101 protein-coding genes, 3 tRNA genes and 3 pseudogenes (2 of these 107 cut by a window edge) are annotated in these 113149 nt (G+C 71.1%); 50 read left to right on the top strand and 57 right to left on the bottom strand.

Annotated features, from left to right (window positions below; all coding sequences use genetic code 11):
- Both MDN94_RS05370 and MDN94_RS05365 read left to right on the top strand, forming a co-directional pair.
- A protein-coding gene (locus tag MDN94_RS05370; RefSeq protein WP_482724812.1) for a Zn-dependent alcohol dehydrogenase crosses the window boundary here: on the top strand, window positions 1-234 show its end. The gene continues 816 nt to the left of window position 1, outside the view; only the last 234 of its 1050 coding nucleotides appear in the window; the start codon falls outside the window, past its left edge; its stop codon occupies window positions 232-234.
- A gap of 184 nt (window positions 235-418) precedes the next feature.
- Window positions 419-538 (top strand) — tRNA-OTHER (locus MDN94_RS05365).
- A 51-nt stretch (window positions 539-589) separates the two neighbouring features.
- Here the strand turns inward: MDN94_RS05365 and MDN94_RS05360 are convergent.
- Entirely contained in the window at window positions 590-1576 is a 987-nt protein-coding gene (locus MDN94_RS05360) for a GlxA family transcriptional regulator (protein WP_482724811.1), read from the bottom strand.
- Window positions 1577-1647: 71 nt separating this feature from the next.
- Here MDN94_RS05360 and MDN94_RS05355 point away from each other — a divergent pair, with 71 nt between their 5' ends.
- Window positions 1648-2955, top strand: coding sequence for an MFS transporter (locus MDN94_RS05355; RefSeq protein WP_482724810.1), 1308 nt, complete (start codon window positions 1648-1650; stop codon window positions 2953-2955).
- Here MDN94_RS05355 and MDN94_RS05350 read toward each other — a convergent pair.
- The 5 genes from MDN94_RS05350 to MDN94_RS05330 all read right to left on the bottom strand — a co-directional run bounded on the left by MDN94_RS05350 (window position 2952) and on the right by MDN94_RS05330 (window position 8784).
- Window positions 2952-3455, bottom strand: coding sequence for a DUF1203 domain-containing protein (locus MDN94_RS05350; protein WP_482724809.1), 504 nt, complete (start codon window positions 3453-3455; stop codon window positions 2952-2954). The genes MDN94_RS05355 and MDN94_RS05350 overlap by 4 nt on opposite strands.
- A gap of 40 nt (window positions 3456-3495) precedes the next feature.
- Complete coding sequence (locus MDN94_RS05345) at window positions 3496-4086, bottom strand: flavin reductase family protein (RefSeq protein ID WP_482727009.1); 591 nt, start codon at window positions 4084-4086, stop codon at window positions 3496-3498.
- A 67-nt stretch (window positions 4087-4153) separates the two neighbouring features.
- Window positions 4154-4945, bottom strand: a complete 792-nt coding sequence (locus tag MDN94_RS05340) for an enoyl-CoA hydratase/isomerase family protein (protein ID WP_482724808.1) — start codon at window positions 4943-4945, stop codon at window positions 4154-4156.
- The gene (locus MDN94_RS05335) at window positions 4936-7167 is read right to left on the bottom strand and encodes an acetate--CoA ligase family protein (protein WP_482724807.1); all 2232 of its coding nucleotides are present in this window, start codon (window positions 7165-7167) and stop codon (window positions 4936-4938) included. The genes MDN94_RS05340 and MDN94_RS05335 overlap by 10 nt, the downstream gene beginning before the upstream one ends.
- A gap of 453 nt (window positions 7168-7620) precedes the next feature.
- On the bottom strand, window positions 7621-8784 hold the full coding sequence (locus MDN94_RS05330) for a flavin-containing monooxygenase (protein WP_482724806.1): 1164 nt from the start codon (window positions 8782-8784) through the stop codon (window positions 7621-7623).
- A gap of 152 nt (window positions 8785-8936) precedes the next feature.
- Here MDN94_RS05330 and MDN94_RS05325 point away from each other — a divergent pair, with 152 nt between their 5' ends.
- Complete coding sequence (locus tag MDN94_RS05325; protein ID WP_453466862.1) at window positions 8937-9386, top strand: DoxX family protein; 450 nt, start codon at window positions 8937-8939, stop codon at window positions 9384-9386.
- Window positions 9386-9847: a Zn-ribbon domain-containing OB-fold protein gene (locus MDN94_RS05320; protein ID WP_482724805.1), complete on the top strand. Its 462-nt coding sequence runs from the start codon at window positions 9386-9388 to the stop codon at window positions 9845-9847. Before MDN94_RS05325 ends, MDN94_RS05320 begins: the two co-directional genes overlap by 1 nt.
- Here MDN94_RS05320 and MDN94_RS05315 read toward each other — a convergent pair.
- The gene (locus MDN94_RS05315) at window positions 9796-10476 is read right to left on the bottom strand and encodes a pyridoxine/pyridoxamine 5'-phosphate oxidase (protein WP_482724804.1); all 681 of its coding nucleotides are present in this window, start codon (window positions 10474-10476) and stop codon (window positions 9796-9798) included. The genes MDN94_RS05320 and MDN94_RS05315 overlap by 52 nt on opposite strands.
- 37 nt (window positions 10477-10513) lie before the next feature.
- Window positions 10514-11683 (bottom strand): thiolase C-terminal domain-containing protein, encoded by a 1170-nt coding sequence (locus MDN94_RS05310; RefSeq protein WP_482724803.1) that lies wholly within the window; start codon window positions 11681-11683, stop codon window positions 10514-10516.
- 114 nt (window positions 11684-11797) lie between these two features.
- Between MDN94_RS05310 and MDN94_RS05305 the strand changes: the two genes are divergently transcribed.
- Complete coding sequence (locus tag MDN94_RS05305) at window positions 11798-12976, top strand: acyl-CoA dehydrogenase family protein (RefSeq protein ID WP_482724802.1); 1179 nt, start codon at window positions 11798-11800, stop codon at window positions 12974-12976.
- A gap of 3 nt (window positions 12977-12979) precedes the next feature.
- Here the strand turns inward: MDN94_RS05305 and MDN94_RS05300 are convergent, their stop codons facing one another.
- The 3 genes from MDN94_RS05300 to kbpA form a co-directional block, all read right to left on the bottom strand.
- Entirely contained in the window at window positions 12980-13576 is a 597-nt protein-coding gene (locus tag MDN94_RS05300) for a hypothetical protein (protein ID WP_482724801.1), read from the bottom strand.
- Window positions 13577-13915: 339 nt separating this feature from the next.
- Entirely contained in the window at window positions 13916-16267 is a 2352-nt protein-coding gene (locus MDN94_RS05295; protein ID WP_482724800.1) for a serine/threonine-protein kinase, read from the bottom strand.
- 265 nt (window positions 16268-16532) lie between these two features.
- Complete coding sequence (gene kbpA, locus MDN94_RS05290; protein WP_482724799.1) at window positions 16533-17450, bottom strand: AfsK-binding protein KbpA; 918 nt, start codon at window positions 17448-17450, stop codon at window positions 16533-16535.
- A gap of 282 nt (window positions 17451-17732) precedes the next feature.
- Here kbpA and MDN94_RS05285 point away from each other — a divergent pair, with 282 nt between their 5' ends.
- Both MDN94_RS05285 and MDN94_RS05280 read left to right on the top strand, forming a co-directional pair.
- Entirely contained in the window at window positions 17733-18380 is a 648-nt protein-coding gene (locus MDN94_RS05285) for a TetR family transcriptional regulator (RefSeq protein WP_482724798.1), read from the top strand.
- 178 nt (window positions 18381-18558) lie between these two features.
- Window positions 18559-19050, top strand: a complete 492-nt coding sequence (locus MDN94_RS05280) for a hypothetical protein (RefSeq protein ID WP_482724797.1) — start codon at window positions 18559-18561, stop codon at window positions 19048-19050.
- 27 nt (window positions 19051-19077) lie between these two features.
- Here the strand turns inward: MDN94_RS05280 and MDN94_RS05275 are convergent, their stop codons facing one another.
- From MDN94_RS05275 to MDN94_RS05265, 3 genes are read right to left on the bottom strand one after another with little or no spacing between them, the layout of a single operon-like run.
- Window positions 19078-19854 (bottom strand): enoyl-CoA hydratase/isomerase family protein, encoded by a 777-nt coding sequence (locus MDN94_RS05275; protein WP_482724796.1) that lies wholly within the window; start codon window positions 19852-19854, stop codon window positions 19078-19080.
- Window positions 19851-20273: a Zn-ribbon domain-containing OB-fold protein gene (locus MDN94_RS05270; protein WP_482724795.1), complete on the bottom strand. Its 423-nt coding sequence runs from the start codon at window positions 20271-20273 to the stop codon at window positions 19851-19853. Before MDN94_RS05270 ends, MDN94_RS05275 begins: the two co-directional genes overlap by 4 nt.
- Window positions 20274-20275: 2 nt before the next feature.
- Window positions 20276-21424 (bottom strand): lipid-transfer protein, encoded by a 1149-nt coding sequence (locus MDN94_RS05265; protein ID WP_482724794.1) that lies wholly within the window; start codon window positions 21422-21424, stop codon window positions 20276-20278.
- Between the two features lie 66 nt (window positions 21425-21490).
- Between MDN94_RS05265 and MDN94_RS05260 the strand changes: the two genes are divergently transcribed.
- Window positions 21491-23056 carry a FadD3 family acyl-CoA ligase gene (locus MDN94_RS05260; protein WP_482724793.1) on the top strand — a complete coding sequence of 522 codons (1566 nt, stop codon included), beginning with the start codon at window positions 21491-21493 and terminating at the stop codon, window positions 23054-23056.
- A gap of 58 nt (window positions 23057-23114) precedes the next feature.
- Here MDN94_RS05260 and MDN94_RS05255 read toward each other — a convergent pair whose 3' ends face one another.
- From MDN94_RS05255 to MDN94_RS05215, 9 genes are all read right to left on the bottom strand, one after another.
- Window positions 23115-24347, bottom strand: a complete 1233-nt coding sequence (locus MDN94_RS05255; protein ID WP_482724792.1) for a cytochrome P450 family protein — start codon at window positions 24345-24347, stop codon at window positions 23115-23117.
- A complete protein-coding gene (locus tag MDN94_RS05250; protein ID WP_482724791.1) occupies window positions 24344-25585 on the bottom strand; it encodes a cytochrome P450 in 1242 nt (413 codons plus the stop codon). Before MDN94_RS05250 ends, MDN94_RS05255 begins: the two co-directional genes overlap by 4 nt.
- Window positions 25582-26241: a GTP-binding protein gene (locus MDN94_RS05245; RefSeq protein WP_482724790.1), complete on the bottom strand. Its 660-nt coding sequence runs from the start codon at window positions 26239-26241 to the stop codon at window positions 25582-25584. Before MDN94_RS05245 ends, MDN94_RS05250 begins: the two co-directional genes overlap by 4 nt.
- Window positions 26216-26575, bottom strand: a complete 360-nt coding sequence (locus tag MDN94_RS05240; protein ID WP_053557178.1) for a DUF742 domain-containing protein — start codon at window positions 26573-26575, stop codon at window positions 26216-26218. Before MDN94_RS05240 ends, MDN94_RS05245 begins: the two co-directional genes overlap by 26 nt.
- On the bottom strand, window positions 26572-26994 hold the full coding sequence (locus MDN94_RS05235; protein ID WP_482724789.1) for a roadblock/LC7 domain-containing protein: 423 nt from the start codon (window positions 26992-26994) through the stop codon (window positions 26572-26574). The genes MDN94_RS05240 and MDN94_RS05235 overlap by 4 nt, the downstream gene beginning before the upstream one ends.
- The gene (locus MDN94_RS05230; RefSeq protein WP_482724788.1) at window positions 26991-28505 is read right to left on the bottom strand and encodes an ATP-binding protein; all 1515 of its coding nucleotides are present in this window, start codon (window positions 28503-28505) and stop codon (window positions 26991-26993) included. The genes MDN94_RS05235 and MDN94_RS05230 overlap by 4 nt, the downstream gene beginning before the upstream one ends.
- 258 nt (window positions 28506-28763) lie before the next feature.
- Window positions 28764-28988, bottom strand: a complete 225-nt coding sequence (locus MDN94_RS05225; protein WP_482724787.1) for a sigma-like protein — start codon at window positions 28986-28988, stop codon at window positions 28764-28766.
- Window positions 28989-29250: 262 nt separating this feature from the next.
- Window positions 29251-32196, bottom strand: coding sequence for an SARP-family global regulator AfsR (gene afsR / locus MDN94_RS05220; protein ID WP_482724786.1), 2946 nt, complete (start codon window positions 32194-32196; stop codon window positions 29251-29253).
- Window positions 32197-32318: 122 nt separating this feature from the next.
- On the bottom strand, window positions 32319-33119 hold the full coding sequence (locus MDN94_RS05215) for a polysaccharide deacetylase family protein (RefSeq protein WP_482724785.1): 801 nt from the start codon (window positions 33117-33119) through the stop codon (window positions 32319-32321).
- Between the two features lie 220 nt (window positions 33120-33339).
- Here MDN94_RS05215 and MDN94_RS05210 point away from each other — a divergent pair, with 220 nt between their 5' ends.
- From MDN94_RS05210 to MDN94_RS05160, 11 genes are all read left to right on the top strand, one after another.
- Window positions 33340-34560: an amidohydrolase family protein gene (locus tag MDN94_RS05210; RefSeq protein WP_482724784.1), complete on the top strand. Its 1221-nt coding sequence runs from the start codon at window positions 33340-33342 to the stop codon at window positions 34558-34560.
- An 88-nt stretch (window positions 34561-34648) separates the two neighbouring features.
- Complete coding sequence (locus tag MDN94_RS05205; RefSeq protein ID WP_482724783.1) at window positions 34649-35173, top strand: GNAT family N-acetyltransferase; 525 nt, start codon at window positions 34649-34651, stop codon at window positions 35171-35173.
- Window positions 35174-35299: 126 nt separating this feature from the next.
- Window positions 35300-35713: a PaaI family thioesterase gene (locus MDN94_RS05200; RefSeq protein ID WP_482724782.1), complete on the top strand. Its 414-nt coding sequence runs from the start codon at window positions 35300-35302 to the stop codon at window positions 35711-35713.
- A 91-nt stretch (window positions 35714-35804) separates the two neighbouring features.
- The gene (locus tag MDN94_RS05195) at window positions 35805-36725 is read left to right on the top strand and encodes a TIGR03619 family F420-dependent LLM class oxidoreductase (protein WP_482724781.1); all 921 of its coding nucleotides are present in this window, start codon (window positions 35805-35807) and stop codon (window positions 36723-36725) included.
- 15 nt (window positions 36726-36740) lie between these two features.
- Entirely contained in the window at window positions 36741-37493 is a 753-nt protein-coding gene (locus MDN94_RS05190; protein WP_482724780.1) for an SDR family NAD(P)-dependent oxidoreductase, read from the top strand.
- Window positions 37494-37619: 126 nt separating this feature from the next.
- Complete coding sequence (locus MDN94_RS05185) at window positions 37620-38744, top strand: LLM class flavin-dependent oxidoreductase (protein ID WP_467661927.1); 1125 nt, start codon at window positions 37620-37622, stop codon at window positions 38742-38744.
- 416 nt (window positions 38745-39160) lie between these two features.
- The gene (locus MDN94_RS05180; RefSeq protein ID WP_482724779.1) at window positions 39161-40909 is read left to right on the top strand and encodes an N-acyl-D-amino-acid deacylase family protein; all 1749 of its coding nucleotides are present in this window, start codon (window positions 39161-39163) and stop codon (window positions 40907-40909) included.
- A complete protein-coding gene (locus MDN94_RS05175; protein ID WP_482724778.1) occupies window positions 40906-42375 on the top strand; it encodes an aldehyde dehydrogenase family protein in 1470 nt (489 codons plus the stop codon). Before MDN94_RS05180 ends, MDN94_RS05175 begins: the two co-directional genes overlap by 4 nt.
- 283 nt (window positions 42376-42658) lie before the next feature.
- Window positions 42659-44212 carry an APC family permease gene (locus MDN94_RS05170; RefSeq protein WP_482724777.1) on the top strand — a complete coding sequence of 518 codons (1554 nt, stop codon included), beginning with the start codon at window positions 42659-42661 and terminating at the stop codon, window positions 44210-44212.
- 165 nt (window positions 44213-44377) lie between these two features.
- Complete coding sequence (locus tag MDN94_RS05165) at window positions 44378-44749, top strand: hypothetical protein (RefSeq protein ID WP_482724776.1); 372 nt, start codon at window positions 44378-44380, stop codon at window positions 44747-44749.
- A gap of 67 nt (window positions 44750-44816) precedes the next feature.
- The gene (locus tag MDN94_RS05160; RefSeq protein WP_482724775.1) at window positions 44817-45689 is read left to right on the top strand and encodes a DMT family transporter; all 873 of its coding nucleotides are present in this window, start codon (window positions 44817-44819) and stop codon (window positions 45687-45689) included.
- Here MDN94_RS05160 and MDN94_RS05155 read toward each other — a convergent pair.
- Both MDN94_RS05155 and MDN94_RS05150 read right to left on the bottom strand, forming a co-directional pair.
- The gene (locus tag MDN94_RS05155; protein ID WP_482727008.1) at window positions 45662-46003 is read right to left on the bottom strand and encodes a hypothetical protein; all 342 of its coding nucleotides are present in this window, start codon (window positions 46001-46003) and stop codon (window positions 45662-45664) included. The two genes, MDN94_RS05160 and MDN94_RS05155, sit on opposite strands and share 28 nt — an antisense overlap.
- A gap of 201 nt (window positions 46004-46204) precedes the next feature.
- The gene (locus tag MDN94_RS05150) at window positions 46205-47722 is read right to left on the bottom strand and encodes a CehA/McbA family metallohydrolase (protein ID WP_482724774.1); all 1518 of its coding nucleotides are present in this window, start codon (window positions 47720-47722) and stop codon (window positions 46205-46207) included.
- Between the two features lie 159 nt (window positions 47723-47881).
- On the opposite strand from MDN94_RS05150, the gene MDN94_RS05145 reads away from it, so the two are divergent.
- Window positions 47882-48709 carry an LLM class F420-dependent oxidoreductase gene (locus MDN94_RS05145; RefSeq protein WP_482724773.1) on the top strand — a complete coding sequence of 276 codons (828 nt, stop codon included), beginning with the start codon at window positions 47882-47884 and terminating at the stop codon, window positions 48707-48709.
- 50 nt (window positions 48710-48759) lie between these two features.
- Here the strand turns inward: MDN94_RS05145 and MDN94_RS05140 are convergent, their stop codons facing one another.
- From MDN94_RS05140 to MDN94_RS05130, 3 genes are all read right to left on the bottom strand, one after another.
- Window positions 48760-49626: a helix-turn-helix domain-containing protein gene (locus MDN94_RS05140; RefSeq protein ID WP_482724772.1), complete on the bottom strand. Its 867-nt coding sequence runs from the start codon at window positions 49624-49626 to the stop codon at window positions 48760-48762.
- A 335-nt stretch (window positions 49627-49961) separates the two neighbouring features.
- Window positions 49962-50159, bottom strand: a complete 198-nt coding sequence (locus tag MDN94_RS05135; protein WP_482724771.1) for a DUF397 domain-containing protein — start codon at window positions 50157-50159, stop codon at window positions 49962-49964.
- The gene (locus MDN94_RS05130) at window positions 50156-51022 is read right to left on the bottom strand and encodes a helix-turn-helix domain-containing protein (RefSeq protein WP_482724770.1); all 867 of its coding nucleotides are present in this window, start codon (window positions 51020-51022) and stop codon (window positions 50156-50158) included. The genes MDN94_RS05135 and MDN94_RS05130 overlap by 4 nt, the downstream gene beginning before the upstream one ends.
- A 137-nt stretch (window positions 51023-51159) precedes the next feature.
- On the opposite strand from MDN94_RS05130, the gene MDN94_RS05125 reads away from it, so the two are divergent.
- The gene (locus MDN94_RS05125; protein ID WP_005316281.1) at window positions 51160-51609 is read left to right on the top strand and encodes an ATP-binding protein; all 450 of its coding nucleotides are present in this window, start codon (window positions 51160-51162) and stop codon (window positions 51607-51609) included.
- Between the two features lie 139 nt (window positions 51610-51748).
- On the opposite strand, the gene MDN94_RS05120 is transcribed toward MDN94_RS05125, so the two are convergent.
- Complete coding sequence (locus tag MDN94_RS05120; protein WP_482724769.1) at window positions 51749-52222, bottom strand: carboxymuconolactone decarboxylase family protein; 474 nt, start codon at window positions 52220-52222, stop codon at window positions 51749-51751.
- Between the two features lie 154 nt (window positions 52223-52376).
- Window positions 52377-53030 carry a hypothetical protein gene (locus MDN94_RS05115; RefSeq protein ID WP_482724768.1) on the bottom strand — a complete coding sequence of 218 codons (654 nt, stop codon included), beginning with the start codon at window positions 53028-53030 and terminating at the stop codon, window positions 52377-52379.
- Window positions 53031-53160: 130 nt separating this feature from the next.
- Between MDN94_RS05115 and MDN94_RS05110 the strand changes: the two genes are divergently transcribed.
- Together MDN94_RS05110 and MDN94_RS05105 are read left to right on the top strand one after the other, a co-directional pair.
- A complete protein-coding gene (locus MDN94_RS05110) occupies window positions 53161-55755 on the top strand; it encodes a bifunctional FO biosynthesis protein CofGH (protein ID WP_482724767.1) in 2595 nt (864 codons plus the stop codon).
- A gap of 392 nt (window positions 55756-56147) precedes the next feature.
- Window positions 56148-57278: an ADP-ribosylglycohydrolase family protein gene (locus MDN94_RS05105; RefSeq protein ID WP_482724766.1), complete on the top strand. Its 1131-nt coding sequence runs from the start codon at window positions 56148-56150 to the stop codon at window positions 57276-57278.
- Window positions 57279-57371: 93 nt separating this feature from the next.
- Here MDN94_RS05105 and MDN94_RS05100 read toward each other — a convergent pair whose 3' ends face one another.
- A complete protein-coding gene (locus tag MDN94_RS05100; protein ID WP_482724765.1) occupies window positions 57372-58955 on the bottom strand; it encodes a sodium:solute symporter family protein in 1584 nt (527 codons plus the stop codon).
- A 323-nt stretch (window positions 58956-59278) separates the two neighbouring features.
- Window positions 59279-60061 carry an SDR family oxidoreductase gene (locus MDN94_RS05095; protein WP_482724764.1) on the bottom strand — a complete coding sequence of 261 codons (783 nt, stop codon included), beginning with the start codon at window positions 60059-60061 and terminating at the stop codon, window positions 59279-59281.
- Window positions 60062-60142: 81 nt separating this feature from the next.
- Here MDN94_RS05095 and MDN94_RS05090 point away from each other — a divergent pair, with 81 nt between their 5' ends.
- Window positions 60143-61024 (top strand): hypothetical protein, encoded by an 882-nt coding sequence (locus MDN94_RS05090; RefSeq protein ID WP_482724763.1) that lies wholly within the window; start codon window positions 60143-60145, stop codon window positions 61022-61024.
- A gap of 139 nt (window positions 61025-61163) precedes the next feature.
- Here the strand turns inward: MDN94_RS05090 and MDN94_RS05085 are convergent, their stop codons facing one another.
- The 3 genes from MDN94_RS05085 to MDN94_RS05075 all read right to left on the bottom strand — a co-directional run bounded on the left by MDN94_RS05085 (window position 61164) and on the right by MDN94_RS05075 (window position 63445).
- Window positions 61164-61373: a DUF397 domain-containing protein gene (locus MDN94_RS05085; protein WP_005316323.1), complete on the bottom strand. Its 210-nt coding sequence runs from the start codon at window positions 61371-61373 to the stop codon at window positions 61164-61166.
- A 172-nt stretch (window positions 61374-61545) separates the two neighbouring features.
- A complete protein-coding gene (locus MDN94_RS05080; RefSeq protein WP_482724762.1) occupies window positions 61546-62415 on the bottom strand; it encodes a helix-turn-helix domain-containing protein in 870 nt (289 codons plus the stop codon).
- A 298-nt stretch (window positions 62416-62713) separates the two neighbouring features.
- Window positions 62714-63445 carry a GOLPH3/VPS74 family protein gene (locus MDN94_RS05075; protein WP_159690978.1) on the bottom strand — a complete coding sequence of 244 codons (732 nt, stop codon included), beginning with the start codon at window positions 63443-63445 and terminating at the stop codon, window positions 62714-62716.
- A gap of 221 nt (window positions 63446-63666) precedes the next feature.
- Here MDN94_RS05075 and MDN94_RS05070 point away from each other — a divergent pair, with 221 nt between their 5' ends.
- The 4 genes from MDN94_RS05070 (at window position 63667) to MDN94_RS05055 (ending at window position 69967) form a co-directional block, all read left to right on the top strand.
- Window positions 63667-66183, top strand: a complete 2517-nt coding sequence (locus MDN94_RS05070) for a serine hydrolase (protein WP_482724761.1) — start codon at window positions 63667-63669, stop codon at window positions 66181-66183.
- Window positions 66184-66355: 172 nt separating this feature from the next.
- The gene (locus MDN94_RS05065) at window positions 66356-68326 is read left to right on the top strand and encodes an MFS transporter (protein WP_482724760.1); all 1971 of its coding nucleotides are present in this window, start codon (window positions 66356-66358) and stop codon (window positions 68324-68326) included.
- A gap of 109 nt (window positions 68327-68435) precedes the next feature.
- The gene (locus MDN94_RS05060) at window positions 68436-69386 is read left to right on the top strand and encodes an adhesin (RefSeq protein ID WP_482724759.1); all 951 of its coding nucleotides are present in this window, start codon (window positions 68436-68438) and stop codon (window positions 69384-69386) included.
- 173 nt (window positions 69387-69559) lie between these two features.
- The gene (locus MDN94_RS05055) at window positions 69560-69967 is read left to right on the top strand and encodes a hypothetical protein (RefSeq protein WP_482724758.1); all 408 of its coding nucleotides are present in this window, start codon (window positions 69560-69562) and stop codon (window positions 69965-69967) included.
- A 68-nt stretch (window positions 69968-70035) separates the two neighbouring features.
- On the opposite strand, the gene MDN94_RS05050 is transcribed toward MDN94_RS05055, so the two are convergent.
- The 3 genes from MDN94_RS05050 to MDN94_RS05040 are packed head-to-tail and all read right to left on the bottom strand — an operon-like array spanning window position 70036 to window position 71444.
- Window positions 70036-70221 carry a DUF1737 domain-containing protein gene (locus tag MDN94_RS05050; RefSeq protein ID WP_482724757.1) on the bottom strand — a complete coding sequence of 62 codons (186 nt, stop codon included), beginning with the start codon at window positions 70219-70221 and terminating at the stop codon, window positions 70036-70038.
- Window positions 70222-70277: 56 nt separating this feature from the next.
- On the bottom strand, window positions 70278-70484 hold the full coding sequence (locus MDN94_RS05045) for a hypothetical protein (protein ID WP_482724756.1): 207 nt from the start codon (window positions 70482-70484) through the stop codon (window positions 70278-70280).
- A 60-nt stretch (window positions 70485-70544) separates the two neighbouring features.
- Window positions 70545-71444, bottom strand: coding sequence for a LysR family transcriptional regulator (locus MDN94_RS05040; RefSeq protein ID WP_482727007.1), 900 nt, complete (start codon window positions 71442-71444; stop codon window positions 70545-70547).
- A gap of 224 nt (window positions 71445-71668) precedes the next feature.
- Between MDN94_RS05040 and MDN94_RS05035 the strand changes: the two genes are divergently transcribed.
- The 4 genes from MDN94_RS05035 (at window position 71669) to MDN94_RS05020 (ending at window position 76974) form a co-directional block, all read left to right on the top strand.
- The gene (locus MDN94_RS05035) at window positions 71669-72355 is read left to right on the top strand and encodes an NAD(P)-dependent oxidoreductase (RefSeq protein ID WP_482724755.1); all 687 of its coding nucleotides are present in this window, start codon (window positions 71669-71671) and stop codon (window positions 72353-72355) included.
- A gap of 916 nt (window positions 72356-73271) precedes the next feature.
- Window positions 73272-74810 (top strand): alanine/glycine:cation symporter family protein, encoded by a 1539-nt coding sequence (locus tag MDN94_RS05030; protein WP_482724754.1) that lies wholly within the window; start codon window positions 73272-73274, stop codon window positions 74808-74810.
- 244 nt (window positions 74811-75054) lie between these two features.
- A complete protein-coding gene (gene nhaA, locus MDN94_RS05025) occupies window positions 75055-76353 on the top strand; it encodes a Na+/H+ antiporter NhaA (protein ID WP_482724753.1) in 1299 nt (432 codons plus the stop codon).
- 330 nt (window positions 76354-76683) lie between these two features.
- Window positions 76684-76974 carry a hypothetical protein gene (locus tag MDN94_RS05020; protein ID WP_482724752.1) on the top strand — a complete coding sequence of 97 codons (291 nt, stop codon included), beginning with the start codon at window positions 76684-76686 and terminating at the stop codon, window positions 76972-76974.
- 6 nt (window positions 76975-76980) lie between these two features.
- Here the strand turns inward: MDN94_RS05020 and MDN94_RS05015 are convergent, their stop codons facing one another.
- Both MDN94_RS05015 and MDN94_RS05010 read right to left on the bottom strand, forming a co-directional pair.
- Window positions 76981-77307 carry a hypothetical protein gene (locus tag MDN94_RS05015; RefSeq protein WP_482724751.1) on the bottom strand — a complete coding sequence of 109 codons (327 nt, stop codon included), beginning with the start codon at window positions 77305-77307 and terminating at the stop codon, window positions 76981-76983.
- Between the two features lie 323 nt (window positions 77308-77630).
- Window positions 77631-77879 (bottom strand): hypothetical protein, encoded by a 249-nt coding sequence (locus MDN94_RS05010; RefSeq protein WP_482724750.1) that lies wholly within the window; start codon window positions 77877-77879, stop codon window positions 77631-77633.
- Between the two features lie 803 nt (window positions 77880-78682).
- Here MDN94_RS05010 and MDN94_RS05005 point away from each other — a divergent pair.
- Together MDN94_RS05005 and MDN94_RS05000 are read left to right on the top strand one after the other, a co-directional pair.
- Window positions 78683-78868, top strand: a pseudogene (locus MDN94_RS05005) (helix-turn-helix domain-containing protein); the annotation flags it as partial.
- A pseudogene (locus tag MDN94_RS05000) lies at window positions 78868-79585 on the top strand (tyrosine-type recombinase/integrase). The pseudogenes MDN94_RS05005 and MDN94_RS05000, both read left to right, overlap by 1 nt.
- 89 nt (window positions 79586-79674) lie before the next feature.
- Here the strand turns inward: MDN94_RS05000 and MDN94_RS04995 are convergent.
- Both MDN94_RS04995 and MDN94_RS04990 read right to left on the bottom strand, forming a co-directional pair.
- Window positions 79675-79750 (bottom strand) — tRNA-Arg (locus MDN94_RS04995).
- 195 nt (window positions 79751-79945) lie between these two features.
- Window positions 79946-81778, bottom strand: a complete 1833-nt coding sequence (locus MDN94_RS04990; protein ID WP_482724749.1) for an AMP-dependent synthetase/ligase — start codon at window positions 81776-81778, stop codon at window positions 79946-79948.
- A gap of 259 nt (window positions 81779-82037) precedes the next feature.
- Between MDN94_RS04990 and MDN94_RS04985 the strand changes: the two genes are divergently transcribed.
- Window positions 82038-83774, top strand: a complete 1737-nt coding sequence (locus MDN94_RS04985; protein WP_482724748.1) for a class I adenylate-forming enzyme family protein — start codon at window positions 82038-82040, stop codon at window positions 83772-83774.
- On the opposite strand, the gene MDN94_RS04980 is transcribed toward MDN94_RS04985, so the two are convergent.
- Window positions 83749-85038, bottom strand: a complete 1290-nt coding sequence (locus MDN94_RS04980) for a M6 family metalloprotease domain-containing protein (RefSeq protein ID WP_482724747.1) — start codon at window positions 85036-85038, stop codon at window positions 83749-83751. The two genes, MDN94_RS04985 and MDN94_RS04980, sit on opposite strands and share 26 nt — an antisense overlap.
- Window positions 85039-85364: 326 nt before the next feature.
- Between MDN94_RS04980 and MDN94_RS04975 the strand changes: the two genes are divergently transcribed.
- Together MDN94_RS04975 and MDN94_RS04970 are read left to right on the top strand one after the other, a co-directional pair.
- The gene (locus MDN94_RS04975) at window positions 85365-86006 is read left to right on the top strand and encodes a TetR/AcrR family transcriptional regulator (protein WP_482724746.1); all 642 of its coding nucleotides are present in this window, start codon (window positions 85365-85367) and stop codon (window positions 86004-86006) included.
- Window positions 86007-86117: 111 nt separating this feature from the next.
- The gene (locus tag MDN94_RS04970) at window positions 86118-87671 is read left to right on the top strand and encodes an MFS transporter (protein WP_482724745.1); all 1554 of its coding nucleotides are present in this window, start codon (window positions 86118-86120) and stop codon (window positions 87669-87671) included.
- Window positions 87672-87867: 196 nt separating this feature from the next.
- Here the strand turns inward: MDN94_RS04970 and MDN94_RS04965 are convergent, their stop codons facing one another.
- The gene (locus MDN94_RS04965) at window positions 87868-88383 is read right to left on the bottom strand and encodes a MarR family winged helix-turn-helix transcriptional regulator (RefSeq protein WP_482724744.1); all 516 of its coding nucleotides are present in this window, start codon (window positions 88381-88383) and stop codon (window positions 87868-87870) included.
- Window positions 88384-88512: 129 nt separating this feature from the next.
- Here MDN94_RS04965 and MDN94_RS04960 point away from each other — a divergent pair, with 129 nt between their 5' ends.
- The gene (locus tag MDN94_RS04960; protein WP_482724743.1) at window positions 88513-89310 is read left to right on the top strand and encodes a dioxygenase family protein; all 798 of its coding nucleotides are present in this window, start codon (window positions 88513-88515) and stop codon (window positions 89308-89310) included.
- Window positions 89311-89390: 80 nt separating this feature from the next.
- On the opposite strand, the pseudogene MDN94_RS04955 reads toward MDN94_RS04960, so the two are convergent.
- A pseudogene (locus MDN94_RS04955) lies at window positions 89391-89979 on the bottom strand (GNAT family N-acetyltransferase).
- 148 nt (window positions 89980-90127) lie between these two features.
- Here MDN94_RS04955 and MDN94_RS04950 point away from each other — a divergent pair.
- Window positions 90128-91129 carry a sigma-70 family RNA polymerase sigma factor gene (locus tag MDN94_RS04950; RefSeq protein ID WP_441265022.1) on the top strand — a complete coding sequence of 334 codons (1002 nt, stop codon included), beginning with the start codon at window positions 90128-90130 and terminating at the stop codon, window positions 91127-91129.
- A gap of 94 nt (window positions 91130-91223) precedes the next feature.
- Here the strand turns inward: MDN94_RS04950 and MDN94_RS04945 are convergent, their stop codons facing one another.
- Window positions 91224-92183 carry a helix-turn-helix transcriptional regulator gene (locus MDN94_RS04945; RefSeq protein ID WP_482724742.1) on the bottom strand — a complete coding sequence of 320 codons (960 nt, stop codon included), beginning with the start codon at window positions 92181-92183 and terminating at the stop codon, window positions 91224-91226.
- A 63-nt stretch (window positions 92184-92246) separates the two neighbouring features.
- Between MDN94_RS04945 and MDN94_RS04940 the strand changes: the two genes are divergently transcribed.
- The gene (locus MDN94_RS04940) at window positions 92247-93857 is read left to right on the top strand and encodes an MFS transporter (protein WP_482724741.1); all 1611 of its coding nucleotides are present in this window, start codon (window positions 92247-92249) and stop codon (window positions 93855-93857) included.
- Between the two features lie 109 nt (window positions 93858-93966).
- Here the strand turns inward: MDN94_RS04940 and MDN94_RS04935 are convergent, their stop codons facing one another.
- Window positions 93967-94755 (bottom strand): DUF6227 family protein, encoded by a 789-nt coding sequence (locus tag MDN94_RS04935; protein ID WP_482724740.1) that lies wholly within the window; start codon window positions 94753-94755, stop codon window positions 93967-93969.
- A 144-nt stretch (window positions 94756-94899) separates the two neighbouring features.
- A complete protein-coding gene (locus tag MDN94_RS04930; RefSeq protein WP_482727006.1) occupies window positions 94900-95952 on the bottom strand; it encodes a P1 family peptidase in 1053 nt (350 codons plus the stop codon).
- 408 nt (window positions 95953-96360) lie between these two features.
- Here MDN94_RS04930 and MDN94_RS04925 point away from each other — a divergent pair, with 408 nt between their 5' ends.
- Window positions 96361-96567 (top strand): hypothetical protein, encoded by a 207-nt coding sequence (locus tag MDN94_RS04925; RefSeq protein ID WP_482724739.1) that lies wholly within the window; start codon window positions 96361-96363, stop codon window positions 96565-96567.
- Window positions 96568-96605: 38 nt separating this feature from the next.
- Here MDN94_RS04925 and MDN94_RS04920 read toward each other — a convergent pair whose 3' ends face one another.
- From MDN94_RS04920 to MDN94_RS04895, 6 genes are all read right to left on the bottom strand, one after another.
- Window positions 96606-97121, bottom strand: a complete 516-nt coding sequence (locus tag MDN94_RS04920) for a large conductance mechanosensitive channel protein MscL (protein ID WP_482727005.1) — start codon at window positions 97119-97121, stop codon at window positions 96606-96608.
- Between the two features lie 123 nt (window positions 97122-97244).
- Window positions 97245-97820 carry an RcpC/CpaB family pilus assembly protein gene (locus MDN94_RS04915; RefSeq protein WP_482724738.1) on the bottom strand — a complete coding sequence of 192 codons (576 nt, stop codon included), beginning with the start codon at window positions 97818-97820 and terminating at the stop codon, window positions 97245-97247.
- Between the two features lie 362 nt (window positions 97821-98182).
- Window positions 98183-99046, bottom strand: a complete 864-nt coding sequence (locus MDN94_RS04910; protein ID WP_482724737.1) for an S-methyl-5'-thioadenosine phosphorylase — start codon at window positions 99044-99046, stop codon at window positions 98183-98185.
- 81 nt (window positions 99047-99127) lie between these two features.
- A complete protein-coding gene (locus MDN94_RS04905; protein ID WP_441265015.1) occupies window positions 99128-99454 on the bottom strand; it encodes an FmdB family zinc ribbon protein in 327 nt (108 codons plus the stop codon).
- A 68-nt stretch (window positions 99455-99522) separates the two neighbouring features.
- A complete protein-coding gene (locus MDN94_RS04900) occupies window positions 99523-100794 on the bottom strand; it encodes an MFS transporter (RefSeq protein ID WP_482724736.1) in 1272 nt (423 codons plus the stop codon).
- A gap of 284 nt (window positions 100795-101078) precedes the next feature.
- The gene (locus tag MDN94_RS04895) at window positions 101079-102590 is read right to left on the bottom strand and encodes a potassium/proton antiporter (protein ID WP_482727004.1); all 1512 of its coding nucleotides are present in this window, start codon (window positions 102588-102590) and stop codon (window positions 101079-101081) included.
- A gap of 216 nt (window positions 102591-102806) precedes the next feature.
- Here MDN94_RS04895 and MDN94_RS04890 point away from each other — a divergent pair, with 216 nt between their 5' ends.
- A complete protein-coding gene (locus tag MDN94_RS04890) occupies window positions 102807-105590 on the top strand; it encodes a penicillin acylase family protein (protein WP_482724735.1) in 2784 nt (927 codons plus the stop codon).
- Here MDN94_RS04890 and MDN94_RS04885 read toward each other — a convergent pair.
- Window positions 105556-106173, bottom strand: a complete 618-nt coding sequence (locus MDN94_RS04885; RefSeq protein WP_482724734.1) for a 5-formyltetrahydrofolate cyclo-ligase — start codon at window positions 106171-106173, stop codon at window positions 105556-105558. The two genes, MDN94_RS04890 and MDN94_RS04885, sit on opposite strands and share 35 nt — an antisense overlap.
- 93 nt (window positions 106174-106266) lie before the next feature.
- Between MDN94_RS04885 and galU the strand changes: the two genes are divergently transcribed.
- From galU to MDN94_RS04850, 7 genes are all read left to right on the top strand, one after another.
- Entirely contained in the window at window positions 106267-107190 is a 924-nt protein-coding gene (gene galU / locus MDN94_RS04880; protein WP_482724733.1) for a UTP--glucose-1-phosphate uridylyltransferase GalU, read from the top strand.
- Window positions 107191-107194: 4 nt separating this feature from the next.
- Window positions 107195-108496, top strand: a complete 1302-nt coding sequence (gene glp / locus MDN94_RS04875; protein ID WP_482724732.1) for a molybdotransferase-like divisome protein Glp — start codon at window positions 107195-107197, stop codon at window positions 108494-108496.
- A 72-nt stretch (window positions 108497-108568) separates the two neighbouring features.
- Window positions 108569-109078, top strand: coding sequence for a cyclic pyranopterin monophosphate synthase MoaC (moaC, locus tag MDN94_RS04870; protein ID WP_482724731.1), 510 nt, complete (start codon window positions 108569-108571; stop codon window positions 109076-109078).
- Window positions 109075-109581: a MogA/MoaB family molybdenum cofactor biosynthesis protein gene (locus MDN94_RS04865; RefSeq protein WP_482724730.1), complete on the top strand. Its 507-nt coding sequence runs from the start codon at window positions 109075-109077 to the stop codon at window positions 109579-109581. Before moaC ends, MDN94_RS04865 begins: the two co-directional genes overlap by 4 nt.
- Entirely contained in the window at window positions 109578-110207 is a 630-nt protein-coding gene (locus MDN94_RS04860) for a GNAT family N-acetyltransferase (RefSeq protein WP_482724729.1), read from the top strand. Before MDN94_RS04865 ends, MDN94_RS04860 begins: the two co-directional genes overlap by 4 nt.
- A gap of 136 nt (window positions 110208-110343) precedes the next feature.
- Window positions 110344-111459, top strand: a complete 1116-nt coding sequence (gene sepX / locus MDN94_RS04855) for a divisome protein SepX/GlpR (RefSeq protein WP_482724728.1) — start codon at window positions 110344-110346, stop codon at window positions 111457-111459.
- Window positions 111460-111615: 156 nt separating this feature from the next.
- Window positions 111616-111689 (top strand) — tRNA-Ala (locus MDN94_RS04850).
- Window positions 111690-111982: 293 nt separating this feature from the next.
- On the opposite strand, the gene MDN94_RS04845 is transcribed toward MDN94_RS04850, so the two are convergent.
- A complete protein-coding gene (locus tag MDN94_RS04845; protein WP_482724727.1) occupies window positions 111983-112927 on the bottom strand; it encodes a trypsin-like serine peptidase in 945 nt (314 codons plus the stop codon).
- A 110-nt stretch (window positions 112928-113037) separates the two neighbouring features.
- Window positions 113038-113149 carry the final stretch of a GNAT family N-acetyltransferase gene (locus MDN94_RS04840; RefSeq protein WP_482724726.1) on the bottom strand. It continues 377 nt past the right edge of the window, so 112 of the gene's 489 nt are visible here — the last part of the coding sequence; its start codon lies beyond the right edge, outside the window; the stop codon is at window positions 113038-113040.

Below are 113149 nucleotides of genomic sequence, written 5' to 3'. Positions count from 1 at the left end.
ACGGCAGAGGCGTCCTTCCTGCCTGCGTCGATGTTCCTGGACAAGTCCGTGCTCGGCTGCCGTTACGGCTCCTCCCGTCCGCAGCACGACATCGCGCTCTACGCCGGTCTGTACCGCCGGGGCGACCTGCTGCTCGACGAACTGGTCACCGCCACCTACCCCGTCGAGGACTTCGCCAAGGCGGCGGAGGACGCGAGGCAGGGCTGCGTGGCGCGCGGTGTGTTGACGTTCTGAGTCCCCGAGGGACGGGGCCCAGGACTTGCAGCGAAGCACGATCAGTGGCCCGACGCAGGGTCCGCGCCCTCGGTATCCGCCGCCCGGCGCGGTCATCATCGACTGACGCGGCACTGAGGGGTGGCCACGGCCGGGCGCCGACCATAGGCTCACAGGACCGGGGCCGCGCGGCCCCGCAGGTCCCGGGGCCGTGGCAGAGCGGCCCATTGCGATCGGCGTGGGGGAGGCCCTTCCCACGCCGACTGACGGGGTGAGGGGCGGGCCTGCCCCTCCCTGTCCGCGGGTTCGAATCCCGTCGGCCCCGCGACCGCCCGGCCTGGGGCCCGCGCCCTTGTGCGTCCGGCTCCGCTTCGGGTCAGGCGCTGCCCGCGCTCGCGCGGAAGGTGCGCCGGTACACCGTGGGCGGGACGCCGAGCGCCGCCTGGAGATGCTGCCGCATCGACTGGGCCGTGCCGAAACCCGCGTCCCGCGCCACCTGGTCCACCGACAGGTCCGTGGACTCCAGCAGATGCCGGGCCCGTTCCACCCGTTGCTGGGTGAGCCACTGTCCCGGGCTGATGCCGACCTCCTCGCGGAAGCGGCGGGTGAAGGTCCGCACGGACATCGATTCCTGGTCGGCCAGGTCCCGCAGCCGCAGCGGCTCGTGCAGCCGGTCCAGCGCCCAGGCGCGGGCGGCCGTGGTGGTCGCCAACTGCGGTTCCGGCACCGGCCGGTGGATGTACTGGGCCTGGCCGCCGTCGCGGTGCGGCGGTACGACGGTCCGGCGCGCCACCTCGTTGGCGACGGCGGCGCCGTGGTCGCGGCGCACGATGTGCAGGCAGAGGTCGAGCCCGGCCGCGACCCCTGCCGATGTGAGCACGTCGCCGTCGTCGATGAACAGGACGTCCGCGTCGACCTTGACGGACGGGAACATCCGCTGGAAGTGCTCGGCAGCGGACCAGTGCGTGGTGGCGGGGCGGCCGTCGAGATATCCGGCGGCGGCGAGCACGTATCCGCCGGTGCAGATGGACACCATGCGGGTGCCGGGCCGGATGTGCGCCAGGGCGTCGGCCAGATCGTCAGGGAGCCGGCCCTCGTCGTAGACGGGCCCCAGCTCGTACGACGCGGGGACGACGACCGTGTCCGCGGTGGCCAGGGCCTTTGGCCCGTGCTCGACGTGCACGGCGAAGTCGGCGTCGGTCATGACCGGTCCCGGCCTGATGCCGCAGGTGAGGATCTCGTAGACGGCGTTGCCCGCGGCGTCCTTGGCGCGGCCGAAGATGCGGTGCGGGATGCCGAGCTCGAAGGGGAGCAGCCCGTGCAGCGCCAGGACCACGATCCGGTGCCTTCTCGCAGCAGTCATGGCCCGATCCTATCGAATGCTGTCCTTCGGGCCACTCGTTGTGCGCGGCTCCGAACCGGAAGCTGAGTGACGTGACCCAGACAACCGCGCCCAGCTCCGGCTCCCAGCAGCCTCTTCGCCGCCCGCCCCGTATCCATCGCGCCTGGTTCGTCGCGGCTGTCACCTTCGTGACGATCATCGGCGCGGCGGCCTTCGCGTCCCTGCCGGGTCTGCTGATCGAGCCGCTGCACGCGGACTTCGGCTGGTCGCGCGGCACGATCGGCTTCGCCGTCTCGGTGAACCTGGCCCTGTACGGGCTGACCGCGCCGTTCGCCGCCGCCCTGATGGACCGGTTCGGCATCCGCCGGGTCGTAGCCGTCGCGCTCACCGTGATAGCGATCGGGTCGGCGCTGACGGTGACGATGACCGCGGCCTGGCAACTGGTCATGTACTGGGGTGTCCTCGTCGGTCTCGGCTCCGGCTCCATGGCGCTCGCCTTCGCCGCGACGGTCACCAACCGGTGGTTCGTGCAGCGCCGTGGCCTGGTCACCGGCATCCTCACCGCGGCGGGCGCGTCCGGGCAGCTCGTCTTCCTGCCGCTGCTGTCGTGGCTGGTGGAGAACCACGACTGGGAGCCCGCATCGATCACCGTCGCGCTCTCCGCGCTGGCCGTCGTCCCCTTCGTCTGGCTTCTGCTGCGTGACCACCCGGCCGACGTGGGCCTCGCCGCGTACGGTGCCGAGGGCTTCACACCCAAGCCGGAGCCGGTGCCCGGCGCGGCGCGCAGGGCACTCGCCGTCCTCTTCCGCGCCGTCCGGACCGGCCCGTTCTGGCTGCTGGCCGGCACCTTCGCGATCTGTGGGGCCTCGACGAACGGCCTGGTCAAGACGCACTTCGTGCCGGCGGCGCACGACCACGGAATGCCGATCACGGCTGCCGCGTCGCTTCTCGCCGTGATCGGTGTCTTCGACGTCGTCGGCACGATCGCGTCAGGCTGGTTCACCGACCGCTTCGACCCGCGCCGCCTCCTCGCCGTGTACTACGCGCTGCGTGGCGTCTCGCTCCTGTTCCTGCCGATACTGCTCGGGCCGTCCGTCGAGCCGCCGATGGTCTTCTTCATCGTCTTCTACGGGCTCGACTGGGTCGCCACCGTCCCGCCGACGATCGCCCTGTGCCGCGAGCACTACGGCGACGACAGCGCGATCGTCTTCGGCTGGGTGCTGGCCTCCCATCAGGTCGGCGCGGCCGTCGTCGCCTTCGCGGGCGGCGTCGCCCGCGACGTGTTCGGCGATTACGACGTGGTCTGGTACGCCTCCGGCGCCCTGTGCGCGGCAGCGGCCCTGATGGCCCTCGTCATCCGTCGCAGGCCCCTGGCGAAGGTCCCGGTCGCCACGGTCTAGCGGCGGCGGATCTCGACCATGAAGCAGCCGAACTCCACGGCGCGTACGTGCACCAGGGCCACCGCGGGGTCGGCGAAGACGTCCCGCAGGACGCCGTCGACCTCGGCGGCGCGCTCGTGGGGGATCTCGATCAACGTGCCGCCGAGGATGCGCCCGCCGGTGTCGTAGGCGCGCAGCACTCTTCGCGCGCCGTGGAGCCCGACGGGACAGCCGGGCCCGGACGTCTGCCCGGCGCACTCCTCCGCGTGGACGAAGACGGGCCCGCACTCGTCGTAGGGCCCCGGCTCGGCGCCGGCCTCGGCGGCCCAGCGGCGCAGCGGCGCGTACGAGACGAGAACGATGCGCTCGTCGGCCTCGCTGTGCCGCAGGCAGCAGCGCAGCGGGGCGCCGCCCTCCGGATCGACGGCGGGCGGCGGGACGAGTCCCGCGTCGTCGCGTTCCCGCAGCTGCTTCAGGACGGTGGGACCGATGGCGAGGGTTTCACACGGCGTCGTGGTCATGCGATCAGCATCCGCGGCGGGGCACGGCACGTGCCGGCGGCTATCGGACGTCGAACCGCCCGAAGCGCCCGCGGTGGAACAGCAGCGGCGCTCGGTCCTCGTCGGCGTCCAGCGCCGCCACGCGGCCGACCACGAGGAGGTGGTCGCCGCCGGTGTGCACGGCCTGGACCTCGCAGTCGATCCAGGCGGGCACACCGTCCAGCAGCGGCGCGCCGGTGACGGGCGCCGGCCGGTACGCGACCCCCGCGAACTTGTCTGCCCCGCTCACGGCGAAGCCCCGGCACAGCGCGCCCTGGTCCTCGCCGAGGATGTTGACGCAGAAGCCTCCGGCGCGGGCGATCCGCGGCCAGGTCGTGGACGTGCGCCCCACCATGAAGACGACGAGCGGCGGATCGAGCGACAGCGACGCGAACGACTGGCAGGCGAACCCTGCCGGCCCGTCCTGACCGGTCGCCGTCACGACGGTCACCCCGCTGGCGAAGTGCCCCAGCACCCGCCGGAACTCCTCCCTGCCGACGGGCACCCGTTCGTCCTCCCCGACGGCTCGCAGCACGGGCACGGACAGCGCCTCGTACGCCCCGACGGTGGGCGCACCGGCGGAACGGAGGTAGCGAACGGCGGTGGCGGCCATGGCGGCGTGTCCCATCACGCCTCCATTGAAACTGACGGATCGTCAGAAAAGAACCCCCGAGGCGCCGCTACCGCCCCTCGAAACGCGCCGCCCTGCGCTCCACGAAGCTCGTCACACCCTCCTGGGCGTCGCGGGTGGTCATGTTGAGCTCCTGGGACAGGGCCTCCGCGGCGAAGGACGTGGCGCGGTCCGCGTCCAGGGAGGTGTTCACCAGGTGCTTGGTCAGAGCGAGCGCACGGGTCGGGCCGGCGGCCAGGCGGGCTGCCCACTCGCGGGCCGTCCGCTCCAGGTCCGCCGCCGGGACGACCCGGTTGACGAGGCCCATGCGCAGCGCCTCCGGCGCGGGGAGAGCGTCCCCGAAGAACATCAGCTCCTTCGCGCGCTGCGGGCCGATCAGACGCGGCAGCAGATACGCACCGCCGCCGTCCGGCACCAGCCCCCGGCGTACGAACACCTCGATGAAGCGGGCCTCTTCCGCCGCCAGGACCAGGTCGCAGGCGAAGGCCAGATGCGCGCCGATACCGGCCGCCGTGCCGTTGACCGCCGCGAGCACCGGTTTCTCGCAGTCCAGCACCGCCCCGATCAGCCGTTGCGCGCCGAGTCGGATGGTCCGGGCGATGTCCCCCGGGAAGGGTTCACGCGGCGGCGCCCCACGAAGGTCCGCGCCCGCGCAGAAGCCCCGGCCCGTCGCCGTGACGACGACGGCGCGCACCGCCGGGTCGGACGAGGCGGCGGCGAGCAGGTCGATGATCCGTTCCCGCTGCTCCCAGGCGAGGGCGTTCATCACCTCCGGGCGGTCGAGGGTGATCCAGGAGACGCCGTCCGACAAGGCGTGCCGCACGTCAGGGCTCACCGGCACACCGCCAGAGCGTCCAGAGCCACCGCGCCCTGCCCGCGGGGCAGCACCATCAGCGGGTTGACGTCCAGTTCCGCGAGCTGGTCGCCCAGTTCGAGCGCCATTCGCTGCACCCGCAGGATCACCTCGACGAGCGCGTCCACGTCGACCGGCGGGCCGCCCCGTACGCCTTCGAACAGCGCCCGGCCGCGGAGTTCGCCGAGCATGGCCCGCGCCTGGTCCTCGCCGAAGGGCGGGACGCGTACGGCGGTGTCGTGCAGCACTTCGACCAGCACCCCGCCGAGGCCGACGGTCACGGTGGGGCCGAACAGCTCGTCCGGCGAGACCCCGACGACCATCTCGACGCCCCGCTCCACCATCTGGCACACCAGCACGCCGTCGAGGTCCACGCCCTCGTAGCGGGCGATGTCGGTGAGTTCACGGTAGCTGTCGCGCACCTGGCTCGCCGAGGTGAGACCGATCTTGACGAGGCCCAGCTCGGTCTTGTGCGCGAGCTGCGGCGCCGACGCCTTCATCACGACCGGGTAGCCGACCAGGGCCGCCGCCCGTACCGACGCCGCCGCGCTGGTCACCAGCTGTTCGCGGGGCACACGGATCCCGTAGGCCCGCAGCAGCTGCTTCGCCGCGTGCTCGCTGAGCTGCTCGCCGGGCCGCATCAGCGCCTGCGCCTTGCGGTACGACGGGGAGGGGGTGCGTGGCGCCTCGTCGAACGGGGAGCGGTAGCCGGCCGTGAACCGGTGGTGGGACAGATGGGCGCGCACGGCAGTGATGCAGTTGGAGAAGGTGCGGAAGGTGGCGACACGGGAGGAGCCGAGCAGCGTGGTCCGGTACGCCGCCTCCGTGCCGGCCGGTGACCCCCACACCACGCACACCAGCTTGTCGGTGGCCTCCGCAGCGTCCACCAGGTCCTGGGCCAGCCGGTCGCTCATCGGCGGGAAGGGGCCGGTGATCGGGCAGATCAGCACGTCCACGTCCGGGTCCGCGAGGATCGCGTCGATGATCTTGCGGCCGCGGTGGTCGCCCACCGGGTGTCCGCCGTTGTCGATGGGGTTGGAGACGTTCAGGTAGGGCGGTATCCACTGGTGCAGTTCGGCTTGCCGGGCGTCGCTCAGCCGGGGTATCCGCAGTCCCGCGGCGGTCGCCAGGTCCGCGAAGTGCGCGCCGGTGCCGCCGGAGATCGAGTAGACGGCGACACCGTCGCCGACCGGTCGCCGTGCACGCGCCAGCAGCGCCGCGGTGTCCTGGAGTTCGTCGAGGCCGTCGACGCGGATGACGCCGAACTGCCGCATCGCCGCGTCCACCACCTGGTCGCTGCCGGTGAGTTTGCCGGTGTGCGAGGCGGCCGTCCGCGCGCCGGTGCCGGTGCGGCCGACCTTGACGGCGACGACCGGCACCCCGCGCCGGGCCGCCCGGTCGGCGGCGAGCAGGAAGGAGCGCCCGTCCTTCAGTCCCTCGACGTAGCAGGCGATGGAGCCGACCTCCGGGCGTTCGGCGAAGTACGAGATGAAGTCGGCGGTCTCGAGGTCGGCCTCGTTGCCGGTGGGTGCCCAGTGGGACAGCCGTACGCCGAGTTCCTGCATGGTGAACACGGGCCGGCCCTGGTGGCCGGACTGGGTGATGAGCGCGATCGCCGGCCCTTCGAGGTCGTCGCGGAACGTCTCGAAGGCGTTGAGATTGGTGTTGGGGCCGAGCAGCCGTACGCCCGCGCGCTCCACGGCCGCCGCGAGCCGCGCCTGTGCGGCGGCGCCCTGGTCGCCGGTCTCCGCGTACCCGGAGGCGAACGCGACCGCGAAGGGCACCTTGGCCTCGCCGAGTTGCGGGATCAGTGGGAGTGGGTCGCGGACGAGCAGTACGGCGAGATCGACGGGGCCGGGCAGATCGGCGACGGAGGGGACGCAGTCGAGGCCGAAGACGGACGTACGGGTGGGGTGCACGGGGTGCAGGCGGGCGCCCACGCGGGCGGCCCAGTCCACGAGTTGGCGGGTGATGCCGGTGTTGGGCCTGCCCTCGGTGTCCGAGGCCCCGACGACCGCGACGGAGGAGGGGCGGAAGAACCGGTCCAGGTCGGGCACCGGTGCGTACAGGGGCCGGCCGCTCACATCGAGGTCGCCCGCGGACGCGGTGGGTCCGGCGGCTTCGTGGACGGCGTTCGTGGGGCGGTCGCCGCAGGCGACGACGCGCGCGCGAAGGTCGGAGGTGAGGGTGCCGTGAGTTGATCCGAGCATCGCTGGTCTCCGCTCCTGCTCGATGGCCGAACTGCCCGGCCGGTTAACTGACGCCTAGTCAGGTTACCGAACTGACTGGTAGTCAGGAACCGTCGTGCGGCGCTCGAACGCGCGCCGCCGCCGGCCCGTGCGTCATGGTGGGCACGTCGTGCCGCTTCGGGGTGCGCCCGGGGGAGCGGGGCAGGCCGTGGCGCCTGCCCCGACCAGGGCGCCGCGCCTCGATCTCCCTACGGCTGGGGTGCTCCACGGCTGCCAGGCCGTAGGGGGAGGTCGGGGGCGCACGGAGTCAGGTACGGGGTCCGCGGCGCCCGCCACGGTTCGGGCATGCGGCGGCCGCCGTCCTGAGGGGATCGCCCGGCCGGAGTCCGGGCCCGCCGTCGCACGGCCGCGTCGTCCGGGCGGGATCCGCGTCGTGGGCCGGGTCGGGCCGATGGGTCGGCTCCGGCGGCCTCGCTACGCCAGCGCCTTCGCGATCTTGCGGGCGTCGATCGCCATCTCGCGGAGCATGCCGCTGATCGGATTGGTGAAGCCGGTGAAGTACAGGCCCGGCGCCTGCGCCGGGGTACGGCCGCCGTGGACCACGGGCCGGCCGCGCTCGTCGAGCACGCCGAGGTGCCCCACCAGGTCCTCCAGCCCGCGCCGGTAGCCGGTCGCGGCGATCACGGCGTCCGGGGAGATCCGCGTACCGTCGGCCAGCACCGCCTTGCCGTCGTCGAACGACTCGAGGGCCGCGACGGGCTCGACCCTGCCCGTGCGCACGGCGTCGATCAGGCCCACGTCCTGCACGGGAATCGCGCCCTTCTTGACGCGCGAGTACAGGCCCGTGTCCGGGCGCGGCAGCCCTTGCGCGGCGAGGTCGGGTACGGCGATCCTGCTCATGACCTTGCCCGCCCGGTCCACCAGCCGCACCGGGAGCCGGCGGACCAGGATGCCGGTGCGCTGGGCGGGCCAGCCCGCGGTGGAGCGGCGCACGATGTGCGGGACGGTGCGCACGGCCAGCCGTACGCGCGCGGCGCCGCCCTCCACGAGGTCGACGGCGATCTCGGCGCCGGTGTTGCCCACGCCGACGACGAGCACGTCCTTGCCCGTGAAGGGCCCGGGGTTGCGGTACTCGCCGGCGTGCAGCAGTCGGCCCTGGAAGGTGGCGCGGCCCGCCCAGTCGGGCAGGTGCGGGGTGTGGTTGTAGCCGGTCGCCACCACGACCGCCCGCCCGGTCAGTCGGCGGCCGCCGGTGGCGTGCAGCACCCAGTCGTTGCCGGCCGGCTCGATGCGCGACACCTCGACACCGGTGACGATCTCCAGCGCGTGGAACTCCGCGTACTTGTCCAGGTAGCGGACCACGTCGTCACGCGAGACCCAGCGGCCGAACGAGCGGGGCATCGGCAGGCCGGGCAGCGCGGAGAGCCTGCGGGTGGTGTGCAGATGGAGCCGGTCGTAGTGCCGCCGCCAGGACGCGCCGACCGACTCGGACCGCTCGAGCACCACCGCTCGTACGCCCCGCTCCCGCAGTGCGGCAGCGGCGGCGAGACCGCCCGGGCCGCCGCCGACGACATACACCGGGCGGTCGTTCGTCCGGTCGATGCCCGGGTGTCTGTCGGAGTCCTTCTCGTCGGCCATGAGCGTGAGCGTAATGACCCGCCGGTTTGATGGGTCTCAGTCAAGACGGAGTTCGGTTGCGAATCGGTCACGGTCGCGGCCCTCTTGCGCCCGCCGCCGCCTTCCGCTGAACTGACGTACCGTCAGGAGCCAGCGGGAGGGGAGGCAGGAGCATGCGGACGATACTGCTCACCGGTGCCGAATGGACCGCCGTTCTGCGTATCGGCCTCGGCCTGTGGTGGCTGGAGAGCTGGCGCCACAAGGACCGCAAGGGCTGGCTCGAACGCGGTACGGGCATCACCTGGGCGGCCGGCGTCGCCGCGGAGCACCGCTGGCAGGCCGTCCGCACCGGCTTCGACAAGGTGGTTGCGCCCAGGCCCAGGGTGATGGCGTACCTCGTGGTGCACGCGGAACTGGCCCTCGGGCTCGGCCTGGTCAGCGGGTTCCTGACCCCCGTGGCGCTGATCGGCGGGCTGCTGCTCAATCTGCTCTACCTGGTGCTCATGATCCACGACTGGGCGGAGCAGGGGCAGAACGCCATGATGGCCCTGATCTCCCTCGTCGCCCTCTTCGCCATGTCCTGGCAGGTGTGGTCGCTCGACGACGCGATCGGACTCTTCTGATGGCCCAGGACCCGTCCGCGCCCGGCATCGACGACTTCACCCGCCCCTACTGGGACGCGGCCGCCGCCGGCGAACTGCTGATCCGCCGCTGTGCCGACTGCGGGCGGCCGCACCACTATCCGCGGGAGTTCTGCCCGCACTGCTGGAGTGACGACGTCGGCTGGGAGCGGGCCGCCGGCCGCGCCACGCTCTACACATGGTCCGTCGTCCACCGCAACGACCTGCCGCCCTTCAAGGACCGCGTGCCGTACACGGCGGCGCTGGTCGAACTCACGGAGGGCGTGCGGATGATGACCGAGGTCGTGGAGTGCGCGCCGGACCGGCTGGCCGTCGGGATGGAGCTGACGGTCGCCTTCCGTATGGGGGAGAACGGCGTCAGCGTCCCCGTCTTCCGGCCGACCGGACCCCCTCAGGGCCAGAGCAGCTCCCTCTCCCACTCCCCGCCGGCGGTCCGCCGGTAGCGCAGCCTCACATGCCGGCGCCGGTCGTCGCCCTGGAAGAACTCGGCCTCGCGCGGCTGGAGCACATACCGCGTCCACGTCGGCACCGGGGCGTCCGGCTCGGCCCGCGCCTTCTCCCAGGCGGCCTGCGAGGCGCGCGCCAACTCTTCGACGGAGTCCAGCACTTCGCTCTGCCGTCCGGTCAGAGCGGCGGCCAGTGCACCCGTCGAGCGGGCGTGCAGGTCGGCCGCGCTCTCCTCGGCGGAGGCGGGGACGACCCGGCCCCGGACCCTGACCTGGCGGCCTTGCGACGCCCAGTAGAAGACGAGCGACGCCTCCGGCCCGGCCGCCAGCTGCCGGCCCTTCGCGCTGGTGACGTGCGAGGCGAAGTGCCAGCCGTGCTCGTCGGCGTCGTGGAGCATCACGATCCGCGCGTCCGGACGCCCCTGGGCGTCCACCGTCGCCAGGGTCATGGTGTGCGGCTCCGGCTGTCCGGCCGCCACGGCCTCGCCGAACCACCGGTGGAACAGAGGCAGCGGCTCACCGGGCGCACCGGCCGGGTCGAACCCGGGCAGCTCGACGTCCCAGACGCGCTGCGCGTGCAGCAGGGCGCGGAAGGCCGCCTGCGGGTCGCGCTCTTCGTGGTCCATGGAGGCATTCAACCTCCCCGGCCTCCGCCGCGGGGGATCAGCCCCGCCCCAGTACCACCGTCCCCGACGAGCAGAACCAGCCGCCCGTCCCCGACGCCACCGCGAGCGCCGGCAGCCGCCCGCCCGGCCCCCGGACCTGATGGGCACCGGCCTCGCCCCGCAGCTGCCGCACGGCCTCGACCAGGAGGAACAGGCCCCGCATGCCCGGGTGGCAGGCGGAGAGACCGCCTCCGTCGGTGTTGACCGGCAGGTCCCCGTCCCGCAGCAGCCGTCCCTGCTCGACGAAGGCGCCGCCCTCGCCCTTGGCGCAGAAGCCGAGGTCCTCCAGCGTCACCAGGGTCATGTAGGTGAAGGCGTCGTAGATCTCCGCGATGTCGATCTCGGCGGGCCGCACGCCGGCCCGTTCGAAGGCGAGCCGGCCGCTCACCGCGGCGGGGGAGACGGTGAGGTCGTCCCACTCCGACATGGTGGTGTGGGACACGTGCTCACCGGTGCCGAGGATCCACACCGGCTCCTTCGCCGTGTCCGGTACGTACTCCTCAGCGGCGAGCAGCACCGCGCAGCCGCCGTCGCTGCGGATGCAGCAGTGCAGCTTGGTGAACGGGTCGGCGATCACCGGGCCGTCCAGCACGTCGTCGACGGTGATCGGGTCACGGAACATGGCGTCCTCGTTGGCGGCGGCGTTGGCCCGCGCCTGAACGGCCACCTGCGCGAGCTGCTCCAGGGTCGTGCCGTACCGGTGCATGTGGCGGCGCGCCGCCATCGCGTACTTGGCGACGAGGGTGTGCCCGTACGGCACCTCGAACTGGAGCGGGCCCCGGGTGCCGAAGGACAGGTCGGAGGTGCGCCGTCCCGCCTTGATGTCGGCGCGGGCCGTGGACCCGTAGACCAGCAGCACCGCATTGGCGTGGCCGGCGGCGACGGCGTCGGCCGCGTGCGCCGCCATGACCTCCCAGCTCGCCCCGCCGACGGCCGTGGAGTCCACCCAGAGGGGCCGCAGGCCGAGGTACTCGGCGACCTCGGTCGGCGCGAACGTGCCGAGACCGGCCGAGGCGAGACCGTCCACGACGGAGCGGTCGAGGCCGGAGTCGGCGAGCGCCCGGCGTGCCGCCTGGGCGTGCAGCGTGTAGGGGGTGGGGCCGTCGACGCGGCCGCAGTCCGAGAGGGCCATGCCGACGACGGCGACCTTGCGCGGAGTGGAGGGCATGCATCTGACGGTACATCAGATAACGCAGGGCGAGGGAGTGGAAGACGTCTGTGCATCCGCTCCTCGAGCCCCTAACATGACGGCCCGTCAGAATGTCGTGGGCAGGAGCCGCCGATGGATGCCGCCTTCACCACCGAGCAGCACGAGATCCGCCGCACGCTGCGCGAAGCACTGAAGGAGCATGCGGACACCGCTGCTTCCGCCGCGGCCGCCCGCACACCCGACGGGTACGACACCGAGCTGTGGGCCCGCCTCGCGGAACAGCTCGGCCTGCCCGGCCTCATGCTCCCCGCCCGGTACGGCGGCGCGGACCGCACCCTCACCGAACTCGCGCTCGCCTGCGAGGAGAGCGGCCGGGCCCTGCTGCCGTCGCCCCTGCTCGCCACCGCGGGCCTCGCCGCCCCCCTGATCCTGGCTCTCGGCACCCCCGCACAGCGCGCGGAGCTCCTGCCACGCATCGCGGACGCCTCGCTCACCTGCACGCTGGCCGTCCCCGGCAACCTCGTCGAGGCGCTCGCGCTGACCGGCGACAACACAGCCGGAACATGGGCGGGCGGCGGCCGGGCCGGCGGCATCCAGGCCCGGCGGGCCGACGAGGGCTGGACCCTCTACGGAGAGGCCCCGCAGGTGCTCGACGGCCACAGCGCCCGGCTGTTGCTCGTCGCCGCCCACACGGGCGGCTTCCCGCGCAGCCGCCCCCTGCTCTTCCAGGTCGACGCCGACGCGCCCGGCCTGACCCGCACCCGGCTGACGGCCCTCGACGAGACCCGCCCGCAGGCCCGCCTCGAACTCCGCGACAGCCCCGCCCGGCTCCTCGGCGAGGACGGCGCCGACGTGCCCCGCGCTCTGCGCGCCACCGGCTCCGGTGCGGCGGCTCTCCTCGCGGCGGAAGCGGCGGGCGCGGCGGCGGGCGCGCTGTCGAGAACCGTGGAGCACGTCAGGACCCGGCGACAGCCCGGCCGCGTCGCTTCCCGCCAGGTCGTCGAACACCGGCTCGCCGGCCTGTACGCCGACGTCCAGGCGGCCCGCTCCGCCGCGTACTGCGCGGCAGGGGATCCGGCGGCCGCCGCCCTGGCACTCGCCCAGTGCCTCGAGACGCTGCGCACGGTCGCGGGCGAGACGGTCCAGTTGCACGGCGGCACCGGCTTCACCTGGGAGCACGAGGCGCATCTGTACGCCAGACGGGCCGCTGCCGACGAACTGCTCTTCGGCCCTGTGCACCGCCTGCGAGACGCCGCGGCCGAACGCGCCGGGCTGTTCGCGTCCTCCCAGGAGACCGCCGGCCGCCGGTGACGCCTACGTCCGCCGGGGCGGAGGCTCCTCGTCCCCGTAGCGGGGGCCCGCGTCGTACCGGTCCTGGCCCTGATAGGGGCCGGGGCTGTTCGGGTCCGGGCCGTACGGACCCCAGTCGTCCGCCGCTGCCGGGACGTGGCCCCGGGGCTCCTCGTCGTGCGGCTGCGGCTCACGCCTGCGGCGCAGCGCGCGGCGACCGCTCATCAGCGCGGCGGCCAACAGCAGCAGCACGCCTCCGCCGAAGGCGAGCGCCACGCCGAGGCCGAGCCCGTCCCCGTCACCGCCCGCCGTGAGGCTGCCGGCGGCCTGACCCTGCCGGACCATCCACAGCACGGTGAACCCGAGGACGACCACACCGGCCAGCGCCACCAGCAGGCGGGAACGCAGCAGCAGACCGATCAGGGTCAGCAGGGCGGCGAAGGCCATGGGCAGCAGGAGGGACGCGAAGAGCTCGCCCTCGTTCGAGGTGATGCCGGTGAACAGGTCCTGGATGCGGTAGTCGCTCCCGTGACGGCCGTCGTACCAGTCATGGAAGGGGCTCCATACGGCGGCCGTCGCTCCGACGAGAGCGAGGATCGAGCCGATGACGTTGCGGATCATCGCCGGCCTCCTTCCGCCGCCGTAGCCGACGGCGACATGCGGCGGGTACCCGGCGGATCCGTCTTGAACCGGGGTTGCGACGGGGGCGTGCCGCTGCGCGGAGCCGTTTCCCACCCCGCGCCCTCCCGCTGTACCGATGTGCGGCTCCGTCGCGTGGCGGGCAGGTCCCGGACCCGTACCTTCGCGCGGTGGCCTTATCTCCCCTACGGCCTGGAGGCTGTGGGAGGTGCCCGCGGGCGGGCTCACGTTGCCCGGCAACTCAAGCCTCGCCGGCGTTCGAGGCGCGGGGATCCGGTGGGGTCCCCACCCCACCGGGCGCCGGGGGAGGAGCCCCGGTGGTCAGCGCGTCGCCGCGCCCCGGCCCGTCGCCGTGCCCTTCACCGCATCCAGCGCGTACACGCACCGGTCCTTGCTGCACGCGTACACCACACCGTTCCGCGCCACCGGCGACCCCGTGATCTCGCCGCCGGTCGCCAGCTTCCAGCGGAGCTGGCCGCCGCTCGCGTCGAGCGTGTAGAGGACGTGGTCGGCGGAGCCGAAGTGGACGCGGCCGTCCGCGACGACCGGTGTGCCGACGACCTCGCCTCCGGCCGCGAAGCGCCACATCGGGGTGCCGGTCACGGCGTCGAGTGTGTAGAGCGCCGAGCCGCTGCCGACGTGGACGTTGCCGGCCGCGACGAGTACCGGCTCGCTGGACTGGCGGGCCTCCGTCGCGATGCGCCACCGGTCCTTGCCGGTGGTGGCGTCCAGCGCGTAGACCGTGCCGAGGTAGTCGGCGAGGTACACGCCGCCGCCGGTCACGGCGGGACCGGGCGCGAAAGCGGGCGGCGAGAGGAACACCGCGGGTGCCTCGAAGTGCCAGCGCACCAGTCCGGATGTGATGTCGACGGCGAGCACCCGCGTGCCGGCGGAGACGTACACGTAGCCGTCGGGCGCGGGCTGCACCCGTACGGGCACGTTCCCGCACGAGGCGGCGTCCCCGATCGGGTACGACCAGCGTTCGTCGCCGGTGCGGGCCTCGAGGGCGCGCAGCCGTGCGTCCTTCCACACGTAGACCGTGTCGCCGAAGATCGAGGGGCCGGCCTCCGGTGTCTCGAAGTCGCTCTGGGCGCCCGTGATCTCCCACAGCTTCTCGCCGTTGGAGGCCTCCCATGCCTGCACGCCGCCGCCGCGGGTGCCGGTGAGGACGGTGCCGCGGTCGACCTTGAGGGAGTACACCCAGGCGTCGGTCCGGAGCCGCCAGCGTTCGTTGCCGGTGGCGGCGTCGAGCGCGTACAGCGTCGGGCCGTCGGAGGCGTGGATACGGCCGGCGGCGACGGCCATCGCCCAGGCCACGTCCCGTGTCTTGAACTGGCGGCGGCCGGTCCCCACGTCCAGCGCGTGCACCTCGAACGAGGTGACGTACAGCAGGTCGCCGTCGACGACCGGTGTTCCCCACACGTCGTTCGACATGCGGAAACGCCAGGGGCGCCAGTGGGTGGGGCCGGGGTCCGGCGCCTGCGCGGGGGGCGGGACGGGTGACGGCGGCGCGGCCACCGCGCCGCCGTGGGCGTCGGTACCCCCCAGTCCGGCGGGCGGCCGGACCCATCCGGTGGCCGGTCCGGCCTCCGCGACCACGGCGCGGCCGGTGTCGGCGACCCGGGGGCCGGGTCCGATGGGAACGTTGGAGCCGGGCAGCCGTACCGGGCCGCCCAGGGACTGCGGAGCGGCCGCGGCCTGTGGCTGGGGAGGTGCCGGCGGGACGGGCGGCGGGGTGGGGCGCGGGGGCGCCGGGCGCTGGGACGCGGCCGACGGGCGGCCGCCTCCGCGACGCGTCTCGATCATGGCGGTGGCCGAGGTCGGAAGCCACGCGGAGGCGGTGCCGCTGTCGTCGCCGGCGGAGGAGAAGAGGTGGGGCGCGAGCTGCGCCTGAAGGTCCTCGGGTGTGGGCCGCAGCCCGGCCTCCATCTGCATGCACGAGTCGATCAGGGGCCGCAGCTCGTCGGGGAGCCCTTCGAGGTCCGGGCCTTCGCGCAGCAGCATGAAGACGGTCTCCACGGGGTTCGCGCCGTGGAAGGGCGCGTGCCCGGTGGCTGCGAAGACCAGGGTGGAGCCGAGGGAGAAGACATCGCTGGCGCCGGTCACGCTGCGGGAGTCACGGGCCTGCTCGGGCGACATGTACGCGGGCGTGCCGACGGCGACGTTGGTCATCGTCAGCCGGGTGTTCGAGACGCCTGACGCGATACCGAAGTCGATGACGCGCGGCCCGTCCTCCACCACCAGCACGTTGGACGGCTTGAGGTCGCGGTGCACGAGCCCCGCGCCGTGGATGGACTGCAGCGCCTCCGCGATGCCTGCCGCGAGCCATCGGACGGCCTGGGCGGGCAGCGGCCCGCATTCGTTGATGATCTCCTCGAGGGAGGGGGCGGGGACGTACGCGGTGGCCAGCCACGGCACCGCGGCCCGCGGGTCGGCGTCGACCACGGCGGCGGTGTAGAAGCCGCTGACCGCGCGGGCCGCTTCCACCTCCCGCGTGAAGCGGACGCGGAACAGCTGGTCCTCCGCGAGCTCGGTCCGCACGGTCTTGATCGCGACCCGGCGGCCGGACGCCGACCTGGCGAGATAGACCAGTCCCATGCCACCGGCACCGAGCCGGCCCAGCACCTCGAACGGACCGATCCGTCTCGGGTCGTGCTGCGTCAGCTGCTCCATACCTGCGTGCCACCTCCCCGTACGGGCTCCCACGAAATGGAGCCCGTCACTTACAGCCCCGTGCAGGGTCTCACCATCCAGCCCCTCAGCGGTGAGCACCCTGATTCTTCCTGTACGGAGCCACGGTTGCGAACCGGGGGGCGGATCGGGGTGTCTCACCGCGTTTCGGGCACCGCTGTGAGCGCGGTCACCGGCCGGCACTCGGCAGACGCCGGCCGGTGCGGGTGGGTAAAGGGGCACCCCTGGGCGTAGCCCACCGGTCGCCTCAGGCGCTCTTGGCGGCCTCTGGGTCCACCTCGGAGACGTCGCGGTCCGGCGTCCCGCCCGTACCGGACTTCGGCCGTGTCCCGCCGCTCTCGGTCTCCTGCGTCCCGCCGGGCGCGGCCGACCGGTCGGGCTCCGCCAGCACCGCGAAGGTGGCGCCCTGGTTGTCGCCGAAGACGGCGATCCGCCCGTACGGGGTGTCGGAGGGGACGGTGCGGACCCGGCCGCCGAGGCGGACGACGGACTCGGCCGTCGTGTCGCAGTCGGTGACGCAGAAGTAGACGAGGAAGTGGTCGGGCATCTCCGGCGGGAACTCGTCCGTGATCGCGCTGCGTCCGCCGACGGCCGTGTTCTCGCCCGGTTCCGTGCCGGCCGGTGACCACATGCGGAAGCCGGCCATGGTTCCGCTGAGGTCCGTGCCCTGGAAGTGGAACACGGACTCGTAGAAGTCGTCCGCACGCCCGTGGTCCCGGGTGTACACCTCGGTCCAGCAGAACGAGTTCGGTTCGCCCTGCTTCTCGAAGCCCTGCCGGGTGCCCGCCTGCCACAGGCCGAACACCGCGCCGCCGGGGTCCGCCGCCACCGCGGAGATCCCCGCGGAGTCGACGGGCAGCGGGTCGTTGATCAGCCGGCCGCCGTGGTCGGCGATGCGCCGGCCGAGTGCCGCGGCGTCGGGGGTGGCGAAGTAGACGCCCCAGACGGTGGGCATGCGGCCGTCCCGCTTGGGAGTCAGCGCCCCGACCAGCCGTCCGTCGCTGAACGCGTCGGCGTAACGGCCGCGGACGCCGCCGGGGACGTAGCCACCGCCCCGCTCGGTGAAGGTCCAGCCGAAGAGCTCGCCGTAGAAGCGCTTGCCTGCTTCCACATCGGGGAGCGATGCGTCCACCCAGCACGGCGTGCCCTCTGCGAATGCGGCCATGGGCCTGATTCCTTCCCTGGGTGTGGTGCCCGTCACCATCAAGCTAATGGCGCATCACGCGGTGCGCGCGGAATAAATTCGAACGCTTGCTCGACAAAGGTCACCCTGGGAGGGGTGAGCGGTCGAAAGGGGCGCGCTGGGCGCCTTCGGCGGGACCGTTTCCGTCGAGTTGTCCACCGAAGTTGTCCACAGGCTGTTGATAACACTATTGCTGTACGTGGTCGGCACCCCATTTGCAGTCGGCCGAATCGCGCGCCGATCACCCCTCGGTAAGCTGACGGCATGACAGGACAAGTGCGCACCGTCGACGGCCGGGTAGCCGGCCGACGCGGGCAGGCGACGCGGCAGAAACTGCTCGACTGCCTCAGCGAGATGCTCAGCTCGTCGCCGTACCGGGACGTCAAAGTCATCGACGTGGCCCGTAAAGCGGGCACTTCACCGGCGACGTTCTACCAGTACTTCCCCGACGTCGAAGGCGCCGTTCTCGAAATCGCCGAGGAAATGGCCAAGGAGGGCGCCGAGTTGACCGAGTTGGTCTCCGGCCGCTCCTGGGTCGGCAAGGCGGGCTGGCAGGCGGCGGAGGAACTGGTCGAGGGATTCCTCGACTTCTGGCGCCGCAACGACGCCATTCTCCGCGTGGTCGATCTCGGAGCCGCCGAGGGCGACAAGCGGTTCTACAAGATCCGTATGAAGATCCTCACCTCGGTCACCAACTCCCTCTCGGACGCCGTCAAGGAGCTCCAGGGCAAGGGCAAGGTCGACAAGGACGTCAGCCCCGGAGCGATGGCCGGATCGCTGGTGGCGATGCTTGCAGCGGTCGCCTCGCACCAGAAGGGCTTCACGACCTGGGGTGTCAAGCAGGCCGAACTCAAGCCGAATCTCGCCCTGTTGGTGCACCTCGGCATCACGGGCAGGAAGCCGGCGAAGTAACGGCCCACGGAACTGTCCGCCCGGTTCGGGCGCGAGTCCTGTCACGCCGGCGGCGGTCCCCCTGCGGGGGCGACCGCCGTCGGCGTTCTCGTGTCCGGAAGTGCCCCGTGACGCTGCTAGGGTGACGTGCGCTCGTCAACCGGGCCCATTCGCCGACACTTTCAACGGGGGTTGAAACGTGAAGATCCGCCATGTCCGCGCCATTGCCGTCTTCGGGATCGCGCTCGTCGCACTGACCGGGGCCCGCGGCTCCGGCGGTGGTGGCTGTGACAACTCCAGCAGCTCCAGCAGCTCTTCGAGCAGTGGCGGCAGCCACCGCGACGACGACAGCTCGAGCAGCACTGGCGGCGTCTCCGTCCCCGGTGGTTCCAGCGCCGACAAGGCCGCGCGCGACATCACCATCAACGAGTGCAAGTACGACGACGCGACGAAGGCACTCACCGCGAAGATCACCATCAACAACAGCGGCTCGCTGGACTACGACTACGACGTCACCATGAAGTTCACCGGTGGCGCCGGCGGCACGGCCGTCCCGGCCTCCGCGAGCAAGTCGGCGATCGCCGTCGCCGCGGGCGCCTCGGAGACCACCGTGCTCACCACTCCGTACACCGGCTCCGGCGACGGCTCCGAGTACACCAAGTGCGAGGTCTCGCGGGCTTCCCGCAGCTGACGGGCGCCACGGCGCCCCTGTGGGGCGCTAACGCAGTCGGAAGCCGCCCTTGCCCCGCCCCATCGCGAACAACTCGGCCTGCCGTCGCGGCGGCAGGTTGCCGAGCGTGACGAGGTGCGGGGCAAGGGCGAGCGCCCGGCAACGTGACGCCTCGGTGGCCGACCACACGGCGCGCACCGTCCCCTGGACGGCGTCCGTCGGACACGACGCGATCACCGCCGCGGCCCGCAGCGCCGCCGCCGCCGCGCCGCCGGGCTCCGTCAGCTCGGAGACCAGGCCCACTTCGTACGCGCGGCGTGCCGTCAGCCGTTCCGCCGTGCCCATCAGGGCCGTCCGCGCCACCTCGCCGACCGGCATCCGCTGTGCCATGAAGACGGACTCGTAGGCGCTGACCATCCCGTACGAGGTGTGCGGGTCGAAGAACGTCGCCTCGTGCGAGGCGATCACGAACTCGCTCTCGCCGAGCAGATAGAACGCCCCGCCGCAGGCCATGCCCTCGACGGCCGCGATCACCGGCTTCCACAGGTCGTTCGCCTTGGGACCGATCTCCAGCAGCGGATCGTCGATGGAGTACGGCGATGACGGCTGCGGCACCTTGGCCGAGCGGTCGATGCCCGTGCAGAACGCCCTGGTCCCCGCGCCAGTGATCACCGCCGCCCGGACCGCGTCGTCGCGGCGGAACTCGCGCCACACCGCGCTCAGTTCGGCCGCGGTCTCCAGGTCGACGGCGTTGAGTCTGGCGGGCCGGTCGAGGGTGACCTGGGCGACGCCGGTGTCCTTGTCGGTCTCCACGCGCAGGCTCATGCGCGCTCCAGTCGCCAGCGGGGCAGCCCGTCCCGCGTGAACACCACGCGCACCCCGGCGCCGATACGCAGCCGGTCCGGGTCCACGGAGTTCAGCGGCGCGTCCGGTGCGGCGACCACGTTGCCCGCGAGCCGGATGCGGGGGGCGTCGAGCAGTTCGACGACGACCGCGTTGTAAGGGGCCTGTTCGGCGTAGTCGGGCAGCAGGGGAGGGTGTGGGAACACGAACGACCAGATACGGCCCCGGCCGCTCATCCTGCGCCATGCGCTGTCGAAGGACCCGCAGTGCGGGCAGCAGGGCCGCGGCGGGAAGCGGGGTTCGCCGCAGGCGGGTGCGGCGCATGCCTGGACGCGCAGTTCGCCGCGCGCCGCGTACTTCCAGAAGGGCGCGCCGTCGTCGTCGATGACCGGTCGCAGCATTCTCAGCTCCTCAGCAGAAGGGCCGACGTCGGTACGCCCTCGCCCGCTGTCACCAGGCAGGTCCGCGCGTCCGGCACCTGTGCCGTCGAGGCGCCCCGCAGTTGCTTGACGCCCTCGTTGATCAGGTTGAAGCCGTGCACATAGGCCTCGCTGAGTCCGCCGCCCGCCGTGTTCAGGGGCAGACGGCCGCCGATCTCCAGCGCCCCGCCCTCGGTGAAGGCCGCGCCCTCGCCCCGCCCGCAGAAGCCGTAGCCCTCCAGTGAGAGCGGGATCAGGGGGGTGAAGGCGTCGTAGATCTGCGCCACATGGATGTCGTCCGGCCCGAAGTCGGCCTGTTTCCACAGGTGCCGGGCGGCCGTCCAGGCGGGACCGGTGAGCGGGTCGTCGTTCCAGTAGTTGACCATTCCGTGGTGCTGGGCGGGCAGGCCCTGGGCGGCGGAGTGGACGTAGACGGGTCTGTGCCGGCAGTCGCGGGCGCGCTCGGCGCTCACGATCACGCAGGCGAGCGCGCCGTCCGTCTCGAGGCAGTTGTCGAAGAGGCAGAGCGGTTCGCTGATCCAGCGGGCGGTCATGTACATCTCGCGGGTGAGCGGGCGTTCGTACATCATCGCGGCCGGGTTCTGGTTGGCACGGTTGCGGCAGGCGAGGGCCACGTTGAAGAAGTGGTCGCGGGTCGCGCCGTACTCGTGCATGTAGCGGCGGGCGAGGATGCCGATCTCGTCGGCGGGCCGCAGCAGGCCGAAGGGGCGGGTCCACTGGGCGGGGGTCGGCAGCTGGGCCGTGGTGTTGGTCCAGGGCCGGGGGCCGGACCCGCGTTTGCGTGAGCGCCAGGCCACGCCGACGCCGGCCTGCCCGGTGGCGACGGCTCCGGCCAGGTGGGCGACGGTGGCGCACGAGCCGCCGCCCCCGTAGCCGACCTTGGAGAAGAAGGTGACGTCGCCCGCGCCGACGGCCTTGGCGAGCTCGACCTCGTCGGTCTCCTCCATCGTGTACGAGGCGAAGCCGTCCACCTCGGAAGGGGCGATACCGGCGTCGTCGAGAGCGGCGAGGACCGCCCGGCAGGCCAGCGTCTTCTCCGACTCGGGCAATCGCCTGGCGAAGGCCGTCGAACCGATCCCGACTATCGCCGCCTTGTCCTTGAGGGTCGCCATGGCCGGAGCGTACAGCTAATCTGACGTACCGTCAGCTACTGCGCGAGGACGTTCGGGAGGCATCTGATGCGACGCGGCGACCTGGCATGGGGCACCGTCCCGGAGCTGGTGCGAACCGCCGCCCTGCGGTACGGGCAACGCGAGGCCGTCGTCGAAGGGCGCACCCGCGTCCCCTACGCCGAGCTCGGGGACCGGGTCGAACGAGCCGCCGCCGCGTGCATCGCCGCCGGCGTGCGCAAGGGGGACCGGGTCGCCGTTTGGGCGCCCAACACCCTCGACTGGATCGTCTGCGCGCTGGGCGCCGTCACCGCCGGGGCCGTGCTCGTCCCCCTCAACACCCGCTTCAAGGGCACGGAGGCGGCCGACGTCCTGCGGCGCTCACGCGCCAGGCTCCTCTTCGTCACCGGTACCTTCCTCGGCACCTCCTACGTCGCCTCCCTGCGCCGCTGCGACGTGGAGCTCCCCGACCTGGAACAGGTGGTCGTCCTCGCCGAGAGCGCACCGCAGGAGTACCGCACCTGGAAGGACTTCCTCGCGGGCGGTGACGCCGTCGGCGCACGGCAGGTGCGGGAGCGGGCCGCCACCGTCACCGCCGACGACCCCTCCGACCTCGTCTTCACCTCCGGCACCACCGGCCGCCCCAAAGGGGCCGTCATCACCCACGCCCAGACCCTCCGCTGCTACGACCTGTGGAGCGAACTCGCAGGGCTGCGCGAGGGGGACCGGTACCTGATCGTGAACCCGTTCTTCCACACCTTCGGCTACAAGGCGGGCATCATCGCCTGCCTCACCCGCGGCGCCACGATGGTCCCGCAGCCCGTCTTCGACGTGGAGACCGTCCTCGCCAACATCGCCGCGGAACGCATCTCCGTGCTCCCCGGCCCGCCGACCCTCCACCGGTCGCTGCTCGACCACCCGGCACGCGGCCGGCACGACCTGAGCACACTGCGCCTCGTCGTCACCGGCGCCGCCGTCGTCCCCCTCGACCTGGTGGAACGGCTCCGCGACGAACTGTGTGTCCCCACCGTCCTGACAGCCTATGGACTCTCCGAGGCGAGCGGCATCGTGACCATGTGCCGCCGGGGCGACGCCCCCGCCACCGTCGCCGCCACCTCCGGCCGTGCCATACCCGGCACCGAGGTCCGTGTCCTCGCGCCGCCGGGGGAGCCGGGGGAGGTCCTGGTGCGCGGTCACAACGTCATGTGCGGCTACTTCGAGGATCCCGAGGCCACGGCCCGCGCGATCACTCCCGACGGCTGGCTGCGCACCGGCGACGTCGGCGTACTGGACGAGGCGGGGAATTTGCGCATCACCGACCGGATCAAGGACATGTTCATCGTCGGCGGATTCAACGCCTACCCCGCGGAGATCGAGCAGCTGCTCGGCCTGCACCCGGACGTCGCGGACGTCGCCGTCGTCGGCGTGCCCGACGAACGCCTCGGCGAGGTGGGTAAGGCGTACGCGGTCCGCCGGCCCGGCTCGACGCTCACCTCCGACGACCTGATCGCCTGGTCACGGCGGGAGATGGCGAACTACAAGGTGCCCCGGCACGTGGAGTTCATGACCGGCCTGCCCCGCAACGCGAGCGGGAAGGTGCTGAAGACCGAGCTGCGCGCCCGGCACGTCGGCTGAGAGCGGCACCGGCCCGGTCCCGCGCTGTCGCGGCACCGGGCCGGGCCCGTCAGAGGGATCAGCCGTGGAGGCGGACCGGGATCTCCTGCCACCCGTACGCGATGAACGAGGGCACCTGCTTCAGTTCGTCGGACGTGAACGCGGCGGTGAGGTCCGGGTAGCGGTCGAACAGCGCCGGCAGCGCGGTCATCGCCTCCATGCGGGCCAGCGGGGCGCCGATGCAGCGGTGCACGCCGATACCGAAGGACAGATGGTCGTCGGCCGCGCGCGTGGCGTCGAAGGCCGCCGCGTCCTCGCCGTAGCGCGACGGGTCGTTGCCCGCCGCCGCGTACGTCGTGAGGATCGCGTCGCCCGCCGGGACGGTGACCCCGCCGACGGTGATGTCGGACACCGCGAACCGCAGTGGCAGCGAAGCGATCGACGGGCGGACCCGCAGCACCTCCTCGATCACCTGCTCCCAGCTGATGGCGCCGGCCCTCACGGCGGCCAGCTGCTCGGGGTGCTCGAGCAGCGCGACGACGGCATTGCCGATCAGGTTGACCGTCGTCTCGAAGCCGGCGCCGATGACCAGGAGCAGGGTGTAGAGGAGCTCCTCGTCGCTGAGCCGGTCGCCCTCCTCGTCACGGACCTTGATCAGTTCCGTGGTCATGTCGTCGCCCGGGTGCTCGGCCTTGTGCGCGATGAGCGAGCCGAGGACCGTGCCGATCTGCTCCTGGACCATCGCCGCGTGTTCGGGGGTCGGGTCGGAGGTGTCCATGATGGCGGCGATCAGCCGGCCGGTGGCCTCGCGCAGCTCGTCGGGCACACCGAAGAGGTCGCAGATCATCCGCATGGGCAGCGGATGCGCGAACGCCGCCTTCACGTCCACCACTTCGCCCCTCGCGCCGGCCGCGTCCAGCTCGGTCAGCAGCTCCTCGGTGATGGCCTCCACCCGGTCGCGCATCGCCTCGGTGCGCCGGGCGGTGAAGCTGGGGGCGACGAGCCTGCGCAGCCGGGTGTGGTCGCTGCCGTAGGTCGACAGCATGTTGACCACGCCCACCCAGCCGAGGATCCAGCCCCACTCCGGGCGCTCGCCGATCTTGGGGAACAGCGACCAGTGCTTACGCGGGTCCTTGCTGACCTGAGGGTCGAGGATCAGGGCCTTGAGGGTGTCGTAACCGGTCGGCGCCCAGGCGGGTATGCCGCCGGGCAGCTCGACGGGCACCACCGGACCGAGGGAACGGAGCTTCGCGCACTCGGCGATGATGTCGGCACCGAACGGATCGACGGCCACACGGGTGGACACGGTCATGAACGGTCTCCTGCCTGGTCGGGGCTGTGAGGTGTGAATCTGACGGGCAGCGCCGTCAGCGAACGGTGGAACGGGCCCGGTCGCCAGCTGAGCCGCTCACGCGGTACGACCGGCTGAAGATCGGGCAGCCACTGGGTGAGGCGTTCGATGGCCTCCGTGGCGATCAGCAGGGCGGGCTGCTTCACGGGGCAGGCGTGCTCACCCGCGGAGAACGACAGGTGCGAGGCGTCGTGGCGGTGGTGCGTCCCGGCGAAGTCCTGCTCGGCGAAGTGGCCCAGCGCTCCGTACGAGACGACGACCGGGACCGCCGCCTGGACCCAGACGCCGTGGAAGGAAACGGACTCGCGGGCGAAGTGGATGCCGTAGTTCGACAGTGGGGTCTCGTACCGGAGCACCTCGAGGACCGCGTCCATCACCGGCCGGGAACCACTGGTGAGGGTCGAGTAGTAGTCGGGGTTGCCGAGGATCCGCGAGAGCGCGTTGGAGACGAGGTTGGCGCTCGGCTCGTGGCCCGCCCCGAGGGTGAGGAAGACCTGCCAGGTGACCTCCTCCGGCGTGAGGGCCAGCGGGTGGTCCAGGAGCCGGCTGGTGATGTCGGGCCCGCGCCGCACCGACTTTGCGGCGATCAGCTCCAGCACGTACCTGCCGTACTCGGCCTCCCCCTGCGCCGCGCGGTCGCCGCCCTCCATCATCGCGCCGAGCGCGGCGTCGAGCCGGCCGGACTCGCTGTCGGGCAGCCCGAAGAGGTTGTTGAAGATCAGCGCCATCAGCGGCCGGGCGAACTCGGTGACGAGGTCCGCGGAGCCTGCCGGGCCGAAGCGGCCGACGAGCACGTCCACCGCGTGATGGACGCGTTCGCGCAGGTCGTGCGGTTCCACCAGGTCGAACGCGTCGGTGAGGCTGCGGCGGTAGCGGATGTGCGCGTCCCCGTCCGCGAAGAGGCTGTTGGGCCGCCAGCGCATCATGCCGAGGACGGGACAGTCCTCCGGGACGGTGGCCTCCCAGGGGCGCGGGTCGTGCGACCACGTCTCGGGGTCGTGCAGCAGGTCGAGGGCGGCGCGGCGGTCGGTCACGACGTACGCGGGCACACCGGGGGCGAGCTCCGCCCAGCCGACCGGACCCTGCGCCCGCAGCGCCGCGTAGTAGGCGTGCGGGTCGGCCGCGAAGCCCTCTTCCCACAGTCGTACGGGCGCGGACAGCGAGAACGCGTCGGCGCGGGCAGGATAGGCGGCGTTCAACGGAGCTCCGTCCGGCGGCTGTTGCGGTCGATGAGGTGCTGGACCAGGGCGAGCAGCGCGTCGACGGAGGAGTTGGTGTCGCGGGCGTCGCACATCACCAGCGGGGTGTCGTGGTCGAGGTCGAGGGCGCGGCGCAGCTGCTCCTCGCCGTAGTTCTTGGAGTCGGGGAAGGTGTTCAGGGCGACGGCGTACGGCAGCCCGGACTCCTCGACCATGCCGAGGACGTCGAAGGAGTCGTCGATCCGCCGGGTGTCGACGAGCACGAGCGCGCCGAGCGCCCCGTAGGCGATGTCGTTCCACAGGGAGCGGAAACGTTCCTGGCCGGGGGTGCCGAAGAGATAGAGCACGATCCCGCCGCCCAGGGAGATCCGCCCGAAGTCGATGGCGACGGTCGTCGTCGTCTTGTCGCGCACCCCGGCCAGGTCGTCGACCGCGACCGAGGCCTGCGTGAGGTGTTCCTCGGTGTGCAGCGGCCGGATCTCGGAGACGGAGTCGATCAGCGTCGTCTTGCCGACGCCGAAAGGGCCGGCCACAAGGATCTTGACCAGTTCACGCGCGGTGTCGGGCAGATGCAGACCGGCCTCGGCGGAGTCCCGCTCACGCGAGGACGGACCGGAGCTCGCGGGCGGGCTAAAGCTTGAGGGCGCGGAGGCCATCGGCCACTCTCTTCAGAAGGTCACGGTCGGGCAGGGCTGCGGACGGGACCGGTGGGCGTGCGCGCACCAGACCCTGGTCGATCAGGGCGGCGGCCAGGACACGGACCGCGGAGACCGGCAGCTTCAGCAGGGCGGCCGTCTCCACCACGGTCAGCGAACCGCCGTCGAGCGCCTCCAGCACGGCGTGCTGGGCGGCGGGCAGGCCGGCGGGCGCGGGCCCGCCGGCGCCGGTCAGCACCGACAGGCGCTCCAGGCTGTTGCGACTGGGCCGCGCCACCCCGCCGGTGGACAGGTAGGCGGGCACCAGGGGGCGGCCGCTCCGGCGGCCGGTCATACCGCTGCGCCGCCGTCGGCCACCCGGGGCGCCGCGGCCATGGCCTTCTCACCGAGCCGGGCGACCTGGGAGTGGACACGGTGGCCCAGCAGGTCGAGGCGTACCTCCGGGCTGCCGTACGCGGCCACGCACGTGCCGTGGTCCGTGGGCGCGACCAGGATGTAGCCGTGGTCGGACTCGATGACCACCTGCCGCAGCCGGGCGGCGTCCTCGTCGGCGAACGCGGCGGCTGCCGTGCGGCACGCCCCCTGGACGGTGCTGATGATCGCTGCGACGCGCTCCGCCGAATCCTGGGAGAGCGCGGCGGAGTAACCGGACACGAGCCCGTCCCTGGTCAGCAGCGCGGCGGCCCTGACATGCGGGATTTCGAGGATCGGATCGAGCACCCAGGCGGCTTCGCCGGGGTCGCGGCTGGTCATCGGGGGTCGTTCCCTTCGATCTCTGCGGCGTTGCGCGCCGCGGCTGTTGCGGACTGCAGCGCCCCGAGCGCCGCGGCGGACTCCTCGGGGGTGCGGGCGGGTGCCGCGGGCGCGGCCGGGTCGGGAGCCGGCGCCGCGGAGGATGCTTCGGCGCGGACCCGGCGGCGGCGCTGCGGAAGCTGGTCGCCGTCCTGGGCGGGCTCGGGCACCGGCTCGTGGACGGGCTCGTCGGCATGCGACGACGGGGCGGCGGCCGGGGGCGCGGCGTGGGCGGCCGGTGCCGGGAAGTGCGGCTGCCTCGCGGCGTGCGGTTCAGGGCGGGGCTGGTCGGGGCCGGCGGGCTGCGCCTGCCGGTCGGTCCGGTCCTGCCGGGCCGGCGGCGGGGTCCGCTCCGGGTGTCCTGCCTGCTCGGCCACGAGATCGGGCTCCGCCGAACTCCGGGTGGAGCGTGCGGCGCTGACGGCGGGCGGATGCAGGACGGGGTCGATACGGCTCAGCAGATGGCTCTTGACGAGCAGCACGGCCCGCACACCCCCGTAGGGCGACGGCGTGGACAGGTCCACCGACACGTCGAACTGCCGCGTGAGCCGGCCGATCGCCGCCAGTCCCATCCGGGGCGGGTCGCCGAGGTCGGACAGCAGGATCGGGTCGTCCCCGGCCACCAGCCGCTGCGCTGCGGCCCGTTCGTCGCTCGCCATGCCGACGCCGGCGTCGTCGACCGTCACAGAGACGCCGTGGTGGACGCGTTCGAGGTTCACCACCACGGCGGTGTCCGGCGAGGAGTGGCGCAGCGCGTTGTCGAGCAGCTCGGCGACGATGATCGCCACCGGCTCGACGGCGTGCGACACGAGCGCGGTGCCCGGCTCCAGGTGGTTGTGCACCTGGACCCGGTGGTAGCCCACGAGCCGGGCCTGTCCGCCCGTGACGGCGTCGACCAGGTGCGACTCCTCGCGGGCGAGCCCCACCCACGCCCCGCACACGACGGCGGCGACCTGGGCGCGGCGCAGCGACTGCTCGTTCTCGTGGTCGAGGGCGAAGAGGGTCTGCGCCAGCTCCGGGTCGTCATAGCGCTGCTGGAGCCCGCGCAGCACGTCCTGGAGCCGGTAGAGGCCGGCTTGGATCTCGCGGGTCGCGCCGCGCATACCGGCGCGGGCGGCGGCGTCGACGCGTTTGCGCTCCTGGGCCATGGCGGTGCGCAGCGCTTCGAGTACGGCCTCGGTCCCCGTACCCGCCGGCCCCAGCGGTCCGGGCACCCGGACGTGCGGGTGGGCGGTCCGGGTGGCCTCCGCGGGCATACGCTCCGCGGCGAGGTGGGCGATCTCGGCGGCGAAGGCCCGGGCCGCTCGGTCCACTTCGTGCCGGGCGGCGTCGAGATGCGACCGGAGCGTGGCGATCTCCTGGCGCTGCCGGGCCCGTTCCCGCCGGGAGCGGATGAGCCCTCCTCCCAGGACGAGCGCCGACAACGTCCCGGCGGCCAGGCCGCCGGCGGCCAGGTCCGGTATCTCGATCATCGAATTAGACCTCGGGAGAGCAGGGTGTGGGGGCGCCGTGAGGCTCGCCAGCCAAGTACACACTGCCGCCGAGCGGTTGCGCTCGGTTTCCGTCGAAGATCCTTTGGTTTTGTCCGGTCGGTGGCCCATTGCTTACGAAGTGTCTGAGTGTGGCTCAGAACACAGTCCCGCAAGGGTGATTCGTCTCAGGACATGCCACGGCCGCGGCGGCCCCCCTCCGCGCCGCCGCGGCCGTTCCCCGTCGTGGTTGGCTTCGTGTCAGCCCTTCGGCGGCGCCGGGGCGTGGTGGTCACCCATGGTCGTGATGGTGGTGTCGGCGGGCGGGACCGGGGCGTGGTGGTCGCCCAGCGTGGTGATGCCGTCGGCGGGCGGCACCGGGGCGTGGTGGTCACCCATGGTGGTGATGCCGTCGGCGGGCGGCGCGGGCGCGTGGTGGTCGCCCATCGTGGTGATCTCTTCGCGGTTCTGCTTGCTCGTGCTCATGTCGTCCCCCATGGGATGTCCGTTGACCGGAGGGCCTTCCGGCCGGCGACTCCCCCGAGGGTCGCCGGACGGAAGGCCGGTGGACCTGTCACCCGCTGAGGCGCCGGCCCGTGTGATCCGTCTGCCCCCCGACGCGACGGATCGAATGCTTGAAGCATGTCGGACGAGCATAAACATTCGATGAACGCCCTGCCCCCGCCCCTGTCGTGTTCCCGCGTCCTCTTTTCCGACCCTGCCGGGACCGGGCGGGCACGGGGCGCCGTCAGGCGGCGCCGCTGAGCGGCTCGAGCAGCGCGCGGACCTCTTCCGCCTCCGCCGCGCCCGTCTGCTCGTGGAGGAACAGCGCGTCACGCCAGCACGCACGCGCACGGTCCGCCTGACCGAGCGCGTCCAGGGCCAGTCCCAGCGTCGTCAGCACGTTGCCACGGGTACGGTCCCCGCCGATGCAGCCCGTCGCGAGCGCCTGTTCCGCGTGCTGCGCCGCCCGTGCCGGGCGGTGCGCGGACAGATGCGCCTGAGCGATGCGGAAGTGGGCCGTGCCCTCCCACAGGCGCTGCCGGTTCGACTCGAACAGGCGCAGCGCCTCCGTCAGTTGCTCCAGGGCGTCCGTGTGGCGGCCTGCCTGCGTCAGCGCGACGCCGAGGGCGTAGCGGGCGTTGGCCAGCCGCAGGGTGTGGCCGATCCGGTCGTAGAGGGCGATGCCCTGCTCCGCGAGGGAGATCGCCTGGGTGATGCGGCCGGTGGCGACGTGGATGCGGGAGAGGTTGGACAGCGCGCTCGCCTCGCCGGGCAGGTTGCCGTCGAGGCGTGAACCCTCCATGGCGCGGCGCAGGTGCTCCTCGGCCTCCTGGTTGCGCCCCTGTATGAAGGCGATGATGCCCCGGTCGTTGTCCGACCAGTAGACCGGCGCCGGGTCGTTCACCGAGCGGGCCAGTACCGCCGCCTGGGCTGCCTCCTCGTCCGCCTCGTCGTAACGGCCCGCGGTGAGGTGGACGTTGGTCATCGACGTCCGGGCCCGGGCTTCGGTCCGGGTGTCGCCGGCGGCCCGTGCGGCCTCGACCGCTCCGCAGGCCACGGACTCGTAGACCTTCGAATTCGCTCCGGACTCGGCGAGGTTCTGGACGGCCCAGAGCAGATCCACCGCCCGGCGCAACTGCGGTCCGGGGGACGCCTGCCGGGCGCAGGCCAGGAGGCAGTGCGCCTCCGCGTAGAGCCAGTCCTGGGCGTCGTCGAGGTGCGCGAACTCCAGACCGGCGTCACCGGTCGGCTCCAGGTGGACGACGAGCCGGTCGCCGGGCCGTTCCATGGCGAAGACGCGGGCCGCCGTCGCCAGGTAGAAGTCCAGCAGATGGGAGAGGGCGGCCTCCCGTGCCTCCGGGGACTCGTCCCGCTCCGCGCATGAACGCGCGTAGAGCCGCACCAGGTCGTGGTAGCGGTACCGGCCCGGCGCCGCGGACTCCAGCAGGGACGTGTCGACCAGTGCCTCGAGCAGGTCCTCCGTCTCGTGCGGCGGCAGCTCCAGCACGGCCGCCGCGGCGGCGAGCGAGATGTCCGGGCCGTCCGCCAGGCCCAGCAGGCAGAACGCCCTGGCCTGGGCGGGCTCCAACTGGCCGTAGCCCAGCTCGAACGTGGCCTTCACCGCCAGGTCGCCGGCCTGGAGCTCGTCGAGGCGGCGCCGGCCGTCGGCCAGCTTGGCCGCGAGGACCGAGACGGTCCAGGTGCGGCGGGCCGCCAGCCGCGAGGCGGCGATACGGATGGCGAGCGGCAGGAAGCCGCATGCCGCGACCACGTCCAGCGCGGCGTCGCGTTCCGCGCCGACCCGTTCCGCCCCGACGATCCGGGTGAACAGCTGGAGGGCCTCCTCCGGGGACATCACGTCCAGGTCGACCAGGTGCGCGCCCGCGAGGTCGACCATCCGCACCCGGCTGGTGATCAGCGCGGCGCAGCCGGCCGTGCCGGGCAGCAGGGGCCGGACCTGGGCGGCGTCGCGGGCGTTGTCGAGCAGCACCAGGATCCGCCGCCCGTCCAGGGCGGAGCGGTAGAGGGCCGCTCGTTCGTCCAGGGTGTCCGGGATCGCCGAGTCGGCCGTGCCCAGGGCGCGCAGGAAGGCGCCGAGGACCGTCTCCGGCTCCGCGGACCGGTTGCCGGTGCCCTGGAGGTCGACGTACAGCTGTCCGTCGGGGAAGTGCTTGCGCGCCTGGTGGGCCACATGGACGGCCAGGGTGGTCTTGCCGACGCCGCCGATGCCGGCGAGGGCGGACACCGCCATCACCGAGCCCTCGGCGGTGGCCAGTTGGCCTCCCAGCTCCTGCACGAAGGACGACCGGCCGGTGAAGTCCGGCACGGTGGCCGGCAGCTGGGCGGGTCGGGTGGTCTGCGGAGCGGGTGCGGTCTCCTCCTGCGGGCGGGCGAGTTCGGCGTCGGCCCGCAGGATGCGCTGCTGGAGGCTGGAGAGTTCGGGGCGCGGGTCGACGCCCAGTTCCTCGGCGAGCAGCCGTCGGGTGTCGGCGTAGACCGCGAGTGCCTCCGCCTGGCGGCCGCTGCGGTACAGGGCGAGCATCAGCAGCTCACGCAGCCGCTCACGCAGCGGGTGGGTCGCGGTGAGCGCCGTCAGCTCGGAGACGGCCTCGGCGTGCCGGCCGACCTCGAGGTCGATGTCGAGCCGGGTCTCGAGAAGTTGCAGACCCCATTCGACGAGCCGGGTGCGCTGGTTCTCCGCGTACGGCCCCGGCACGTTGGCGAGCGGCTCGCCGTCCCACAGGTTCAGCACCTTGTTGAGCAGCGCCCGCGCCTGGGTACGGTCGCCGGCGGCGTTCGCCTTGTACGCCTCCGCCGCGAGTTCCTGTGCGACGGCGAGGTCGAGGGCGTCCCGGCCGATGCGCAGCGCGTAGCCGCCCGACTCGCTGACCAGGGTGTCCGGGTCGAGTGCCTTGCGCAGCCGGGAGGCGTAGGTGCGGACGGCGGCCAGCGCCTGGGACGGGGGTTCCTCGCCCCAGATCGCGTCGATCAGTTCGTGGGCGGTGGCGGTGCGCCCGTCGCGGAGCAGCAGCGCCACCAGCAGGGCGCGCTGCTGCGGCGAGCCGGGCGGCAGGGTCTCTCCGCCCCGCCGCACCCGTACCGGTCCGAGCACGCTGAAGTGCAGCTCGGCGTCCTCGCTCCCGAGCGGAGCGCGCTGGTTCGGTACGCGTGGCCCGCTGTCACGGTCCATAGGTGCCCCCTGCCGGTACTGCCGGAATCGCCCTCGACAGTCTGCCTTGTTGGGGGTGGCCGCGTCAGCAGCGGGGCGGCCGCGGCTGCTGCCCGTCCGCCGGTCCGTCCGGCCCGCTCTGATCAGGGGCGATAGACCGTGCCGGGTTCGGGTACGGCCGGGGCGAGCAGTTGGGTGACCGTGACGAAGGTGTAACCGCGCTTCTTGAGCTCGGAGACGATCCCGGGCACGGCGGGGACCGTTCCGTCGTAGATGTCGTGCAGCAGGATGATGCCGTCGCGTCCGGCCTGGTCGAGGATCCGCTTCTTGATGAGCTCGCTGTCGGTGGTGGAGTAGTCCTTGGCGGTGGCGCTCCACAGGACCTGGGAGAGGCCGAGCTCCTTGCTGACGGCCTTCACCTCGTCGTCGGTGCGGCCCTGCGGCGGGCGCATCAGCCGCGGCTTCTCGCCGGTGATCTCCTCTATGGCGTCCTGGGTGCGGTCGAGTTCGGCGCGTATCTCTTCCTTGCCGAGCTTGTCGAGCCGCTGGTGGGTCCAGGTGTGGTTGGCGACCTCGTGGCCCTCCGCGGCGAGGCGGCGCACCACGTCGGGGTATTTGAGGACGTGGTTCTTGCCGAGGAGGAAGAAGGTGGCGGGCACCTTCTCCTTCTTGAGGTGGTCGAGCAGTTCGGGGGTGTCCTTGCCGGGGCCCGCGTCGAAGGTGAGCGCTATGCACTTGGCCTTCTCGCAGTCGACGGACGGTGAATCGGAGCCCTGGCCACTCTCGCTCGCGAGCGGCTTCCCGTCGGAGCCGGCGGCGTCGGAGCGGGCGTCCGCCGGCGAGGTGCTGTCGGTGGAGCAGCCCGCGAGGGTGAGGGTCAGCGTGAGGGCCGCGGCGAGAGCCGGGACAACCCTGGACCCGGTTTTGTACGTCTTCGAAGGCATGGCGAATCTCCCCGTTCGTGGTGGTGCGGTGGTGCGGCGGTGTGCCGGTCGTACGGAATGCGGCCGATGGCCGGTGGTCGTCCGTACTCGCCGGTGACTATACACAGCATGTATACACTGAGTTTATAGTGGCTGGGGCCGACGGAACCCGAACCGGCAGCGGCCAGAAGGGACCCGCCCGGTAGCTGACGGACCGTCAGATCGGCGCTACCTTGAGATGATGGAGACCTTCCCCAAGATCATCTCGGTGGACGATCACACGGTGGAGCCCCCCGGCGTCTGGCGGGACCGGCTCCCGTCGAAGTACGCAGGCACAGGCCCCCGCATCGTCCGCGCCCCCCTGAAGGAAATGACCTTCCTGGGCGGCAGGTTCGCGCCCGTCATGGGAGCCCCCGGCGACGAGGGGCCCGTCGGCGACTGGTGGGTCTACGAGGACCTGCACCGGCCGCTCACCCGGCTCGACACCGCCGTCGGCTACGACCGCGACGAGATCAAGCTGGAGATCATCACCTATGAGCAGATGCGGCCGGGCTCCTACAGCGTCCCGGAGCGGCTCGCCGACATGGACGTCAACCACGTCCGGTCCGCTCTCTGCTTCCCCACCTTCCCGCGCTTCTGCGGCCAGACCTTCACGGAGGCCGCCGACCGCGAGCTCGGCCTGCTGTGCGTCCGGGCCTACAACGACTGGATGGTGGAGGAGTGGTGCGGCCCCGAGGCACATGGCCGGCTCGTACCGCTGACCCTGATCCCGCTGTGGGACGCGGAACTGGCCGCCGCTGAGGTCCGCCGCAACGCGGCGCGCGGCGTGCGCGCCGTCGCCTTCTCCGAGATACCCCCGCACCTCGGACTCCCTTCCGTCCACACCGACGCGTGGGACCCGTTCCTCGCGGCATGCGACGAGACCGGCACGGTCATCGCCATGCACATCGGCTCCTCCAGCCGCATGCCGTCCACCTCCGCGGACGCGCCCCCCGCCGTCGGTTCGACCATCACCTTCGCCAACTGCTGCTTCTCGATGGTCGACTGGCTGATGAGCGGCAAGTTCGAGCGCTTCCCGGGCCTGCGGGTCATGTACGCGGAGGGCCAGATCGGCTGGATCCCGTACATCCTGGAGCGCGCGGATGTCGTCTGGGAGGAGAACCGCGCCTGGGGCGGTGTCGCCGAAAAGGTCACACGGCCACCGTCCGAACTCTTCGCCGAGCACGTCTACGGCTGCTTCTTCGACGACGCGTTCGGCCTCCGGAACCTGGACGCGATCGGGGCGGGGAACGTCCTCTACGAGACGGACTACCCGCACTCCGACTCGACCTGGCCGAAGTCGAAGGAGGTCGGCGAGTCCCAGATGGGCCACCTGCCGCAGGACGTGGTGGAGAGAATCGTGGCGGGCAACGCGATCGACCTGCTGGGGCTCACCGACGACGGGCTGTGGGTGGGCCCGTAGGGCATCACCGCGGCAATCGCGTTGAGCGTCCCGCCCGCCGCGTGCTACTTCTGGCGTCATCACACGGAAGTGACAGGGGGCGGCGGGCGTGGTGCTCGGAGAACTGGTGAAGCTGCGGGCGATGGGCCCGGCGGACGCGGCGGCGCTGTGGCGGTGGAACCACGACCCGGACGTCATGCGCTGGATGGAGGACAACCACCCCTCGACCCTGGAGCACGTGGAGAAGTGGCTCGCCGACCGCCCGCGCAACACCTACGGCGACCTGCTCCTCGGGGTCGAGGTGCTGAGCGACGGCCGGCTGATCGGGCTCGTTGCCCTGCGCGACGCGGAACCGGAGACCGGCATCGCGGAACTGGACATCTATCTCGGCGAGAAGGACTACTGGGGCAAGGGCTGCGCGACCGACGCCATGCGGGCGGTGTGCCGGTACGGCTTCGACAAGATGCGCCTGCACAAGATCTCGCTCACGGTGGTCACCGAGAACCTGGCCGCGCAGCAGGTCTACAAGAAGGTCGGCTTCGTGGAGGAAGGTCGCCTTCGCCAGTCCTTCCGCCGCGACGGAAAGTGGTACGACCAGTTCACGATGGGCCTGCTGGAGGGCGAACTCCGCTGACGTCCGCGACGGGTGGGGGCAGGGCGGGCTCCGCCGGCGTCCGCGGCCTGCGGGAGGCGGGCTCCGGCGAGGCCCGTGCGCCCCGCCCGCTACCGGGCAGGCCCGGCGACCGGGCACCATCGGGGTATGACGCTCACCACCGCAGAAGCCGACAAGATCCTTGCCGACAATTTCGCGCCCTGGGTGCTCGAACTCGGCCTGTCCGTGGAAGAGACGGGCGACCTGCACGCCGTACTGCGGCTGCCCTGGTCCGACCGGCTCGCCCGGGAAGGCGGCGGGATGTCCGGGCAGGCGCTGATGGCCGCGGCCGACACGGCGACGGTGATCGCCTTGTCGTCGGCCCGGGGCGGCTTCGTCCCCATGACCACGGTCCAGCAGTCGACCAGCTTCATGCGCGCGGTTGTCGGCGCCGACGTCCTGATCGACGCCCGGATCACCAAACTGGGCAAGCGAATGGCCTTCGCCGACATCACCGTGACCGCTCAGGGTGCCCCTGAGCCCGTGGCCCGCGCCTCGACGGTGTACGCGCTGCTCGGCTGAAGCCGCTGCGCCACCCTTGCCTGATGGAGTGTCAACCCTGACGATGGCGGCAGCCGTCGTTTCTGACGGACCGTCAGTTCGAGGAGTCTCCATGGTGGCGTACGGGATGCAGCTCCCGGTCCAGTCGCAGAGCACCCTCTACGCCGAGCCCTGGGAGACCGGGGCCGGCCCGGACGACCTGGCCGCCGTCGCCGTGGCGGCCGACCGGGCCGGCTTCTCCTATGTAGCCGTCTGCGACCACGTCGCCGTCCCGCGCCGCCTCGCCGATGCCATGTCCACGGTCTGGTACGACCCGGTCGCCACGCTCTCGTTCCTCGCAGGGGTGACCGTGCGGGTGCGGCTGCTCAGCCATGTCGCGGTCGTCGGGCTGCGCCACCCACTGGCGTCGGCCAAGCAGTACGCGACCCTCGACCACCTCTCCGGCGGGCGGCTCGTCCTCGGCGTCGGGGCCGGGCACGTGCGGGAGGAGTTCGAGGCCCTGGAGGTCGACTTCGACGCCCGCGGAGCCGTCCTCGACGAGAGCGTCGACGCACTGCGCGCCGCGCTCGGTCCCGCCGAGTATCCGGAGTTCCACGGCGAACGCTTCCGCTTCAAGGACCTCGGGCAGCGGCCGCGGCCGACCCAGCCCCGTGTCCCATTGTGGATCGGCGGCTCCTCGCCGGCCGCCGTGCGACGGGCCGCCCTCAAGGGCGACGGCTGGCTGCCGCAGGGCGATCCGCGCGAGCGGTTGCCGGCGCAGATCGCCCGGATCCGGCAGCTGCGCGAGGCGGCGGGCATCGAGGAGCCCTTCGTGATCGGCGCCATCACCGAACCGCTGTACATCGGCGAACCCGGCCGGCAGGTCGGCCGCCGGACGGTCTGCGGCAAGCCGGCGGCGGTCGCGGAGTCCCTCCGGGCGTACGCCCTGATGGGCGTGGACCAGATCCAGGTGCGGTTCCGCAGCCGGAGCCGCAGCGAACTGGCCGACCAGATGGCGGCCTTCGCCGCCGACGTCGCCCCGCACCTCGACTGACCAAAGGGAGCAGGCATGGGCAAGCTGGACGGACGTGTCGTACTCGTCACCGGCGCGGCGCGCGGGCAGGGGGAGCAGGAGGCCAGACTCTTCGCCGCGGAGGGGGCGAAGGTCGTCCTCGCCGACGTCCTCGACGAGCTCGGTGAACCGCTCGCCAAGGAGGTCGGCGGTCTCTACGTCCATCTCGACGTGAGCCGCGAGGCCGACTGGACCGCGGCCGTCGCCGCCGCGAAGGAGCGCTTCGGCAAGATCGACGGACTGGTCAACAACGCGGGCATCCTGCGTTTCAACGAACTGGTCGCGACCCCGCTGGAAGAGTTCCAGCTGATCACTCAGGTCAACCAGATCGGCACCTTCCTCGGAATCCGCGGCGTCGCCCCGGAGATCGAGGCGTCCGGCGGCGGCACGATCGTGAACACGGCCTCGTACACGGCGCTGACCGGCATGGCCTGTGTGGGTGCGTACGCCGCCTCCAAGCACGCGGTCCTCGGCCTGACGAGGGTGGCCGCGCTCGAGCTCGCGGGCAAGGGCATCCGGGTCAACGCCGTGTGCCCGGGGGCCGTGGACACCCCCATGAGCAATCCCGAGGGCGCGGACCCGGAAGCGGTCGGTGACCTGTACCGCACGCTCGTGCCCCTCGGGCGGATCGGGCGGGCGGAGGAGGTCGCGAAGCTCGCCCTGTTCCTGACCGGCGAGGACTCCTCGTACATCACCGGCCAGCCGTTCGTGATCGACGGCGGATGGCTTGCGGGCGTCAGCATCCTGTGAGGCGGCACCGCCCGGCGTCGTTCGATGCCGCGGCGTCCCCCCTCTCTTGACTGCGCAGGAACCCGGTGCAACAGTCGACCCATCCAGATCTGACGATGCGTCAGAAACGTTAGGCGGTGAACCCCCTTGGAATTCGGCCTCTTTGTTCAGGGATACCTCGGCAAGCGCGCCGAGACCGACCCGCTCGCCGAGCACAAGGCTCTGATGGAGGAGACCGAGTACGTCATCCAGGCGGACAGGTCCGGGTTCAAGTACGCCTGGGCCTCCGAGCACCACTTCCTGGAGGAGTACTCGCATCTGTCGGCCAACGACGTCTTCCTCGGCTACCTGGCCCACGCGACCGAGCGCATCCACCTCGGCTCCGGCATCTTCAACCCCCTGGCCCCGGTCAATCACCCGGTCAAGGTCGCGGAGAAGGTCGCGATGCTCGACCACCTCTCGCAGGGCCGCTTCGAATTCGGCTCGGGCCGGGGCGCCGGGTCCCACGAGATCCTCGGGTTCATGCCGGGCATCACCGACATGAACCACACCAAGGAGATCTGGGAGGAGACGATCGCCGAGTTCCCCAAGATGTGGCTCCAGGACGAGTACGTGGGCTTCCAGGGCAAGCACTGGTCCCTGCCGCCCCGGAAGGTACTCCCCAAGCCGTACGGGCCCGCCCACCCGCCGATGTGGTACGCGGCCGGATCGCCGTCCTCGTACGCCATGGCCGGCAAGAAGGGCCTCGGCGTGCTGGGCTTCAGCGTCCAGAAGGTCTCCGACATGGAATGGGTCCTCGACTCGTACAAGTCGGCCGTAAAGGAGGCGAAGGCGGTCGGCGCCTTCGTCAACGACAACGTGATGGTGACGTCGACGGCGATCTGCGCGGAGACGCACGAACGCGCGGTCGAGATCGCGGTGTCCGGCGGCCTCAACTACCTCCAGTCGCTGCTGTTCCGCTACCACGACACGTTCCCGCGCCCCGAGGGCGTCCCCGAGTGGCCGGAACTGCTGCCTGAGTACACGGCGGAGATCATCGAACTGCTGATAGCGGAGGAACTGATGATCTGCGGCGACCCGGGAGAGGTGCTGCGGCAGTGCAAGCGGTGGGAGCAGGCGGGAGCGGACCAGCTGTCGTTCGGCCTGCCGATCGGGGTGTCCTACGAGGACACGATGACGACGATCCGGCTGATCGGCGAGCACGTGATCCCGCAGATCGACACGGATCCGATCCACCGGACGACACGTTTCCGGGAGTCGGCGGGGAGGTGAGGCGGGGGTGGGCGGGCGCCGCGTGCGGCGGGCCTGCTCCCCTACCCGCCCCTTCCCGAGACCGAGGCAAGCCCCGGACCCCGTACCGCGCTTCGCGCGGTGCCCTCAATCGTCGGGCGGGCTGAAGTTGCCCGGCGACTCCGGCCTCGCAGGAGTTTGAGGCGCGGGGTCCGGGGGCGGAGCCCCCAACACCGCGGGGAGCGCGGTGCCGGGTCCGGGCGGAGTCCGGTTCCGGGAAGGGGCGCGCAGCGGAACCCCGCCCCACCCCACACGCACGGGCGGCGTCTTCCCGGACCGTCGCCCGTCGCGGCCCGGTCGGGGCGGCGCGCGTGGCCGCGGCCGGCCGCCGCACACCCCGGCCGGGCCACACCACAGCACCCCACCCACTTCAACGACCCCGTACAGAAGGGGACGCCATGCTCGCCCACCTCATCCGCAACGCGACCGTCGTCGACGGCACCGGCGCCCCCGCCTACGCCGCCGACGTCGGCATCGGCGACGACGGCCGGATAGCCGTCATCACAGAGTCGGGCACCAGCACCGGCGCCCCCTCCGCGAGGACCGTCGAGGACGCCACCGGCCTCGTCCTCGCCCCCGGCTTCGTCGATCCGCACACCCACTACGACGCCCAGCTGTTCTGGGACCCGTACGCCACCCCGTCCCTCAACCACGGTGTCACCACAGTCGCCGGCGGCAACTGCGGGTTCACGCTGGCGCCACTCAATCCGGACCGCCCCGAGGACGCCGACTACACGCGGCGGATGATGTCCAAGGTCGAGGGCATGTCCCTCGTCGCCCTCGAGCAGGGCGCCCCCTGGAACTGGCACACTTTCGGCGAGTACCTGGACGCACTCGAAGGCCGCACAGCGGTCAACGCCGGCTTCATGGTGGGCCACTGCGCGCTCCGCCGGCACGTCATGGGCCCGGACGCGATCGGCGGGCAGCCGACCCCGGTGCAGCTCGAGCAGATGCTGGCCCTCCTCCACGATGCCATGGAGGCCGGTGCCTGGGGCCTGTCCACCACCCAGTCGTCGACGCACTCCGACGGTGACGGCATGCCCGTCGCCTCCCGTTACGCCCTGCCGCACGAACTGCTGGCCCTCTCCAGGGCGGTGGGGGAGCACGAGGGGACCCAGCTCGAGGCGATCGTCGCCGGCTGCCTCGACCGGTTCGGGGACGAGGAGATCGACCTTCTCGTGGAGATGAGCGCCGCCGCGGGACGTCCGCTGAACTGGAACGTCCTCACCATCGACGCCTCCGTCCCCGACCGCGTCCCCCGGCAGCTGGTCCCGTCCGAGCGGGCCCGCAAGGCCGGTGGTCGTGTCGTCGCGCTGACCATGCCGATCCTGACACCGATGAACATGTCGCTGGGGACGTTCTGCGCGCTGAACCTGATCTCCGGCTGGGGCGAGATCCTTTCCTTGCCCGTGCCGCAGCGCATCGCGAAACTGCGTGACCCGGATGTCCGGGCCGGGATGCTGCGCCGCGCGGACTCCCCGGAGGCCGGTGTCTTCCGCCGGCTGGCCCACTTCGGCCGGTACGTCATCGGGGACACGTACACACGGGAGAACGAGGGCCTCACCGGCCGCGTCGTGCGGGACATCGCCGCGGAACGCGGTCAGGACCCGTTCCAGTGCCTGGTCGAGATCTGCGCCAACGACGATCTGCGTACCGTCCTGTGGCCCATGCCCAGCGACAACGACCCTCACTCGTGGGCTCTGCGTGCGGAGACCTGGCAGCACGAGGACGTGCTGCTCGGCGGCTCGGACGCGGGCGCCCACCTGGACCGGATGTGCGGCGCCCCGTACACGACCCGCTTCCTCGGGGACTGCCTGCGGGGCCGCAAGCTCGTCGGGCTGGAGGAGGCGGTGAGGATGCTGACCGACGATCCGGCCCGTCTCTTCGGTCTGCGCGACCGCGGCCGGGTCGTCGAGGGCCACCACGCGGACCTCGTCCTGTTCGACCCGGAACGCATCGACGCCGGCCCGGCGACGCTCGTGCACGACCTCCCCGGCGAGAGCCCGCGCCTGGACGCGAAGGCCGTCGGGATCGTGTCCGTGCGGGTCAACGGCGTCGAGACGATACGGAACGACAAGGTCACCGGCGCCGTGCCGGGCAGGGTGCTCCGTTCCGGCCGTGACACGAGGACGGTGTCGACCCGGTGACGGCACCGGAGCGGGCCGGGCAGCGGCTGTTCATCGGCGGACAGTGGGTCGAGCCGGACAACGGGCACTACGAGGTGATCGACCCGGCGACGGAGGAGGTCGTCGGCCTGGCGCCCGAGGCGAGCCGTGCCCAGGTCCACGACGCGGCCGCCGCCGCACGCGAGGCCTTCACCACGTGGTCCCGTACGCGGCCCGAGGAGCGCGCCGCGGTCCTGGACCGGGCGGCCGCCCTGGTCCTGCGTGACCGCGAGGCGCACACGGAGCTCGCCCGTGCCGAGAGCGGCGCGACGACGGCCACGGCACGCGGGATGCAGGTGGCGGTGGCGGCGGCGCGGTTCGCCCGGTACGCCAAGGGTGCGCTGGAGCCGGTCGAGCGGGCCCTGCCGCCGCAGATCAGCGCGGCGGGCCCGATGGGCAAGGGGGGCGTGCTCGGCGCCGTCGCGGTGCGCCGGCCGGTCGGCGTGGTCACCTGCGTCACCTCGTACAACAATCCGTGGGCGAACCCGGCCGGCAAGGTCGCGCCGGCGCTCGCCATGGGCAACACGGTCGTGGTGAAACCCGCCCCGCAGGATCCGCTGTCCGTCTACCGGATGGCGGCGGCCCTTGAAAAGGCGGGCGCCCCGCCCGGCACGGTGAACGTCGTCACCGGTTCCGCACCGGCCGTCGGCGAGGCGGCCGTCGACTGCGAGGACGTCGACATGGTCAGTTTCACCGGCTCCACGGCGGTCGGACAGCGCATCGCCGAGGTCTGCGGCCGCGGGATGAAGCGCCAGCTGATGGAGCTGGGCGGCAAGGGCGCGGCCCTTGTCTTCGACGACGCCGACATCGGTTCCGCGGTGCGCGGGATCGGTACGACGTTCTCCTTCTACAGCGGTCAGATCTGCACGGCGCCGACGCGGGTGATCGCGCAGCGCGGTGTGTACGACCGGCTGGTGGAGGGGCTGGCCGGCCTGGCACGGGCCCTGCGCGTCGGAGACCCGCGCGATCCGGCCACGGTCGTCGGACCGGTCATCTCGGCGGCGCACCGCGAGAGGGTGGAGTCGTATGTCGGGCTGGGCAGTAAGGAGGGCGCGCGACTGGTTGCGGGCGGCGGGCGGCCCGCCTTCGAGAAGGGCTTCTACGTGGCCCCCACGCTCTTCGCCGACTGCACGAAGGACATGCGCGTCGTGCGTGAGGAGATCTTCGGCCCGGTGGTGGTTGTGATCCCGTTCGACGACGAGGAGGAGGGCGTCGCGCTCGCCGACGACGGCGAGTACGGCCTGATCGACTACGTCTGGTCCGGGGACGTGGCCCGTGCCTTCCGGGTGGCGGGCCGGCTGCGGGCGGGCGGGGTCGGGGTGAACACCGTCGGCCGGAACATGGAGGCGCCGTTCGGCGGCTTCAAGCGGAGCGGCGTGGGCCGGGATGTGGGCTCGTACGCGCTGTATGCGTACAGCGAGCTCCAGTCGGTGGTGTGGCCCGGCTGACGGCGGGCGGCGCGTGGCCCGACTCCCTTGCGGCGACCGGCCCGGCGCCGGGCCGGAAATACGCACGGGAAATTTTGAAACCGGGCAAAACGGGTGCCGCTGCGGTTCTCGCATCTCGGAAGAGTGGCGCGACTACCTTGAGATATACCACTGGTAACCCCAGAGTGACTTTTGAATGCCAGGGAACTGACTGTCTTGACCTTGGAATCGAGCGCCGTAGATCCAGGAGTATCCGGACTTCGATCATCCAGATGTGGAAACCGCAGCACTTAACGTCCTCTCCATGACACAGCTGGATGCGCGGCCACAGGCCGGAGACACGGTACGGAGCGCCCCCGACGGGGGTGTCCGCACCAAGGGCCTGGGCGGGAACTCCGTCGGCCTCATGGGTGGAGCTGTCATCGGCATCTCGACGGTTGCCCCCGTCTACTGCCTGACCTCGACACTCGGACCGACCGTCGGCGAGGTCGGTCTCCAGATGCCCGCCATCTTCCTGGCCGGCTTCCTGCCGATGCTGCTCGTCGCATTCGCCTACCGGGAACTCAACAAGGCCGTCCCCGACTGCGGCACCTCCTTCACCTGGTCGGTGAAGGCCTTCGGCCCCAAGATCGGCTGGATGTGCGGCTGGGGCCTGCTGGTGGCCACCGTCGTGGTCCTCTCCAACCTCGCCGGCGTGGCCACGTCCTTCTTCTGGCTCACCGCCGGGGAGATCACGGGCAGTGCCGACGTCGCCGCCCTCGACGGCAACAAGGCCGTCCACATCCTCACCACCCTGGGCTTCATCGCCGTCGCGACGGCCATCAGCTACCGTGGCATCACCGCGACCAAGTGGGTCCAGTACGCCCTGGTCGGCCTCCAGCTCACCGTCATCGTGATCTTCGCGTTCATGGCGATCGCCAAGTCCGACGAGGTCGCCGGCTCCCTCGACTTCTCCCTCTCCTGGATGAACCCGTTCGGCGTCGAGTCCTTCTCCGCCTTCACCGCAGGGCTCTCCCTGTCGATCTTCATCTACTGGGGCTGGGACGCCTGCCTGTCCATCAACGAGGAGAGCGTCGGCAGCGCCCGCACACCGGGCCGCTCGGCCATGCTCGCCATGGTCGTCATCGTCGCCTCGTACTTGATGGTCGCCATCGCCGTTCAGATGTACGCCGGTATCGGCGAGGAGGGCGCCGGCCTCGGCAACCCGGACACCTCCGACAACGTGTTCGCCGTGCTGGCCGACCCGATCATGGGCTCCGGTCTCGGCGTCCTGCTCTTCGTCGCGGTCCTCGCATCCGCTGCGGCCAGCCTCCAGACCACCTTCATCCCGGTCGCCCGAACCGCCCTCGCGATGAGCGCGTACGACGCCATGCCGGCGGCGTTCGCGAAGGTCCACCCCCGCTTCAGGACGCCCGGGCTGGCCACGGTCGCCGCGGGCGTCGCGACCGGCGTCTTCTACACGGTGATGAGCCTTGTCAGCGAGAACGTCCTCGTCGACACGATCTACGCGCTCGGCCTGATGATCTGCTTCTACTACTCGATCACGGCCTTCGCCTGCGTCTGGTTCTTCCGCAAGGAACTGACCCGCTCGACCGGCAATCTGCTGGTCAAGGGCATCCTCCCCGGCGTCGGCGGCCTGATGCTCACCGCCGTCTTCGGCAAGACCCTCTACGACATGTGGGACCCGGCCTACGGCTCCGGATCCTCCGTCCTCGGCATGGGCTCGGTCTTCGTCATCGGAGTCGGCCTGCTGGTCCTCGGCTTCTTCCTGATGCTCCTCATGCAGCGCCGCAGCCCGGCGTTCTTCCGCGGCGAGGTCCTCACCAAGGAGACCCCGGCGCTGGAACTGGCCGACTGAACGACCTCTGCCGGGTCTGCGGTGCGCGTCGCGCGCCGCAGGCCCGGCTTTCGGCTGTCCGGGCCGCTGATCAGCGGCACCGGCTGCAGGGCCCGGCCTTGGCGGCGGCATGGTCGGACAGCGTGGCCGGCCCTGCTGTCCGACCCGGGCCCTACAGTCAGCCGTATGACCGAGCCGCTGATCCGAGCCACCGAAGCGGGCGGGAGGTCCCTCGACGATCCGTCGGAGGTGGCCGTCCACGACCTGCTCGCCGACATGAACCTCTCGCACCGGTTCGTGATCGTCGAGCGGACCGACAGGGAGCCGGCCGGCCAGCACTTCATGCAGGTGTATCTGAACGACGATTTCAGCTACCAGGTCGAGTACCGCGAGGGCGGTGACCACCTGCACTTCGAGGCGCATGTGCCCTGGCAGGGGGACGTCATCGGACCCGAGCCGGTGGCCAAGGTCATCGGCGACTGGATGCGCGGCGGCGACACCTGGCGCACGGCGCTGCCATGGACCCCGCTCTTCCCGGCCGGCAAGGACGGGCGGTAGGCAACCGGGGGCGCGCCCTGGAGTGTCGGCGTCCCGCTCACGCCGTTGCCCGTCCTACGGTGCGGTCATGCGCGCACCTTCGGGCAGCGGCGCCGCACCGGCCACGTTCTCCGTCTGCTGTCTCTTCGCCGGCGGCAACGCCGTCGGCGTCCGCTTCAGCAACCGAGAGCTGGATCCACTGTGGGGCGCCGCCCTGCGCTTCGGGGCGGCGGCCGCGGTCCTGCTCCTCGTCATGGCCGTCATGCGGCTCGAGTGGCCACGCGGGCGGGCACTGGCCGGAGCGCTGCTGTTCGGCGTGCTCAACTTCGGCGTCACGTTCGCCCTGGCCTACTACGCGCTCGTCCGCATCCACGCCGGTCTCGGCCAGACGATCCTCGCGCTGGTGCCGCTCGCCGCCCTGCTGCTCTCCGTCGCCCAGCACCAGGAGACGTTCCGTGTGCGGGCGGCCGTGGGGACGGTGCTCGCCGTCGCGGGCGTCGCCGTGGTGTCCCGGAACCCGCTGCAGGGTTCCGTCCCACCGCTCTCGTTCCTCGCGATACTCGGCGCGGTGCTCTCCTTCGCGGAGGCGACGGTCCTGATCCACCGCCTGCCGAAGGTCCACCCGGTCACGATGAATGCGGTCGGTATGACGGGCGCCGCGGTCCTGCTCTTCGCCGGCTCACGCGCCGCCGGGGACGCGTGGATCCTCCCCGAGCGCGCGGCGACGTGGTGGGCCGTGGCCTATGTCGTCCTGGCGGGCTCGGTGGCGGTGTTCGTGCTCTACCTGATGCTGGTCAGGGCCTGGGGTCCGTCGAGAGCCGCGTACGTCTTCGTCGTCTTCCCTCTCGTCACCATCCTGCTCTCGGCGTGGCTCGACGACGAGCCCCTGACGGCGAGCCTGTTGCTGGGGGCACCGCTGATCCTGCTCGGCGTCTACGTCGGGGCCCTGCACAGGCGGTGACCGGTCCCGGTCGTCAGGCCGTGCGCTCGGCGGCGCCGCGCTCGACGCAGAGCTCGTTGCCCTCCGGGTCCGCCACCGTCCCCCGCCCCTCCCGTCGGATACGCGGTGATCGGCGACGAGCGTCGCCCCGGAGCCGGCAGCCGCTCCACCTCCTCGTCGCGGGTTCCTTCCGCCGGCACGATGTCGAGGTGACACGGTTCTTCAGGGTCTTCTCTGCGGGGACGGTGACGAACAGCGGAGAGCCGCTCTTCGACTCGACCAGCGCCCCCGGATCGCCGGGAGCGTCCTCGTCGGCGAACCTTCACGTCCAGCACCACGGCCCAGAAGTTGGCGAGACGGTGGGCGTCGGCAGAGTCGATGGTGATGTGGCGGGCATGGGGATCCGATGCCCGGCGCGTGGGCGCGGGGCCCCGGCCGCACCTTGCATTCTCGTCGGACGAGGACGGCCGATAGGGTCCGGGGGCCGGGCCGCCCGCACCGCCGGCGGCCCGGACGTCACTTCGCCCGGCGCAGGCTCAACCGCCCAGGAAAACGGGGTTGGTGAAGGCGGCGAGCGCGCCCGGCATCGGCGGCATCACGGGCGCGTGACGCACCTCGGCGCGTACGTAGGTGGCGTACCGCGCGGTCGTGCGCCACTCCACCGTCCCGGACCCGTCCGGCGGGAGCGCCGCCGAGTGCAGCACCCCCTGGTCGGTGACGAACCGGACGGTGCAGCCGGGCGCGCCCTCGACCTCCAGCCGTACCGTCACCGGATCCCGGTCGTCCACGGGGAGCCGCTCGCCGATGCCCGCGTGCCGGCCGCGCCCGCCGGCCGCGGAGAAGGCGAGCGAGACGTCCTTGGACTCCGCGACGTAACTGCGCCCGGCCCTGATCCCGTCGAGGATCGCCTCGCGGGTCAGGTCGTCGGCGAGGACGACGGTCTGCGGGGTGCCGACCTTGTCCGGATCGCGGTGCGCGTCGCTGCTGCCCATGGCGGGGGTCCAGCCCTTGCCGGTGCGGGCGGCGAGCGCGAGCGTGCTGTCCCAGTCGGCGAGCGACACCTCGTCGTCGGGCGTGTACGGCCCGTTCCAGACCTCCACCGCGTCGGCCTCCCCGAAGCCGAACTTCCAGTTGCAGCCGATGCAGGTGGCGTGCGGATGGGCGGGGACCACCAGCCCGCCGGCCCGGCGGATCTCCCGGGCGTAGCGCCCGAAGCGGTTGTCGCGGGCACGGTAGCGCCAGTCGATGAACGTGCCGGGATCGGTGCCGATCGCCACCACGTGCCCGTTGCGGGTCGTGACCTCCTCCCCGAGCAGGATCAGCAGATCGTCCCCGGCCTCCGCCGCCCAGTGGGCGTGCGCGGAGTGGGTGTTGTGCTCGGACGAGTTGATGAAGTCCAGCCCGGCGGCGCGGGCGAGGGCGGCGATCTCGGCGGGGGTGCGCCTGCCGTCCGAGTACCAGGAGTGGAGATGGCAGTCGCCGCGGTACCAGGCACGCCCGCGGCCCTTGGCCCGCTCGGGCGGGTGGACCGCCTCCGGGGCCGGGGCCGGCTCGCCGTAAGTCAGCGTGACGCTCACCTCGTACGGGAGGCCCTGCGGCGCGACCGTGTACGGGCCCAGCGCGATGTGCCAGATGCCGGGCCGGACCGGGCCGGGGATGTAGCCGGGGGTCGCCTCGTCCGCGCGGATGAAGAACTCCGTCCGGGCGCCGCCCGACCAGCCGCGGAAGCCGGCACCGCCGAGGGCGGTGCCGCGCTCGTCGAAGATGCCGATGTCGAGCGCGTTGCCCTGCGTCCCGCCGGGGACGGCCGGCTTCTCGTACACGTACGAGACGTGGATCTCCCGCACCCCGCGCGGCACTTCGACGGGCAGGTAGACGTAGTCGGGGGAGCCGGGTGGCAAGGTGCCGCGCACGACCTCGGTCCGCCGCTCACCGTCGCGCGGCGCGGCGCTCGCGAAACTCACGGTCCCCAACGTAAGGGCGGCGGCCGCTCCGGAGACGAGCAGCCCGCGCCGTGCCATCGTGTGTCCCGCGTGTTCTTCCTCGTTGCACATGCCGTCGGACTCCCCAGGGTGTCGAAAGGCTTCAGTGACGCAGCCGAACCGATGTGAACCCTGGTATTGAGCCGTTAACGGGCGGCCAAGGGAAGAGGTTCGGCCGACGACGCGGTCATGACCGGAGACGAACCGCCTCGGACGGCATACGTTGAAAGCATGCGGATCTCGACCACGATCTTCCTCACCGACGAGACGATCAGCCCGGTGCGGCTGGCCCGGGAGCTGGAGCGGCGGGGCTTCGCCGGCCTCTACGTCCCCGAGCACACCCACATTCCGGTGGAGCGGACCACGGGCTACCCCGCGGGCGGTGAGCTGCCCCGCGAGTACGGCCGCACGCTCGACCCGTTCGTGGCGCTCGCCCAGGCGGCGGCGGTGACGTCGACACTGACGCTCGGCACCGGCATCACCCTGGTCGCGCAGCACGATCCGATCGACCTGGCCAAGCAGATCGCGACCCTGGACCATGTCTCCGGCGGCCGCTTCACACTGGGCGTCGGCTTCGGCTGGAACAAGGAGGAGGCGGCGGACCATGGGGTCGAGTGGTCGACGCGCCGCGAACTCACGCTGGACCGGATGCGCCTGATGCGGGCGCTGTGGGCGCCGGAACCCACTCCGTACAAGGGCGAGTTCGCCTCCGTACGCCCCTCGTCGGCCTTCCCCAAGCCGGCCGGCGGCGCTCCCCGGATCCTGGTCGGCGGCGCGGCGGGCCCGAAGCTCTTCTCCCACATCACGCAGTACGCGGACGGCTGGCTCCCGATCGGCGGCCGGGGCCTCACGGAGACGATGCCCCGGCTGCGTGCCGCCTGGGAGTCGGCGGGCCGCGACCCGAAGACCCTCCAGGTCGTCCCGTACGCGGTCCGCCCCTCCGCGGGGAAGCTGGCGCACTACGCGGAGCTGGGCGTGGAGGAGGTCGTCCTCCAGCTCCCGCCGGCGGCAGAGCCTGAGGTCCTGCGGGCGCTGGACGAGTACGCGCAGTATCTGTAACGAGGCCGGTCGGGGCCCTGCACGCAGGGTGATCGGGGCACGTGCTGCGGTCAAGCTGCGGGCAGGTCGACTGCTGCGTGGGCGCAACCGCCGCACAGGCCCGGCTCGGGTGCGCGGAACGCGAGGTCGCAGGCGTCGCACGTCTGGAACGGGTCCGGGCGCGAGGGGCCGGGCGGAGAGGCCGGGAGCGGTGGCGGCAGCAGTTCCGTCAGCCGGTGCCGGAGCAGACCTGCCGGGTGGTGCAGCTGTCCGGCGGGCAGCGCGGCGGTCAGTGTCCGCCGTACGGCGTCGGGCGCGATGCCGCGCTCGAGCCAGGCGTCGACGGCCGGCGCAAGCCGGCCGATGTCCCGCTGGGAGAGCAGCAGCCGGGGATCGTGCCGCCGCAGATCCGCGAGGAGCGCGACGGGGACGGGACCGAACGGCCGTCTCCGGGGCGCGGTCGGCTCGGGCGGCGGAGGTCGTTCCATGGCGGGCGGGGTCGGTGGCGGCGCTTCTCGGACGGGCGGCGCTGCCCTGACCGGTGCGGTCACGGACACGGCCCGCCCCGGCACACCGGCCCGCATCGCCGGCGGGTTGTTGAACGACTCCGTGGTCGTGATCAGCTGCCCGGACGGCAGCCGCACCCGCGTACGCCGCAGATACCCGTACCGCTCCAACTCGTTGAGCGCGTCCGAGATGCGGTCCTCGCCCTCGGGGAACCGCTCGGCCAGCTTCTTGACCGAGATCCTGGTCCCGGTACGGAGCGACTGGATGTGGACCGACAGCCCGATCGCGGTCAGCGAGAGACGATCGTGCTGGGCGAGGTGGTTGCCGACCACGACGAAGCGCTCATTGTGCGGCAGGTTGATGTGCCGGATGCCGACCGCGGGAACGGGCGGCGACGCGCACAGGGGCGCGTTAAGCTGCGCTACAGCCATGGGGAAGCGTTCTCTTCCTCGTTGGTGAGGCCCTCGATCGGGATGCCAGTCCCGGCCGGGGGCCGCCGCATTTCTGCGGTCGTGTTCTGTTGTCGAGGCTGAGCTTGCACCGCGTCATGGCATATGCGCCAGTTGAGTTGGGGTGCGTCACCCGTCCGAGTGAGCGGCGGGTGAGGGTGGGGTCAGGAAGGTTCTTTCCCTGGTTCTTAAAGCTTTTGAAGCGGGCGAGTCGAGGTCCAGGAGAACCGGGACCGGGAAACCCCCGATCCGGCTCTACTGTGACAAATCGCCCCCATCCGAGGTACGTGTTCCGCCGTCGGTACGCTTCGGCCTCCTCAGGGCGTAGGAGCAGCCCCGGTGAATGCGACGAAGTCGGCCCAGGCGGAGGCGCGCACGGCGAGCCGGGGGCCGGCCGGATCCTTGGAATCACGGACGTGGACGGTGCCGCGACCGCCAGCGATCTCGACGCAGGACCCGCCCTCACCCCCGCTGTAGCTGCTCTTGAACCAGTGGAGTTGCTGCTCGATGTTCATCGCTCTCCCAGCATCTTCTCGATCAGGGCCAGGGATTCCCGCGCGTTGAGGGCCTGAGACCGAAGGATGCCATAGCGGGCGGTGATGAGCCTGACCTGCTCCGCATCAGTGATCAGCCGGGGGTACCCCTGCACCTCCGTGTACGCGACCTGCTGGCGGGTCTCGGCCGTGAGCAGGGTGAACACGCCGTCGACGTTGGGGTGTTCCTCGCGGTGCGTCGGCATGACCTGTAGTTCCACGGTCCGCATCCGTCCCACCCGGAGGAGTTGGCGCAGCTGGGCTTCATGGACCGTCCGGCCTCCGATCGGACGCTGGAGCGCCGCTTCCTCCACAATGAAGCTGCACGTGGGCGCCGGCCACCGCTCGAAGAGCTGCTGCCGTGCCATTCGGTCGACGATGCGAATCGCGATGGTCTCCTCATCGAGCAGCGGCCGACGTTGGGAGAAGATGGCCCGCGCGTAGTCCTCGGTCTGCAGAAGCCCGTGAACGACCTGATTGCTGTAGTCGTGCAGTTCTACTGCTCCGGCCTCCAGCTTGGCGTAGTTCCGGTACCACTCCGGGTGCCGGGTCCGGGCCTTCGTCTGCGCCTCCCGCACGTCCGGCACCGCTGCCCTGAGCACGCCCCGCGCGTCCAGCAAGTCGTCCGCACGCTCCAGGAAGTCGGGCTGCGGCGTCCGGACGCCGCGCTCCATCGCGGAGATCAGAGCCTCCCCGCAGTGGGTGGCCGCGCCCAACTCCTTCTGGCTCAGCCCGGCGGCCTCGCGCAGCACCTTGATCTGCTTCCCGAGCGCACGGAAGAGGTGTGTGGTTCCGTCGACCTCGGCCGGCCGATCCGGCCGCTCGTCGCGATCCGCGTCCGCCATGCCCGACCTGCCTCTCGCTCGCCGCCGTCGGGTCACTCCCGACGACCCGTACACAACGGCACGCGCACCCGCACAACTGCGCCCCGTCGACCGGCAACCCCTGGTCAGGGTAGGCAGGGGCGGACACGCTCGGGGACGTGAATACGGAAACGACCACCTGCAAGGCTGAGTTCGTCCAGCGCTTCACCCCCACCCGCCGCGGTGCTCGCCTCGCCCGCCGTCTGGCGCTGCACCAGCTCGAGGACTGGGGCTACGACTACGGCACGGAGACGTCAGAGGCGGTGGGACACATCGTCGCCGAACTGGCGGCGAACGCGGCGACACACGGGCAGGTACCGGGCCGCGACTTCGAGCTGCGCCTGCTGCTGTCGGAGCCCGGCACCCTGCGCATCGAGGTCTCCGACACCCGCTCCGAACGCCTCCCGTCCCTGCCGGAGCCGGCGGCCCCCGACGCCGAATCGGGGCGCGGCCTGCTGCTGGTCGGGGCCTTGGCGGACGCGTGGGGCGTCACGCCGCGCGACGTGGGCAAGACGGTTTGGGCGACCGTCGCCGTCCGTGACGCAGCGGGTCCGGCCACTCCCGGCTGAATCGGGCCTTCGGAAGCGGCGCCGGGCGTGCCGGCGGCCCGGACGAAGTCCGCCCCGGGCCGCGACGAGGCGGCCCGGGGCGGGTGCTGCTTCTCCTACGGGGCGGCACCGGGCGACGGTCCGTGCCCGGTGCTCCTCGTCATCCGAACTGGCCGGGCCGGTAGCTGCCGGCGGGCTGCTGGACGATCACGTTCGCGCGGTTGTAGGTGTTGATGAGGGCGATGAGACCCACCAGGGCGGCGAGTTGCTCCTCGTCGTAGTACTTGGCGGCGTTCGCCCAGGCCTCGTCCGTGACGCCACCGGCCGCGTCGGCGATGCGGGTGCCCTGCTCGGTCAGCTCCAGGGCGGCACGCTCGGCGTCGGTGAACACGGTGGCCTCACGCCAGGCCGCGACCAGATTGAGGCGGACCGAGGTCTCCCCGGCGTGCGCGGCGTCCTTGGAGTGCATGTCGGTGCAGAAGCCGCAGCCGTTGATCTGGCTGGCGCGGAGCTTCACCAGCTCCTGCGTCGCGTGGGGCAGCGTCGAGTCCGAGACGACCTTGCCCGCGGCGTTGAGGTGCTTGATGAACTGGAGGGCGACCGGGTTGGCGAAGAGGTTCAAGCGAGCGTCCATGGTGAGCTCCTGTGCCGTTGCCGATGGTTACACCTCTCCGACGGAACGACCGGGGGAGGACGTGACACGACTGGAGGTGACCCGCGTCACACCCGGCTGGAGCTGTCCCGCCTCACCGTTTCGGCCGGCCAGACATCAAATGGGACACCGGCCGTCAGGCGGACGCCGGCCGCAGTGTCGGGGCCGTCAGGCCCGTCGTAGCGTCGGTCGGGCTCGAGTACGGGTCCGTCGGCGGGGTCGGGTTGTACGCGCACTCCGCGTGCACGCCCCCGTGGAAGCGGCCGCCGTCCGCGTACCACTCGTAGACCTGGCGGCCCTCGCCGTCGCGTTCCGTGCGCAGCGTCCAGTTGTCGCCCGACGGTGTGGAGTCGAACGAGACGATGTCCCAGCCGTCGGCCCTGAGGTGGTCGCGTAGACGGCGCATGGCGGGGAGCGCCTCCGACTCGGTGACGTCGGTGAGTTGCCACTCGTGGGAGAGGGCGTAGGCGTTGTCGACGTGCTCGTCGGCCACGCTCTCGAGGCCGTCCGGGTAGCAGTAGCCGGACGACAGGGAGTTGAACTCGCCCGGCGGGAGCTGCGCGTCGAAGCCGAGGACGTCGTACGACTCCTGGGACCGGGCGCCGGCCCGGTCGGCCATGCTCTGCGGCGCGACCTTCGGATAGTCCTCGGGGGTCGCGCGCTGCACGCCGTACGTCACCAGTACGGCAAGGATCAGCAGTACGGGGATGCCGACGATCGTCGCCAGGGCGATGCCGAGCCACTTGGCGGCGGACGTGCTGGTGCGGGGCTGCGCGAGGTCTTCGATCACGGGACCGACGCTACGAGGAGGGCCGGCACGGCCGTACCCGTCAACCGACTCAAGTCGGATGAGCACGACTACTCAGCCGACCGGGCACCGTCCCCGGCCGGTTGTCCGGGACCGCTCGTATGCTCGACGCATGACCGATCACCAGGGCGGACCCCATCCGGCACGGCCGACCGAGAACGCGATGCGCCGGGCGCTCAAGCGGGCGAGGGACGGGGTCGCGCTCGATGTCGCGGAAGCCGCCGTGCTGTTGCAGGCCCGCGGCGCGGACCTGGAGGACCTTGCCGCCTCGGCCGCGAGGGTCCGGGACGCGGGGCTGGAGGCGGCCGGCCGGGCCGGGGTCATCACGTACTCGAAGAGCGTCTTCATCCCGCTCACCCGCCTGTGCCGCGACAAGTGTCACTACTGCACCTTCGTGACCGTGCCCGGCAAGCTCCGCCGCGCGGGGCACGGGATGTTCATGTCGCCGGACGAGGTGCTGGAGATCGCGCGGCGCGGCGCCGAAGCCGGCTGCAAGGAAGCGCTGATCACCCTCGGCGACAAGCCGGAGGACCGCTGGCCCGAGGCCCGCGAGTGGCTCGACGCGCACGGGTACGACGACACGATCGCGTATGTCCGGGCCATGTCCATCCGGATCCTCGAGGAGACCGGGCTGCTGCCGCACCTCAACCCCGGGGTGATGTCCTGGACAGACTTCCAGCGGCTGAAGCCCGTCGCGCCGTCGATGGGCATGATGCTGGAGACGACGGCGACCCGGCTGTGGAGCGAGCCGGGCGGGCCGCATTACGGGTCGCCCGACAAGGAGCCCGCCGTCAGGCTCCGCGTGCTGGAGGACGCAGGACGGACGAACGTCCCGTTCACCAGCGGACTGCTGATCGGAATCGGCGAGACGTACGAGGAGCGGGCCGAGTCGCTGTTCGCGCTGCGCCGCGTCTCGCGGGCGTACCACGGCATCCAGGAGCTGATCCTGCAGAACTTCCGCTCCAAGCCGGACACGGCCATGCGCGGTATGCCGGACGCCGAGCTGGACGAGCTCGTCGCGACCGTCGCGGTCGCGCGCCACATCATGGGGCCCTCCGCCTGCCTGCAGGCGCCGCCGAACCTCGTGGACGCGGAGTTCGCGCGGCTGATCCGCGCGGGGATCGACGACTGGGGCGGCGTATCGCCGCTCACCCCCGACCACGTCAATCCGGAGCGGCCCTGGCCCCGGATCGACGAGCTCGCGGAGAGGTCGGCGGCCGAGGGCTTCGAGCTGCGTGAACGGCTGTGCGTGTACCCGGAGTTCGTCCAGCGCGGCGAGCCGTGGCTCGACCCGCGGCTGCTGCCGCACGTACAGGCGCTCGCCGACCCGGAGACCGGTCTCGCGAACAGCGACGCCCTCCCCACGGGGCTGCCCTGGCAGGAGCCGGACGAGGGGTTCACCGCCACCGGGCGCACCGATCTGCACCGGACCATCGACACCGACGGCCGGACGCACGACCGGCGTGACGACTTCGACGCCGTCTACGGCGACTGGGACGCCCTGCGGGAGGCCGCCGCGCCCGGCATGGTGCCGCAGCGCCTCGACACCGACGTGATGGCCGCACTGGCCACGGCCGCCGACGACCCCACCAGGCTCACGGACGACGAGGCGCTGGCACTGTTGCACGCCGACGGCCCGGCCCTGGACGCCCTCACCCGTATCGCCGACGAGCTGCGCAGGTCGGTCGTCGGCGACGACGTCACGTACATCGTCACGCGGAACATCAACTTCACCAACGTCTGCTACACCGGCTGCCGTTTCTGCGCCTTCGCCCAGCGGCGCACCGACGCCGACGCCTACACCTTGTCGCTGAGCCAGGTCGCGGACCGGGCGCAGCAGGCGTGGGACGTCGGCGCGGTCGAGGTGTGCATGCAGGGCGGCATCCACCCCGATCTGCCCGGCACCGCGTACTTCGACATCGCGCGGGCCGTCAAGGAACGCGTCCCCGGCATGCATGTGCACGCCTTCTCGCCGATGGAGGTCGTCAACGGGGCCAGCCGCACCAACATGTCCATCCGCGAGTGGCTGACGGCGGCGAAGGAGGCGGGCCTCGACTCGATCCCCGGCACCGCCGCCGAGATCCTCGACGACGAGGTCCGCTGGGTCCTCACCAAGGGCAAGCTGCCGACCGCGACCTGGATCGAGGTCGTGAAGACGGCGCACGAGCTCGGCATCCGGTCCTCCTCCACGATGATGTACGGGCACGTGGACCAGCCGCGTCACTGGCTCGGCCACTTCCGTACCCTCGCCCGCATCCAGCAGGAGACCGGCGGCTTCACGGAGTTCGTGACGCTGCCGTTCATCCACACCAACGCGCCCGTGTACCTGGCGGGCATCGCCAGGCCCGGCCCGACCACCCGCGACAACCGCGCCGTCACGGCGATGGCCCGCCTCCTCCTGCACCCGCACATCCCCAACATCCAGACGAGCTGGGTGAAGCTGGGGGCGGAGGGCGCGGCGGAGATGCTCCGTTCGGGGGCCAACGACCTCGGCGGCACGCTGATGGAGGAGACCATCTCCCGTATGGCGGGCTCCAGTTACGGCTCGTACCGCTCCGTGCGTGACCTGACCGCCATCGCACAGGCCGCGGGGCGGCCGTCCCGGCCGCGTACGACGCTGTACGGAGAGGTCCCTGCCGAGCGCCGGCAGGTGGCGAGCGCGTCCGACGGGCACCTGCCGGAGCTGCTGCCCCTGCTGCCGGACTGACCACGGGCGGACGGCCCACCGGACCGACCATCGGCGGACCGGCCGCCGGACCGACCATCGGCGGACCGGCCGCCGGACCGACCATCGGCGGACCGGCCGCCGGACCGACCACGGGCGGACCGCCCACCGGTCGAGCCGGTCGTCGGGGGACCCGGCCCGACGTCGGGTCCGACCGCAGACGCGCCCGCGCGAGACGGGCCGTGGGCCGCGCCGGTGCCCGGCACGGCGGGGCATACGGGTCTGTACGCCGCGCCTGCCTTCGTCCCGCGACATACCGGTGCGAGCCGCGCGCGGCCCGGCCGGGACCGGTCCTCGCCCTCTGAGCACGCCGTTCCCGTTCGATTACAGTGCTGGGCCGGGCAGTGTTCGTTCGACGTCGGGGGAGGAGCGCGGTGAGCGCAGCAGCCGCAGGCGTGTGGGGCCGTGCCGAGCAGCAGGACTTCCGCGCGAGGGTGCGCGGCGCGCTGCTCGGCGGTGCCATCGGCGACGCGCTCGGCGCCGGCGTCGGCGGGCTCACCCTGGACGAGATCCGTGCCGCCCACGGGGCGGAGGGGCTGACCGACCTCACCCCCGTCAACGGTCGCCGCGGCGCGGTCACAGCCGCCACGCAGCTGACGCTCTTCACCGTCGACGGCCTGATACGGGCCCAGGTCCGCCGTGACACCGGCGCCTGGCACCCGCCCACCGACGTGCACCGCGCGTATCTGAGATGGGCCGCCACGCAACGCGACTGGGGCCCCGACGAGCGGCGCAAGGAGAACGGCTGGCTCGCCCGCGAGGAGTGGCTCTACAGCCGCCGCAACCCGCCCCGTGACACCGTCACCGGCCTCGGCGACGCGAACATGGGCACCCTCCAGACGCCCAAGAACCCGACCGCCCGTGACGCGGGCGCGCTGGTGCGTTCCGCGCCGTTCGGGCTGCTGGTCGGCTGGGAGCCGCAGTTGGTGTGCCAGCTCGCCGTCGAGTGCGCGGCGCAGACGCACGGGCATCCGACCGCGTACCTGTCCGCCGGCGCGTTCGCCGTCATCGTGCACGGGCTGGCGCGCGGCGAGACGCTGGACGGCTCGGTGCAGCGGGCGCTGGCGCAGCTGGCGTCCCGACCGGGCCATCAGCCGGTCACGGACGCGCTCAAGCATGCCCTCGGCGCCGTGCGGCAGGGCATCCCGAGCCCTGAGCGGATCGCGTCCCTCGGCGACGCCAGGCAGGCGGAGGACGCCCTCGCGATCGCCGTCTACTGCGCCCTCGTCGGCGAAGACATCCGGCACGGGCTGCGTCTCGCCGTCAATCACGACGGCCCGTCCGAAGTGACCGGTACGGTGTGCGGCGCGCTGCTGGGCGCGATGCACGGGGAGACCGCGCTGCCGCCGGCCTGGCTGTGCGAGCTGGAGGGCCGTCCGACGCTGCTGGAGCTCGCGGACGACTTCGCGATGGAGATGACCCAGGGCCCGGCACTGCACAGCCCCACGGTGACCGCGCCGGGCTGGCTCCAGCGGTATCCGCGGGCGGCGGCCGAGCTGACCTGAGCCGGTCCGCCCCGTTCCCGCAGCGACGAGGGCCCGGCCCCCCTCCTCGGGAGCCGGGCCCTCGCACGGTCGGTGCTGGTGAGGAGGCGCGCCTCAGCCGTCGGCGCCCTCGCGGCCGAGCACCTTGACGTCCGCGTCGCCGGCCGCGACCGGCGACGGGATCAGCCGGGCGGTACCGGTGCCGCCCTCGTCGTCGCCGTTGATCTTGGCGAGCACCTCGTCGCGTTCCGGGGTGTCCTCGGGCTTGATCCAGCCGATCACGATGTAGAGGACAAGCGAGACGACCAGCGGCACCGAGACCTGGTACTGCAGCGGCACACCGCCCTCGACGCTCCAGCTGATCGGATAGTTGACCAGCCAGAAGGCGAGCAGTCCGACGCCCCAGCCGAGCAGGGCGGCGGTGGGTCCGCTCTTGCGGAACCAGGGGAGCAGGCCCAGCATCAGCGGAATGGCGATCGGGCCCATGAGTCCGGCGACCCACTTGATGACGACGGTGATGATGTCGCCGAAGAACGGCGAGTTGACCTGCGTCGCGATCGCCATCGACAGGCCGAGGAAGAGCAGTGTTGCCCAGCGGGCGGCGAGCAGGCCGACGCGGGTGTCCCACTCCCGGGCCTTGCGGGACAGCGCGGGCATGATGTCGCGGGTGACGACCGCGGCGATCGCGTTGGCGTCGGAGGAGCACATGGCCATGGTGTGTGAGAAGAACCCGACGATGACCAGGCCCAGCAGACCGTGCGGCAGCAGCTGTTCGGCCATCAGCGCGTAACTGTCGGCGGGTACGTCGGTCTCGATGAGCAGCGGGGCGACCCACATGGGGAAGAACAGGACGGCCGGCCAGACGAGCCACAGCACCGCGGACAGGATGCCTGAGCGCTGTGCGGACTTCGCGGAGTCGGTGGCCATGTAGCGCTGGGCCTGGTTCCACATGCCGCCGTTGTACTCGAAGGTCTTGATGAAGAGATACGCGATCAGGAACACCATCATGTACGGGCCCGCGAGCGGCTCGGCGTGACCCTTCAGCTCTGGCTCGTCCCACACGGTCCACAGGCTGCTGAAGCCGCCGAGCTCGGCCATGACGGCGATGAGCATCGCGATACCGGCGACGAACTGGATGACGAACTGGCCCAGTTCGGTGAGGGCATCGGCCCACAGGCCGCCGACGGTGCAGTAGACGGCGGTGACCGCACCGGTGATCAGGATGCCCATGTTGAGGGAGACGCCCGTGAAGACGGAGAGGAGCGTGGCGATGGCCGCCCACTTCGCGCCGACGTCGACGATCTTCAGCAGCACGCCGGACCAGGCGAGCGCCTGCTGCGTCGGCAGGTTGTAGCGGTTCTTGAGGTATTCCAGCGGCGAGGCGACGTGCAGCCGCGATCGCACCCGGTTGAGCCGCGGCGCGAACACCTTGGCGCCGATCGCGATGCCGATCGCGATGGGGAAGGACCAGGTGACGTACGAGGTGACGCCGTAGGTGTAGGCGATGGCCGCGTAGCCGGTGAACATCACCGCGCTGTAGCCCGACATGTGGTGCGAGATTCCGGACAGCCACCACGGCATCCTGCCGCCGGCGGTGAAGAAGTCGCTGACGTTGTCCACGCGTTTGTGGGACCAGACGCCGATCGCGACCATCACGCCGAAGTAGCCGATGAGCACGGCCCAGTCGAGACTGTTCATGTCCCCTCCAGAGGGGTCCGCCTTGTGAACGAGGAGCGCGCTTCGTCTTTGCGTCCGTTGAGCGGCGCCCCATGCGGGAGTTGGGGACTTCCCGGATTGAACAGGCTGCCGCGGGCAGTGGTCAAGGCCTCTGGTGGTCATAAGTGTGAACGTGGATCAGCAAGACGAACGACTTTTGCTCGTTCTTGACCTTGAGGGGCGTTGTCGCGAACGAGACGTGGGCCACACGATGAGCGGGCACTTCGTCGAGTCCGACAGACAGAAGAGACCGCACGGGATGCGGGTCCCGTGCGGCCAGGAAGTGAGGTACACCGGTCCTCGAACTACCGCATCAGCTCACCGGCGTTGACGAGTAGCGACTGGCCGGTGATCGACCGGGCGCGGTCGGAGGCGAGGAAGACCGCCGCCTGGGCGACATCCCGGTCCGTGGCCAGGTCGGGCAGGGCCGTCCGCTCGGTGAGCCGCCGGAGCACCTCGTCCTCCGCCACTCCCTCGGCGTCGGACGTGAACCGGACGTATGCCTGCACCGGCGGCCCCCACATCCAGCCGGGCAGCACGGTGTTCACCCGGACACGGTCGGGGCCGAGCTCCCGGGCCAGCGAGTACATCGCGGACGTCAGCGCTCCCTTGGACGCCGCGTACGCGGCCTGCCGCACCTGCGAGGGTGCGGCGAGAGCCGACTGCGTGCCGATGAACACGACGGAGCCTCCCCGCTCCCTGAGTCCCGGCAGGCACGCGCGCGTCATCCGCAGTGTGCCGAGGAGATTCACGTCCAGGACGCGCTGCCAGGTGGCGAAGTCCGCGTCCTCGAGGCCGCCGAAGGCGCTGTCCAGGGCGGCGACGTGCACCACGGCGTCGATCCGCCCGAAGCGCTCAACGGCGAGCGCGGCCAACGCCTCGCACTGGGCCTCGTCGGTGATGTCGGTGGCCCGGTACGCGGTACGGGCGCCGCCGGGGTCGATCCCGCCGGCCGTCTTCGCGAGGTGCGCCTCCGTGCGCGCGCCCAGTACGGCGCTGCCCCCCTCCTCGACGACGGCCGCCGCGACCTGGAGGCCCAGCCCGGCGCCCACGCCCGACACGAGGACGGTCTTGTCCCGAAGCAGCATCCCGGTGCCTCCCGAGGCTGGCGGTTTATCTGACGGAGCGTCAGAGTAGGTCGGCCCGGCCCAGGAAGGAAGGGGAGCGCCATGAGCGAGGACAGGACCGGTGACGGCGGCGACCGCGGCACTCGCGGTGAGGACACCCGCAGCGAGATGTACGCGGAACTCGCGTCCGTCGGCCCGTACGGGGTGCGCCCCGGCCACGCGCTGATCACGATGGTCGAGCCGCATCCGGGCCACGAGTACGCGTACAACCGCTGGTACGAGGACGACCACTACTACGCGGGCGCGATGGCGATGCCCTGGATCAGCGCCGGCCGGCGCTGGGTGGCGACACGGGACCTGCAACTGCTGCGCTACCCGGCGAAGTCCGCGGTGGCGCAGCCGGTGGCGGCCGGGTGCTACCTCTCGACGTACTGGATCACCGAGGGTCGCTACGACGACCACATGAGATGGACCGTCGCCATCAACAAGCGCCTGGGCCGGGACGGGCGCGTCCACCAGCGGCGGACGCACGTCTTCACGGCCTTCCAGGACCACGAGGCCACCGTCTACCGCGACGGCGCCGCGGGCCCGCGTGACCTGCATGCGCTGGACCATCCGTACGCCGGTCTGGTGCTGGAGGTCATCGACGCCGAAGGCCCCGCCCAGCGGGCCGAACTGCTGCGGTGGCTGCGGGCGAAGCATCTGCCGAGGAGGCTGGCGGGCTCCTGCGCGGCCATGGTTTCGGTCTTCCGGCCCACACCGCTGCCGGGGGACCGGATGACCTATGTGAAGCAGGTGGAGGGCGTGGACAGCCGACTTACGCTGCTGTGGTTCCTCGAGGAGGACCCGAGGGACCGGTGGGAGGACACGTTCACCGGGCTGGACACGGTGGTGGCGGAGTCGGGGCTGGGACGGGTGGAGTTGGTGGCGCCTTTCGTGCCGACCGTGCCCGGGACCGACCGCTATGTCGACCAGCTGCGCTGAGGCACGCTGCCGACGCGGTCCGGGGTACGGCCGAGCCCCCTCGGCCGGGACGGCGATCCAGTCGAGAGGGCTCTCGGTACTGTCTTGTGCGGGGCGTCGCTCGTGTCTTCGCGTGCGCGTACCGCGGGCGGCGACGCGCTCAGCCGAGATCGAACGCGCCGTCGCCCACTTCATTCACGAACGCGTTCCACGACTCGGGGACGAAGGTGATCGTCGGGCCCGCGGGGACTTTCGAGTCCCGGACGGAGACCGCCTGGACTACAGGGGACTTGACCTCGACACAAGCGCCGTTCCCCGTGGAGTAGGAGGACTTCGTCCAGCTCTCCGTCGCGCCCTGAAGGATTGCCATGTTCGCTCCGCTTCCGGCAAGTGGTGTGATCCGAGCCAACGTTCTTGCTGGCGTGATCGACGCTACTCGCCGACAGAGAGGCGCGAGACGGGCGTTCACTCGACCGGATGGCATATTCCATGCGACTCTTCCGTCACACGGCGCCTCTGGTGTACCGTTCCGCCGCCTTGGGTCAGGCGGCGTCTCCCTCCGTGTATTCCTTGGCGATCGACGCGATGAACTGACGCGTCTGCTCCACGTTCAGGGCCTGCGCGCGCAGGTGCTCGTACATGACGCTGTACTTCTGCACGTCGTTGGCCTTCTCGAGGTACAGGTCGCTGGTCACGCCCTCGATGTAGACGACGCTCGAGTCGGAGGTGTCCGGGAACTCCAGGATCGCGTACTGACCGTTGACGCCCGGGTGCGCGCCCATCTCGAACGGCAGGACCTGCACGGTGACGTGGGGCTGCTGTGACAGCTCCACCAGGTGCTCGAGCTGCTCGCGCATCAGCTGCCGGCCGCCTACCTGCCGGCGCAGCGCCGCCTCGTCGATCACCGCCCACATCCGCAGCGGATGCTCCGAGTCCCTGATCCTCTCCTGGCGGCGCAGACGGACGCTGACGCGCTTCTCGATGTCGGTGGTTCCGCTCTCCGGCAGGGCACCGGCGATGAGGGCCTCCGCGTACTGCTGCGTCTGGAGCAGACCGGGAACGACCTGCGGCTCGTACACCCGCAGGCTGGCCGCGTCGGTCTCCAGGCCGATGTACACGCTGTACGGGATGTCACCGAAGGCGTGCCACCAGCCCTGCTGGCGGGAGTCCTTGGCCATCTGCATCAGCGAGTCGACGATCCGGTGGTCCTCCACCTCGTAGACCCCGCACAGGTCGCGTACGTCGCGCTGGCTGATGGAGCGACGGCCGTTCTCCAGGCGGCTGATCTTCGACTGGGAGACGAGCAGGCGCTCCGCGACCTCCTCCGCCGTCATGCCCTTCAGCTCGCGGAGCCGGCGCAGCTCCTGCCCCAATCGGCGTCTCCTGACGGTGGGATTGACGTTGGACGCCACGGGTACAGCACCTCCGACTGCGTAGCTGTGCGTATCTACTGCTGAGCAGATTGCCACCAATGGTGGTCGCTGCGCTGCCAAATGGCTACACGCGCGAACGCCGCGGCCGCACATACGAACGCGCGGGGCAGCCTCCTGGCTGCCCCGCGCGTTCACTTGCGGCTCCCGAACCGGTCGTTGGGGACGACGGTGCGGCGGTCGTGCTGTGCGGCACCGCGGTTTTCCTACGGCGCTTCAGCGCTCCGGTTCCGCGGTGCTGCTCAGGGGTGTCGGGTGGTGCGGTGGTGCGGTGCCGTGCTCAGTGCGCGACGACACGTGCCGCCATGCTGCTGCGGCGTGGCTGCATCGGTACGGGTCCCGGCTGGCGGCCTGCGGGGGCCGTCGGCTGGGCACGGCGCGGCTGGGCGGCCACACCGTTCTGGACGTCCATCACCGCGTGCGCGACGAGGCCGCCCATCGGGTCGTGCCTGATGAGGTCCCGCAGACGGGACCGCGAGGAACGCCCTTCGTTGCCCGGGTACAGGTGCTTGCCGAGTCCGACCGCGTGGGCCAGTGCGGCAAGCGCCGCGGTCCGCGGGTCCGGTGGTACACCGGTGCGGATCGCACTGTCCAGCCGGGCCCTGATGTCCCGGCTGATCGCCGTGTCCGTCGCCTGGTAGCGAGTCGTCGGCAGAACTCCGCACATCTGGCCCGCAACGGCATGCACCATGCCGCACCGCTCCAGATGCGAGAGGTAAATCTGGCGCAGCCCCAGCCGGGGCCCGCCGATCCAGTGGACCGCCCGTACCGGACTGCCGCGTCTGCGCAGCAACTCCAGTGCGGAGTCCAGAGTCGGATCTCCTGTCGGCCGTGGCATCACCACGGCGATACGATCCCCGTCTGGGGCTATCCGTCCTGCCAGAGCCAGCTCTACTAGCTGTGCCCCGGCCAGGCCGAGGTCGAGCGACTGCGGCTGCGCTGTGGTACCCGTTGCCGGGTCCAGAGCGAGCAGCAGAAGCTCCTCCGGAAGTGTTCTGCGGCTCCTGCCCATCCATGCCTCCCCGCGTGGATGAATGACAGGGTGACCCCTCTCACATTGGTCTGTCGAGGGCGCCTGGGTGCTTTGTTAGGGAACCGATAGGTATGTCGTTCTCGTCTAGCACGGGAGCCAAGCGCTCACACAGGACACTGGTAGATGGTTCGGACACCACGAGCCGTCGGCGGGCCGCCGGTTCCTGGTGTTCGTGAAGGCATACGCATGGCGCATGGCACATGACTCATGGAGGAGGCACGGTGGCGGGCGAGTCCCCCGACAAGTCGGAGCAGCGGAAGTCGTCGGGGGAGACGACTCAGGAGGAGCGGGATCCGCGTCTCACCGTGTTCCGCCGGCCATCTCCCGGGCGCGACGCCGCGCAGGGGCAGGGCTCCGGCCATGACACCTCCACGACGACGACGGACGAGGCGACGGAACGCCCGGCCCCCGTGGACCAGGCGACGGCCGTCTTCAGGACCACGCCGCCGCCCGAGGAGCCGGACGCGGCCCCTTCGGGCAATGACGCACGCCTGCGCGCCGCGGTTGCGGCGTGGGTGGCGACGGCCGACGAGCCGGAGGACGGCTCCGAGGACTCCGACAGCTCGAAGAAGCCCGAGGGCTCCGCGGACTTGGAGGGCTCTGAGGAGGGCTCTGAGGGCGTCCGGCGGGACGAGGAGGCCGAGGGAGGCGCGGAGGTCCCCGAGGAGGCCTCGTCCGCCACGGAGCCCGCCACGGAGGCCGCCACGGCCGACGAGCCCGTCAAGGACACGTCCAGCGACGCCACTCCGGACGGCGACGAGGCGAAGGACGCGGCTGCGGTCGCCACGGGCGATGCCGCCGACACGTCGGACGGCGCCGGGCCTGCGGACGCCAAGGCTTCTGACGCAGCCACAGCTACAGCCACGGACGACCCCGCTGCGGCGACGGCGGAGCGGTCCGACGACGGCGACGACACCGACGGCCAGGACGAGGACGACGCCGGGCGCGGCGGCTCCGACGCCGAAGCCACCGAAGACGCCGAAGCCGAAGCCCCGGCGGGTGCGGAAGCAAAGAGGGAAGCCGACGCACCCGTCGAGGCCGACGGGCACGGTGTCGACCAGCCGACGACCATGTTCAAGGCGCTGCGGCGTCCGGCTGTCGACCAGCCCACCACCGCTCTCAAGATGCCCCCGCGGGCCACGCCCGCCGCGAAGCCGGAGTCCCGCCCGGAGTCCCGACCCGAGCCGGCGTCGCAGCCGGAGACGGACGCCGAGCGCACCAGCACCTTCGTGCCGCTGCGCCGCGACGACGTACGTCCCGCGGCCGCCGCGCCCAAGACACCCAAGGCCGCTGCGCCGTCCGCACCGGCACCGGCGGCCTCCGCGCCGTCCGCACCCGCCCCCGCGCCGGCGCAGCCGCTCCCGACGGCGTCCGGGACTCCCGCGTCACTCGCCGAGGCCGAGCGGACCAGGCAGCAGCCGATGCCGCCACTGCCGCCGCTCGACCTGCTCGCCGAGCTGACGAACACGCCTCCGCCGCCGCAGACGCCGGTCCGCACGGTCGTGCGACGGGTCAAGATCTGGACTCCGCTGGTCCTGCTCCTCCTGATCGTCTTTGCGGTCGTACAGCTCGTGCGTCCGCTTCCGGACCCCACGCTCGCACTGTCCGCGGAGGAGACCTACAGCTTCGATGGCGGCAGGCTCGAACTCCCGTGGCCGACGGAGGGCCAGGGCGCCGCCGAGGTCGTCGGCGTCGGCAGTCTCGGTCAGTACGGACCCCAGAAGCCCGCTCCCATCGCCAGCGTCGCGAAGACGATGACGGCGTACGTGATCCTCAGGGACCACCCCATCACCGGCAAGCAGGTCGGCCCGAAGATCACCGTCGACAAGAAGGCCGAGGAGGAGTCGAAGGCGAAGAGCGAGTCGACGGCTCCCATAAAGGAAGGCCAGCAGTTCACCGAGAAGCAGATGCTCCAGCTGCTGATGATCCCGTCGGGGAACAACGCGGCCCGTCTGCTGGCGCGCTGGGGCGCCGGCTCCGAGGAGGCGTTCGTCAAGAAGATGAACGACGCCGCCAAGGAACTCGGCATGACGAACAGCACCTACACCGACCCGAGCGGCCTCAAGGCCACCACCGTCTCCACCCCGCTGGACCAGATCAAGCTCGGCAAGGCGGTCATGGAGAACGACGTGTTCAGGGAGATCGTGAACACGACGCAGGTCGAGATCCCGGGCATCGACGGCAAGATCCGCAACAACAACGACCGGGCCCTGCTGATGGACGGCGTCGGCGGTATCAAGACCGGTTCGTCCACGCCGGCCGGCGGCAACCTGCTCTGGTCCGCGAACGCCGTCGTCGACGGTGAGGTCCGGCGCATCGTCGGGATAGTGATGGGCGCGCAGGACGCTCCTCAGCTGTGGCAGAAGCTGGAGAAGGCGATCGACTACAGCATCGCCCTGATCCCGCCGGCCCAGGAGGCCGTCACCTCGGCCACGGTGGTCAAGAAGGGTGACGTCGTCGGGCACGTCGACGACGGACTCGGCGGCCGTACGCCCGTCGTCGCCACCAAGGACCTGAAGGCCGTCGGCTGGGCCGGTCTCCAGGTGAAGATCGAGATCGCGGAGAACGGCAGCGCGGTCCCGCACGCGGCGAAGGCCGGAACGGTCGTCGGCCAGGTGTCCGTGGGTGAGGGCGTCGGCAAGGTCAGCGCACCGGTCGCCCTGCAGCGGGACCTGTCGGAGCCGGGCGTCGGCGCCAAGCTCACCCGCCTCGGCTGACCGCCGCGCGGGCGTCCCGGGAGACCGGGGCGCCCGCGTGCCGGCGTCCCGGCGCAACTTCGGACGCCCGGGCAGCGTCTTGTGGAACGAGAAGCGAACAGCGAGCATCGTGGCGCGGCCGGCCGGCCGGGAGGACGACGGCGGACAGCAGGACAGGACGGGGAGAGCCGCAGTGACCACCGCTGAGCCGACACGGACGGACGGCAGCAGCACCCACGGCACGAACACGGCCGGAACCAGCGGCGATCGGCCCGTCGACGGCTCCGCGGCCGGCGACGACAACACCATCGGCACCGGTCCGCGAATACCGCTCCGTCCGCAGGCGAAGTCGAATGCGCCGTCGAAGCCGCAGTTGCCGGAGCCACGACTCCCGTCCACATCGACCTCCACTTCCACCTCCGCCCCCGCCCCCGCACCCACCCGGTCGGTGGGCGTACGCGACCGCCTCTCACGTCACCCCGTCGCCCTCGCGACGGCCGCGGCCGCCTTCGTTCATCTGCTCTGGTTCTTCTTCTTCGCCAACAGCGGCGGCGACATCGCGGCCCAGGACGCCTGGGCCGAGTTCGTCGGCCGCCACCCCGACTCGGCGTACAACCTCGCCTGGTACGGCGGCATGCACCCCGTCTCGTACAGCGTGGTCTCCCCGTACCTGATGTCGGTCCTCGGCGTGCGGACGACCATGATGCTCGCGGGCACCGTGTCGGCCACCCTGACCGCGCTGATGCTGGTCCGGGTGCGTGCCGTGCGCAACCCGGTCGCGTGCTCCCTCGTGGGCGTCTTCGCGTTCCTGTGCAACGCGCTGTCCGGCCGGGTCACCTTCGGCCTCGGCATGATGTTCGCGCTCGGCGCGGTCGGCGCCGTCTTCTGCTGGCCGCACCGCCTGCGGCACCACCGCTGGGCGAAGGCCGCCGTCGCCGCGCCGCTCGCCGGTCTCGCCACCGCGGCAAGCCCCGTGGCGGGTCTGTTCCTCGGCGTGGTGGCCGCGGCGCTGTTCCTCAACGGCCGCAGGCCGGGGGCGTACGCGATCGGCCTCACGCCCGTGTTGGTCGTGGCCCTGTCCGCGTGGCTGTTCCCCTTCTCCGGCACACAGCCCATGTCGATCGGGTCGACGTCGCTCCCGTTCCTCTTCGGCGTCCTCGTGTTCCTCCTCGTACCGAAGGAGTGGCGCACCGTCCGCACCGGCGCCGCGGTCTACGCCGTCGGCACGCTGCTGACCTGGGCGATCGACTCGCAGATCGGGTCCAACGTGTCCAGGCTGCCGATGCTCTTCGCGGGTGTGGTGCTGCTCGCCGCCCTGCCGTACACCGTGCCACGTTCCCGTAAGTGGTACGCCGTTGTCATCGCCGTCGTCGGACTGAACACCTGGATCGGCTACAAGGGCGTGGACGACATCGTCCGTACGGCCCCGACGGCTTCCTGGAACCGCGAGCTCGCACCGCTGGTCAACCGGCTTCAGGAGGTCAACGCCGAGCGCGGGCGGGTCGAGGTCGTGCCGGCGAGCAGCCACCGGGAGGCGTCGGCCCTCGCCCCGTACGTCAACCTGGCCCGCGGCTGGAACCGCCAGGCCGACATGAAGCGCAACCCCCTCTTCTACGACAAGGAGAACGTCCTCACCTCCGCGGACTACCGCGAATGGCTGCACCGGTGGGCGGTGCACTACGTGGTGCTGCCGAAGGGGGCGCCGGACTCGAGCGGAGCCGAGCAGGAGGCGGAGCTCGTCCGCGCGGGCCAGCCCTATCTCACCCGTATCTGGGGCGACGCCAACTGGCAGCTGTTCGCGGTCGAGAACCCGACGCCGATGGCGGAACCGCCGGCGACCGTGGACCATGCGGGGGCGGGCGAGCTGACCATCCACGTGAAGAACGCCGGCCGGGTGCTGATCCGCGTCCCTTACTCTCCGTGGCTGAGCCTCGTGGACGACGAGGGCAAGGGCGTCGAAGGCCCGCACGAGACGCCGGAGTCACAGGCCCGTGAGGACGGACCCAGGATTTTCGTCAACACCAACGGCTGTCTGCTGAAGGCGGAGAAGGACACGGAGGGCGACGAGTGGACCGAACTCCTCGCCCCGGGGCCCGGCACCTACCGGCTCGCCGCCCCGTACCAGTTCCCCCGCGGTACTCCCTGCCCTGACGAACTCCGCTAGATCATTTCGCCCTTACCCGCGTTAACACCTACCTCACCCTCCGCTGCTCGTGCATAGTGGACGCGCTCGGCATACCGATCGGTCGGTCCACTGATGCAGGTGCGAATACATGGCGTGCGAACAATGCGGCGGCGACGGCACACAGGCCCTCCCCGGTATGAACTGCCCGAGGTGCGGGACGGCCGGTGAGACGGCCGGGCGCGAGTCTGCCGGGCCCCCCGGCCCCGGACGGTCGACGGGACGGGCCCTGCCGGGACGCCTTCTCCTGCTCTCCCGCAGGAACGGACTCCTGCTGGCAGGAGCCGTCGTGGTGGCGCTGGCCGCCCTGACCGTCTCTGCCGGGGACCTGTTCGGGAACACCTCGCAGGCCTCGGAAGCATCCGGCGACGGCCCGGCCCCCGGCGCGGGCGACATCGGTGACCTGGGCGGCGCGCCGCAGCGCATCGCCCCCGCGGACCCGCCGAGCGACGCGGCCTCCCCGCCGCCCGTACGCGCCACCCCGAAGCCACCCGCGAAGTTCCGGCCACCCGAGCAGGCCCGGGGACCGGCGTACTCCGCCTGGGCCGGGCCCGGTTGCACGGGAGGCGGGCTCTACCGCGAGGAGAACCGCTTCAGCGACGGCGACGGCGGCTGGTACACCGTCAGCTCCGGCGGCCACCGCGGCGACGGCTGCGACGGCAGCTTCACGGCGGTCCCCATGTCCGGCAGGAGCGCCAAGGACGGAGGCGGGCGGGCGACCTGGTCCTGGTACGTCGGCAGCGGCTACGACACGTGCTCGGTCGCAGTCGTCGTACCCGACAGCGGACGCGACCGCGACGTGGCGGGCCGGCCCACCACCTACCACGTGCTGTCGGACCCGGACGATCCGGGCAGCGTGGTGAAGGTCTTCGAGATCGACCAGACCGAACTGCGGGGCAGCGGCCTCGTCGTCGAGAAGGTGCCGGTCCACGACCAGCGGCTGACCGTCCAACTCGTCGACAGGGGCGAGGACGTGGACGGCGGCGACCGCGGCGGAGCGCACCACGCGGCGGCGCAGATGCGGGCCGAGTGCCGCGCGTGAGCCCTCTCACGGAACGAAGAGACCCCGCCTGCGGGCGGGTACGGCAGTGCTGCATAGTGTCCGTCATGCTTTGTGAGGGATGCAGACCTGACGGACGCACGTGCGAGGCGTGCGCGGCGACGCCCGGCGCTCGGACAACGGGGCGTCACCGGGCGCCGTCACGCCCCAAGGTGTTGTTCGGCCTCTGCGCCGTGCTCGGCGCGGGCGCGCTGCTCGGCGGCGCGGTGCTGATGCTCGGGGACGACAGCGGCGAAACCGTGGGGGAGCCCGCTCCCGTGGCCGACATCGAAGTCGGCGGACGCCCCAACCTGATCACACCGACGGACGTCCCGGCGCCCACCCCGAGCACCCCGAATCCTTCGACCGCGGCGGGGACGCGGCCGTCCTCCGCCTCTTCGCCGGTCGCCTCACCGGGCCCTGCGACGGCGTCGGCCCTGGTCGAGTCGTCGTCGTCCCCCGCCACCACGGACGCCGCACCGACGCCCACCCCGTCCCAGACCTGGCGCGATCACGACAACTGCCGCGACGACCGGGACCATCCGGGCGGGGGCCGCTGGGACCGCGACGATTGCGACTGGTGACGAGGCCTTCCCCGGACGCCCCGACACATCCCGGACGCCCCTCTCGTCGCCCCGGGGCCGGGTCCCTCCTACTGCTCCGCCGGCCAGACCACTGCCTGGGCCACGACGACCCGGTCACCGTTGAACGTGACGGCCGGCCCTTCATGCAGCCGGTACCCCAGCTCGAGTGCCTCACTGACGCGACGGCAGAACGCCGCGTCGTCGGGACCTGTCAGAACGCGATAGACGGGCAGACCGTCGGGAGGTGTGCTCATGGACCCAAGCATCCCAAAGCCCTCGCCCATCCAGCCGCGTGAGGACCGGGGCCGCTTCACCGGGAAGGCCGCACCACCGTGGAGATCAAGGGGTACCGGCCGGCGACGGCCTGCCACTTCAGCGCCGTGACGGACGCGGCGAACAGCATCAGCAGGGCGAGGGCGATGGGCGATGACGGTGTCGGCCTTGCCGCCGCCGCGCCGGGCCGGGCCGAGGCAGCGGCGGCGGTCGACCCGACGAGCCAGCGCGCGGACCCCGGCAACCGGCCAGCCCTGTGCGGCAGATGCGAAGGCGGAGGCCACCCGTGAGGAAGCCGTCCCGGTCAGGATGCTGTCGCCGGGGGCCCGACACCCAGGACGGCGAGCATCGCTAGGGTGGCCGGGCCGGGGTTGAAGCGGCTCCACGCCAGGTACTCGATGCGGTGCGGCCCGTCGACCACCGGAACCAGTGCCAGTTCGGGGTCGTCGGCGGCCCGCGGCCGGATGAACGCCGACGGCAGCAGCGCGATGCCCAGCCCGCGCCCGACCAGCCGGGTGATCAGCTCCACGACGCCGACCTCGTACGCGACCCGGCGAACCAGACTCGCGGCGGCGAACGCCTGATCGGACTGGGCCCGGGCGGGCGTCCCGCTCACGAAGTCCACGAACGTCTCTTCCGCGATCTCCCGCAGCGTGACCCGGGAAACGCCCGCCAGCCGGTGTCCGGCCGGCACCACCAGTACGTGCTCGTCATGAGCGAGAACAACGCACTCCACACCGGAAGGCCGTTCGCTCTCCGGCATGCCGAGGAAGGCGATGTCCAGGTCGCCGTTCTTTACCGCCGCCGCCAGTTCATCGCTGCGTCCGGAACGGAGGGCGACATGGACGTCCGGGTGCAGGGCGCGGTACCGCTGCAGCAGCTCCGGCACATCCACGGCAGCCGTCGTCACGATCACGCCCACGGCCAGCCGGCCGCGTACCAAGCCGGTCGCGGCGGCAGCGTCGGCGGCGGCGCGGTCGGCGGCGGCCAGGCAATCACGTGCGCCGGCGACGAACGCCGCTCCCGCAGGGGTCAGCTCGACGCGGCGGCTGGACCGGGCGAACAGCCTGACTCCGAGCTCCCGTTCAAGGCCGGCGATCCGGTGACTGAGCGACGACTGCACCACGAAGCAGCGCTCGGCGGCCCGGGTGAAGTTACCGGTCTCGGCCACGGCGACGACGTAGCGCATCTGCTGAAGGTCCACCTCGTGATCGTTCCGGTTCATGGCTGTGATGACAAGCATGTGTTGGACCCATGACGAGGCGGGTCCGAGACTTCATCACATGCCCACCTCTTGCCCGGGCCGCGTTGATCGCGGCGCGGCGCCGTGCCCGAATCCGTCGGGACGAGTGGGACGCGGTCCACAGGCCGAAGCCGGATCCGAGAAGACCGGATGCGCGCCGACCACATACGAGAAGGACGGACCCGATGAAGACAGGCATGACGATCGCCGTACTGGGCGCCACCGGGATGGTCGGCAGGCGGGTGGTCGACGAGGCGAGCGCACGCGGACACCAGGTGCTCGCCCTGTCCCGGAAACCCGCGAGTGCGGACCCGAGGAGCCCGAGAGTGACGCCGATCGCGGCCGACGCGAGCGATTCGGATGCCCTGCGCGAAACGCTCGCAGGCTCCGCCTCCAGCGGTGCCGCGGACGCCGTCGTGCTGACCGTGCGGACCATGCCGGTCGATGAGGACTTCCTGGTCGGCGCCACCCGTACGGTGCTGGACATCGCCGCACAGCTCGGGATCCGCGTCTTCGTGGTCGGCGGCGCCGGCGCGTTGCGCAGCCCCGGGGACCGCGAGCTGCTGGTCGCCGACAACCCTGCGTACGTGCCTGCCGAAATCAAGGCGGTCGCCGCCGCCGGAATCGCTCAGCTGCGAACCTGCCAGGCCCATGCCGCTGACTACGTCTACCTGAGTCCCCCGGCCCTCCTCGAACCCGGCGAACGGACCGGCCGCTATCGGCGCGGCACCGACACGTTGCTCATAGGCGCCGACGGCCGCTCCTGGATCAGCGCCGAGGACCTGGCCGTCGCTGTGGTCGACGAACTCGGGACCCCCGGCCCCGACCACCTGATCACGGTCGTCCACCACGGCGAACACCCGCCTGCGTGAGCCGGTCGCCGGACAGGCCCGCGGCTCGCGATCGGACCGGCCACGGCGACGACCGGCGGCGACCGATCATGTCGCTCAATGGCAGGTCATCGAGCCGGACTCCTGGAAGGCCGCCACTTCGCCGCTCCGGGACGGCCGGACACGGCACGAGCCCGCTGCCGGGGCGGATCCGGCGACCGCCGAGGCAGCAGCCGGCCTCGGACCGCGCGCGACGTGCAGGCGGCTCCCGCGCCACCACCGCCGGAGTCGAGGCCCGAGCCGGCGCCGAGGTTGTAGCTGATCGCTCATCGCCGTGCTTTTCGTCGTTGATGTCGACGACCGGCGTCAGCCGCCAAGAGGTCGGGATACGGGCTGGCCGTGCCGCACGCTTCCGCTCATGCGCGCGGAGAGCAGTAACCAGGCCTCGCCGTTCGCCTCGGCGTGACGGGCGCCGGCGTTCCCGCGACCGCCGGTACTGTGGCCCGTCGGAAGTCCGCCCGCCGGCGGTCGTCCGAGACGCTTCCGAAGGGCTTTGCCGCCCCCTGGTGCGCGCGGCCACCGCGCCGCAGGGGAGGGGGCGTGTGTCGCACACTCCCACCCGTGGGGATATAGGTGTCCGATGAACGGACCTCGAGTTCCGCATAACGGTCTGGCGTCGCTCGCTGGGACTTTCCAATGTTACTGACCGTTATGTGACTTGCCTCACTAAAGATCTTGTAAGTGTCGTGGTAGACATGCGCATCTCCGTCGGCGGCCCCGCTCGGCCGCGGCACGGAGTGCCGGCTCCGGGCCGGCAAGCAAGCCCAGGGTGACCACGGTCCGAGTCCGCGGACCGCTCGCCCCGGGTCGCCGATCGGACAACGGCGTTCGCTCAAAGCCCGCACATCGACCGGCGCACACCCCTCCGCGCCGGTCCTGCGCCATCGAGGTAGCCAACGTGTCACTCGACTCCATGACCACATCCGTCGACGAAGCCGTCAGCGGATTCTTCGAGCCCATCGCCAAATGGCTGGGTGAGGTCGTCTTCTACGCCGTCCCCGTGGGCGGCACCGACCTGCCGCTCATCGTCGCCTGGCTGGTGGTGGCCGGTCTGGTCTTCACCGCATGGTTCGGCTTCGTCCAGCTCCGCAAGTTCCGGCTCGCCATCGACGTGGTCAGAGGGAAGTACGACGAGAAGGGGTCGGCCGGTGAGGTCAACCACTTCCAGGCACTGACGGCGGCCGTCTCCGGCACCGTCGGGCTCGGCAACATCGCCGGTGTCGCCGTCGCCGTCTCCATCGGCGGCCCCGGTGCCACGTTCTGGATGATCCTCTGCGGTCTGCTCGGCATGGCCACCAAGTTCGTCGAGGTCACCCTCGGTGTGAAGTACCGAGAGGTGCACGCCGACGGCACCGTCTCGGGCGGGCCGATGCACTACCTGCCCAAGGGCCTGACCGACCGGTTCGGCAAGAACGGCAAGACCCTCGGCAAGATCCTCGCCGTGCTCGCGTCGATCATGATCCTCTTCTTCGGCCTCTTCGGCGGAAACCTCTTCCAGGTAAACCAGTCCTACGCCCAGCTCGTCTCCGTCACCGGCGGCGAGAGCGGCATGATGGGCTCCTCGGCCGGCGCCCTGTTCTTCGGCATCCTGATCGCCGCGCTCGTCGGCATCGTCCTGCTCGGCGGCATCCGCTCCATCGCCTCGGTCACCAGCCGCCTCGTGCCCGCCATGGCCGCCATCTACATCGCGGCCTGCCTGGTCGTCATCCTGGTCAACGTCTCCGCCGTGCCGTCCGCGGTCGGCACGATCATCGAGGGCGCCTTCAACCCCGAGGGCGTCGCGGGCGGTGTGCTCGGTGCGCTGATCATCGGCTTCAAGCGAGCAGCGTTCTCCAACGAGGCCGGCCTCGGCTCCGCGCCGATCGCCCACTCCGCGGTGAAGACCAAGCACCCCGCGAGCGAGGGCCTGGTCGCGCTCCTCGAGCCCTTCATCGACACCGTGGTCATCTGCACCATGACGGCGCTGACCATTGTTGTGGCCAACCCCGCCAGCTGGGCCGAGGCCCGCAAGCAGGAGGGGTCCATCGGCGGCGTGACCATCACGTCGGACGCCTTCGCCACGGTGCTGCCCTGGTTCCCGTACATCCTCACGATCGCGGTCATGCTCTTCGCCATCTCGACCGTGCTCACCTGGGGCTACTACGGCCTCAAGGCCTGGACGTACCTGTTCGGCCGCAGCAAGGCCAGCGAGACCGTCTACAAGGTCGTCTACACCCTGTTCGCCGTGGCCGGTTCGCTGCTCACGCTGCAGACGCTGATCGACATGGCCGACGCGGTGCTGTTCATGCTCGCCGTCATCAACATCATCGGCCTCTACCTGCTGGCGCCGGTCGTCAAGCGGGAGCTCAACTCCTTCCTGGAGTTCGTCCGCGCCCGCAAGGCCGGCGAGAGCCCGGAGGACGACGAAGACCAGGAGTCGGTGAAGAGCACCGTCTGACCCGGCTTCTGAGCGGGCCCGCCCACACCTCGCGCCTTGGTGTGGACGGGCCCGCTTGCCATGCCGTCCACGGCATTCCCGCAGGTGAAACACGGTCTGGCAGGGCTTGGAACCAGCGGCTAGGGTGTGAACAACGCGTCAGTGCCCGCCTTCGGGCGGCCGCCTCCGACGCGCGGTGTGCCGGGAAGTCTGGTCGGCGTCCTTGGGCTCGTATGCCCGCATCCGACGCCCGGAGGTCTCCCTGATGGCTGCCGCCCCTCGCGAACGTTCCCCCTTCCTCGGCCTGCTGCCGCTTCCGGAGCGCAATGCCGTGGTCCAGGCCCTGCGGACGGAAACCGTCGGCGGGCTGGTGCTCCTGGCGGCCGCCGTGGTGGCGCTGGTCTGGGCGAACACACCGTGGAGCGGCGTCTACGAGCAGATCCGCGACTTCCACTTCGGCATACCGGCACTCGGGCTGGACCTCTCCGTGGAGCACTGGACCGCCGACGGGCTCCTCAGCATCTTCTTCCTGGTCGCCGGGATCGAACTCAAGCGTGAACTGGTCGTGGGCGAGCTGCGCACCCCGGCCACAGCAGCGCTCCCGGTCATCGCTGCGGTCTGCGGCATGATCGTGCCTGCCGCCCTGTACGCCGGCACCGTCATGGCCGGCGGCGGCAGCCTGGCCGGCTGGGCGGTCCCCATGGCCACCGACATCGCTTTCGCACTCGCCGTCCTGGCAGTCCTCAGCACCCACCTGCCTGCCGCGCTTCGCGCCTTTCTGCTCACGCTCGCCGTCGTCGACGACCTGGGCGCGATCCTCATCATCGCCATCTTCTTCACCAGCGACCTGAACTTTCTGGCACTTGGCGGAGCCATCGCCGGCCTGGTCATCTTCTACCTGCTGCAGCGCTTCCGCGTGCGCGGCTGGTGGTGGTACGTCCCGCTCGGCATCGTGACCTGGGCGCTGATGTACAACGGCGGCGTCCACGCCACCGTCGCCGGTGTGGCCATGGGCCTGATCCTGCGCACCACCCGCGACAAGGGCGAGACCGCTTCACCCGCCGAGCGCACCTCGCATCTGCTCCATCCCGTCTCGGCCGGCGTCGCGGTCCCCTTGTTCGCTCTCTTCGCCGCGGGTGTCGGCATATCGGTGGCGTCGCTCGGCGAGGTCTTCACCCGGCCCGAACCCCTCGGGGTCGTGTTGGGGCTGGTCATCGGCAAGACCCTGGGCATCTTCGCCGGCACCTATCTCGCCGCCAGGTTCACCCGTGCCCGGCTCAACCCGGAGCTCGCCTGGGCGGACGTCCTCGCTCTCGCCGTCCTGGCCGGCATCGGCTTCACCGTTGCCCTGCTGATCGGCGAACTCGCGTTCCCGGACCCGGCCGCCGAAGAGCACGTCAAGGCCGCAGTCCTGATCGGTTCGCTCATCGCCGCCGTCTCGGCGGCCTTTCTCATCAAGCGTCGCAACGGGATCTACCGACGCCTGTACGAGGAAGAGACCCGCGACGAGGACGCCGACGGCATCCCCGACATCTATCAGCGAGCGGGCACCGGCGAGCACTGAAATGCAAAGGCACCACGCGGCGCCGCCTCGGCGGATGGTGGAGTCCTCGGCCCGCCAGGACCCCAAGGTCTTGCCTGTGGGGAAGTTCGCAGAGCGGCGGCGAGGACGCCGGGTGGCCGCGTCGCGGCCGGTGCCCTCCTCGGCCATCAGCAGCCGCAGGACCTCGGCGGGATCCCACCGCTGGGCTCGGGCGGTGGCCAGGACGTCCGGGGCCGCTTTGCGCATGTAGGGCAGGCGCGTGCGGCGCATTCGGGCAGCGCCGGGGCCTGGGGAAACGTCATAGTGGCTAATTCCTTCGTGGGGCGGGGCGGGCGCCGATAGGTTCGGCCGATGATCAATATGTCGGTGCGGGGCGACCGCGGGAGCGTCGTGGCCCGGGCCCAGGGTGGTGTGGAGTGGACCGCTGCATTCGCGGATCTGGACCCGGCGGAGTTTCCGATGCTCTGGGCCCTGGACCCGTATGGCGACGCGGTCTTCAACCACCGGCAGGTGCCGCTACTGCTGGCGGAACTCGACCGGCTCCCCGCCGCTTGCGGCGGTGACTGGGTCGGGCAGGCCCGCGAGTTGTGCCAGGTCGTCCAGCAGCGAGTGCACCGGTATCTGTGGTTCGTCGGGGACTGACCGCAGTCAGTCGGCCGTCAACTCCCTGGGGACGGGTCGCAGTTGACCGAGCTGCCAGCCGGTGGTTCCGTTCTGGATGGAGTGGGCTTCGTCCGCGCGGACGACCTCGCCGGCGGGTTTGCTGTCCGCGATGTGTCCCAGGATGGAGAGGAGGTCGTCGTCGGCGAAGCGTCCGGCCGTGGCCGCGAGTCCGAGGGCGTGGTCGACTTTGTCGTTGCCCACGCCCGCCGTTGCGGCCTCGACATACCTCTTGACCGTCTTCGGGTCGTGCCCCGTCAAGGTCGCCGCCGACCAGACCGTCCCGGTCAGGTCGTACGACTCAAGGATTTCCATAATCTCCGTGTCAGACTCACAGGAACTCTCCGGCCGGTAGCTGATGCGTGCAAACACCAGCAAACGGGGGAGGGGTCTCCTCCAGTTAAGGAAGTGATCAGGAACACCACTGGTCAGACGGCCATCCACCTGGAATTCCGGTGGCCGACAGCCGGGACTCGGCTGGCCGCACATCTGGACTTTGCCACGGCCGCCGTCAGCAGGATTCGAACTTGCGACACCCGCTTCAGGAGTTCGACGGACGCGCCGCGTGGGCCCTCCGACCGCGGGCCGGCGTTCCCCTCAGCACAGATGCAGGCTACGGCTGTCCGCGGTCGTTGACGTCAGCCGTCGTCTGGCAGGGGTTCGGTCACGTCGGCCCACAGGCGCGTGGTCCAGGGGTTGCCTTCCTCGCCAAGCCTGGCTGCCACGACGTCATCGAGGAACAACGCGTTGGCGATGTCCGTCCCGGTCTGCGGCCACCAGAGCGAGTCGCACTCGGTGCACAGGAAGAACGCCGCTCCATCGTTCTTGAAGCGGTAGGGGTGGAGCCGGTCCTGGCCGCAGCGTGGGCAGACTGGTGGCGTGCTCATGCCTGTCACCTCAGGTCCGCCCCTCGATACGAACTACGGGCGAGCCGGTCGCTGAGGTCTGCTGAGCCGGCTGCTCGGCTCCTTCAGTTCAGTCGAGAGCCGTACTGCCGGATCTGCTGCCGCCAGGCGCTCCGGTCGGCTGCTGCAGCACCCACCCACATGAGGCTCGCCCGAAATCCAGACTTTCTCCGCCTAGATCTCAGCACAGCAGCAGTACCCATTGAGCCAGCAGTAGTAGTGCCCCTGCATCAACCTTCTGTTGCAACTGGCACAGATGGCGATGTTGTGAGGGTTTACTCGAACGACAGAGGTATTCTCCAGCTCCAGGACGGCGCCGACCACATCGCGCCCATGCTCCCGAATTCCCTGCTGCACGAATTCGAAAGCGCCGTAAACTTTCCCGCACTCGCATGTGATGCGGTTGGAGTAGAGAGGCCCGGTATCCTTGATCCCCAACTCGGATTGAATCCTGGCTTTCTCTTCCTTCGTCACCGGCTCCATTGCGGCCTCTCTGATCCGCCGAGGAGTCCAAAACCACGAGTGTACGGCTGAAGCTGCGTCATGAGAGACGTAGAATGTCGCTGACCGGCCGTTTCGCAAGCAGTCTTGAATGGCGGCCACCACCGTGCTCGTATCCGCAGACATGACGGATTTCCCGTCGCTGACTGCGGCCTCAATGGTCGTCAGTGACGAACTATCCATGACGCATCCTCTCGGCAACGGGGTCGATTCGATAACGTCATGCTCTCCCAATTGAACAGGGGCTGCCACTGGAGGGATTCGAAGGCACCGTGAGCCGCAGCATGACCACCGCCACCGCCGAACTGCTGACCGTGCCCGAGGTCATGGCCCGGCTCAAGCTCGGCCGCTTCACGGTCTACGACCTCATCCGCTCACGCCGCCTGACCTCCATCACGATCGGCCGCGCCAGGAGCGTACTGGCTGACGCACTGCGGGAGTTCATCGTCCGCGAGATCGATGAGGCCGCCTGCCGGTCATTCAGCGCAAGCGCAATCCCAATGGCGCGGGCACCATCACCGAGCGCGAGGAAGGCCGCTATCAGGCCGCCGTGTGCGTCCTCCAGCCGGACGGCGCCCGCGCCCGGAAGTTCGCCTACGGCAAGACCTGGGCCGAGTGCGAGGCCATCCGCCGCGAACTCTCGTCAAGGTCGACCAGGGCGTGCCCGTGCCGACCCGGTCGGCAAGGCTGTCCGAGTGGCTGCCGTACCGGCTGGACATCGTCATCGAGCCGGGGCCGCAAGCTCAGCACGTACGACAAGTACGAGGCGCACGTCCGGCTGTACCTCGTGCCCATGCTCGGCTCGAAGCGGCTCGAAGCGGCTCGAATCACGGGGCGCTGCCGACGTTCGGCGTTTCGTCGTCCAGATGGAGAACAAGACCACCGCGGCCACTGCCAAGGAACGGCACCGGGTGATGCGCGCCGCCTTGACGGCTGCCTGGCGCGAGGGTCGCCCGCTCGAGCCGCGCAACGTGTACCGGTCCTTCACCCGCGTCGCCGACTCCGCCGGCCTCCGCGTGATCCGGCTGAACGATGCCCGGCACCCTGCTCACTGCTGCCGGGGTCGCTCCTCGCGTCGTGATGGAGATCCTCGGGCACAGTCGGATCAGCACACCATGGACGTCTACACGCACGTCGTCCAGGACACGCGGCGCGAGGCGATCAGCCACATGGACCGGCTGCTCTAGCGGCGGCACGGCCGTGAGTGACCACCCTCGTTGATGTCAGAAGCTGATGCCAAAGGCCCCGGACCATGATCGGTCCGGGGTCTTTGCGCTGGTGCCCCCGGCAGGATTCGAACCTGCGACACCCGCTTTAGGAGAGCGGTGCTCTATCCCCTGAGCTACGAAGGCATGGACCTCGGCCGAGATCCGGCGACTAGCCTAGCGGATAAGGGATACGCACTGGCAACATTCTCGTTTCCGCAGGTCAGAGGCGTTCCCGGCGTGGCACCCGAGCATGGCGGGCCCGCCCCCGGAGTCGGAGCCGGGGCCGGGCGGGGCGGCAGCTCGGAGCGGTCGCCCCGCCGCTTTGCGATCGCCTCGGGCTCAGCCCGATGCGTACAGCTCCTCGATGTCCGCCGCGTACGCCTTCACGATCGCGCCCCGTCGCAGCTTGAGTGATGGCGTCATCAGGCCGTCGTCCATGCTGAACTCGTTCGGGAGGATCCGGAACGCGCGGATCGACTCGGCCCGGGACACCGCGCTGTTCGCCATGGTCACGGCCCGTTGGATCTCCGCGTGCAGCTCCTTGTCGATCGTCGCCGCCTGGGGCAACGACAGTTGTTTCCCGCGCAGTTGGTACCAGTGCTTCGACGCCTCCAGGTCCAGCGTGATCAGGGCCGCGATGAAGGGCCGGTTGTCGCCGACCACGAGGCACTGCGAGATCAGGGGATGCCGGCGCAGCCGGTCCTCCAGGATCCGGGGGCTGACGCTCTTCCCGCCGCTCGTGACGATGATGTCCTTCTTGCGTCCCGTGATCACGAGGTAGCCGTCGTCGAGCCAGCCCACGTCGCCCGTCGCGAGCCAGCCGTCGCGCAGGACGGCCCCGGTGGCCACCGGGTCGTTGTGGTAGCCGGCGAAGACGACGTCGCCGCGGACCCAGATCTCCCCGTCCTGGGCGATGTGCACGGAGCAGCCCGGCAGCGGCCGGCCCACGGTGCCGAACCGGGGGCGGCCCGGTGGCTGGCTGGTCACCGCGGCGGTGGTCTCCGTGAGCCCGTACCCGTCGTGGACGGTGATCCCGGCGCCGTCGAAGAACAGGCCGAGTTCCCGGTCGAGGGTCGAGCCGCCGGATGTGGCGTGCCGGACGCGGCCGCCGAGTACGGCACGCAGCCGTCGGTACACCAGCCGGTCGTAGAGCGCGTGCCTGGCCTTGAGCATGCGTCCCGGCCCGGGCCCCTCCCCGGTGTCCCGCCGCTGCGCCTCCTCGGCGTAGCGCACCGCCGTGTCGACGGCCTTGTCGAACAGTTCCCCCCGCCCGGCCTGCTCAGCCGCCCGGCGGGCCTTGCTGAAGATCTTCTCGAAGATGTACGGCACGGCGAAGATGTAGGTCGGCCGGAAGGACGCGAGTGCCGGCAGCAGCGCGTCGGGCGAGATGTCGGGCTGGTGTCCGATCCGGACGCCGCCCCGGATGCAGGCCACCTGCACCATCAGCCCGTAGATGTGCGACAGCGGCAGGAACGCGAGAATGCACGGCTGCTCGCCCGGCTCGGCGAGGATGCTTCTCCAGCCCGTGTACAGGGTGTCGCACTCGGCCGCCAGGTTGGCATGGGTGATCACGCAGCCTCTGGGCCGGCCGGTGGTGCCCGACGTGTACGTGATGGCGGCGACCGACTGCGGCCCCACCGCCCGGCGGTGACGGTGCACCATGCTCTCCGGCACCTGCCGGCCCCGCTCCGTCAGCCGCTCGACGCAGCCCGAGTCCAGCTGCCACATCGAGCGGAGCAGCGACAGTCCGTCACAGGCCGCTCCCACCGTCATGGCGTGGTCCTCGTGCTCGACCACGATGGCAACCACCTGTGTGTTCGACAGGATCCAACGGACCTGGTCCGCCGAGGAGGTGGGGTAGACGGGTACGACCTGGGCGCCTATCGACCAGAGCGCATAGCTGAACAGGGTCCACTCGTAGCGGGTCCGGGACATCACGGCGACCCGCTCGCCGAGCCGTATGCCCTCGGCCAGCAGGCCCTTCGCCAACCCCGCCACCTCGTCACGGAATTCGGACGCGGTCACCGGGACCCACTCGTCGCCGCCCGGGCCGCTGACGCGCCGGGACAGCTGTAACAGCTTCGGGGTGCGCTCGGCCACGTCGTACACCGAGTCGGCAAGGCTTCCCGTCGCCAGGGTCTCCACCAGCGGCGGAAGGCTGAAGTCGCGCAAAGTACCCCCTTGATGAGCCACCGCCGCGCCGCGTTTCGCAGCGGGCAGGGGCGCAAAGTACCGGCCATTCACGTGGCTGCCTAGGGGCTTGACCCCGTTCGGTCGCATGCGCGATTAAGACCGGGTTACGGCAGTACGTCGGGAGTGGGAACCCGGTCGGCGGCCGGTGGGTGCCGGAGGCGGCGGGGGAGCGGGCCGGGCAGGCGGCCGGCGCTTGACGGGGTCCGGGGAGCGGCATAGCGTCGCGGACGTACTGAGCATGCGCTTAGGAAGGCCGCCCGTGTCGCACTCGTACCCCGAAGCCGCCCTCACCGCTCCCGGTGCTCCCTTCGAAGTCGTACGGGGCGAGGACGGCGGGCTGATCTACGCGAACGGGCCGCGCACCTTGCTGGAGTTCGTCGAGGCGACGTGGGCGTTCGGGGACAGGCCGTTCCTCGTGGCGGAGAGCGGCACGTACACCTACGGCGAGTTCTTCGCTGCCGCCTCCGCCCTGGCCCGGCGGTTCGTTGACGTGTACGGGCTCCGGCCCGGGGACCGGGCGGCCGTGGCGATGCGCAACCACCCCGAGTGGCAGATCGCCTTCTGGGCGGCGCAGCTCGCCGGCCTCGTCGCCGTCCCGCTCAACGCCTGGTGGACCGAGCAGGAGCTGACCTACGCGCTGGACGACTGCGCGCCGCGCGTGCTGCTCGTGGACGGCGAGCGGCTGCCGCGCGTCGAGGAGTGGCGGAAGCGGAACGGCGCGCGCTGCGTCGTCTTCCACGAGGACGGGCACGACGAGGGACACTTCGACGGGGCTCAGGACGGTCACGACTACGGGCCAGCCGGCGCACGTGCCGACGGGGTCGAGCGGTACGAGGACCTCCCCGTGGCGGACCCGTTGGCCGCGCCGCCCGCCGTCGACGTCGCCGCCGAGGACGACGCGACGATCATCTACACCTCCGGAACCACCGGCCGTCCCAAGGGCGCCGTCGCCACGCATCTTGCGCAGGCGGGCGCGGCCCTGCACCCCCGCTACCACGCGGTGGCCGCGTCGCTGGCGCGCGGTGTGCTGCCCGGTCAGGGGCCCGCACCGGTGGTCCTGATGACGTTCCCGTTCTTCCATGTGGCCGCGTTCACGACGCTGTACTCGATGATGGGCGTCGGCGGCACCCTCGTCCTGATGCGGAAATGGGACGCGGAGAAGGCCGTCGCTTTGATCGGGGAGCACGGCGTAACCCACTACTCGGGCGTGCCGACGACGGCGCTCCAGCTTCTCGACGCAGCCGAGAGCACAGGGTCGGACCTGGCGACGCTCAGCCACCTCAGTACAGGTGGTGCGGCCGCCCCGCCCGATCTGGTCACCCGGCTGACCGCCCGCTACGGGCACCGGATCGAGCCCCGCAGCGGTTACGGACTGACCGAGACGTGCGGCGGTGTGCTCGCCAACTCGGGGGACGCTTACCGCGACGACCCCAGGAGTGTGGGCATGCCCTCGCCCGCGACCGAGGTGCGGATCGCCGGAACCGACGGCGCGCCGCTGCCGGAGGGGCAGGTCGGCGAGCTGTGGCTGCGCGGGCAGTCGCTCGTACGCGGCTACTGGCGCGACGAGCCGGCCGGCGCGGCCGCCTTCCAGGACGGCTGGTTCCGGACCGGGGACCTCGCGACGGTCCGCGAGGGCCGCGTCAGCATCGTCGACCGGATCAAGGACATGGTGGTCCGGGGCGGCGAGAACGTGTACTGCGTCGAGGTCGAGGCGGTGCTGCACGACCACCCCGAGGTCGCCGACGCCGCCGTGCTGGGCGTGCCGCACCCGTTGCTGGGCGAGGAGGTCGCGGCCGTGGTCCGGTTGCGTGCCGGCGCCACGGTCACCGCCGAGGACCTGAGGGAGCACGTCGGCGGGAGGCTGGCCGCCTTCAAGGTGCCCGCCCGCGTCCTGCTGCGGGACGGGCCGATCCCGCGCAACCCGACGGGCAAGATCCTCAAGAGGGTCCTCAGGGAGTCGCTTCGGAGCGGGTGACCCGGACCCGGTAGACACCGTTCTCGTCCTTGTCGACCACCGATATGCGTATCCCGTTCTCGCGATCGGTGAAGGTCTGGCCCGGCCGGTAGGGGGCGTCGGAGAGTTCCGCGTGGACGTTGGCGCCCCGGGTGCAGCCGCCGCTGTCGCGGTCGCTGTCGGAGACGGTCACGGGGCCCTGCCCGGTGTCGACGTCGGACTTGACGCGGTAGATGAGCACGCCGGGCTCGCACACGTGGTCGTCGTTCCCGGCCCTGGTGCGCACCTCCGCCGCGTAGCCGGTGCTCTCGTCCAGCGGCACGACCACCACCTTGGAGCCGCCGCGTGTGGCGAGCGGGGTGAGGGTGTGCTCGGTCGTGCCGGGGGAGGCGGCGCAGCCGATCTGGCTGTTGTCCAGCCAGCCGAGCTTCCACTTGTGCCAGCCGAGCAGGTCGTTGTTGGCGCCCCAGTCCTCGGACATGATGTCCCAGTGGCCGACCGAACCGCCGCCGCTCGCCGTGTACAGGTCGGGCAGCCCGAAGACATGGCCGTTCTCGTGCGGCAGGACGCGGTAGCCGGTCTCCGAGTACGACCCGGAACCGTCGTCCTGACGGCTGTAGACGAAGGACGTGTTGGCGAGCGGCACACCGTCGGCGACCGGTGCCGCGTCGTTGCCGGAGAAGGTCACGGAGAGCACGGTGTCCAGCGCGGACGGGCCGGCGTTGGGGGTCACCAGGACGTTGACGAGGTCGTACTGGGCGAAGTCCACTTTCGGGTCGGCGACGGTGACCAGGTCCTCGACGAGCTGCCGGTACCCCGGTTCGTACGGTGAGCCGCGCTCTATCCCGTAGGCGGCGAACGGCATCGGCATCCGCAGCCAGTCGGTCACGGGGGCGTGCGGCCGGTAGCTGAGCCGGCCGTACGAGCTGGTGGCGAACCACTGCGAGGTCTGCGGGAAGAACTCCGCGAGCCGGTCGAGGGCGGAACCGCTGCCCTCCGCGTCCGGGAAGTCGATCATCAGGTTGAGAGCGCGGACCACGCCGGTGGAGCGGCTGTAACCGGCGGGCGTGGGCAGGCCCTCCGACATCTGGACGCCGATGCCCGACGGGATGCGGCAGGGTCCGAGGCCCACGGCGTCGGGCGCCGCGCTCGGTCCGGCATAGAGCCGGTCGGGGGCCGGGACGGTAGAACTCGCCGTGGTCAAGGCGGCCAGCGTCAGGGCCGCGAAGGCGGCGAGTCCGGCGAGCCTGCCACGTCTGCGTATCCGGTGGCGGGTCTGCTCCACGTGATCGCCTCCGGGGGCCGCGGCAGCAGGCCGGGCCCTGGCTGCGCTCACTTCGAACAGCCTGTGTCTGGCGGTGGCAGGGCGCGCGTCGGGTGGTCCGATCGGGGGGTTTTCCCGACGGAAGGCATATGTGGCTCAGGTCACAGCAGTCAGGGGAAATAACCGGGGATCGTTTCCCCGTTTGAACCCGTGTCTCCGCTGAAACGGGGATACGGTCCCCGGTTGGGGTCCATGGAACCTCACGGGACCTCAGCGCCGACGTCCCGGACCGCCGGAAGGGCTGAGAGGCCCCCCGCAGACGGAAGAACACGGAAGGAAGTGGAGTCGTGAGCACCGCCGCCGAAACGCGCCGCCCGCCGCGCCCCCGGGCGGACGCCCTGCGCAATCGCGAGCGGATCGTGTCGGCCGCGCGCGAGATGTTCGTCGAATTCGGGCCGGAAGTCCCGCTCGACGAGATCGCCCGCCGTGCGGGCATCGGCAACGCCACGCTCTACCGTCACTTCCCCGACCGCGCGGCCTTGATCCGCGAGGTCGTCCTCTACGTCCTGTCCCGCACCACGGAGCGGGCGGACGCCGCGGCGGCCGAGGAGGCCGATCCCTTCGCCGCACTGCGTCGCTTCGTCCACCTGGCCGCCGACGAGCGGATCGGGGCCCTGTGTCCCATGCTCTCCGGCGCCTTCGACACCCATCACCCCGACCTGCACGCCGGCCGTGAACGACTCGACATGGCCGTGCGCGGCCTCGTCGAGGCGGCTCAGGCGGCCGGCCGGATGCGCACCGATGTCGCCGTGGGCGACCTGATGGTGGCGCTCTCCCAGCTCACCCGGCCACTTCCGGGCACCGCGTGCCCGAACATGGACCGTTTCGTCCACCGTCATCTTCAGCTGTTCCTGGACGGACTCGAGGCGCCCGCGCGCTCCGAACTGCCCGGGACGGCCGCGACCCTGGAGGACCTGCGCACCACGTGACGCCGTGACTCCTTCTGCCCTCCCGCACTCCTGAGCCCTTTTCGCGCACCGGGTGACATGCCGTCACCCGGCGGCGCGTCACCTCCCGTTACCCATTAGGTGGCCAGACCCATGCCGAAAACAGCCGACATATCATCCTCCGAGCCGAGACTGCCCGGCCCGGGACTCTCCGACCCGAGCCGCTGGAAGGCTCTGGTCTTCATAGCCCTCGCCCAGCTGATGGTGGTGCTCGACGCGACGATCGTGAACATCGCGCTCCCCACCGCCCAGCAGGACCTCGGGATCTCCGACGCCAACCGGCAGTGGGTCATCACCGCCTACGCCCTCGCCTTCGGCGGGCTGCTGCTCTTCGGCGGCCGCATCGCCGACCTGTGGGGACGCAGGCGCACCTTCATCGTCGGACTGCTCGGCTTCGCCGCAGCCTCCGCGCTCGGCGGCGCTGCGACCGGCGAGGCGATGATGCTCGGCGCCCGCGCCCTGCAGGGCGTGTTCGGCGCGCTGCTCGCACCCGCCGCGCTCTCGCTGCTCGCCGTGATGTTCACCGACGCCAAGGAGCGCGCCAAGGCCTTCGGCATCTACGGTGCGATCGCCGGTGGCGGTGGCGCCGTCGGCCTGATCCTCGGCGGCTTCCTCACCGAGTACCTCAACTGGCGCTGGACGTTCTACGTCAACATCCCCTTCGCGATCGTCGCCGCCGTCGGCGCGTACCTGGTGATCCGCGAGCCGGCGGGTGCGCGCAACCGCTCCTCGCTGGACATCCCCGGTGTCGTGCTCTCCACGCTCGGTCTGGTCGCGCTCGTGTACGGCTTCACCCGCGCCGAGTCCGCCGGGTGGTCCGACGGCCTGACGGTGGGCATGTTCTTCGCCTCCGTCGTGCTGCTCGCCGCGTTCGTCGCCACCGAGGCCAAGGTCAAGTCGCCGCTGCTGCCCCTGCGGGTCCTGACCGAACGCAACCGCGGCGGTGTCTACCTGTCGCTGGGCCTCGCCATCATCGCGATGTTCGGGCTCTTCCTCTTCCTGACGTTCTACCTTCAGGTCGTGAAGGGCTACTCCCCCGTCATGACGGGCTTCGCCTTCCTGCCGATGATCGCGGGCATGATCACCGGCTCGACCCAGATCGGCGCCCGGCTGATGACCCGGGTGGCGCCGCGCCTGCTGATGGGCCCCGGCTTCGTCGTGGCGGCGACCGGCATGCTGCTGCTGACCCAGCTGGAGATCGACAGCTCCTACGCGGGCCTGATCCTGCCGGCCCAGCTGCTGCTCGGCCTCGGCATGGGCACGGCGTTCATGCCGGCGATGTCCCTGTCCACGCACGGGGTGAACCCGGCGGACGCCGGCGTCGCCTCCGCGATGGTCAACACCTCCCAGCAGGTGGGCGGCGCGATCGGTACGGCTCTGCTGAACACCATCGCGGCCTCCGCCACGACCTCGTACATCGCCTCGCACGCCGCCGGAGCGGGGGACCCGAAGCTGCTGGAGCTCCAGGGCATGGTGCACGGCTTCTCGTCGGCGATCTGGTGGGCGGTCGGCATCCTGGCGGCTGCCGCGGCGATCGCGTTCACGCTCATCAACAGCGGGCGCCCCGGGGCCGGTCCGGTCGCGGCGGGCTCCGGTGAGGGCGCCGGCGCGGACGACGAGATCAAGGTTCCCGTCATCGCGCACTGAGTCACGGACCGGGCCGCGGGAGGATCAGGCGGTACGCGCGTGAAGAAGGGCCCCGTCCGGGTGCGTCGCGGACGGGGCCCTTCGCCGTGCCGATCATCCGAGCCGGGCGGGCCCCGCGCCCGGCAGGTCCGAGCCGGGCGCCGGGAGGGCGCCCTGCGCTGCGCCGGTCACCCGGGTCGGGCGGCGTCTGCGTGGGTCACCTGAGCCAGGGCAGGTCCGCTCCGGTGTCCTGGGGCTGCAGCCCTTCCGCCATGACCTGCATGATCTCGCCGAGCTGTGCGACCTGTTCCGGTGTGAGCCGGTCGAACATCGCCTGGCGCACGGCTTCGACATGACCCGGCGCTGTCCGCCGGAGGACTCCGAAGCCTTCCTCCGTCAGTACGGCGTTCTGCCCGCGCTTGTCGGAGGGGCAGTCCTCCCGCCGGACCCAGCCGTTCTTCTCCAGCCGGGCTATCGCGTGCGAGAGCCGGGACCGGGTGATCTTGGCGTCGATGGCCAGCTCGGTCATCCGCTTGCGGCGGCGAGGCGCCTGGGAGAGCTGGACGAGTAGGCCGTAGTAGATGTGCGGCATGCCCGCGTCGCGCTGCAACTGGCGGTCGAGGTGGTCCTCGAGGAGGGTGGTGGCGTGGAGGTAGGAGCGCCACACCCGCTGCTCCTCGTCGCTCAGCCAGCGTGGTTCCTGACCGCCCTCACCTTTGAGTGCCCTGTTCATGTATCCACTCTACGACCCTGTTCTTGAAAGTTGAACTAAATGCGTCTAGGGTTGAATCAGCTTGAAACTTCAAGCTTCCAGTAACGCCGGGTCAGCCGACCGGGTCCAGCAGACCGGGAGCCGCCAGCCATGAACGCCACCCCCGCACCCACCACCTCCGACGCGACGCGCATGCCCGCGCTCTACCTCTCGCACGGCGCCCCGCCCCTCGCCGACGACCCGCTCTGGCCCGGCCAGCTCGCCGCCTGGTCCGACGCGCTGCCCAGGCCCAAGGCGATCCTTATGGTCTCCGCGCACTGGGAGGAGGCGCCCCTCGCCCTCGGCGCGACCCGGACCATGCCGCTGGTGTACGACTTCTGGGGCTTCCCGGAGCACTACTACCGCGTCCGCTACGACGCACCCGGAGCTCCCGAACTCGCCGACTCCGTAAGCAAACTGCTCCGCCGCGCCGGCACGCCGGTGCAGGACATCCCCGACCGGGGACTCGACCACGGCGCGTACGTCCCGCTGGTGGAGATGTATCCGGACGCGGACATCCCGGTGCTGCAGATCTCCATGCCCACGCTCGACCCGCAGAAGCTGCTCGAGATCGGGCGCAGGCTCGCCCCGCTGCGGGACGAGGGCGTGCTGATCGTCGGCAGTGGCTTCTTCACTCACAACCTGGCGGCGCTGCGGCACGACGGAACGCCCGGCTGGTCCACCGAGTTCGACGACTGGGGGCACCGGGCGCTGGCGGACGCCGACGTCGACGCGCTGCTCGACTTCGAGAACAAGGCCCCCGCCGGGCGACTGGCCCACCCGCGGACCGAGCACTTCGCGCCACTGTTCGTCACCATCGGGGCGTCGGAGGCGGAGATCGGCAACGGCCGGAGCGTGATCGACGGCTTCTGGATGGGACTGGCGAAGCGGTCCGTGCAGTTCGGCTGACGCCTGCTCCGCTCCTGCCCACCTCCCCTGCCCACCTCCTGTGTCCCCTCACGGCCTCCGCCGACCCGGCGGCCGGGGGCTCAGTGCAGGTGCTTCTCGAACCAGGCCACGTCCCGGTAACGGCCGAACTTCCGCCCGACCTCCCCGTACGTGCCGATGTGGCGGAACCCGAAACGGGTGTGCAGCCGGACGGACGCGTCATTCGGCAGGGCGACGCCCGCGTAGGCCCGACGCAGGTCCTCGTCCACCAGGGCCTCGAAGAGCGCCTTGTAGAGCAGGGTGCCGATGCCGCGTCCGGCGGCCTGCGGCGCGCAGTAGACGCTGACCTCGACGGAGGTGGAGCAGGCCGCCTTGGGGCGGAAGGCGCTGCTGGTGGCGTAGCCCAGGATCCCGTGCGCCGGTCGGTCCGGTCGGTCCGGTCGTGTCGGGTGGTCCGGTCGTACCCGAAGGATTCGGTCCGGCAAACCGGACATCCTGAGCAACCAGAAGGCGGTGCGGGCCGTCTTCAGGGTGGGAGTGCAGCCATGAGCGGCGCTGCTCAGGGGTGAAAACCGCGGTGTCGAACGTGATCGAGGTCTCACGGACGTAATGGTTGCAGATGTCTGTGAGGGCTTCGAGGTCGGCTTCCACGCCCGGCCTGACCTGCACCTCCGCCTGTGCCGGCAGCATCCGTCCTCCTGGGTCGGCCGGACAGGGTACTGCATGATCGCGGAAATCGACGCACCTGATGGGAATTCTGTCCGGATTCCAGTCGTTGTTTCCTTCGGATGCAGGGCACCCGGGAGGGTGTCGCGACCTACTCAGCAAGGGAGCTCGCATGGCAACCCGTGCCGTCGCCCGCCGTCAGTCCGACTCTGGTGGGGCGACCGACAGGGCAAGCAGTGTTCGCGCCGTGGGCGGGGAGATCGCCGATCGCGACCTGGTCGGCATGTACCTCGACGAGATTGCGCGCACGCCGCTGCTCGACGCCGCCAAGGAAGTCGAGCTGTCCCAGACCATCGAGGCGGGTGTCTATGCCCGTCAGATCCTCGACAAGGAAGTAGACAGCGAAGCCGGCGGAGCCACGCGGGAGGAGCTGGAGGCGCTGGCCGAGGCCGGCGAGCGTGCCAAGGACATCTTCATCCGCTCGAATCTGCGTCTCGTCGTGGCCGTCGCCCGGCGTTATCCGCGCAGCGGGCTGCCGTTGCTCGACCTGATCCAGGAAGGGAACGCAGGCCTGGTCCGCGCTGTCGAGAAGTTCGACTACGCCAAGGGATTCAAGTTCTCCACGTACGCGACGTGGTGGATCCGCCAGGCGATCACCAGGTCCATAGCCGACCAGTCCCGCACCATCCGGCTCCCCGTCCACCTGGTCGAGGAACTGGGCCGCATCCGTCGCGTCCAGCGCGAGTTCAACCGGGAGAACGGCCGGGAACCTGAGCCGTCGGAGATCGCCGAGGAGCTCGGCTCGACGCCCGAGCGCGTCATCGACGTCCTCGACTGGGCCCGTGACCCGGTCAGCCTGAACATGTCGGTGGACGACGCCGGCGAGACCCAGTTCGGTGACCTGCTGGAGGACACCTCCGCCGTGTCGCCGGAGCAGTCGGTGCTCACGCTGCTGCGCAGCGAGGAGCTGGAGGACCTGATCGGCAAGCTGGACAACCGCACCGCGTCCATCATCCGCATGCGGTACGGGATCGAGGACGGCAGGGAGCGGACCCTGACCGAGGTCGGCAAGGAACACGGCCTGACGCGGGAACGGATCCGCCAGATCGAGAAGCACGCGCTGCTGGAGCTCAAGCGGATGGCCCGCGACACGGGCTTCGAGCCGGCCGCCTAGGAGCCCCGGGGGGCAATGGACGGTCCGCCCCCGGGCCGGCCCGTCCATGACCGGTGCGCGGCAGCGGGCGCGGCGGCCGTCTGCGGTGGCCTCGTCAGCCCGTGGCCCTGGCGAGCCGCGTCGCGAGGTCCGTCATGTACTCGCGCAGGGGCTGCGGGCCGTGCACGGTGAACTCGCAGTCCACCAGCGCCAGACGCAGCGCCAGCCACTCGACCGAATCCGCCGACCTCGCCCGGAGCCGGCATGCGCTGTCGCCCGTCGGCGAAGGCGGGCCAAGATGCTCCGGCAGCCGGGCCGCCACGTATGACGCCGGAGCCTCGAAGCTGACATCGACCTCGTGTTCCTGTTGGTGCCGCGACATCGAGTGGCTCAGCAGCTCCGCCGCGTCCCCGCCGGGCATCTCGCGCGGCGTGAACCGGGCCCCTGTCGCGAACGGCTCCGTCATCCGGTCGACGCGGAACGTGCGCCAGTCCTCGCGACCCATGTCGTATGCCACCAGGTACCACCGCCGGCCCGTCGATACGAGGCGGTACGGCTCCACCTGCCGCCGCGTCTCTGCGCCGTCCCCTGCCCGGTAGCAGAACCGGAGGCGCTCGCGCGCCGTCACCGTGCTCGCGATGACCGTCAGGGTCTGCGGATCGATCGTGGCACCGTCGCCCCTGGTGAGGGGCAGGGTCGCTGCCTGGAGGGTGGTGACCCGGTGGCGCAGCCGGGACGGCAGCACCTGCTCGAGCTTCGCGAGCGCCCGTACGGACGCCTCCTCGATGCCTTCGATCGCGTGGCCCGCCCCGGCCCGCAGCCCGACAGCGATCGCCACGGCCTCCTCGTCGTCCAGCAGCAATGGCGGCATCGCGGCGCCCGCGACCAGCCGGTATCCGCCGACGGCGCCCTTGGTGGCCTCGACCGGATATCCGAGGTCGCGCAGCCGGTCGATGTCGCGCCGGATGGTGCGCGGGCTGACGTCGAGGCGCTCGGCCAGCTCGCTGCCGGGCCATTCACGCGGCGTCTGGAGGAGCGAGAGCAGATTCAGAAGTCGTGCCGGAGTGTCCGTCATGTTTCTCAGGATGCCCGCCATCTAGGACATGTTCTGGCCTATATGGGTCCTAGATTCCTCGTCATGAGTTCACAGCAGCCCGCCGTAGCCGAAACGGCAGCCGTAACCGAGGTGGCGCCGGACGCCCGCCATGACCGCCGCCGCTGGATCGCGCTGGCGATCGTCATGACCGCCGCCTTCATGGACCTGGTCGACGTCACCATCGTCAACATCGCGATCCCCAGCATCGAGCGGGATCTCGGCGCGTCGTTCGGAGCGATCCAGTGGATCACCGCCGGATATGCGCTGGCCTTCGCCGCCGGCCTGATCACGGGCGGCAGGCTCGGTGACATATATGGCCGCAAGCGGCTGTTCCTCATCGGCATCACCGGCTTCACGCTCGCCTCCGCCCTCTGCGGGTTCGCCGCCAACGAGGAGATGCTCGTCGCCTCACGGCTGCTGCAGGGCTCGGCCGCAGCAATGATGGTGCCGCAGGTGCTCGCGATCGTGCATGTCACCTTCCCTGCGCACGAACGCGGCAAGGTCTTCGGCCTGTTCGGCGCCGTCGTCGGACTGGGTGCGGTGTCCGGCCCGCTGCTCGGCGCACTGCTCACGCAGTGGAACCTGTTCGGCCTCGAATGGCGGCCGATCTTCCTGATCAACCTGCCGGTCGGTATCGCGGGGCTGATCCTCGGGCGGAAGTACATTCTGGAGTCCCGTGCGCCGAAGGCCCTCAAGCTCGACCTCGTCGGCGTCGTGCTGGTCACGCTCGGCCTGCTGATGCTGGTCTACCCGCTCACGCGGGGCCGCGAGCTCGACTGGCCGCTCTGGGGCCACCTCTGCATGGCCGGCAGCCTGCTCGTCTTCGCCGCCTTCATCGCGTACGAGAAGTACAAGACGCGCAAGGACGGCTCGCCGCTGGTCGAACTGTCGCTGTTCAAGGTGAAGAGCTTCGCCGCCGGTATCGCCGTACAGCTCACGTTCGGCATCGTGATGGGCATCTTCTTCCTCGTCTGGACGCTGTACATGCAGACCGGGCTCGACTGGAGCCCGCTGAAGGCCGGCCTGACCGGAGTCCCGTTCTCCATCGCCGTCTCCGCGGCGGCCGGTATGTCCGTGCAGCTGCTGGTGCCCCGCTTCGGCCGCAAGGTGCTTCAGGCAGGCGCGGCCACCATGGCCATCGGGTTGCTCCTCTACATCTGGGAGGCCGACCGTTACGGCATGGCCGTTCAGCCCTGGCAGATGATCCTGCCGCTGGTCGTCATGGGTGTGGGCATGGGCCTGATCGTCGCGCCGCTGACCGACGCTGTCCTCTCCGAAGTCCCGCGCGAGCACGCCGGATCGGCGTCCGGACTGATCAACACGACCGGGCAGATGGGCATCGCGCTCGGCCTCGGCCTCGTCTCACTGGTCTTCTTCGGATCGATCGACGAGGAGAAGCTCGCGCCCGACACCGTCGGCAGCGCCTTCGCCCAGGCCTTCGAGAACTCGCTGTGGTGGGTCGCGGCAGTGCTCGGTGTCATCTTCCTGGTGATGTTCGCTCTGCCGGCCCGGCCGAAGCAGCACATGGAAGGCGGCGCGGCGGACGACTTCGTGACGGAGGGCGTCGTGACGGACGACGGTGCCGGAGTTCCGGCGGAAGGCACGACGGGACCGCTCGCGAAGCCGGAGGGGGAACCGGTCCTCTCACGCTGACCGGTCCGCCGGGTGCCCGCGCCGCGATCACCGCGACGCGGGCTCCCGCGTTCGCAGGCAGACGGCATCGCCCGGGCCGCCGGGACGCGCGTCCGCCGGGCCGGACGGGCTAGCGGACGCGCGCCCGGAGCTCCATGGCCGCGCGGGCGTCCTGCTCCGCCTCGTAGACCTCACACATGTGGCGTCCGTCCGGCGTCGCCGTGTGCTCGACCTCCCACAGGCTCCGCTCCGTACCGTCGAGCAGCAGGAAGGCGTGCTCGTAGAGCGTGAAGCCCGCGTCCTTGCCGGCCACCCGGAACTGACGCCCGAAGACCTGGGTGATGTGGTGGGCGAAGGCGCTGCGCAGCAGACGAGCCGTCTCGTCGCCCGGCCGGTCGGCGTTCTCCGCGCGACGCAGCACACGGCGGGCGTGGTCGGCGGAGTCGTCAGGGACGTACATCGGGGGCAGCGGGGCAGGAGGCGGCGCCATCAGAGCGGCGAGCAGTTCCAGATCGGCGTCCAGGTCGATACCGAGCTCCTGCTCGAGTGCGCTGCCCGGACCGGAGGCGCTCCCCGCACCGGCGAACCCGGGGAAGCCGGCGGGCAGTCGGGACGCCGCCAGTCGGGCCTCGGACTCCTCCTCGTAGAGTTCGTGCTGCTCCGTGCTGTCGCGTCCGGTGTTGTGCACGAGCTCCCACAGCACGAGCGAACTGCCGTCAGCCAGCAGATAGGCGTGGCGGTAGGTGGCCCGGTGCAGCGACGCGCTGTGGTGCGAGGAGTGCAGTGAACTGGCGTGCGCCAGCGCGCAGCCGAGCCGCTCGACCGTAGCGTCGGGCAGGTCGAAGGAGTTGAGCGCCCGACCCAGGAGTCGCTCGAGGTGCGTCTCGGTTGTCTCGTACGGATCGTTCGGATCGTTCAAGAGGGGTCTCCAGGCCGTCGCCACAAGTCACTTGGTGATTGCTAAAAGTAGCGCTTCGGTCCGACGGTGTGCTTCAGGGTTGGGTAAAACGAAGGGGCGCGTGGCAGAAGTTCCCGCGCGCCCCCAACTCGGCTGTCCGATACGTCAGTCGATGCCGTACAACTCCCCGTACGAAGGGAAGCTGCCGCCCGGTCCGTCGACGCTCGCGGCGGATCTCACGGCGTGCACGATCGCCCGCGTCACCATGTCGGCGCCCGCCGCGAGAACGTCGTTCAGCGCGAGCGGATTCCCTTCGGCGAGCGCCACCGAGCCTGTGGCCAGCGCGAACACGGTGTCGCCGTCGTTGAGGAGGTGCACAGGGCGGACAGCGCGCGCGATGCCGTCGTGCGCCGTCCCCGCGAGCTTGTGCGCCTGCGCACGGGTGAGATCGGCGTCGGTGGCTACTACGGCGAGGGTGGTGTTGAGCGGCGGGGGCCCGTTCTTCTCACGTGCCTCGGTCAGGCGCAGCTGCGCCGCGGTGTGCACCGCGGGGGAGGGCAGCGCCGCACGGTCCGCCCCCTCGGTGATCAACTCGCCGTACAGCACTCCGGTCCCGGGATCGACGGCCGAGCCCACCGCGTTCGCCACGACCAGGGCTGCGACGGTGACGCCCGATTCGAGGACCGTGCTCGCCGTGCCGACACCGCCCTTGAAGTGGCCGATCACCGCGCCGGTGCCGGCACCGACCGCACCCGCCACGACCGGCGCGCCCTCGGCGGTGGCGGCAGCGGCCTCCACCGCCGCCCGGCCTGTGGAGGCGTCCGGCCGCGCGGACCAGTCGCCGCCGCGCCCAAGATCGAAGACGCACGCCGCCGGCACGACGGGTACGACCTGCGAGGGGTCCGGGCCGACCCGTACGCCCCGGCCCTGTTCCTCCAGCCACGCCATCACCCCGGCGGCCGACTCGAGCCCGAACGCGCTTCCTCCGGTCAGGACGACCGCCTCGATGCGCTGGACGACATTGCGCGGATCGAGTGCGTCCGTCTCCCGGGTACCGGGCCCACCGCCCCTGACGTCCACAGCCGCGACCACTCCGCCTTCGGGCGCGAGGACGACGGTCGTGCCGCTGAGCGCACCGTCCCCGGCGACCTGTGCGTGACCGACCCGCAGACCCGCCACATCCGTGAGGCCGTCGGTCGGCCCATCAGTCCTCTTCATAACGACCATGTCTGCCAGGTTAGTTGCGCGGACGGTGCGCGGCGGCGGTCGCGCAGTTACGCGGCTCGGTCTCGAACGGTGCTCCAGCCGCCCTTGAATTCGGTGCCCGGTCTCCGCGCGATTCCCTGCCCGATCCTCGCGATTCCGGCGCTGATGAGCGCCGTTCGCGGCGGTGGCCCACGCTCGCCGGCGCCGACTGCGAGGCCACGCTCGCCGGCGCCGACCCGCGGGACACCGAACCCGGCCCGGATCCGGGTTTCACGGCCCGGTCCGGATCCGGGTTTCACGGCCCGGCCCGGATTCGGGGGCGCTCGCGGGTCGGGTGCCTGCCCCGCCCGAACAAGGGATGCCGGCAGAGGGAGGGAAGACAGGTGACGGCGGGGGGTGCCGCGGCCGTACCCTGGAGGTATGAGGACCGCCCCCGCCCCCGGACCGCGCGATGCGAAGCAGCCCGGACAGCAACGACCCGAGCCGAGGCTGATCTTCGACGATCCGCTGGACCAGCAATCGGCGGACGATACGGACCGTGGGTGGGGTGAGCGGCCTCCCGCTGGCAGTGACGGTGCCGCCGACCTCGCGCGCTTCCTCGACGAGAAGCCGCCCCACCACATCTGAGCCGTACGAGCCCGATCCCCCAGGGGCCGTCGGCCGCGTCAGCGACCGGCGCCGGGCTCCGGTGTGCCGGCCGGACCGGAGTCGTCGCCGGTCGTCGAGCCGGTACGGCGCTGCGCCACCAGAGCGTCGCGGATCTCCTTCAGCACTTCCAGCTCGGTCACTTCGAGCCTCTCCTGCACGCCTTCCTTCGCCTTCTGCGCCGCCACACGGCGGGCGAGGTACTTCGACATGGGCAGCACCATGAGGAAGTAGACGACGGCAGCGGTGATCAGGAACTGGAGCGTCGCGCCGAGCACCGATCCCCACATGATCTGGATGCCCTGCATCTCGCCGCCGGGGCCGACCTCGCACGGGGCCTTCAGGCAGGAGCTGTAGGCATCCAGGTCCTTCGTTCCGAACGCCCCGACCAGCGGGTTGATCACGCCCTTCACCACGGCGTTCACGATGTTGGTGAAAGCGGCACCGATGACGACGGCGACCGCGAGGTCGATCACGTTGCCACGGAGCAGGAAGGCTTTGAAGCCTTCGAGGACGGTCGGCTTCTTGTCGCTCACGAATGAGCCTCTCTTCATACATGTAGCAAAGAAGGGGGACGGCTCGGCAACTTAAGGCAGCGCCCGCTCTCCTTGTCCAATCCGCAGCCGTCATGGGGTCATGCGGCGCCACGTCAGTGCGAGTCAGCACACCGTCACCACCAGGCGGGAGGTCGCACCGGCGCCCGCCAGCTCCGCCGCCGTGGCGCGCGGTACGGACAGCACGACGAGGGCGCCGCCTTCCGAGGAGTCCTCCGTCCCGGCCGGGACCTCGGTCACCCGGACCCTTGACGCCACGACCTTCGCCGCAACCGCCCCCTCGCCGCCTGCCGTAGGAGGGTCTGCGGCCGCGATGACGTCGACGCGGTCGCCGGGCCGCAGGAGCCGCACCGTAGCCGCGTCAGCGATGCGAACGGGCGCGGACACCAGTTCGGTGGCAGGACGCGGTTCACGTGCCGGGGACGCGGCAGCAGGCACGCCGGCGCCCGGACCGGACCGACCTTCCTGCTCCGGACCGCCCGTGACGTCGGCTCCCCGCGCCGTCGACGCGGCGAGCGCCGCGGCCGTCACCGCCAGGCCCGCGGCCATGGTTCGCCGCTGCCGCCACAACGCCCGCCGCAGCCGCTGTGCCCCGCCGCGGACCCGCAGCGGCGCGAACAGTGGTACGCCCAAGGGCTCCGGCGCGGGAGAGGAGGGAGGGGAGGAGTGAACGAAGGACATGTCGCACCGCCTGTCGCGAGGAGTGGCCCGGGCCCTGCGCCCTTGACCGACCGCTCATCACGATCCACGCTCCGGCACCGGCCCGCCGAAGCCTGTGGACAGTGCGATGAATGTGGACAACTCGCTCACCGGAATGGGTGTCCGAGCGCGAGCGCCCCGCCCCGAGCCCTCGCAGCCCTGCCGAGATTTGCGTGCCGCGACGCGACCACGCGGCCCCGCGACCCGACCACGAAACCCGGCCCGCGCCGCGACCGCTCAGCCCTGCCCCGCGAGCGAGCACCCGGCGACGCGACTACGGAACCCGTCCGGCAACGCGACCACGCAGCCCGCCCCGCCAGCCGGCACCCAGCGCCCGCCCCGCGCTACGGCAGCGGGATGCCCGGGTCCATCCCCGCCAGCGCGTTGCCGCACGTGCAGTCCCGATCGTCGTTCGACGGCAGACCCGCCACCGCGTCGAACAGGACCGTCCGCAGCCGGTCGACATTGGCCGCGAACACCTTCAGCACCTCTTCGTGCGAGACGCCTTCGCCCGCTTCGGCGCCGGCGTCCAGGTCGGTGACCAGTGTGATCGACGTGTAGCAGAGTTCGAGCTCCCGGGCGAGGACAGCCTCGGGATGCCCGGTCATGCCGACCACCGACCAGCCCATCGCCGCGTGCCACCGGGACTCGGCGCGGGTCGAGAAGCGGGGCCCCTCGACGACCACCAGCGTCCCGCCGTCCACCGGCTCCCAGTCGCGTCCGCGGGCCGCGTCCAGCACGATCCTGCGCCCCCGCGGGCAGTACGGATCGGCGGGCGACACGTGCACCACGTTGGGGACGGTCCGGTCGGGCAGCGGCAGGCCGTCGAAGTAGGTTTGCGCCCGTGCCTTCGTGCGGTCCACGAACTGGTCGGGCACGAGCAGCGTGCCGGGGCCGTACTCGGGCACCAGGCCCCCGACCGCGCACGGGCCGAGCACCTGGCGGACGCCGAGGGAACGCAGTGCCCAGAGGTTGGCCCGGTAGTTGATGCGATGCGGCGGCAAGTGGTGGCCCCGCCCGTGACGGGGCAGGAAGGCGACCCGCCGTCCGGCGACGTCACCGATGAACAGGGAGTCGCTGGGCGGACCGTAAGGGGTCTCGACCTCGATCTCGGTGACGTCCTCCAGGAAGGAGTAGAGGCCCGAACCGCCGATCACACCGATCTCCGCAGGCCGGGCCGCTTCGCTTGCGTTCGACTTGGTCGCCATGGCGATCACAGTAGCCGCAGGCGCACATGCCAAGAACCCCGCCGTGGTCATGTGCCCGGCGGGGTCTCGGAAACGTTGGAATCAGGCGGCGGAGCCGGAGGCGCTCGACGTGCTCGAGGACGACGAGGAAGCCGTCGAGGAGGCGGCAGGGGTCGACGCCTTCGTGTCCGACGAGGACTTCGTGCCCGTCGACGACGAGGAGGTCGACGCGGGCGAGCTGCTCGACGACGAGCCGCGGCTGTCGTTGCGGTAGAAGCCGGAACCCTTGAAGACGATGCCGACCGCTGAGAACACCTTCTTCAGGCGTCCGTCACAGCTGGGGCATACGGTCAGGGCGTCATCGGTGAACTTCTGCACCGCCTCGAGGCCCTCGCCGCATTCGGTGCACTGGTACTGGTAGGTCGGCACTTGTCTTCCTCCTGGCACTCTCACTCGATGAGTGCTAACGACGATCCATAGTGACGTATTCCGCGGAATCAGTCCACCGTCACCGGCACTCGGTGACCGATCCCACGCGCAGCGACCCGTCCGGAGGTACGCGGCGTGAGACGCGAACGCAGTGTTACGAGGGTGATCAGCGCGAGCGCGGTGCCCACCAGCGGCACGGCGAATCCGGCGCTCGCGCCGTGCTCGTCGGCCAGCTGTCCGGCCACCGTCACGGCGGCCGCCTGGCCCAGCGCCACCGCGCCCGTCAGCCAGGTGAAGGCCTCGGTGCGGGCGGAGGCCGGTACGAGCGAGTCGACGAGGGTGTAGCCGGTGATCAGCGCGGGGGCGATGAAGAGGCCCACGATCAGGCCCAGCGCCCCCAGCAGCACCACGGAATGGGCCGTCCAGAGGACGGACGCGGCAAGGGTGAGACCGGCGTAGCCCAGCACCAGCCTGCGGCGCGGCCCGGTCTTCCAGGCGATGGCGCCGACGGCGACGCCGGCCAGCATGTTGCCGGCGGCGAAGAGGCCGTACAGCAGACCGTTCATACCGGGCTGCCCGATCTCCTCGGTGAACGCGGTCAGCGAGACCTGCATGCCACCGAAGACGGAGCCGATGCCGAGGAAGGCCACCACCAGGACCCGCACGCCGGGCACGGACAACGCGGACGTGCGCTTGTCCCCGGTGCCGGCGAGGGAGTGGCCGTGGGCGGGCTGGGTGCGGCGCTGGGCGGCGAACAGCAGTCCGCCGGCCAGGGTGAGCGCGGACTCGGCGATCAGACCGGCCGCCGGGTGGACCCCGGTGCACAGTGCGGTGGCGAGGACAGGTCCCACCACGAAAGTGAATTCGTCCGTCACGGACTCGAAGGCCGCGGCCGTCGACATCAGCGGCGAGCCCTGGAGGCGCGCGGCCCAGCGGGCCCGCACCATCGGGCCGACCTGAGGGACGGAGGCGCCGGTCGGCACGGCGGCGGCGAACAGCGCCCACAGGGGGGCGCCGGTGAGGGCCAGCACAGTGAGCGCCGCACCTGAAACGGTGTGCACGAGCACGCCGGGGACCAGCACGGCGCGCTGGCCGAAGCGGTCGGCGAGCTTGCCGCTCTGCGGCGCGAACAGTGCCATGGACACGCCGGTGACGGCTGCGACGGCGCCTGCGCTGCCGTACGAGCCGGTGGTGTGCTGGACGAGCAGCACGATGCCGATGGTGAGCATCGCGAAGGGCTGCCGGGCGGCGAACCCGGGGAGCAGGAATGTCCAAGCACCTGCGGTACGGAGCAGCTGCCCGTAACCAGGGCGCTTGCCAGAAGCGACCGTGGACTCCACGGTCCTTGCCTTTCTGCCGCCTGGTAGCGCTCCCCTGGGTGTCGGGAGCCGCCGAGAGCTGTCCTCTTGCGCGGAACTGCGGTAGATACCGGGGTCCACAGCGAGGGACTCCGCGGCCGCCATACGGTCGCGCCAGCTCTGCGTCAGGCAGAGTTGGTCGATCAGTGTGCCTTCATGGTACAGGGACTTTCGCTGCCGCATCCTGGGAAATGGCAGGGATCACGTCCTGTATTCCTCTGATTCACGGAGCGGTCACGGTTGACCCGCTGATCCGGCCCCGCCGGTCACAGGTGCCGGCGGCGTGCGCCGCCCCCTGTGCCCAGCCAGCCCGCGAGCTTTCCGCCGTGGGCGACCGCCCGCAGGCGTCGCTCTGCGGCGTCCCGCACGGGGTCGGTCGCCACCACGAGAAGCTCGTCGCCGTGCCGCAGCACCGTCGAGGGCAGTGGTACGAAACTCTTGCCCTCGCGGACGACGAGGGTGACGGCGGAGCCCGACGGCAGCCGCAGCTCCGCGACCTCCACGCCGTGCATCTTCGAACCTTCGGGGACGGCGACCGAGAGCAGGTGCCCGCGCAGCCGCTCCAGGGGTGCGGACTCGATGCCGAGGTCGGAGGCCTCCGAGGAGTCGCCGAGCCGCAGCCGCCGTGCGAGCCAGGGCAGGGTCGGCCCCTGCACGAGGGTGTAGACGACCACCAGGACGAAGACGATGTTGAAGATCCGGTCGTTGCCTTCGATTCCCGCGACCATGGGGATCGTCGCGAAAATAATGGGCACAGCGCCGCGGAGGCCGGCCCACGACATCAGCACCTGTTCCCGCCACGGGATACGGAACGGCAGCAGACTGACGAAGACTCCGACCGGGCGCGCTACCACGGTCAGCATCAGGCCGACGATCACCGCGGGCCAGAAGTCGCGGAGCAGCTCGTGCGGCGTCACCAGCAGGCCGAGCAGGACGAACATGCCGATCTGGGCCAGCCAGCCGAGCCCTTCGGCGAAACCGCGATTGGCCGGGGCGTGCGGCAGTCTGGCGTTGCCGAGGACCATCGAGGCGAGATATACGGCGAGGAAGCCGCTGCCGTGCGCCATGGCGCCGGCCGCGTACGCCATGACGGCGATCGCCAGGACGGCGATCGGGTAGAGACCGGAGGCGGGCAGGGCCACGTGCCGCAGGGCGAACGCGCCGAGCCAGCCGATCGCGAGTCCGATGACCGCGCCGATCGCCAGCTCCAGCGCGATCTCGCCGATCAGCAGGTACCAGGCCTCGATCGGTCCTGTCGTGGAGAACGCCACCACAAGGATCACCACGGGGGCGTCGTTGAAGCCGGACTCCGCCTCGAGCGCTCCGGTCACCCGGGAAGGCAGCGGCACCTTGCGCAGCACGGAGAAGACCGCGGCGGCGTCGGTCGACGAGACGACCGCGCCGACGATCAGGGCCTGCTGCCACGGGAGTCCCACCAGATAGTGGGCGGCGGCGGCGGTGACGCCGACGCTCACCGCGACACCGACCGTCGCCAGTGACGCGGCCGCGGGCAACGCGGGCCTGATCTCTTTCCACTTCGTGCCGAGTCCACCTTCGGCCAGGATCACCACGAGGGCGCCGTAGCCGATGACCTGCGTCAGTTCGGCGTCATGGAACTGGACGTCGAGCAGGCCGTCCCGGCCGATGGCCATACCGATGCCGAGATACAGCAGCAGGCTCGGCAGCCCGCTGCGCGAGGACAGGCGCACAGCCGCCACGGCCACGATGAGGACGAGCGAGCAGACGAGCAGGAGTTCGTTGAGCTGGTGGACAGTCAGTGGCCGATCCTTCCCCTCGCGCCTTGCGGCCGGATCTTCGTACCGGCGGGCGACACTTCGTTACCTTACCTAATCTTTAACGCTTCCTTGACGGTGTGATGATCTGTTTGTCTGTGTACGAGGGTGCCTTGTGGACACCGCGTCCGGGCCGGTCGGGCGCTGCGCCTAGAGTTGCCTCAGCATTCCCAGGACCACCCTGCCCCTCGAAGGACAGCGATGCCCGCCAACACAACCGCCTCTTCCCCCAAGAAGAAGAAGGGGCGACGCGCCCGTCTGCTCGTGCTCGTCCTGGTGCTGGCCCTCGTGGCGGGCGTCGGCTACGGGGCGTACTGGAGCATCAGTACGGTGCGTGCCTCCTTCCCGCAGACCACCGGGTCGATCCAACTCGAAGGGCTCGGCGGCAAGGTCGAGGTCAAGCGGGACGACCACGGCATCCCGCAGATCTACGCGGACACCGACGAGGACCTCTTCCGCGCCCAGGGCTTCGTCCAGGCGCAGGACCGCTTCTGGGAGATGGACGTCCGCCGGCACATGACCGCCGGCCGGCTCTCGGAGATGTTCGGCTCGACACAGGTCGGGACGGACGCGTTCCTCCGCACGCTCGGCTGGCGCCACGTCGCCCAGCAGGAGTACGACACCAAGCTCTCCGCGGAGACGAAGAAGTTCCTCCAGGCCTATTCGGAAGGCGTCAACGCGTACCTCAAGGGGCGCTCCGCCGAGGAGATCTCGGTTGAGTACGCGGCGCTGTCCTTCACCAACGACTACAAGCCCGAGCCGTGGTCGCCGGTCGACTCGGTGGCCTGGCTCAAGGCGATGGCCTGGGACCTGCGCGGGAACATGGAGGACGAGATCGACCGCTCCCTGCTGACCAGCAGGCTGAGCGAGAAGCAGATCAAGGACCTCTACCCGTCCTATCCGTTCGAGCGCAACCAGCCGATCGTGCGGGAAGGCGGCATCAGCCAGGTCACGGGGAAGTTCGACCCGGCGGCCAAGCCCTCCGACCTCGAGGACGGCTCCACCGGCGCGAGCACCGGCGAAGGCACCGGAACCGGCAGCGCCGGCGGTGACGCGGACGCGGCCTCGGGAGCGAGCTCCCAGCTCGCCGCGCTCTCCGACGCCCTCGACGCGGTCCCCGCACTCCTCGGTCCCAGCGGCAACGGCATCGGGTCCAACTCCTGGGTGGTCAACGGCAAGTACACGACCACGGGCAAGCCCCTGCTGGCCAACGACCCGCACCTCGCGCCCCAGCTTCCCTCGCTGTGGTACCAGATGGGTCTGCACTGCCGTGAGGCCTCCGAGAAGTGCCGCTACGACGTCGCGGGCTACACCTTCTCCGGAATGCCCGGTGTGATAATCGGCCACAACCAGGACATTGCCTGGGGTTTCACCAATCTCGGCGCCGACGTCACCGACCTCTATCTCGAGAAGCTCACCGGCGACAGCTACCTCGTCGGCGACGAGGAGAAGCAGCTGACCACCCGCAAGGAGGTCATCAAGGTCGCGGGCGGCGCCAGCAAGACGATCACGGTCCGCTCCACCGGGCACGGCCCCTTGGTCTCCGACCGCAGTGAAGAGCTGGAGAAGGTCGGCCAGAAGGCGCCAGTGTCCAACGCCGCGCCCGACCGCGCCTCCGGCTACGGGGTCGCCCTCCAGTGGACCGCCCTCCAGCCGGGAAGGACCATGGACGCCGTCTTCGAACTCAACCGGGCCAAGGACTTCCAGAGCTTCCGCAAGGCCTCGCAGAAGTTCGAGGTCCCCTCGCAGAACCTGGTCTACGCCGACACCAAGGGCAACATCGGATACCAGGCCCCCGGCCGGATCCCGGTCCGCGCCCAGGGTGACGGCTCCACCCCCGCGCCCGGCTGGGACCCGGCGTACAAGTGGACCGACTACATCCCCTTCGACGAGCTGCCCTACGAGTACAACCCCGACCGCGGCTACATCGTCACCGCCAACCAGGCCGTCATCGACGAGGAGAAGTACCCGTACCTGATCACCAAGGACTACGGCTACGGCGCCCGGAGCCAGCGGATCAACGACCTCATCGAGTCGAAGATCCAGGGCGGCGGCAAGATCTCGACCGAAGACATGCGCACCATGCAGACGGACAACAGCAGCGAGATCGCGAAGCTGCTCACGCCCTACCTGCTGAAGATCGACATATCCGACCCGTACGTCCGCGAGGCGCAGAAGCTGCTCGAGGGTTGGGACTACACCCAGGAACCGGACTCCGGTGCCGCCGCCTACTTCAACGCGGTGTGGCGCAACGTCCTCAAGCTGGCGTTCGGCAACAAGCTCCCCAAGGAGCTGCGCGTCGAGGGCGAGTGCCTCAGCGTCCGGCCCGCCGACAGCACTGCCCCGGACGACGACCTCGAGGAGCGGGTGCGCGAGTGCGGCCAGCGTGACCCCGACTCGGCCCAGCCGGACGGCGGCGACCGCTGGTTCGAGGTGGTGCGACGGCTGCTGAAGGACGAGGACAACACCTGGTGGCAGTCGCCCCGGACCCGTACGGAGCAGGCGACCGACAGCCGTGACGAGCTGCTCGGCCGTGCGATGGCGGACGCCCGCTGGGAGCTGACGGCACGGTTGGGCAAGGACGCCTCCAGCTGGAGCTGGGGTCGCCTGCACCAGCTCACCCTGAAGAACCAGACGCTCGGCACCGACGGCCCGGGCTTCCTGCAGACCATGCTCAACCGCGGCCCGTGGAACCTCGGCGGCGGCGAGGCCGCGGTGAACGCCACAGGCTGGAACGCGGCGGGCGGTTACGAGGTCGTGTGGGTGCCCTCGATGCGGATGGTGGTCAACGTGGGCGAGTGGGACGAGTCCCGGTGGATCAACCTCACCGGTGCCTCGGGCCACGCGTACAACGCGCACTACACCGACCAGACCGACTTGTGGGCGGACGGAGAGCTGCTGGACTGGGCCTACAGCGCGGAGGCGGTTTCGGCCGGCACCGCCGACACGCTCACGCTCGTTCCTCCGGGCTTCTCCGTCCCGTGAACCGGATGACGCCGTCGGGCGTCACCACCGCGTGAACGGGGTGGTCGTGCGGTTCCACCGGGACCTGCGCGACCACCTCGTTCGCGTGCAGGAGCACCATGAGCGCGGGGTCCGCGCCCGCGGCGGCGAGACGGGCGAGGACACGGTCGTACGAACCGCCGCCGCGCCCGAGCCGCATGCCCCGGGCATCCACGGCGAGCCCGGGCAGCAGTACGGCGTCGGCCGTGAGTACCGCGTCCGGACCGAGCCGTTCCCCGTCCGGTTCCAAGAGCCCCCGTCCGGCGCGCCGCAGGTGACCGGCGCCCCGGTACAACCCCCAGTCCAGGTCGTTGTCGTCCAGCAGCACGGGCAGCAGGACGCGTACTCCGCGGGCGAGCAGCGCGTCGAGCAGCGCGCGTGTACCGGGCTCGCGCCCGACGGACACATAGGCGGCGACGATGCCGGCGCCGGCGAGCTCGGGGAGCCGCAGAGCGTGCCGTGCGAGAACCGCCGCGGTCTCTGTCACGTCCTCTGTGGACAGGAGCCGTCGTGCGCCGAGCAGTTCGGCCCGCAGTGCGCTTTTTTCCGACATGTCGGCGTTCATTGCCCACCTGTAAATGCGTTGTACACGTCTTTGTGAGGACGAAGTTAACCGGAGTATCATCTTCCGCCCAACTCAGCGGATAGGGTGCTGCGCATGACTCAGTCGCACCCCAGGATCAGCAAGGCTGTCATCCCAGCCGCAGGCCTCGGCACCCGGTTCCTGCCTGCCACGAAAGCCACGCCCAAAGAGATGCTGCCTGTGGTCGACAAGCCGGCGATCCAGTACGTGGTGGAGGAGGCCGTCTCGGCCGGCCTCTCCGACGTACTGATGATCACGGGACGCAACAAGCGTCCGCTCGAGGACCACTTCGACCGCAACTACGAGCTCGAGGAGGCGCTGTCCCGCAAGGGCGACGCCGGCAGGCTCGCGAGGGTCCAGGAGTCCAGCGACCTGGCGACGATGCACTACGTGCGCCAGGGCGACCCGCGCGGCCTCGGTCACGCCGTCCTGTGCGCCGAGCCGCACGTCGGCGACCAGCCCTTCGCGGTTCTCCTCGGCGACGACCTGATCGATCCGCGCGACCCCCTGCTCGCCCGCATGGTCGAGGTCCAGGAGCGCGAGGGCGGCAGCGTCATCGCGCTGATGGAGGTCGACCCGGCGCAGATCCACCTCTACGGCTGCGCCGCCGTGAAGCCCACCCGTGACAGCGACGTCGTCAAGATCACCGACCTGGTGGAGAAGCCGGAGACCGCGGACGCGCCCAGCAACCTGGCGATCATCGGCCGCTACGTCCTCGACGCCGGCATCTTCGGCGTACTGCGGGAGACGGAGCCGGGCCGCGGCGGCGAGATCCAGCTCACCGACGCTCTCCAGAAGCTTACGGAGGCGGACCAGTCCGCCGCCACGGAGTCGAGCCACGGCGGCCCGGTCCACGGAGTGATCTTCAAGGGCCGCCGCTATGACACCGGTGACCGCGGCGACTATCTGCGTGCCATTGTCAGACTCGCATGCGAACGTGAAGACCTGGGCCCGGAGTTCCGGGACTGGCTTCGCAGTTTTGTGAACGAGGAGATGTAGGACCGTGAGCAGCACGACCTGGTCGGTGGACGACCACCTCGAGGACATCCTCGCCGCGATCCGCCCGCTCGACCCGATCGAGCTTCAGCTGCCGGACGCTCAGGGCTGTGTCCTCGTGGAGGACGTCACCGTCCCCGTCGCGCTGCCACCGTTCGACAACAGCTCCATGGACGGGTACGCGGTCCGCGTCGCAGATGTCGCGGGCGCCACGCAGGAGTTCCCCTCCGTCCTGACCGTCATCGGGGACGTGGCCGCCGGCAGCGGCGGCCTGCCCACTGTCGGCCCCGGCCAGGCCGCCCGGATCATGACCGGAGCCCCGCTGCCGCCCGGCGCGCAGGCCGTGGTACCCGTGGAGTGGACCGACGGCGGCACCGGCGGGGGAGCGGCTCAGGCGATGCGCCCCGCCGGAGAGGACCCGGCGGGGGCGAGCGGCGAGGTCCGCGTGCACCGGCCCGTCGAGGAGCGTGCGCATGTGCGTGCCCGGGGCAGCGACGTGCAGGCGGGCGACCTGGCTCTCGCGGCCGGCACGGTCCTCGGCCCGCCCCAGATCGGCCTGCTCGCCGCCATCGGCCGCGGCACCGTGCGGGTTCGCCCCCGGCCCCGCGTGGTGGTTCTGTCGACCGGCAGCGAACTGGTCCAGCCCGGCGAGGACTTGACCGAGGGCAGCATCTACGACTCCAACAGCTTCGCCCTCGCCGCCGCCGCGCGGGACGCGGGCGCGATCTCCTACCGGGTCGGCGCGGTCACCGACGACGCGGAGATCCTGCGCGCCACCATCGAGGACCAGCTGATCCGCGCCGACCTGCTGGTCACCACGGGCGGCGTCAGCGTCGGAGCGTACGACGTGGTCAAGGAGGCGCTCTCCTCGGTCGGCGACGAGGACGTGCCCGGCAGCGGGATCGACTTCCGCAGGCTCGCGATGCAGCCGGGCAAGCCGCAGGGCTTCGGCTCCATCGGCCCCGAGCGCACACCGCTGCTGGCCCTGCCCGGCAACCCGGTGTCGTCCTATGTCTCCTTCGAGTTGTTCGTCCGGCCCGCGATCCGCGCGCTCATGGGCCTGCCGGACGTGCACCGCCCCACCGCGCGGGCCGTGCTCAAGGCGGACAAGGCCATCGGCTCCCCGGCCGGCAAGCGCCAGTTCCTCCGGGGCAGGTACGACGCGGAGGCCGGCAGCGTCACCCCCGTCGGCGGCTCGGGCTCCCATCTGATCGCGGCGCTCGCCCACGCCGACTGCCTGATCGTCGTCCCGGAGTCCGACACCTCGGTGGAGCCCGGCACGGAGGTCGGCGTGGTCCTCCTGGGCTGACCGGCCCCCTGTGGCGGTACCGTGTCTGACCACACAGGCCCTGACGGGACCGGACCGGGAGCACAGGCGCGCATGAGTACGCAAGGCAGGCTGACGCACATCGACGAGGCGGGGGCGGCCCGCATGGTCGACGTATCCGGGAAGGACGTCACCGCCCGTACCGCACGTGCCACCGGCCGCGTCCTGGTCTCGCCTCACGTCGTGGAGTTGCTGCGCGGCGAGGGCGTCCCCAAGGGAGACGCGCTCGCCACGGCACGGATCGCCGGGATCATGGGCGCTAAGCGCACCCCGGACCTGATCCCGCTCTGCCACCCCCTCGCGGTCTCCGGTGTGAAGCTCGACCTTCTCGTCGCCGACGACGCGGTGCAGATCGCGGCCACTGTGAAGACGACGGACCGCACGGGCGTGGAGATGGAGGCGCTCACGGCGGTCTCCGTCGCCGCTCTCACGGTCGTGGACATGATCAAGGCCGTCGACAAGGCGGCGGTGATCACCGACATCCGCGTCGAGGAGAAGACGGGCGGCAAGTCCGGCGACTGGACCCGCGAAGGACACGAGGGAGCAGAAGGAGCGCACGCATGACCGCCGCCCACGCCACGGCCCCGTACCGCGCGCTCGTGGTCACCGCCTCCAACCGGGCGGCGGCCGGCGTGTACGAGGACACCGGCGGCCCGCTCATCGCCGAGAAGCTCACCGAGATGGGCTTCGCCGTGGACGGCCCGAGGGTCGTCCCCGACGGAGACCCGGTCGGCGAGGCGCTGCGCGACGGAGTGGCCGACCGGTACGACGTCATCGTCACCACCGGCGGTACGGGCGTCTCGCCCACCGACCGCACGCCCGAATCGACCCGCGCCCTCCTCGACCACGAGGTCCCCGGCATTCCGGAGGCGATCCGCGCGTACGGGCGCGAGAAGGTGCCCACCGCCGTGCTCTCGCGCGGGGTCGCCGGCGTCGCCGGCCGCACGCTGATCGTCAACCTGCCCGGCTCCACCGGGGGCGTGCGGGACGGGCTCGCGGTGCTGGAGCAGATCCTGCGCCATGCCGTCGACCAGTTGCGCGGCGGCGACCATCCCGGCCCGTCATGAGCGTCAGCTGGCCGGTCGTCCTGGTGGACGGTGACATCACCCTCCGCCCCATAAAGCTGCGGGACCAGCGCACCTGGCGTGAGGTCAACCGGCGCAACCGCGACTGGCTGCGTCCCTGGGAGGCGACGATCCCGCCCCCGGCGCCGGGCGGTCCGCTCATCCAGCGGCCGACGTACCGGCAGATGGTCCGCCATCTGCGCGCAGAGGCGAACGCGGGCCGGATGCTGCCGTTCGTGATCGAGTACCAGGGCAGGTTCGTCGGTCAGTTGACCGTGGCCGGGATCACCTGGGGCTCGATGTGCTCCGGGCATGTCGGCTACTGGGTCGACCGGAGCGTCGCCGGCCGCGGGGTCATGCCGACGGCCGTCGCCCTGGCCGTGGACCACTGTTTCCGTTCGGTCGGTCTGCACCGCATCGAGGTCTGCATTCGGCCCGAGAACGGGCCGAGCCGCCGCGTGGTGGAGAAACTCGGATTCCGTGAAGAGGGCCTGCGGCCCCGCTATCTCCACATCGACGGCGCCTGGCGGGATCACCTGGTGTTCGCGCTGACGGCCGAGGAGGTGCCGGAGGGGTTGCTCAACCGTTGGCACCAGGCACGACCCGGAACCGCCCGGGAAATAAAATAAGTGTTCGAAATTGGTCAGCGGTGGCCATGAACCGATCTGAACAATCACAAAAAAAGTCCGTGATATCAGCCAGATCGTGCGACACACCGGGCCAATTGGCGGATGCCCTTGTGCAAATCCCTCTACGGTGTGTTGCGTGAGCAGCAGCGGCCTCATCTACGCAGTCATCGTCGGGGCCTGGGCCGCCTACTTGGTGCCGATGTGGCTCCGCAGGCAGGACGAGCTGAACGAAGCCCGTCCGACGGAACGCTTCTCCACCGCCATCCGGCTGCTGTCCGGACGAGCGGCGATGGAGCGCCGGTACGCCAAGGAGCTGCGGGAACGCACCGCTGAGCAGCCCGAGCACGACGTGGACCCGGACGCTGACACGGACCGTTTGAGTTCCGTGGACGTCCGGGCCTTCGCCGCGCCCCGCACCGAAGTCCACCGGGACGTGTCCGAGGACGCCGAGCAGGAGACGGACCGGCCCGCCGGCCGGACCCCCGCCCGGCGCCCCGCCCCACGCCGCCGGTCCGACCGTGCCGCGGCCGCCGAGCGCGCGCGGCGCAGCAAGGTCCTTGCCCGGCGCAGACGGACGACAATCGTCCTCTTCCTCGCCTTCACCCTCGGCGCGGTGGTCGCCGCAGTCGGCGGACTGGGGCTCCTTTGGGCGCCCGCCCTGCCGGCCGTGCTCCTCAGCGCCTACATCGTGCAGATGCGCGCCCAGGAGCGGCGGCGCTTCGCGTTCACCATGGACCGGAGGCGGGCGGAGGCGGCGGCGCAGCGGCTGCGCGAGAACCGCCCGCGCCGGCACCAGCCGGCGACCGCCGCGGCCGATCCGGGGGAGCCCATGGAGCAGGCCGAGGACGCCGAGCCGGAGCCGGCGCCGAAGCTCTCACCGCAGGAGGCGGGCCGCCGCGCGCTGGTCGAGCAGACCGATCACGCGGAATGGGTGGACCAGCAGCGCCAGCGCGGACCCGTGACCGGCGACAGCTGGGAGCCGGTGCCGGTCCCGCTGCCCACGTACGTCACCGCTCCGGTCGCGCCGCGCGCGTCGAGCGGCGTCGACGTCAGCGACCCGGAGACCTGGAGCGCCGCCCGCTCCTCGGTGGCCGAGCCGGCGCCCGACCCGCGCGAGACACCGGACCCCGAAGCCGGCGCCGCGCCGGGCCGCCGCACCCCCTCCCCGTCCCGCCGCGCCCGCGACCGGGGTCGCACACCACTCTTCGACCAGTACGCGGACGAGGACCGGCCGCGCGCTGCCAACGAGTGACGACGCATGCGGAACGAGACCGCCCGGGGGCGCCGCCGAAAGACCGGCAGCGCCCCCGGGCGTCGTCCGTGACCAGCAAGAAGACCGGCGGGGTGACCAGCGGGGAACGGATTTCCAAGCACCCCGATCGGGATGCTAGAGTTTCACTCGTTGCAAGGGCCTGTGGCGCAGTCTGGTAGCGCACCTCGTTCGCATCGAGGGGGTCTGGGGTTCAAATCCCCACAGGTCCACCGCAGCTGAGAGCCCCAGTCGGATTCCTCCGACTGGGGCTCTCGCCATTCATGCGGCAGCCGGGTGAGGCAACCGGCCGAGACCCGATCGTCCCTGACGGGTCCATGAGCCGCGGCGGGCGCGGGCCCTACGGAGCCGTGACAGCTGCGGCGGGCCGACGGTGACCGCCTTGCCGGACGGTCCGTTCGGCAAAGCCTCGGCGGATCTTCCGCAGGGCCCCGACCCGTGTCGGTCCGGGACGGCTTCACGCCATGAGGCACTCGGGGAGGGCCTCACGCCATGAGGCACTCCCTCACGACACCTGCGCCTTGTCGTAGACGGCCTTCGCCTCCGCCCCGAAGTACGGGCCGAACATGCGGTTCGGCAGGAACGTGTAGCCGAAGCTGTTCACGGAGACCTGCAGACCCGTCCCGGTGGATTCGTTGAAGGACTCGAACCAGGGGCCGCCGCTGGAGCCGCCCGTCATGTTGCAGCCGAGGCTGTGGTCCTGGGAGAAGAGGAAGTCCTTCGAGCTGTTGCCGCTGCAGTGGATGAGCTTGGAGCCGTCGTACGGGGAGGCGGCGGGGAAGCCGAAGGCGTACATCGCCTTGTTGTAACCGCCGTTGAACTTCAGGCCCTGGGCGCCGACGGTCTGGCTGAGTGTCTTTCCGTTCAGCGGGGCGACGACGGCGGCGCCGACGTCGTAGTTGATGTCCTCGCTCGCCGCCCACTGATCCGTTGCGAGTGTCTTGGTCGCGCTCCACTGGCCGTACGGCGCCTGGCCGTTGTCGTAGCCGGGGACGAAGACCCAGTTGGTGTGCCAGGAGCCCTGGTACTTCACGCAGTGACCGGCCGTCATGACGGTGCTGCCGTTGGTGCTGGTGACCGAGTTGCCGGAGCAGGAGGCGGTGCGGCCCTGGAAGGTGAAGAACACGCGACCGGAGGTCTTCACCACCGAGCCGCCGCCCGTCCACGGGCCGCCGGCCTGCGGGAAGGCCGTGGGCCCCACGACCGTCTCCTCGCCGGCCGGTGAGGCGGGTGCCCGGAAGGAACCCGGCGTGGCGCGGATCACGTCGAGCGGGGTGGCGCTCCGCATCCGCTCGGCGGTCCAGAAGCCCTCGGCCGCCTGCTCGGGGGCGAAGGACGCGGGAGTGGGGGAGGGGGGCGGGGTGGCGCCGGCGGAGGTGGCGGACAGGGCCCCGGCGAGCAGGGCGCCGACGGCGGTCAGGACCGAGGTGGCAAAGCGGTGGCGTCTCACGCATGTCTCCTTCTGCCGTGCCCGCCCGCGGGATGCCTCGGGCGGGGTGGGGGACAGGGCGGTGCGGATCGACGTGCGTGAGGCAGAGTGCCACGAATCGCGAACTTATGTCAGGGGCGCGTCAAGAACTTCGCCATGCAGAGGCTGTTCTCGTACTCCCGGTAGTGGCCGAATTTCGCGCACGGCACGTAGCCGCTGGAGGTGTACAGCGCGATCGCCTCC

This window comes from Streptomyces sp. WAC00040 (assembly GCF_056835925.1).
The sequence above is the reverse complement of the archived record's forward strand: the minus strand, read 5'-3'. Positions and strand labels throughout refer to the sequence as shown.

What these genes read in the sequence shown, in the direction of transcription:
- MDN94_RS05090 (WP_482724763.1), top strand. Translation starts at nt 60,143, where the DNA reads ATGAGCGAGGACAGGACCGGTGACGGCGGCGACCGCGGCACTCGCGGT.
- MDN94_RS04930 (WP_482727006.1), bottom strand. Translation starts at nt 95,952, where the DNA reads ATGAAGAGGACTGATGGGCCGACCGACGGCCTCACGGATGTGGCGGGT.
- MDN94_RS05060 (WP_482724759.1), top strand. Translation starts at nt 68,436, where the DNA reads ATGGCGTGCGAACAATGCGGCGGCGACGGCACACAGGCCCTCCCCGGT.
- MDN94_RS05260 (WP_482724793.1), top strand. Translation starts at nt 21,491, where the DNA reads ATGCGACGCGGCGACCTGGCATGGGGCACCGTCCCGGAGCTGGTGCGA.
- nhaA (WP_482724753.1), top strand. Translation starts at nt 75,055, where the DNA reads ATGGCTGCCGCCCCTCGCGAACGTTCCCCCTTCCTCGGCCTGCTGCCG.
- MDN94_RS05200 (WP_482724782.1), top strand. Translation starts at nt 35,300, where the DNA reads ATGACGCTCACCACCGCAGAAGCCGACAAGATCCTTGCCGACAATTTC.
- MDN94_RS04945 (WP_482724742.1), bottom strand. Translation starts at nt 92,183, where the DNA reads ATGACGGACACTCCGGCACGACTTCTGAATCTGCTCTCGCTCCTCCAG.
- MDN94_RS05035 (WP_482724755.1), top strand. Translation starts at nt 71,669, where the DNA reads ATGAAGACAGGCATGACGATCGCCGTACTGGGCGCCACCGGGATGGTC.
- MDN94_RS05215 (WP_482724785.1), bottom strand. Translation starts at nt 33,119, where the DNA reads ATGCCTTCGAAGACGTACAAAACCGGGTCCAGGGTTGTCCCGGCTCTC.
- MDN94_RS05140 (WP_482724772.1), bottom strand. Translation starts at nt 49,626, where the DNA reads ATGGCTGTAGCGCAGCTTAACGCGCCCCTGTGCGCGTCGCCGCCCGTT.
- MDN94_RS05110 (WP_482724767.1), top strand. Translation starts at nt 53,161, where the DNA reads ATGACCGATCACCAGGGCGGACCCCATCCGGCACGGCCGACCGAGAAC.
- MDN94_RS05270 (WP_482724795.1), bottom strand. Translation starts at nt 20,273, where the DNA reads ATGCTGCGACCGGTCATCGACGACGACGGCGCGCCCTTCTGGAAGTAC.
- MDN94_RS05300 (WP_482724801.1), bottom strand. Translation starts at nt 13,576, where the DNA reads ATGATCCGCAACGTCATCGGCTCGATCCTCGCTCTCGTCGGAGCGACG.
- MDN94_RS05145 (WP_482724773.1), top strand. Translation starts at nt 47,882, where the DNA reads ATGCGGATCTCGACCACGATCTTCCTCACCGACGAGACGATCAGCCCG.
- MDN94_RS05015 (WP_482724751.1), bottom strand. Translation starts at nt 77,307, where the DNA reads ATGGAAATCCTTGAGTCGTACGACCTGACCGGGACGGTCTGGTCGGCG.
- MDN94_RS04885 (WP_482724734.1), bottom strand. Translation starts at nt 106,173, where the DNA reads ATGAACGCCGACATGTCGGAAAAAAGCGCACTGCGGGCCGAACTGCTC.
- MDN94_RS04915 (WP_482724738.1), bottom strand. Translation starts at nt 97,820, where the DNA reads ATGTCCTTCGTTCACTCCTCCCCTCCCTCCTCTCCCGCGCCGGAGCCC.
- MDN94_RS05335 (WP_482724807.1), bottom strand. Translation starts at nt 7,167, where the DNA reads ATGCTCGGATCAACTCACGGCACCCTCACCTCCGACCTTCGCGCGCGC.
- MDN94_RS04985 (WP_482724748.1), top strand. Translation starts at nt 82,038, where the DNA reads ATGCGCTTAGGAAGGCCGCCCGTGTCGCACTCGTACCCCGAAGCCGCC.
- MDN94_RS05235 (WP_482724789.1), bottom strand. Translation starts at nt 26,994, where the DNA reads ATGACCAGCCGCGACCCCGGCGAAGCCGCCTGGGTGCTCGATCCGATC.
- MDN94_RS04925 (WP_482724739.1), top strand. Translation starts at nt 96,361, where the DNA reads ATGAGGACCGCCCCCGCCCCCGGACCGCGCGATGCGAAGCAGCCCGGA.
- MDN94_RS05050 (WP_482724757.1), bottom strand. Translation starts at nt 70,221, where the DNA reads ATGAGCACACCTCCCGACGGTCTGCCCGTCTATCGCGTTCTGACAGGT.
- MDN94_RS05360 (WP_482724811.1), bottom strand. Translation starts at nt 1,576, where the DNA reads ATGACTGCTGCGAGAAGGCACCGGATCGTGGTCCTGGCGCTGCACGGG.
- galU (WP_482724733.1), top strand. Translation starts at nt 106,267, where the DNA reads ATGACTCAGTCGCACCCCAGGATCAGCAAGGCTGTCATCCCAGCCGCA.
- MDN94_RS05275 (WP_482724796.1), bottom strand. Translation starts at nt 19,854, where the DNA reads ATGAGCCTGCGCGTGGAGACCGACAAGGACACCGGCGTCGCCCAGGTC.
- MDN94_RS05240 (WP_053557178.1), bottom strand. Translation starts at nt 26,575, where the DNA reads ATGACCGGCCGCCGGAGCGGCCGCCCCCTGGTGCCCGCCTACCTGTCC.
- MDN94_RS04890 (WP_482724735.1), top strand. Translation starts at nt 102,807, where the DNA reads ATGCCCGCCAACACAACCGCCTCTTCCCCCAAGAAGAAGAAGGGGCGA.
- MDN94_RS05230 (WP_482724788.1), bottom strand. Translation starts at nt 28,505, where the DNA reads ATGATCGAGATACCGGACCTGGCCGCCGGCGGCCTGGCCGCCGGGACG.
- MDN94_RS05285 (WP_482724798.1), top strand. Translation starts at nt 17,733, where the DNA reads ATGACAGGACAAGTGCGCACCGTCGACGGCCGGGTAGCCGGCCGACGC.
- MDN94_RS04910 (WP_482724737.1), bottom strand. Translation starts at nt 99,046, where the DNA reads ATGGCGACCAAGTCGAACGCAAGCGAAGCGGCCCGGCCTGCGGAGATC.
- MDN94_RS05325 (WP_453466862.1), top strand. Translation starts at nt 8,937, where the DNA reads ATGCGGACGATACTGCTCACCGGTGCCGAATGGACCGCCGTTCTGCGT.
- MDN94_RS04865 (WP_482724730.1), top strand. Translation starts at nt 109,075, where the DNA reads ATGACCGCCGCCCACGCCACGGCCCCGTACCGCGCGCTCGTGGTCACC.
- MDN94_RS05345 (WP_482727009.1), bottom strand. Translation starts at nt 4,086, where the DNA reads ATGGCCGCCACCGCCGTTCGCTACCTCCGTTCCGCCGGTGCGCCCACC.
- MDN94_RS05305 (WP_482724802.1), top strand. Translation starts at nt 11,798, where the DNA reads ATGGATGCCGCCTTCACCACCGAGCAGCACGAGATCCGCCGCACGCTG.
- MDN94_RS05295 (WP_482724800.1), bottom strand. Translation starts at nt 16,267, where the DNA reads ATGGAGCAGCTGACGCAGCACGACCCGAGACGGATCGGTCCGTTCGAG.
- MDN94_RS05315 (WP_482724804.1), bottom strand. Translation starts at nt 10,476, where the DNA reads ATGGACCACGAAGAGCGCGACCCGCAGGCGGCCTTCCGCGCCCTGCTG.
- afsR (WP_482724786.1), bottom strand. Translation starts at nt 32,196, where the DNA reads ATGGACCGTGACAGCGGGCCACGCGTACCGAACCAGCGCGCTCCGCTC.
- MDN94_RS05245 (WP_482724790.1), bottom strand. Translation starts at nt 26,241, where the DNA reads ATGGCCTCCGCGCCCTCAAGCTTTAGCCCGCCCGCGAGCTCCGGTCCG.
- MDN94_RS04970 (WP_482724745.1), top strand. Translation starts at nt 86,118, where the DNA reads ATGCCGAAAACAGCCGACATATCATCCTCCGAGCCGAGACTGCCCGGC.
- MDN94_RS05265 (WP_482724794.1), bottom strand. Translation starts at nt 21,424, where the DNA reads ATGGCGACCCTCAAGGACAAGGCGGCGATAGTCGGGATCGGTTCGACG.
- MDN94_RS05195 (WP_482724781.1), top strand. Translation starts at nt 35,805, where the DNA reads ATGGTGGCGTACGGGATGCAGCTCCCGGTCCAGTCGCAGAGCACCCTC.
- MDN94_RS05085 (WP_005316323.1), bottom strand. Translation starts at nt 61,373, where the DNA reads ATGGCAATCCTTCAGGGCGCGACGGAGAGCTGGACGAAGTCCTCCTAC.
- MDN94_RS05310 (WP_482724803.1), bottom strand. Translation starts at nt 11,683, where the DNA reads ATGCCCTCCACTCCGCGCAAGGTCGCCGTCGTCGGCATGGCCCTCTCG.
- MDN94_RS05020 (WP_482724752.1), top strand. Translation starts at nt 76,684, where the DNA reads ATGATCAATATGTCGGTGCGGGGCGACCGCGGGAGCGTCGTGGCCCGG.
- MDN94_RS05120 (WP_482724769.1), bottom strand. Translation starts at nt 52,222, where the DNA reads ATGGACGCTCGCTTGAACCTCTTCGCCAACCCGGTCGCCCTCCAGTTC.
- MDN94_RS05095 (WP_482724764.1), bottom strand. Translation starts at nt 60,061, where the DNA reads ATGCTGCTTCGGGACAAGACCGTCCTCGTGTCGGGCGTGGGCGCCGGG.
- MDN94_RS05135 (WP_482724771.1), bottom strand. Translation starts at nt 50,159, where the DNA reads ATGAACATCGAGCAGCAACTCCACTGGTTCAAGAGCAGCTACAGCGGG.
- MDN94_RS04940 (WP_482724741.1), top strand. Translation starts at nt 92,247, where the DNA reads ATGAGTTCACAGCAGCCCGCCGTAGCCGAAACGGCAGCCGTAACCGAG.
- MDN94_RS04960 (WP_482724743.1), top strand. Translation starts at nt 88,513, where the DNA reads ATGAACGCCACCCCCGCACCCACCACCTCCGACGCGACGCGCATGCCC.
- MDN94_RS05225 (WP_482724787.1), bottom strand. Translation starts at nt 28,988, where the DNA reads ATGAGCACGAGCAAGCAGAACCGCGAAGAGATCACCACGATGGGCGAC.
- MDN94_RS05010 (WP_482724750.1), bottom strand. Translation starts at nt 77,879, where the DNA reads ATGAGCACGCCACCAGTCTGCCCACGCTGCGGCCAGGACCGGCTCCAC.
- MDN94_RS05075 (WP_159690978.1), bottom strand. Translation starts at nt 63,445, where the DNA reads ATGGGCAGGAGCCGCAGAACACTTCCGGAGGAGCTTCTGCTGCTCGCT.
- MDN94_RS05350 (WP_482724809.1), bottom strand. Translation starts at nt 3,455, where the DNA reads ATGACCACGACGCCGTGTGAAACCCTCGCCATCGGTCCCACCGTCCTG.
- MDN94_RS05330 (WP_482724806.1), bottom strand. Translation starts at nt 8,784, where the DNA reads ATGGCCGACGAGAAGGACTCCGACAGACACCCGGGCATCGACCGGACG.
- MDN94_RS05130 (WP_482724770.1), bottom strand. Translation starts at nt 51,022, where the DNA reads ATGGCGGACGCGGATCGCGACGAGCGGCCGGATCGGCCGGCCGAGGTC.
- MDN94_RS05170 (WP_482724777.1), top strand. Translation starts at nt 42,659, where the DNA reads ATGACACAGCTGGATGCGCGGCCACAGGCCGGAGACACGGTACGGAGC.
- MDN94_RS05320 (WP_482724805.1), top strand. Translation starts at nt 9,386, where the DNA reads ATGGCCCAGGACCCGTCCGCGCCCGGCATCGACGACTTCACCCGCCCC.
- MDN94_RS04860 (WP_482724729.1), top strand. Translation starts at nt 109,578, where the DNA reads ATGAGCGTCAGCTGGCCGGTCGTCCTGGTGGACGGTGACATCACCCTC.
- MDN94_RS05150 (WP_482724774.1), bottom strand. Translation starts at nt 47,722, where the DNA reads ATGTGCAACGAGGAAGAACACGCGGGACACACGATGGCACGGCGCGGG.
- MDN94_RS05190 (WP_482724780.1), top strand. Translation starts at nt 36,741, where the DNA reads ATGGGCAAGCTGGACGGACGTGTCGTACTCGTCACCGGCGCGGCGCGC.
- MDN94_RS05070 (WP_482724761.1), top strand. Translation starts at nt 63,667, where the DNA reads ATGACTCATGGAGGAGGCACGGTGGCGGGCGAGTCCCCCGACAAGTCG.
- MDN94_RS05255 (WP_482724792.1), bottom strand. Translation starts at nt 24,347, where the DNA reads ATGACCGTGTCCACCCGTGTGGCCGTCGATCCGTTCGGTGCCGACATC.
- MDN94_RS05165 (WP_482724776.1), top strand. Translation starts at nt 44,378, where the DNA reads ATGACCGAGCCGCTGATCCGAGCCACCGAAGCGGGCGGGAGGTCCCTC.
- MDN94_RS04950 (WP_441265022.1), top strand. Translation starts at nt 90,128, where the DNA reads ATGGCAACCCGTGCCGTCGCCCGCCGTCAGTCCGACTCTGGTGGGGCG.
- MDN94_RS05160 (WP_482724775.1), top strand. Translation starts at nt 44,817, where the DNA reads ATGCGCGCACCTTCGGGCAGCGGCGCCGCACCGGCCACGTTCTCCGTC.
- kbpA (WP_482724799.1), bottom strand. Translation starts at nt 17,450, where the DNA reads ATGGCCGCATTCGCAGAGGGCACGCCGTGCTGGGTGGACGCATCGCTC.
- MDN94_RS04965 (WP_482724744.1), bottom strand. Translation starts at nt 88,383, where the DNA reads ATGAACAGGGCACTCAAAGGTGAGGGCGGTCAGGAACCACGCTGGCTG.
- MDN94_RS05100 (WP_482724765.1), bottom strand. Translation starts at nt 58,955, where the DNA reads ATGAACAGTCTCGACTGGGCCGTGCTCATCGGCTACTTCGGCGTGATG.
- moaC (WP_482724731.1), top strand. Translation starts at nt 108,569, where the DNA reads ATGAGTACGCAAGGCAGGCTGACGCACATCGACGAGGCGGGGGCGGCC.
- MDN94_RS05210 (WP_482724784.1), top strand. Translation starts at nt 33,340, where the DNA reads ATGGAGACCTTCCCCAAGATCATCTCGGTGGACGATCACACGGTGGAG.
- MDN94_RS05180 (WP_482724779.1), top strand. Translation starts at nt 39,161, where the DNA reads ATGCTCGCCCACCTCATCCGCAACGCGACCGTCGTCGACGGCACCGGC.